Origin of the sequence: Blautia sp. 2227st1_G12_2227SCRN_220401, from assembly GCF_039062885.1 — a bacterium.
GTDB lineage: Bacteria > Bacillota > Clostridia > Lachnospirales > Lachnospiraceae > Blautia_A > Blautia_A fusiformis.
On sequence record NZ_JBCLNI010000007.1, the window covers coordinates 1 to 115343 of the forward strand.

The 115343-nt window shown below is 45.3% G+C and carries 96 protein-coding genes and 1 tRNA gene; 15 read left to right on the top strand and 82 right to left on the bottom strand.

The genetic code is table 11. From position 1 onward, the window contains the following. Nucleotides 1–188: 188 nt before the first annotated feature. The 5 genes from ABCM67_RS04920 to leuS all read right to left on the bottom strand — a co-directional run bounded on the left by ABCM67_RS04920 (nt 189) and on the right by leuS (nt 6783). The gene (locus ABCM67_RS04920; RefSeq protein ID WP_015525195.1) at nt 189–392 is read right to left on the bottom strand and encodes a hypothetical protein; all 204 of its coding nucleotides are present in this window, start codon (nt 390–392) and stop codon (nt 189–191) included. Nucleotides 393–539: 147 nt separating this feature from the next. After that, nucleotides 540–1826 (bottom strand): chloride channel protein, encoded by a 1287-nt coding sequence (locus ABCM67_RS04925; protein WP_022426493.1) that lies wholly within the window; start codon nt 1824–1826, stop codon nt 540–542. An 87-nt stretch (nt 1827–1913) separates the two neighbouring features. Further along, a complete protein-coding gene (locus tag ABCM67_RS04930) occupies nt 1914–2570 on the bottom strand; it encodes a VTT domain-containing protein (RefSeq protein ID WP_022426494.1) in 657 nt (218 codons plus the stop codon). A 91-nt stretch (nt 2571–2661) separates the two neighbouring features. After that, entirely contained in the window at nt 2662–4023 is a 1362-nt protein-coding gene (locus tag ABCM67_RS04935) for a radical SAM protein (protein ID WP_021652633.1), read from the bottom strand. Nucleotides 4024–4365: 342 nt separating this feature from the next. Next, on the bottom strand, nt 4366–6783 hold the full coding sequence (leuS, locus tag ABCM67_RS04940) for a leucine--tRNA ligase (RefSeq protein ID WP_021652634.1): 2418 nt from the start codon (nt 6781–6783) through the stop codon (nt 4366–4368). A 253-nt stretch (nt 6784–7036) separates the two neighbouring features. Here leuS and ABCM67_RS04945 point away from each other — a divergent pair, with 253 nt between their 5' ends. Next, entirely contained in the window at nt 7037–8266 is a 1230-nt protein-coding gene (locus ABCM67_RS04945) for a dicarboxylate/amino acid:cation symporter (RefSeq protein ID WP_342992592.1), read from the top strand. Between the two features lie 217 nt (nt 8267–8483). On the opposite strand, the gene ABCM67_RS04950 is transcribed toward ABCM67_RS04945, so the two are convergent. The 6 genes from ABCM67_RS04950 to ABCM67_RS04975 all read right to left on the bottom strand — a co-directional run bounded on the left by ABCM67_RS04950 (nt 8484) and on the right by ABCM67_RS04975 (nt 16682). After that, nucleotides 8484–10475, bottom strand: a complete 1992-nt coding sequence (locus tag ABCM67_RS04950) for a TIM-barrel domain-containing protein (protein WP_022426496.1) — start codon at nt 10473–10475, stop codon at nt 8484–8486. 14 nt (nt 10476–10489) lie between these two features. Then, nucleotides 10490–12166: an alpha-glucosidase gene (locus tag ABCM67_RS04955; protein ID WP_022426497.1), complete on the bottom strand. Its 1677-nt coding sequence runs from the start codon at nt 12164–12166 to the stop codon at nt 10490–10492. 219 nt (nt 12167–12385) lie between these two features. Next, on the bottom strand, nt 12386–13393 hold the full coding sequence (locus ABCM67_RS04960) for a LacI family DNA-binding transcriptional regulator (RefSeq protein ID WP_147603492.1): 1008 nt from the start codon (nt 13391–13393) through the stop codon (nt 12386–12388). After that, entirely contained in the window at nt 13390–13560 is a 171-nt protein-coding gene (locus ABCM67_RS04965; protein ID WP_015525206.1) for a hypothetical protein, read from the bottom strand. Before ABCM67_RS04965 ends, ABCM67_RS04960 begins: the two co-directional genes overlap by 4 nt. Nucleotides 13561–13719: 159 nt before the next feature. After that, nucleotides 13720–15810, bottom strand: a complete 2091-nt coding sequence (locus ABCM67_RS04970; protein WP_022426499.1) for an elongation factor G — start codon at nt 15808–15810, stop codon at nt 13720–13722. A gap of 149 nt (nt 15811–15959) precedes the next feature. Further along, the gene (locus tag ABCM67_RS04975; protein ID WP_015525208.1) at nt 15960–16682 is read right to left on the bottom strand and encodes a phosphatase; all 723 of its coding nucleotides are present in this window, start codon (nt 16680–16682) and stop codon (nt 15960–15962) included. A gap of 405 nt (nt 16683–17087) precedes the next feature. On the opposite strand from ABCM67_RS04975, the gene ABCM67_RS04980 reads away from it, so the two are divergent. The 3 genes from ABCM67_RS04980 (at nt 17088) to ABCM67_RS04990 (ending at nt 20753) form a co-directional block, all read left to right on the top strand. Next, nucleotides 17088–18179, top strand: a complete 1092-nt coding sequence (locus ABCM67_RS04980) for a prephenate dehydrogenase (RefSeq protein WP_015525209.1) — start codon at nt 17088–17090, stop codon at nt 18177–18179. Between the two features lie 71 nt (nt 18180–18250). Then, the gene (aroA, locus tag ABCM67_RS04985) at nt 18251–19525 is read left to right on the top strand and encodes a 3-phosphoshikimate 1-carboxyvinyltransferase (RefSeq protein ID WP_022426500.1); all 1275 of its coding nucleotides are present in this window, start codon (nt 18251–18253) and stop codon (nt 19523–19525) included. 241 nt (nt 19526–19766) lie between these two features. Beyond that, nucleotides 19767–20753 (top strand): 2-hydroxyacid dehydrogenase, encoded by a 987-nt coding sequence (locus ABCM67_RS04990; RefSeq protein WP_022426501.1) that lies wholly within the window; start codon nt 19767–19769, stop codon nt 20751–20753. 82 nt (nt 20754–20835) lie between these two features. On the opposite strand, the gene ABCM67_RS04995 is transcribed toward ABCM67_RS04990, so the two are convergent. Together ABCM67_RS04995 and ABCM67_RS05000 are read right to left on the bottom strand one after the other, a co-directional pair. Beyond that, on the bottom strand, nt 20836–21372 hold the full coding sequence (locus ABCM67_RS04995; RefSeq protein ID WP_022426502.1) for a ribonuclease domain-containing protein: 537 nt from the start codon (nt 21370–21372) through the stop codon (nt 20836–20838). Between the two features lie 3 nt (nt 21373–21375). Next, nucleotides 21376–22221: a deoxyribonuclease IV gene (locus ABCM67_RS05000; RefSeq protein ID WP_022426503.1), complete on the bottom strand. Its 846-nt coding sequence runs from the start codon at nt 22219–22221 to the stop codon at nt 21376–21378. A gap of 153 nt (nt 22222–22374) precedes the next feature. On the opposite strand from ABCM67_RS05000, the gene ABCM67_RS05005 reads away from it, so the two are divergent. Continuing rightward, complete coding sequence (locus tag ABCM67_RS05005; RefSeq protein ID WP_059085892.1) at nt 22375–23694, top strand: CapA family protein; 1320 nt, start codon at nt 22375–22377, stop codon at nt 23692–23694. 97 nt (nt 23695–23791) lie between these two features. On the opposite strand, the gene queA is transcribed toward ABCM67_RS05005, so the two are convergent. The 8 genes from queA to ABCM67_RS05045 form a co-directional block, all read right to left on the bottom strand. Next, nucleotides 23792–24817: a tRNA preQ1(34) S-adenosylmethionine ribosyltransferase-isomerase QueA gene (queA, locus tag ABCM67_RS05010; protein WP_195634839.1), complete on the bottom strand. Its 1026-nt coding sequence runs from the start codon at nt 24815–24817 to the stop codon at nt 23792–23794. Nucleotides 24818–24819: 2 nt separating this feature from the next. Beyond that, nucleotides 24820–25572 (bottom strand): tRNA (guanosine(37)-N1)-methyltransferase TrmD, encoded by a 753-nt coding sequence (gene trmD, locus ABCM67_RS05015; RefSeq protein WP_015525216.1) that lies wholly within the window; start codon nt 25570–25572, stop codon nt 24820–24822. Continuing rightward, on the bottom strand, nt 25573–26079 hold the full coding sequence (gene rimM, locus ABCM67_RS05020) for a ribosome maturation factor RimM (protein WP_022426506.1): 507 nt from the start codon (nt 26077–26079) through the stop codon (nt 25573–25575). Nucleotides 26080–26138: 59 nt separating this feature from the next. Further along, complete coding sequence (locus ABCM67_RS05025) at nt 26139–26369, bottom strand: KH domain-containing protein (RefSeq protein ID WP_015525219.1); 231 nt, start codon at nt 26367–26369, stop codon at nt 26139–26141. Nucleotides 26370–26424: 55 nt separating this feature from the next. Beyond that, entirely contained in the window at nt 26425–26670 is a 246-nt protein-coding gene (rpsP, locus tag ABCM67_RS05030; protein ID WP_015525220.1) for a 30S ribosomal protein S16, read from the bottom strand. A gap of 45 nt (nt 26671–26715) precedes the next feature. After that, on the bottom strand, nt 26716–28068 hold the full coding sequence (gene ffh, locus ABCM67_RS05035; protein ID WP_021652565.1) for a signal recognition particle protein: 1353 nt from the start codon (nt 28066–28068) through the stop codon (nt 26716–26718). Between the two features lie 3 nt (nt 28069–28071). After that, nucleotides 28072–28395: a YlxM family DNA-binding protein gene (ylxM, locus tag ABCM67_RS05040; RefSeq protein ID WP_015525222.1), complete on the bottom strand. Its 324-nt coding sequence runs from the start codon at nt 28393–28395 to the stop codon at nt 28072–28074. Between the two features lie 183 nt (nt 28396–28578). Then, complete coding sequence (locus ABCM67_RS05045; protein ID WP_021652564.1) at nt 28579–29574, bottom strand: uroporphyrinogen decarboxylase family protein; 996 nt, start codon at nt 29572–29574, stop codon at nt 28579–28581. A 200-nt stretch (nt 29575–29774) separates the two neighbouring features. Here ABCM67_RS05045 and ABCM67_RS05050 point away from each other — a divergent pair, with 200 nt between their 5' ends. Continuing rightward, the gene (locus tag ABCM67_RS05050; protein ID WP_022426507.1) at nt 29775–31313 is read left to right on the top strand and encodes a helix-turn-helix domain-containing protein; all 1539 of its coding nucleotides are present in this window, start codon (nt 29775–29777) and stop codon (nt 31311–31313) included. Nucleotides 31314–31336: 23 nt separating this feature from the next. Here ABCM67_RS05050 and ABCM67_RS05055 read toward each other — a convergent pair whose 3' ends face one another. The 13 genes from ABCM67_RS05055 to ABCM67_RS05115 form a co-directional block, all read right to left on the bottom strand. Then, nucleotides 31337–32161 carry an RNA methyltransferase gene (locus ABCM67_RS05055; RefSeq protein ID WP_022426508.1) on the bottom strand — a complete coding sequence of 275 codons (825 nt, stop codon included), beginning with the start codon at nt 32159–32161 and terminating at the stop codon, nt 31337–31339. Between the two features lie 131 nt (nt 32162–32292). Then, nucleotides 32293–33099: an alpha/beta hydrolase gene (locus ABCM67_RS05060; RefSeq protein ID WP_147603518.1), complete on the bottom strand. Its 807-nt coding sequence runs from the start codon at nt 33097–33099 to the stop codon at nt 32293–32295. A gap of 315 nt (nt 33100–33414) precedes the next feature. Continuing rightward, nucleotides 33415–35223 carry a Na/Pi cotransporter family protein gene (locus tag ABCM67_RS05065; protein ID WP_147603519.1) on the bottom strand — a complete coding sequence of 603 codons (1809 nt, stop codon included), beginning with the start codon at nt 35221–35223 and terminating at the stop codon, nt 33415–33417. A 252-nt stretch (nt 35224–35475) separates the two neighbouring features. After that, nucleotides 35476–35772, bottom strand: a complete 297-nt coding sequence (locus ABCM67_RS05070) for a hypothetical protein (protein WP_342992594.1) — start codon at nt 35770–35772, stop codon at nt 35476–35478. 34 nt (nt 35773–35806) lie between these two features. Then, nucleotides 35807–37330: a DNA cytosine methyltransferase gene (locus tag ABCM67_RS05075; protein WP_342992595.1), complete on the bottom strand. Its 1524-nt coding sequence runs from the start codon at nt 37328–37330 to the stop codon at nt 35807–35809. 383 nt (nt 37331–37713) lie between these two features. Continuing rightward, complete coding sequence (gene glmS, locus ABCM67_RS05080; RefSeq protein ID WP_022427034.1) at nt 37714–39552, bottom strand: glutamine--fructose-6-phosphate transaminase (isomerizing); 1839 nt, start codon at nt 39550–39552, stop codon at nt 37714–37716. A gap of 107 nt (nt 39553–39659) precedes the next feature. Further along, on the bottom strand, nt 39660–40871 hold the full coding sequence (gene ilvA, locus ABCM67_RS05085) for a threonine ammonia-lyase (protein ID WP_015525229.1): 1212 nt from the start codon (nt 40869–40871) through the stop codon (nt 39660–39662). A gap of 6 nt (nt 40872–40877) precedes the next feature. Further along, nucleotides 40878–41816 (bottom strand): signal recognition particle-docking protein FtsY, encoded by a 939-nt coding sequence (gene ftsY / locus ABCM67_RS05090; RefSeq protein WP_015525230.1) that lies wholly within the window; start codon nt 41814–41816, stop codon nt 40878–40880. 18 nt (nt 41817–41834) lie between these two features. Next, nucleotides 41835–45395 (bottom strand): chromosome segregation protein SMC, encoded by a 3561-nt coding sequence (smc, locus tag ABCM67_RS05095; protein WP_092069922.1) that lies wholly within the window; start codon nt 45393–45395, stop codon nt 41835–41837. Between the two features lie 13 nt (nt 45396–45408). Next, nucleotides 45409–46089, bottom strand: a complete 681-nt coding sequence (gene rnc / locus ABCM67_RS05100) for a ribonuclease III (RefSeq protein ID WP_021652555.1) — start codon at nt 46087–46089, stop codon at nt 45409–45411. After that, nucleotides 46079–46327, bottom strand: a complete 249-nt coding sequence (locus ABCM67_RS05105) for an acyl carrier protein (RefSeq protein WP_147603521.1) — start codon at nt 46325–46327, stop codon at nt 46079–46081. The genes rnc and ABCM67_RS05105 overlap by 11 nt, the downstream gene beginning before the upstream one ends. A gap of 48 nt (nt 46328–46375) precedes the next feature. Then, nucleotides 46376–47422 carry a phosphate acyltransferase PlsX gene (gene plsX, locus ABCM67_RS05110; protein WP_147603522.1) on the bottom strand — a complete coding sequence of 349 codons (1047 nt, stop codon included), beginning with the start codon at nt 47420–47422 and terminating at the stop codon, nt 46376–46378. Nucleotides 47423–47652: 230 nt separating this feature from the next. Further along, on the bottom strand, nt 47653–49488 hold the full coding sequence (locus tag ABCM67_RS05115; RefSeq protein ID WP_022427037.1) for an ABC-F family ATP-binding cassette domain-containing protein: 1836 nt from the start codon (nt 49486–49488) through the stop codon (nt 47653–47655). Nucleotides 49489–49943: 455 nt separating this feature from the next. Here ABCM67_RS05115 and ABCM67_RS05120 point away from each other — a divergent pair, with 455 nt between their 5' ends. After that, nucleotides 49944–50672, top strand: a complete 729-nt coding sequence (locus ABCM67_RS05120; RefSeq protein ID WP_114002550.1) for a LytTR family DNA-binding domain-containing protein — start codon at nt 49944–49946, stop codon at nt 50670–50672. On the opposite strand, the gene ABCM67_RS05125 is transcribed toward ABCM67_RS05120, so the two are convergent. The 7 genes from ABCM67_RS05125 to pta all read right to left on the bottom strand — a co-directional run bounded on the left by ABCM67_RS05125 (nt 50611) and on the right by pta (nt 58012). Further along, entirely contained in the window at nt 50611–52479 is a 1869-nt protein-coding gene (locus ABCM67_RS05125; RefSeq protein ID WP_147603523.1) for a GHKL domain-containing protein, read from the bottom strand. The genes ABCM67_RS05120 and ABCM67_RS05125 overlap by 62 nt on opposite strands. A 40-nt stretch (nt 52480–52519) precedes the next feature. Continuing rightward, nucleotides 52520–53122, bottom strand: coding sequence for a hypothetical protein (locus tag ABCM67_RS05130; RefSeq protein WP_199874107.1), 603 nt, complete (start codon nt 53120–53122; stop codon nt 52520–52522). 235 nt (nt 53123–53357) lie between these two features. Then, entirely contained in the window at nt 53358–54725 is a 1368-nt protein-coding gene (locus tag ABCM67_RS05135; RefSeq protein ID WP_021652545.1) for an MATE family efflux transporter, read from the bottom strand. 96 nt (nt 54726–54821) lie between these two features. Further along, a complete protein-coding gene (rpmF, locus tag ABCM67_RS05140) occupies nt 54822–55004 on the bottom strand; it encodes a 50S ribosomal protein L32 (protein WP_015525241.1) in 183 nt (60 codons plus the stop codon). Nucleotides 55005–55007: 3 nt separating this feature from the next. Next, a complete protein-coding gene (locus ABCM67_RS05145) occupies nt 55008–55535 on the bottom strand; it encodes a DUF177 domain-containing protein (protein ID WP_147603525.1) in 528 nt (175 codons plus the stop codon). 251 nt (nt 55536–55786) lie between these two features. Continuing rightward, nucleotides 55787–56977 carry an acetate kinase gene (locus ABCM67_RS05150; RefSeq protein ID WP_021652542.1) on the bottom strand — a complete coding sequence of 397 codons (1191 nt, stop codon included), beginning with the start codon at nt 56975–56977 and terminating at the stop codon, nt 55787–55789. A gap of 27 nt (nt 56978–57004) precedes the next feature. After that, nucleotides 57005–58012, bottom strand: coding sequence for a phosphate acetyltransferase (gene pta / locus ABCM67_RS05155; RefSeq protein WP_015525244.1), 1008 nt, complete (start codon nt 58010–58012; stop codon nt 57005–57007). Between the two features lie 428 nt (nt 58013–58440). Here pta and ABCM67_RS05160 point away from each other — a divergent pair, with 428 nt between their 5' ends. Continuing rightward, nucleotides 58441–59715, top strand: a complete 1275-nt coding sequence (locus tag ABCM67_RS05160) for a nucleotidyltransferase family protein (RefSeq protein WP_147603526.1) — start codon at nt 58441–58443, stop codon at nt 59713–59715. Between the two features lie 75 nt (nt 59716–59790). Here the strand turns inward: ABCM67_RS05160 and ABCM67_RS05165 are convergent, their stop codons facing one another. From ABCM67_RS05165 to ABCM67_RS05210, 10 genes are all read right to left on the bottom strand, one after another. Further along, the gene (locus tag ABCM67_RS05165; RefSeq protein ID WP_015525246.1) at nt 59791–60951 is read right to left on the bottom strand and encodes an aminotransferase class I/II-fold pyridoxal phosphate-dependent enzyme; all 1161 of its coding nucleotides are present in this window, start codon (nt 60949–60951) and stop codon (nt 59791–59793) included. A 218-nt stretch (nt 60952–61169) separates the two neighbouring features. Then, nucleotides 61170–61958: an ATP-binding cassette domain-containing protein gene (locus ABCM67_RS05170; RefSeq protein WP_015525247.1), complete on the bottom strand. Its 789-nt coding sequence runs from the start codon at nt 61956–61958 to the stop codon at nt 61170–61172. A 3-nt stretch (nt 61959–61961) separates the two neighbouring features. After that, nucleotides 61962–62873: an ABC transporter permease gene (locus ABCM67_RS05175; protein ID WP_059086899.1), complete on the bottom strand. Its 912-nt coding sequence runs from the start codon at nt 62871–62873 to the stop codon at nt 61962–61964. A 72-nt stretch (nt 62874–62945) separates the two neighbouring features. Further along, nucleotides 62946–63974, bottom strand: coding sequence for an ABC transporter substrate-binding protein (locus tag ABCM67_RS05180; protein ID WP_021652537.1), 1029 nt, complete (start codon nt 63972–63974; stop codon nt 62946–62948). A 441-nt stretch (nt 63975–64415) separates the two neighbouring features. Continuing rightward, on the bottom strand, nt 64416–65780 hold the full coding sequence (locus ABCM67_RS05185) for a PFL family protein (RefSeq protein ID WP_147603527.1): 1365 nt from the start codon (nt 65778–65780) through the stop codon (nt 64416–64418). Nucleotides 65781–65850: 70 nt separating this feature from the next. Further along, nucleotides 65851–66123, bottom strand: coding sequence for an ACT domain-containing protein (locus ABCM67_RS05190; RefSeq protein WP_015525249.1), 273 nt, complete (start codon nt 66121–66123; stop codon nt 65851–65853). Between the two features lie 13 nt (nt 66124–66136). After that, nucleotides 66137–66934 (bottom strand): MBL fold metallo-hydrolase, encoded by a 798-nt coding sequence (locus tag ABCM67_RS05195; RefSeq protein WP_022427103.1) that lies wholly within the window; start codon nt 66932–66934, stop codon nt 66137–66139. Then, nucleotides 66921–67520 carry a dephospho-CoA kinase gene (gene coaE / locus ABCM67_RS05200; RefSeq protein ID WP_015525251.1) on the bottom strand — a complete coding sequence of 200 codons (600 nt, stop codon included), beginning with the start codon at nt 67518–67520 and terminating at the stop codon, nt 66921–66923. Before coaE ends, ABCM67_RS05195 begins: the two co-directional genes overlap by 14 nt. Further along, nucleotides 67521–70160: a DNA polymerase I gene (gene polA, locus ABCM67_RS05205; RefSeq protein ID WP_118752669.1), complete on the bottom strand. Its 2640-nt coding sequence runs from the start codon at nt 70158–70160 to the stop codon at nt 67521–67523. Nucleotides 70161–70162: 2 nt separating this feature from the next. Further along, nucleotides 70163–70528: a zf-HC2 domain-containing protein gene (locus ABCM67_RS05210; RefSeq protein WP_265190655.1), complete on the bottom strand. Its 366-nt coding sequence runs from the start codon at nt 70526–70528 to the stop codon at nt 70163–70165. 212 nt (nt 70529–70740) lie between these two features. Here ABCM67_RS05210 and ABCM67_RS05215 point away from each other — a divergent pair, with 212 nt between their 5' ends. After that, nucleotides 70741–71610: a DegV family protein gene (locus ABCM67_RS05215; RefSeq protein ID WP_147603528.1), complete on the top strand. Its 870-nt coding sequence runs from the start codon at nt 70741–70743 to the stop codon at nt 71608–71610. A 278-nt stretch (nt 71611–71888) separates the two neighbouring features. Here ABCM67_RS05215 and ftsH read toward each other — a convergent pair whose 3' ends face one another. Beyond that, on the bottom strand, nt 71889–73754 hold the full coding sequence (ftsH, locus tag ABCM67_RS05220) for an ATP-dependent zinc metalloprotease FtsH (RefSeq protein ID WP_015525255.1): 1866 nt from the start codon (nt 73752–73754) through the stop codon (nt 71889–71891). A 221-nt stretch (nt 73755–73975) separates the two neighbouring features. Here ftsH and ABCM67_RS05225 point away from each other — a divergent pair. Together ABCM67_RS05225 and ABCM67_RS05230 are read left to right on the top strand one after the other, a co-directional pair. Next, a tRNA-Leu gene (locus tag ABCM67_RS05225) sits at nt 73976–74057 on the top strand. A gap of 77 nt (nt 74058–74134) precedes the next feature. Continuing rightward, on the top strand, nt 74135–75511 hold the full coding sequence (locus ABCM67_RS05230) for an MATE family efflux transporter (protein WP_147603529.1): 1377 nt from the start codon (nt 74135–74137) through the stop codon (nt 75509–75511). 126 nt (nt 75512–75637) lie between these two features. Here ABCM67_RS05230 and ABCM67_RS05235 read toward each other — a convergent pair whose 3' ends face one another. Genes ABCM67_RS05235 through ABCM67_RS05250 form a run of 4 tightly spaced genes read right to left on the bottom strand, consistent with a single transcriptional unit; the run spans nt 75638 to nt 80307 of the window. Further along, complete coding sequence (locus ABCM67_RS05235; protein ID WP_059085911.1) at nt 75638–76927, bottom strand: diaminopimelate decarboxylase; 1290 nt, start codon at nt 76925–76927, stop codon at nt 75638–75640. Between the two features lie 52 nt (nt 76928–76979). Continuing rightward, nucleotides 76980–78416 (bottom strand): pyruvate kinase, encoded by a 1437-nt coding sequence (pyk, locus tag ABCM67_RS05240; RefSeq protein ID WP_059085912.1) that lies wholly within the window; start codon nt 78414–78416, stop codon nt 76980–76982. 28 nt (nt 78417–78444) lie between these two features. Further along, nucleotides 78445–79335: a hypothetical protein gene (locus ABCM67_RS05245; protein WP_022426903.1), complete on the bottom strand. Its 891-nt coding sequence runs from the start codon at nt 79333–79335 to the stop codon at nt 78445–78447. Nucleotides 79336–79365: 30 nt separating this feature from the next. Further along, nucleotides 79366–80307: a magnesium transporter CorA family protein gene (locus tag ABCM67_RS05250; protein WP_022426904.1), complete on the bottom strand. Its 942-nt coding sequence runs from the start codon at nt 80305–80307 to the stop codon at nt 79366–79368. Nucleotides 80308–80533: 226 nt separating this feature from the next. Between ABCM67_RS05250 and aroC the strand changes: the two genes are divergently transcribed. After that, nucleotides 80534–81628 carry a chorismate synthase gene (gene aroC, locus ABCM67_RS05255; protein WP_022426905.1) on the top strand — a complete coding sequence of 365 codons (1095 nt, stop codon included), beginning with the start codon at nt 80534–80536 and terminating at the stop codon, nt 81626–81628. A 128-nt stretch (nt 81629–81756) separates the two neighbouring features. Here the strand turns inward: aroC and ABCM67_RS05260 are convergent, their stop codons facing one another. From ABCM67_RS05260 to hemA, 7 genes are all read right to left on the bottom strand, one after another. Beyond that, the gene (locus tag ABCM67_RS05260; RefSeq protein ID WP_022426906.1) at nt 81757–82839 is read right to left on the bottom strand and encodes a lactonase family protein; all 1083 of its coding nucleotides are present in this window, start codon (nt 82837–82839) and stop codon (nt 81757–81759) included. 188 nt (nt 82840–83027) lie between these two features. Next, on the bottom strand, nt 83028–84308 hold the full coding sequence (gene hemL, locus ABCM67_RS05265; RefSeq protein WP_015525262.1) for a glutamate-1-semialdehyde 2,1-aminomutase: 1281 nt from the start codon (nt 84306–84308) through the stop codon (nt 83028–83030). Continuing rightward, on the bottom strand, nt 84308–85291 hold the full coding sequence (gene hemB / locus ABCM67_RS05270) for a porphobilinogen synthase (protein ID WP_022426908.1): 984 nt from the start codon (nt 85289–85291) through the stop codon (nt 84308–84310). Before hemB ends, hemL begins: the two co-directional genes overlap by 1 nt. 2 nt (nt 85292–85293) lie before the next feature. After that, on the bottom strand, nt 85294–86799 hold the full coding sequence (gene cobA, locus ABCM67_RS05275) for a uroporphyrinogen-III C-methyltransferase (RefSeq protein WP_092071995.1): 1506 nt from the start codon (nt 86797–86799) through the stop codon (nt 85294–85296). Next, nucleotides 86796–87689 (bottom strand): hydroxymethylbilane synthase, encoded by an 894-nt coding sequence (hemC, locus tag ABCM67_RS05280; RefSeq protein WP_022426910.1) that lies wholly within the window; start codon nt 87687–87689, stop codon nt 86796–86798. The genes cobA and hemC overlap by 4 nt, the downstream gene beginning before the upstream one ends. Next, complete coding sequence (locus ABCM67_RS05285) at nt 87676–88167, bottom strand: bifunctional precorrin-2 dehydrogenase/sirohydrochlorin ferrochelatase (protein ID WP_015525267.1); 492 nt, start codon at nt 88165–88167, stop codon at nt 87676–87678. The genes hemC and ABCM67_RS05285 overlap by 14 nt, the downstream gene beginning before the upstream one ends. After that, nucleotides 88157–89386 (bottom strand): glutamyl-tRNA reductase, encoded by a 1230-nt coding sequence (gene hemA / locus ABCM67_RS05290; RefSeq protein WP_147603530.1) that lies wholly within the window; start codon nt 89384–89386, stop codon nt 88157–88159. The genes ABCM67_RS05285 and hemA overlap by 11 nt, the downstream gene beginning before the upstream one ends. A 201-nt stretch (nt 89387–89587) precedes the next feature. Between hemA and ABCM67_RS05295 the strand changes: the two genes are divergently transcribed. Continuing rightward, nucleotides 89588–90385 carry a sirohydrochlorin cobaltochelatase gene (locus tag ABCM67_RS05295; RefSeq protein WP_110103277.1) on the top strand — a complete coding sequence of 266 codons (798 nt, stop codon included), beginning with the start codon at nt 89588–89590 and terminating at the stop codon, nt 90383–90385. A gap of 122 nt (nt 90386–90507) precedes the next feature. On the opposite strand, the gene ABCM67_RS05300 is transcribed toward ABCM67_RS05295, so the two are convergent. The 8 genes from ABCM67_RS05300 to ABCM67_RS05335 all read right to left on the bottom strand — a co-directional run bounded on the left by ABCM67_RS05300 (nt 90508) and on the right by ABCM67_RS05335 (nt 99170). Next, entirely contained in the window at nt 90508–91719 is a 1212-nt protein-coding gene (locus ABCM67_RS05300; RefSeq protein ID WP_015525271.1) for an NADP-dependent isocitrate dehydrogenase, read from the bottom strand. Between the two features lie 163 nt (nt 91720–91882). Beyond that, nucleotides 91883–92707 carry a S8 family peptidase gene (locus ABCM67_RS05305; RefSeq protein WP_015525272.1) on the bottom strand — a complete coding sequence of 275 codons (825 nt, stop codon included), beginning with the start codon at nt 92705–92707 and terminating at the stop codon, nt 91883–91885. A gap of 146 nt (nt 92708–92853) precedes the next feature. Further along, nucleotides 92854–93813 (bottom strand): transglutaminase-like domain-containing protein, encoded by a 960-nt coding sequence (locus ABCM67_RS05310; RefSeq protein ID WP_021653022.1) that lies wholly within the window; start codon nt 93811–93813, stop codon nt 92854–92856. Nucleotides 93814–93841: 28 nt separating this feature from the next. Further along, nucleotides 93842–94807, bottom strand: a complete 966-nt coding sequence (locus ABCM67_RS05315; protein WP_342992598.1) for an SH3 domain-containing protein — start codon at nt 94805–94807, stop codon at nt 93842–93844. A gap of 15 nt (nt 94808–94822) precedes the next feature. Beyond that, complete coding sequence (locus tag ABCM67_RS05320) at nt 94823–96220, bottom strand: hypothetical protein (RefSeq protein ID WP_129975030.1); 1398 nt, start codon at nt 96218–96220, stop codon at nt 94823–94825. A gap of 15 nt (nt 96221–96235) precedes the next feature. After that, the gene (locus ABCM67_RS05325) at nt 96236–97528 is read right to left on the bottom strand and encodes an MBOAT family O-acyltransferase (protein WP_330383065.1); all 1293 of its coding nucleotides are present in this window, start codon (nt 97526–97528) and stop codon (nt 96236–96238) included. 132 nt (nt 97529–97660) lie between these two features. Next, nucleotides 97661–98323 (bottom strand): hypothetical protein, encoded by a 663-nt coding sequence (locus tag ABCM67_RS05330; protein ID WP_195634834.1) that lies wholly within the window; start codon nt 98321–98323, stop codon nt 97661–97663. 16 nt (nt 98324–98339) lie between these two features. Beyond that, on the bottom strand, nt 98340–99170 hold the full coding sequence (locus ABCM67_RS05335; RefSeq protein WP_195634833.1) for a transglutaminase-like domain-containing protein: 831 nt from the start codon (nt 99168–99170) through the stop codon (nt 98340–98342). Nucleotides 99171–99310: 140 nt separating this feature from the next. Here ABCM67_RS05335 and ABCM67_RS05340 point away from each other — a divergent pair, with 140 nt between their 5' ends. Next, nucleotides 99311–99472: a hypothetical protein gene (locus ABCM67_RS05340; protein ID WP_195634832.1), complete on the top strand. Its 162-nt coding sequence runs from the start codon at nt 99311–99313 to the stop codon at nt 99470–99472. A gap of 36 nt (nt 99473–99508) precedes the next feature. On the opposite strand, the gene spoIVA is transcribed toward ABCM67_RS05340, so the two are convergent. The 4 genes from spoIVA to ABCM67_RS05360 all read right to left on the bottom strand — a co-directional run bounded on the left by spoIVA (nt 99509) and on the right by ABCM67_RS05360 (nt 105184). After that, complete coding sequence (gene spoIVA / locus ABCM67_RS05345; protein ID WP_022426914.1) at nt 99509–100978, bottom strand: stage IV sporulation protein A; 1470 nt, start codon at nt 100976–100978, stop codon at nt 99509–99511. A 145-nt stretch (nt 100979–101123) separates the two neighbouring features. After that, entirely contained in the window at nt 101124–102821 is a 1698-nt protein-coding gene (locus tag ABCM67_RS05350; RefSeq protein ID WP_015525283.1) for a [FeFe] hydrogenase, group A, read from the bottom strand. Nucleotides 102822–102836: 15 nt separating this feature from the next. Further along, on the bottom strand, nt 102837–104708 hold the full coding sequence (locus tag ABCM67_RS05355) for an NADH-quinone oxidoreductase subunit NuoF (RefSeq protein ID WP_021653014.1): 1872 nt from the start codon (nt 104706–104708) through the stop codon (nt 102837–102839). After that, entirely contained in the window at nt 104705–105184 is a 480-nt protein-coding gene (locus ABCM67_RS05360; protein WP_015525285.1) for an NAD(P)H-dependent oxidoreductase subunit E, read from the bottom strand. The genes ABCM67_RS05355 and ABCM67_RS05360 overlap by 4 nt, the downstream gene beginning before the upstream one ends. Nucleotides 105185–105584: 400 nt before the next feature. Here ABCM67_RS05360 and ABCM67_RS05365 point away from each other — a divergent pair, with 400 nt between their 5' ends. Next, entirely contained in the window at nt 105585–107093 is a 1509-nt protein-coding gene (locus tag ABCM67_RS05365) for a 4Fe-4S dicluster domain-containing protein (protein ID WP_118608062.1), read from the top strand. Nucleotides 107094–107517: 424 nt separating this feature from the next. Here ABCM67_RS05365 and ABCM67_RS05370 read toward each other — a convergent pair whose 3' ends face one another. From ABCM67_RS05370 to acsE, 7 genes are all read right to left on the bottom strand, one after another. Next, on the bottom strand, nt 107518–108279 hold the full coding sequence (locus tag ABCM67_RS05370) for a glucosaminidase domain-containing protein (RefSeq protein ID WP_342992600.1): 762 nt from the start codon (nt 108277–108279) through the stop codon (nt 107518–107520). Nucleotides 108280–108309: 30 nt separating this feature from the next. Continuing rightward, nucleotides 108310–109161, bottom strand: coding sequence for a bifunctional 5,10-methylenetetrahydrofolate dehydrogenase/5,10-methenyltetrahydrofolate cyclohydrolase (locus tag ABCM67_RS05375; protein ID WP_021651424.1), 852 nt, complete (start codon nt 109159–109161; stop codon nt 108310–108312). 14 nt (nt 109162–109175) lie between these two features. Next, a complete protein-coding gene (locus ABCM67_RS05380; RefSeq protein WP_021977714.1) occupies nt 109176–109805 on the bottom strand; it encodes a cyclodeaminase/cyclohydrolase family protein in 630 nt (209 codons plus the stop codon). A 98-nt stretch (nt 109806–109903) separates the two neighbouring features. Beyond that, entirely contained in the window at nt 109904–111589 is a 1686-nt protein-coding gene (locus ABCM67_RS05385; protein WP_147603537.1) for a formate--tetrahydrofolate ligase, read from the bottom strand. Between the two features lie 98 nt (nt 111590–111687). Continuing rightward, on the bottom strand, nt 111688–112350 hold the full coding sequence (locus tag ABCM67_RS05390; RefSeq protein ID WP_147603538.1) for a DUF3786 domain-containing protein: 663 nt from the start codon (nt 112348–112350) through the stop codon (nt 111688–111690). Between the two features lie 27 nt (nt 112351–112377). Further along, on the bottom strand, nt 112378–114318 hold the full coding sequence (gene acsV, locus ABCM67_RS05395; RefSeq protein ID WP_147603539.1) for a corrinoid activation/regeneration protein AcsV: 1941 nt from the start codon (nt 114316–114318) through the stop codon (nt 112378–112380). A gap of 148 nt (nt 114319–114466) precedes the next feature. Further along, on the bottom strand, nt 114467–115252 hold the full coding sequence (acsE, locus tag ABCM67_RS05400; RefSeq protein ID WP_015525295.1) for a carbon monoxide dehydrogenase/acetyl-CoA synthase methytransferase subunit: 786 nt from the start codon (nt 115250–115252) through the stop codon (nt 114467–114469). Between the last annotated feature and the right edge of the window lie 91 nt (nt 115253–115343).

The window sequence follows — 115343 nt, forward strand, 5'->3', positions numbered from 1 at the left end:
ACAGGTTCTGTCCTCGATAACTAATGACATATCTTATATCAGTTTTTTCTGTTTACACAAAACTTGAAACGCTCTCGCCATTTTGGCATAAAACGGGGCTGCCGCCCAGCAAAAATATTTGCTAATGCGACAGCCCCCATATCAGATTTCTTAATTCCATTACCGTAACGGTCACAGATATCCCTGTATTAATCTTCAAAACAGGTGATCACATAACGCTCACTTTCCATGATCACATCAGAAACATTGTCTCTGTCCCAGATCGCATCACTGATGATATCTTTCAGCTTATCATCCATAACGATATTAAAATTCTCCTCGATCACCTGAAACGGGACTCCCTCATTCTCCTGTGCATACTCCATGATAAAATCAAGAATCTTCTCTTCCATACCTTAAAATCTGCCTTTCTGTAAATACTAACGTTTAATATATTACATCAGATTTCCGCAGATGTCCAGATATTTTCCAGCCATGTCCATGCAGTATTCCATAAGATATTATGCCAGTATACACACCCCTTTACATTTCGTTCTATATCAGAATCTGGTATGTCGGTTCACATATTTTGCTTTATATTTGGAGTACACAATGGTCTGATCCTTGTAAAGGCCATAATATCCCGATGCTGCATAGCTGATAGATACTGCGATCAGATAGAAGGATACTCCCTTAAATCCAAACATTTCAAAAGCGATCAGGATCGAAGTAATCGGACAGTTGGTCACACCGCAGAAAACTGCTGCCATTCCGCAGGCTGCACAGATCGACGGAGAAATTCCCAGAAGATTACCCATCACACAGCCAAAGGTAGCTCCAATGCAGAAAGAAGGTACAATCTCTCCCCCGCGGAACCCTGCGCGCATAGTCAGTGCTGTAAGCACCATTTTCCAAAAAAAGGCGAAAGTATCCGCCTGTCCGTTTTCCACCGCTTTTTCAATAAGCTCCGCACCAGCGCCCATATATTCATCTGTTCTCAGAATAAAGGTGACAACAATGACCAGGCAGGCGCCCACTGCAACCCTGACATATTTATTCTTAAACCATCTGCCATAAAGTCCTGCTGCACCATTCAGCGCAATACAGAACATAATGCTGACAATTGCACAGCCCAGAGCGATCACTCCCATTTTCAGGCCAGTTTCCACAGTCAGTGCCGGAATATCCGTCACATGAAAACTTTCCGGTGTGACTCCCATTCCGGCTGCAAATCCGGAAGCGATCAATGACGCGATCATACACGGCATCAGTGCTGCATAATACATCACGCCCACACTGACCACTTCCAGCGCAAAAACTGCCGCTGCCATCGGTGTTCCAAACAGCGCGGAAAACGCCGCGCTCATGCCGCACATGACAATTACATGACGGTCCTCCTCGTCCAGATGGCTCCATCTTCCAAGCTGGTTGGCAATACTTCCTCCAAGCTGGATCGCTGCTCCCTCACGTCCCGCAGAACCACCGGTAAGATGAGTCAGCGCCGTTGTGATAAAGATCAGAGGCGCAGAAAGGATTGGCACATCATCTCTGGAACGCACGGTAGAAAGAACCTGATTGGTCCCTCCATCCTCTTTTCCAAGCTTCTCATACAAAAATACAATGACAAGTCCGGATAATGGCAGCAAAAGAAAAATCCATTCATGCGCCTTCCGGTAACTGGTCACTGCCTTCAACGTAAAAGAAAACAGTGTGCTGGCAGCACCTACGATACATCCTGTAATGACAGCAAGAACCAGCCACTTGATCAGATTTGAGATATCCCGGCTGATTCTTGCACTGTAATAATATAAATGTTCCTTTAATCTTTTGTTATGATCGATCCCCATGTTCCTTCCCTTCTTTTCTTTACTGTCTGCATTATACTAATTATACTACATTTTTCCTCTCAGTAAAAGCAGGAAGAGAAAGCCCTGTTATTTTTTCTTCCGTGAAATATGCCTGTGTATCAGGATCGAGAATACACTAATCATCACAAGAAGCACTGCGGAGAGCCAGAATGCCGGAGATCCGGGATTCTTGATATTTGCTCCAAATATCGTGGCTAGGATAACTCCCGGAAATGTTCCCAGCATCCCGCCCAGCATATATACTTCAAACGGGATCTTCACCGCGCCCAGAAACAGGCTCACTGCATCCCCGGGCAAAAAATTCAGCGTTCTCATAAAAAAAGAGATATACAGCGGATTTCCGTTCTGATAGTCCACCACTGTTTTCAGCTTCGGATATTTGGAAGTAAGATTCTCCACCATGGAAGAGCCGGAAAAACGTCCCATCCAGTAAGGAAGTGCCAATGTGACTGCTCTTCCCAGAAAGTTCACCAGAAGTGCTGTTCCTGTAGAAAACAGATGCCCTACAGCAAGCTGCAGGATCGCAATGGGGAATACAAAGGAAACACTTTTCACGGCATAAAACACAAGCATAAGCAATGCAGCCTTAACAGGTTCCTTCGGCGTATAGCGCAGAATCTTTTCCACAGACAGATCCTCTCTATAACGGATACAGAAAAGGAGAAGCACAAGAAGGAGCACCGCCGGCAGATATTTTCTGATGTTATCAATCATTTTTTTCATGGTCTGATCCCTCCGTTTTCAAAAAAAGAGCACCGGCACCTGTTTCCGGTACCGTGCTCTTTCATAAGTTCTGCTTTTTTAAGTTTCAGGATCAGCAGCCTTTCTTCGCTGCCTTTCTCTCCTGGTCTTCCTTCCACATTTCCTCTGCTACCGGCTTCCAGTTTTCAGCATACCGGTCACATTTCGCACAGAGATGCTCTGCACTCTCCGGTGACTGAAGATCTGTGGAATGTGCTCCGGATTTTTCTACCATTTCTCTCAGCTTCTGCGGATTTTCAAGCATCGGGCATGGACGGTACATATTGTCATTAAACGGCTGTCCGTCATGATATGCCATCATCATCGGAGACTGCAGTGCTTCCAGAAGTGTTTTCTCGCGGATATTGGAATCAGAATAATGGATAAACACACATGGATCGATATCGCCGTTTGCATTGATATGCAGATAGCGACGGCCGCCTGCAATACATCCTCCCACAAACTCTGCATCATTCTGGAAATCCATGGCAAACAACGGCTTTGTTGCACGGTATTTACGGATACGCTCATAGGTTTCTCTTCTCTGTGCAGGAGTAGGAAGCAGCTCCGGTGCTGCATCATTTCCAACCGGCATATAATGGAAATACCAGATAAAGTACGCTCCAAGATCGATCAGGCTGTCGTAAAATGCCTCTGATGTGATAGACTCGAAATTTGCACTCGTATAACATGCAGAGATACCAAATACAAGCTTCTTCTCTCTGAGAAGATTGATGGCCTTGATAACCTTCTGGTATACACCATTTCCTCTTCTGCCATCTGTTGCAGTCTCAAATCCTTCCAGTGAAATTGCAGGAACAAAGTTTCCTACCCGAAGCATATCATTTGCAAAATCCTCATCGATCAGTGTTGCATTTGTGAAGGAAAGGAAGATACAGTCATTATGTTTCTCGCAAAGACGGATCAGATCCTTTTTTCTTACAAGTGGCTCTCCGCCTGTGTAAATATACATATAAACGCCAAGCTCCTTACCCTGGCGGATGATGTCATCGATCTCATCGTAGGTGAGGTTCAGCTTGTTTCCATACTCTGCTGCCCAGCATCCTGTACAGTGCAGGTTACATGCACTTGTTGGGTCAAGAAGGATTGCCCACGGGATATTACAGCCATATTTCTCACGGCATTCATCCTGTTTCTTCCAGCCTGCAAGATTTGCATTGATAAAGAAGTTTGCAACCAGAGTTTTCATAACATGCGGATCAATATCAGTTACCAATCTATGAATAAACGGATAATACGGATGTTCCGGATTAGAAATGGCTGCGCGGATCATTGCTCTCTGTGTAGGAAATCCACCACCGGAAAATTTATCTGCCCAGTCCATGATCTTGATAAAATTCTTATCCGGATCTTTATAAACATAATTGAATGCCTGTTCAAGTCCGAATTTCTTAAGTGTGTTCATTGCGCTCATACTATCTCTCCTTATTTCTCTCAATGTAAATATGCAATCTAGCTAAACGGACATCTTCATTCCGTCACACTGCATTTCGAGTACCAAAGCTTTCTTACTATCTTTGCCTGACTCATGGTGTTACTGTACGTTTTTTCCATTTGAATAACAATAGACAATATAATTGGCATGACCAAAAACTAGGCAAATCTGTTAAAATGCCTAAATATTATTGGCATTTATTCTAAATAACATTCGTTATTTTTGTGCATACTTACTTCACGATGTTTATCCATATAAAAAACACCCTGGCAAAGGCAGAAATATCTTCCGCCCTGCTTCGGGTGTTTTTGATTTATCTTATTACTTTACTACGATATTGATGATCTTCTTCGGTACGTAAATCTCTTTGATGATATTTCCGGAAATCTTATCTGCAACTGCCTTCTTTCCTTCGGCAATCGCATCTTCTTTGGAGATTTCTGCCGGAATACTGATAACAGCCTTGGTCTTGCCGTTGATCTGAACCGGAACCTCGATCTCATCATCCTTCATAAGCTCCTCATCGTGAGCCGGCCACTGTGCATGGAAAATGGAATCCTCATGACCAAGCTTCTCCCAGATCTCCTCTGCAATATGAGGAACAAATGGCGCAAGAAGAATGGTAACTGTCTCGATGGTTTCTTTGTCAACAGCGCCGTCATTCTGTTTTGCGATAGCGATCAGCTTGTTTGTGTATTCCATAAATCCGGACACTACGGTATTCAGGCTGAAGGCCTCAAGTCTGCTGGTGATATCGTATACCATCTTATGACGGGTCTTCTCCATCTCTTTGGTAGCCGGGATATCTTTCTCAATGCTGTCAAGAGCCAGATTCCAGAAACGTTTCAGGAATCTGGATACACCATCGATTCCTCTGTCATCCCATTCTGCATCCAATTCCGGCGGTCCTACGAACAGCTCATACATACGTAAGGAATCACATCCGTAATCATTTACAAGATCATCCGGTGAAATAACATTTCCTTTGGATTTACTCATCTTGATTCCGTTTTTACCTGTGATCATACCCTGGTTGAACAGCTTGACAAACGGCTCATCGAAATCAATAGCTCCGATATCATACAGGAACTTGGTGTAGAATCTGGAGTACAGAAGATGAAGAACAGCATGCTCTACACCACCGATATACATATCTACCGGCAGATATTTATCAGCTTTCTCTTTGGAAACCAGTTCTTTATTATTCTTATTATCTACATAACGGAGGAAATACCAGGAAGATCCTGCCCACTGAGGCATGGTGTTTGTCTCACGTTTTGCAGGAGCACCACAGCATGGGCATGTGGTATTTACCCACTCGTCAATAGCTGCAAGCGGTGACTCTCCGGTTCCTGTCGGCTGGTAGCTTTCTACCTCCGGAAGTCTTAACGGAAGCTGATCCTCCGGTACCGGTACCGCACCGCATTTCGGGCAGTGTACGATCGGGATCGGCTCACCCCAGTAACGCTGACGGGAAAATACCCAATCTCTCAGTTTGTAGTTGACAGTCTTACGTCCGATACCCAGCTTCTCGATGATATGCGGTGCTTCCTTCTTCAGTACGGAAGATTCCATTCCGTTCCACTCACCGGAGTTGATCATGGTTCCGGAAGCCTCTGTGTAAGCTTCTGTCATATTCTGAATTTCTTTACCATCTTTTGCGATAACCTGGATGATCGGAATATCGAATTTCTTTGCGAACTCAAAGTCACGGTCATCATGAGCAGGTACACACATGATAGCACCTGTACCATAATCAGCAAGTACATAGTCAGAAAGCCAGATTGGAAGCTTCTCGCCGTTCAGCGGATTGATCGCATAAGTACCTGTGAACACACCGGTCTTCTCTTTATCCTGAAGACGGTCTACATTGGATTTCATGGAAGCATCAAAGATATATTTCTCTACAGCCTCTCTTGTCTCGTCTGTTGCAAGAGATTTTGCAAGAGCATGCTCCGGTGCAAGTACCATGAATGTTGCTCCATGAAGAGTATCCGGTCTTGTTGTATAGACCGTGATCTTCTCTTCTCTTCCCTCAACCGGGAAATCGACCTCTGCGCCGTAGGATTTGCCGATCCAGTCTGTCTGCATCTTTTTAACCTTCTCCGGCCAGTCCAGTTTATCCAGATCACTTAAAAGTCTGTCTGCATATTTTGTGATGCGGAGCATCCACTGACGGAGGTTTTTTTTGGTAACCGGAGTGCCACAACGCTCGCAGCATCCGTTTACAACCTCTTCATTTGCAAGACCTGTCTTACAGGAAGGGCACCAGTTGATCGGGAACTCCTTCTCATATGCAAGCCCCTCTTTGAACATTTTTACAAAGATCCACTGTGTCCATTTATAGAATTCCGGATCTGTTGTGTTAACCTCCATATCCCAGTCATAGATCGCTGCGATATCGTTGATCTGACGTTTGATATTTTTGATGTTTGCTGCTGTAGATACTGCCGGATGAACACCCATCTTGATGGCATAGTTCTCAGCCGGGAGACCAAAAGCGTCCCATCCCATCGGATGGATCAGGTAATAACCCTGGAGCATTTTATAGCGGCTCCATACATCAGAGATCACATAGCCTCTCCAGTGTCCTACATGAAGACCGTTTCCGGACGGATACGGGAACATATCCAGACAGTAGTATTTCGGTTTCTTGCCATCATTGACATTTACCGGCTTTTTCTCCCAGTTTGTGCGCCATTTCGCTTCGATGGCTCTATGGTTATAAGGTGCAGCCATTTTTTTATTCCTCCTGACAAATTACTCAGTATTAATACTTTAATGCTTTCACACACTGCTATTAATTTTAACTACTTATGATGTATTTGTCAAACAAAAATCCAAAAACAGCCTTTTTCCATCAAAATATACATGAACCTGCAATCCTGGCCTGGTTTAGTTGACGCTTCTTTTTTCACATGATATAATTTCCTGCATGTATTTTCCTATATTATACATACCATACATATTTATCTTAGGAGGGAACGCATAAATGAAATCTTTTTATTCCTGGTACCGGAAGCATATTACCGGTGCGATCTTTACAGGACTGATCCTGGGTATCCTCACAGGACTTTTCCTGGCCGGACGGTTTGAACCTGTCCTCACTGTGACCAGTCTGATCGGAAGTATCTACATGAACGCCCTGAACATGATGATCTTTCCCATGGTCTTCTGTTCCATTGTCATTGGAATCTGTTCCATCGGAAACGCACGTACTACCGGCAAGATCACTGCAGCATCCATGATCTATTTTCTCTGCACAACGGCACTTGCCAGCCTGTGCGGACTGATCATCCCGAGACTGATCCATCTCGGAAAGGGAGTCAAATTTGAGATGGCAACAGCCGATATCCAGGCTACAGAAATGAGCAGTATCCTTGACACCCTGAAAAACCTGATCCCTTCCAACCCGATCGCCGCATTTGCTGACGGAAACATGCTCCAGGTTCTGGTGTTTGCCCTGATCATCGGTTTCACACTGATCGCAGTCGGTGAAAAAGGAACTCCATTCCTGAATCTGATTGATTCCATTAATGAAGTATGCATGAAGATCATCACAACCATCATGTACTTTACACCCATCGGTGTTTTCTGTACCATCGTACCGGTTGTGGAAGCCAACGGAACTGAAACGATCATTTCCCTTGCAACACAGCTTGTCATTCTGTATGTGGCATTCTTTGGCTTCGCTATTGTAGTGTACGGTTTCTCTGTAAAGCTGATCGGCAAACAGAGTCCGCTGAAATTCCTGAAAGCGATCCTGCCAGCAGCACTGAACGCCTTCGGAACCTGCTCAAGCTCCGCAACCATTCCATTAAGCAAGCAGTGTATGGAAGAAGAAATGGGCGTATCCAACCAGATCACCAGCATCGCCATTCCTCTTGGTGCTACCGTTAATATGGATGCTGTATCTATCCTGATGTCCTTTATGATCATGTTCTTTGCAAACGCCTGCGGGATCCATGTAAGTATTCCTCTTATGATCATTATCCTTCTTGCAAACGTACTGCTTTCCGTTGGTACTCCAGGTGTTCCCGGTGGTGCTATCGCATCTTTCGCAGCACTGGCAACTATGGCCGGACTTCCTGCCGGAGTTCTTGGTGTTTATATCAGCATCAATACCCTCTGTGATATGGGCGCCACCTGTGTCAATGTTATCGGTGACATGGCATGCTGCTCTGTACTGAAAAATGTTATCAGGATTGAGGAAGAAGCATAAACAAATCTTTCTGAAGTGTTATTTAAACAGAATGCGAATTACTTTACATAAAAAATTTTATGTAAAGCAGTAATAGCAAAAGCCGTAAGATATATGTTTAAGAAACTTTCACATATACTTACGGCTTTTCTGTTTATCAACTGTTCACATCCTGTATTCTTTATACTGTTTAACGTAAATGATGTAACACAGAAATTTATATTTCATTTTGCTGACTTTATTTTTTCAGAACACGGTAATTTTCTTCTCTATCGTAATCCTTATGGACCCCATCGTCCTCATATAAGGTATACTCCGCACCTTCATATCCGAGAAGCTGCATATTTTTTGTATCCAGAGCTGCCACACATTCCGCTGCTTCTGCAACCGGAATACATTTTCCCTTCCGGATAAACAACGGAATCTCATTCAGTGCCACCTCTACATAATGAACACCCTTTTCAAGGATCTCCTCTGCAATGGTTCCATCCGGAAGGAATTTCACAAACTTCATCTCCTCCGGAAGATATACATAACGGCCTCTTGCGTTCTGTTCATAAACCGGAGCGATCATGATCTCATTTCCAAGAAGCAGCTGGTCTTCCACATGTACAGCAATCTTATCCTCCGGATAAACAAAGCCCAACGGCCGGAAATACATATCATCGTTCAGAGCCGCCTTCATATATTCACTGTAAAGATATGGAATAAGACGATATCTTACACCGATCACATGACGGAAATCTTCCACATTTTCAAACTGGTAGCATTCCTGCTCTCTGGTACCGATCGCTGTATGATCACGCATCAGCGGTGTGAATACTCCAAGTGCCAGGAAACGAAGCAGCAGTTCTCTTGTTGTATCAGCGCCAAATCCACCCAGATCTGCTCCTGCATACAGGAAACCACACATATTCAGAGATGGCATCATCTTCAGGTTCAAAAGGATATGAGCCCACCAGGATTTATTATCGCCGGTCCAGATCCCACCATAACGATGCATACCAATATAGGATGATCTGGAGAACATCAGAAAACGTTTTTCCGGATCGATCCGTTCAAAAGCCTCCCCTGCTGCTCTGGTCATATTGTAGCCAAACAGGTTATGGACTTTGTCATGGCGGATCTTTCTGCCATCCACATTATGGTAAAATCTCCGATAATCTTCCGGATTGTTTGCAACATTGCGAAGTGCACTCTGCATCTTCCAGATATGGATCTTTCCTTCCGTATCTTTTGCAAATTCTCCTGCAAGCTCTTTGACCTCTTTCATTCCCTCTGTGGAATAGAAGATCGCTGGCTCATTCATATCGTTCCAGAAACCGTCGATTCCCTTCTCGATCAGGAAACGGTATTTGTCACCGAACCATTTTCTGGCATCTTTGTTCAATACATCCGGAAAATGAGTATCCCCCGGCCATACAGCAGCTACAAAATCACTGCCGTCCTCTCTCTGGCAGAAGTAGCGGTTTTTAACACCCTCCTCATAAACATCGTATCCCGGCTCTACCTTGACGCCGGCATCGATGATCGGGATCAGACGGATATCCTGATCCTTCAGTTCCTTTACAAATTCCGGAAAATCCTGAAAATTCTCTTCACTTAATGTAAAGTCCTTATAAGACTGCATATAATCAATATCCATATAGATCATATCAATAGGAATATGATTTTCACGATATCCAGCTGCAACCTTCCGGAAATCCTCTTTTGTAGTATAGCCCCATCTGCTCTGGCCAAATCCAAAGGCAAATTTCGGCGGGATATAGCTTCTTCCGATCACATGACGGAACTGCTTTACAATATCATAGGGACTCTCCCCTTCAATCACATAAAGCTTCAGGTCTGCATTTTCGCAGGTTACCTTCATGGTATCCATTCTGGTATAGCCAATGTCAAAGGTGATCGCTGCCGGATAGTCAAAAAACATTCCAAAGGTTTCTTTTCCGGACACAATGATAAGATTATGTGCACCGTACAGGGAATGTTTATCCTCTGTATGCTCCGGATCATCGGTACAGTTACTGGTGTAAATGAATCCTCTCTTGTTGATACCGCGGTTGGATTCTCCCAATCCGTAGACGATATCCTCTTCATCCATGATATAAGTAAAAGAAAATCCATCTTCTGCACAGATTTCTCCATATCCTGGCTTTCCTTCTGCTGTCTCAATGTTTTCTGTCAGTGCCTCAGTCTCAAAGGGCTCTCCATATACATATTTTTTTATCATTTTTCCCTCTCCTGTTACAGATTTCTGTAAAGAACAAATGCCTCATAAGGTTTCAGGACCACTTTCTTTCCAAAATCCTTTCTTCCAAGATTTGTGATCAGACATTCTGCATTTTTCTGAAATTCTTCCGGAATTTCCATTTCTGCCACATGCTCACTGAAATTGCAGACTGTGAGAAGCTTCTCTCCCTCAAGAGTTCTGGTATATGCAAAAATCTGATCATGATCTCTGTAAAGTGCCTCAAAAACACCGTAAACGATCACTGGTTTTTCTTTTCTTAAACGGATCAGCTTCTGATAATAATGGAAAATAGAATTCGGATCTGAAAGCTGCTGCTTCGCATTGATCTCCTTATAATTAGAGTTTACCCTGATCCATGGCGTTCCCTCCGTAAAGCCGGCCTGATGAGAATCCTCCCACTGCATTGGTGTTCTGGCATTGTCACGTCCTCTCAGCATCAGGCACTTCATCATATATTCCGGTGTATAAATACCTGCTTCTGTATATTCATGGAAATACTGAATACTCTCGATATCACGATAATCCTTAAGCTCTGTAAAATAAGCATTGGTCATTCCAAGCTCTTCTCCCTGATAAACATAAGGAGTTCCCTGCATCATATGAAGACAGGTTGCCAGCATCTTGGCTGAAGTTTCCCTGTATGCCGGATTATCATTTCCAAATCTGGAAACACTTCTTGGCTGGTCATGATTTCCAAGAAACAGACTGTTCCATGCTTTTCCCGCAAGCTCTTCCTGCCATTTGATCATAACCTTTTTAAATTCCTGGAAATCGTATTTCTCGGTAGTCCATTTACCATGGTCTGATCCCTGGCCCTCTACATGCTCAAACTGAAACACCATGTTCAGCTCATTTCTGTCCTCACCTGCATATTTCTGTGCCTCTTCGATAGTCACACCGGAGGTTTCTCCAACTGTCATCACATCGTATCGGGATAAAACCTCTCTGTTCATTTCCTGAAGAAACTCATGGATCCTCGGGCCATGGACGCAGTAAGGACCAAAATCACCGTATAATCCTCCATTCATTTCTCCATCCGGATATGACTGATCCTTGGAGATCATGCTGATCACGTCCATTCGGAAACCGTCGATTCCTTTTTCACACCAGAAATTCATCATATCGTAAACTTCCTGACGAACCTTTTCATTTTCCCAGTTCAGATCCGGCTGTTTTCTTGAAAACAGGTGAAGATAATACATCTCTGTCTGAGGATCATACTCCCATGCAGGTCCTCCGAACGCACTTCCCCAGTTATTCGGTTCTTTTCCATTCACCGGCTCTCTCCAGATATAGTAATCCCTGTAAGGATTATCTTTGGATTTCCTGCTTTCAATAAACCAGTTGTGTTCATCGGAAGTATGGTTTACGACCAGATCCATGAGGATCTTAATGCCCCGTTTATGCGCTTCTTCAAGAAGCTTTTCATAATCCTCCATGGTTCCATATTCTTTATAGATCCTGCGGTAATCGGAAATATCATAGCCATTGTCATCCTGCGGAGATTCCAGCATGGGTGAGATCCAGAGAACATTTACTCCCAGTTCTTTCAGATAGTCCAGTTTTTCTATGATCCCGGGAATATCACCAATTCCGTCTCCGTTGCTGTCCTTAAAACTTCTCGGGTAGATCTGATATACCACGCTTTCTTTCCACCAGTTTTTTTTCATGGTAAATTGCCTCCTTTTTCTGTTGATTCTGAAATCAGCATATCCTATCCCACCTTTAAAATCAATAAGTTTCTCGTGAAACTTAAATTACTGCCAAACTTTTCTGTTTTTTTTATGCAGTTTTAACAATAAAGCACTACTGGCCTCTAAAAATAATTTCCAACCGTATTTCGATGATGTGCCAGGAAAAGTCATCACAACATAAAAAAAGAGATCCTGCTACTCTTTTACAGAATCTCTCTTTACAAGCCAGACAGGGCTTTTTACATTTTTTTCGGCAGGTTCCTTTCCCTCTGCCATAAGAAGCAGCTTCCGCAAGGCCAGAACTGCTTTCTGATGAACATCCTGATGAATGGTGGTCAGCTTTGGCCTGACGATCTGCGCATAAAAATTATCATCAAAGCCGGTAATGGAAATCTGATCCGGAATCCGAATTCCCCTGTCTGTAAAAAAATTGATGGCCTCCACAGCTGTGTAATCCGAAGAAAATGCCAGAGCCTTTGTCTCCAGAAAATGAGGCAGCAGCTCTTCATATTTTTTCAGTCTGCGCCGGGGTTCCTGGGGAACCACCACATAGCAGGAGCGGCTGCAGAAGCCGCCATTTTTTTCCATAGCCTGTTTGAATCCAAGCCATCTGGCATAATCACTGTCCTGCTCTGTTTCCGCAACAAAAAGTGCCCGGTGGTATCCACAGGAATGCAGATATTCCCCAATCTGATATCCGCCGGAATAATCATCCACTCCTACATTCTGAAAGCTATATCCACCCTTCGGATAGGCATCGATCAATACCATTTTTTTATTCAGCTTTCTGGAAAGCTGATGATACTGTTCTTCATTATACCCTATAATGATAAGACCCTCTACATTCCAACGGGATGCCATATCTACCACATTATCGATCCGTTCACCGCCAATGAGCATAATATAATAGCCTCTGTTTTCTGCTTCGACCTGCAGCGTTCCGGTGATCTCTCCCACAAAAGAATCCTGCAGAGACTGCATACCATGAATGAAGGAAAAACCAAGAACCACTCCAATGATCCTTGAGCCGTGTCCGGATAGCATCACAGATCCCATGTGGGGAACATAATTCTGCTCCTTCAGAATCGCCGTGATCCGGTCAATGGTGCTCTGTGAAACCCGTTTTGTATTTCCATTGATCACATTGGATACGGTTGTACGACTGACACCTGCCATATCCGCGATATCCTGCAGCCTTATCATTTCATTGAATACTGCATCAGCTCATAATGAAGCTCACAGCCCTCATAGATTTCTGCCGGAAGTAATGCTCTGGCAACTACTTTCAGTTCCTCCTCCGGCTGATCCACACGCTTCAAATGTGCATAATCTCCGTCAATCTGTTCCACGATATAATCACATACTAACATTTTTTGTCCTCTCTCTTTTCTTTTTTGCTCATACTTCAATAACCTGTATGAGCGCAATTCGTTTTTCTGACTGCTTATTCACGAACGCATCTAAAAACAGGCTACAGCAAATGCTGCAGCCTGTCAACTCTTTATTCTGCCCTCAAAAAATATCTCTGTTTATTCGTCAGCACTGTCAACCTTGCTTGCGCGTGCCGCGATCTCTTTCTCCTGGATATCATTAGGAGCCTGCTCATAGCGTGCAAATTCATAGGAGAAATCTCCGCTTCCACCGGTCATGGAACGAAGGACAGTGGAATAACCATAGATTTCAAGAAGCGGAACATCTGCCTCAATGATGGTATTTCCTTCGTGGTCCGGATTCATTCCGAGAACACGACCACGTCTCTTGTTCAGATCTCCCATAACATCACCGGTATATTTATCCGGAACTGTAACCTTCATGGAGATGATCGGCTCAAGAAGTACAGGAGACGCTTCCATAAAGCCCTTCTTGAAGGCAAGGATAGTTGCCATCTTAAATGCCATCTCAGAAGAATCTACCGGATGATAAGATCCATCGTAAAGGGTTGCCTTCACACCAACAACCGGATATGCAGCCAGAGGTCCCTTGAGAACACATTCCTGAAGTCCCTTCTCAACAGCCGGGAAGTAGTTCTTCGGAACTGCACCACCTACAACTACCTGCTCAAATACATAAGGTGTCTCCAGATCGCCAGATGGCTCAAAGCGCATCTTAACGTGGCCATACTGTCCGTGTCCGCCGGACTGTTTCTTATGTTTGCCTTCTACATCTGAATTCTTACGGAGTGTTTCACGGAACGGAACCTTCGGTTTGGAAAGCTCCACATCCACTTTATAGCGCTCCTTCAGCTTGCTGACAACGATATCAAGATGCTGATCACCCATACCGTAGATCAGGCTCTGACGGTTTGCACTGTCATTGACAACCTTCAGTGTTCTGTCCTCTGTCATCATCTTGGCAAGGGACTGTGCGATCTTATCCTCGTCGCCCTTTTTCACTGCCTTAAATCTCTTATATGTATATGGTGTGGAAAGTATAGCCTTTGGATAAAGGATTGGATTCGCCTTGGTTGCAAGGCTGTCACCGGTCTGTACACTGCCAAGCTTGGCAATGGCACCGATATCCCCTGCAAAAAGCTCCGGAACTTCGATCGGTTTGGAACCTTCCATGACATAAAGCTTGTTTACACGCTCCTCTGTTCCTTTCTCTACATTAAGAAGTGTATCATCGGATTTCAGCACACCGGAGCATACCTTGATCAGAGAATATTTACCAAGGAACGGATCCGCGATAGTCTTAAATACATAGGCGGATTTTGCCTTGGCAAAGTCATAATTGGCCTCAAAGATCTCGTTAGTCTTCTGTGCGATACCATTGCAGGAACGTCCGCTTGGGCTTGGGAAGTAACCGCAGATATCATCCAGAAGGTTAGATACACCGCGAAGGTTCACCGGTGATCCCATGCATACCGGAACAATACTTCCATCCTGTACATTGGTTGCAATAGCGGCGGAAACCTCCGCTACGGAGAAGGTATCTCCCTCGAAATAACGGTCCATAAATTCTTCGCTTGTCTCTGCAACAGACTCCATCAGAGTTTCATGATATTTCTCAAGATATTCTGTCAGATAATCCGGAACCGGGCATTCTTCCTTGCCGGCCTTATCAATATATCTTCTTCCTGCCTGCTTCACAACATTGACATAACCTACAAACTTACCATCCTCACGGATCGGGAAATGAAGGGGAGCGATCCTCTTGCCGTACAGCTCTGTCAGCTCTTCCACGACCTCACGATAGCTGACATCATCCACGTCCATATCTGTAACAAAGATCATTCGCGGAAGTTTATATTTCTCGCAGAGATTCCATGCCTTCTGTGTTCCAACCTGAACACCGGCCTTACCGGAAACAACGATGATCGCTGCATCTGCGGCACTGACTGCCTCCTCAACTTCTCCCACAAAATCGAAGTATCCGGGAGTATCCAGTACATTTACCTTCATCTTATCCCATGGTACCGGGATCAGAGAAGTTGTGATGGAAAAATGTCTCTTTATTTCTTCCTTGTCATAATCGCTGACAGTATTGCCATCCTCAACACGTCCGAGTCTGCTTGTCATACCTGCCAGATAAGCCATTGCCTCAGCCAGCGTTGTTTTGCCTGCGCCACCATGACCTAATAGGACTACATTTCTGATTCGGTCTGTTCTGAAAACGTCCATATGTAATACCTCCCTGTTTGTCTTACTTAATATGTTCACATTTTACTAAATTTCCATGCAAATTTCAAGTATTTTATTCAATTTTGACAACTTTTTTTCAGAAAGTTTTTCGTATTACCGTCAATTAATACAGAACAGTCGTCTATCTTTCAGAATTTCCGGTTTACATACTTTTTCACGGCATCCACAGAACGGTTCAGTACCAGCTCTTCCGGAAAATCCAGTTTAGTCAGAAGGTCTCTGGCAAGATCAAATTCCCCGATCAGAAGATCAAAATGGGCATCACTGTCCATAACCACAGGTACCCGATATTTTTTGCAGTATTCCAGCATGATGGTATCATTCTCTACTGCATTCTCACGGTTACAGTCAGGGTCCATGGAGTGATTGTTCAGCTCCAGGACTTTACCGTATTCTCTGGCGCCCTGTACAAGCGCCTCATAGTCAACCTCGTATCTTCCGTCATCCGGATGTCCGATGATATTGACACACGGATTCTTCATAGCATTAAGATAGGCCTCCGTATTCTCCTGTCTGCTGCCTGGTCTGATGCATGGAACATGAAGACTTGCAATGACCACGTCCAGCTTCTCCAGGGTTTTCTGCTCAAGATCTACCGTTCCCGCCGCATCCAGGATATTTACCTCCGAACCCAGAAGCAGCTGGATCCCGTACATTTCACGGGGTACTACCTTTATATTCTGGAAATAAAACTTATGACAGGTTCCGGGCATTTTCGGTGCATGCTCTGTGATTCCCAGGAGTTCAAGACCTTTATCGGAAGCAGCCCTGGCCATCTCGCGAAGTGTGCAGTATGCATGTCCGCTGGCTACGGTATGTGTGTGAAGATCCATAACTGACTGATATTTCATGATAAATTCTCCTCTGTATCTTATATTGTTTTTTTCTTATTATATTATACGTCCGAAATCTCCGATTTCTCAAGCCTTTTTCTATTGTTACTGTTCACTCCGTTCTCAGCAACACGCTTCGCGATGCACAGAATTTATGCTGATCACATAAATTCGCGCGGTATGTCTCGGGTTTTCCGTGACCTTCGCTCACAAAAAACACCTCGCGGAATATTACCAATGAACAGTAACTTTCTATTACTCTTCCCTGTTCGCAAAACATTACCGGTAAACAGCTACAAAAATGGCCTTCCTGTTTCCGCTAACATTTGTTGACATTTTTCACACTTTCTTTTACAATATAGTCGTGATTTACACTATTAAAGAATAAAAGTAAAAAGTAACCTGAAAGGACTCTGAAGTACTATGAAAACCATAGGTTTTATCGGCCTTGGACTGATCGGCGGCTCCATTGCCAGAACCATCCGAAAATTTCACCCGGATTATCGCCTGCTTGCCTTTGACAAAGACAGAAGTGCTCTGGCAGAGGCAGTCAGTTTAAACGTGATCAACGGGATCTGTGATATTGACGATGAGCAGTTATATAACTGTGATTATCTTTTTCTCTGTGCACCTGTAGAATTTAATGTGGAATACATGGAAAAGATCAAAGATTCTCTTGGAAAGAACTGTATCCTCACAGATGTAGGCAGTGTAAAAAGTGTTATCCACGAAAAAGTAACCGAGCTCGGACTTGAAGGACGCTTCATCGGCGGTCATCCTATGGCAGGCTCCGAACGCAGCGGTTTTTCCAATTCCAGTGATCATCTTCTGGAAAATGCTTATTATATCATCACTCCAGGAGGAGAAGTTGCTTTGGAAAAGATTTCTGATTTCACAGAACTGATCTCCTCTCTTGGTGCGATCCCCCTTGTTATCACTGCAGAAGAACATGATTTCATCACGGCAGGAGTCAGCCACCTTCCTCATATCGTAGCCTCCGCTCTTGTAAATCTTGTAAATCTTCTGGATAACGACGCCCAGTATATGAAAATGATCGCAGCCGGCGGTTTCCGTGATATCACACGTATTGCCTCTTCTTCACCGGTTATGTGGGAACAGATCTGTCTGGAAAATCAGAAAAACATTTCCACGGTTCTGGATGAATTTATCCGTATGCTGATCCAGATCCGCTGTTCCATTGACAACAAAGAAGCTGACAACATCTTTGACATGTTTGCAAGCTCCAAGGATTACCGTGACTCCATTGACATTGTAGACAACAGCCTGATCCCCCGCTCCTATGTCCTTTATATCGATGTGGCAGATGAGGCCGGTGCCATTGCAACCATCGCAACCATCCTTGCAACAGAAAAGGTCAGCATCAAAAATATCGGTATTATCCACAACCGAGAATTTGAAGATGGCGTTCTGAAGATCGAATTTTATACAGACGCAGCTCTGGAGCAGGCTAAAGTGCTTCTTACAAAACGTAATTACAAGATCTGCGAACGCTGATATATAAACGGCAGCAGATATCCGATCTGCTGCCATGTATTTCAAAAATAACAATACAGGCAGGTACTAATATGGAAATCAAAAAAGCAAAAAAATTATCCGGCTCTCTTGCCATTCCCGGAGATAAATCCATTTCTCACAGAGCTGTCATGTTCGGCTCTCTTGCAGAAGGCACTACCAAAATCACAAATTTTCTGGAGGGTGCAGACTGTCTCTCCACTATTTCCTGTTTCCGGAAAATGGGTATTAACATTGAAAATACAGAAGGAGAGATCCTGGTCCACGGAAAAGGTCTCCATGGTCTCAGTGCTCCGTCAGAGACTCTTGACGTCGGTAACAGCGGTACCACCACCCGCCTCATCTCCGGGATCCTTGCAGGACAGGACTTTGTATCAGAGCTTACCGGCGATGCTTCCATCCAGAAACGCCCTATGAAACGGATCATGACTCCGCTTTCCCAAATGGGTGCCGATATCATAAGTCTCAACGGAAACGGATGTGCACCGCTTAAGATCTCCGGAAAAAAGCTCCATGCCATCCACTACAATTCTCCGGTAGCATCTGCCCAGGTAAAATCCTGCGTACTTCTTGCCGGAATGTACTCTGACGGCATTACCCGTGTAACAGAACCGGTCCTTTCCAGAAATCACACGGAGATCATGCTGAATTACTTTGGTGCCAATGTAACCGCAGAGGGAACAACAGCATCTATCAAACCGGACCCATCTCTTTACGGACGTGAGATCCTGGTTCCGGGAGATATCTCTTCTGCAGCTTATTTTATCGCAGCAGGTCTTCTTGTTCCCAACAGTGAGATCCTTCTGAAAAATGTGGGGATCAACCCGACCCGTGACGGCATCCTCCGTGTATGCAGGGCCATGGGAGCAGATATCACTCTTCTCAATGAAACCACAGAGGGCGAACCTACTGCCGATCTTCTGATCCGCTCCTCTGCGCTTCACGGGACCACAATAGAAGGCGCGATCATTCCTACTCTGATCGATGAACTTCCGATGATCGCCGTTATGGCAGCTTTTGCAGAAGGAACCACTGTTATCCGGGATGCACAGGAGCTTCGTGTCAAAGAGTCCGACCGCATCCAGGTTATGACGGAAAATCTTCGGAAAATGGGCGCAGAGATCCAGGAAACCGAAGATGGCATGATCATTCATGGTGGAAAAGCCCTTCATGGCGCAGAGATCGATTCTCATCTGGATCACCGTGTAGCCATGTCTTTTGCAGTAGCAGGACTGCTTTGTGAAAGAACACTTTCCATCAAAAATGGAGAATGTGTCAACATCTCCTATCCGGAATTCTATTCTGATCTTTATAGTCTGGCTGAATAATTATCTCATATCCAGACAGAGAGCATTTTCATGTATCACAACATCTGTTCCATCAGATGACAGTGCATAAAATGCTCTCTTTTTTTTGTATTTCGTATAATTTTTATTTATTATGGATATCATAATTCCAAAACAAAACCATTTTTTTGATAAATTTTATCGCTTTCCCCACTTTCCAAATTCCTACTATTATGGTATTATTTTTTCGGAAAATAATTATTTCCAGAGAGGAGCAACAATTATGAAAATTTTGTTTTATGACACCAAGAGCTACGATAGAGAATTTTTTGAGAAGCTGCTTCCGTCCTATCCTGGTATTGAAGTTAAATTCATTGAAGCAAATATCCATGAAGAAACCGCAGCTCTTGCCCACGGCTACGATGCCATCTGTGCATTTGTAAATGCAGACCTTGGCGCACCGGTCATTGAAGAGCTTCACCGCCAGGGTGTAAAACTGATCCTGATGCGCTGTGCCGGATACAATAATGTTGATCTGGAAACTACAGCAAAATGCGGGATCCAGGTGGCACGTGTTCCCGGTTATTCTCCGGAAGCAGTTGCCGAACACGCCATGGCACTGGCACTTACCGCCAACCGGCACACCCACAAGGCATATATCAAATGCCGTGAAAATAACTTTGCACTGAACGGTCTCATGGGCGTTAACTTTTATCAGAAAACTGCCGGCATCATCGGCACCGGAAAAATCGGTCAGGCAATGGCAAAAATCTGTCGCGGCTTTGGCATGAAGGTAATTGCTTATGATCTTTTCCCTAATAAAAATCTTGACTTTCTGGAGTATGTTTCACTGGATGAACTTCTTTCCACCAGTGATCTGATCAGTCTGCACTGTCCGATGACTCCGGAAACAGAGCATCTGATCAACTCCGAAACGATTGCAAAAATGAAAGATGGTGTGATCCTTGTAAATACCTCCAGAGGTGGACTGATCAAAACCGATGATTTGATCGCAGGTATCCGTGATCACAAATTCTTCGCCGTTGGTCTGGATGTTTACGAAGAAGAATCCGCATATGTATATGAAGACATGTCAAGCAGCATTCTTCCTACTTCCACGATCCAGCGTCTTCTGTCCTTCCCAAATGTGACCATGACCTCACATCAGGGATTCTTTACGGTAGAAGCACTGACCAATATTGCGGAGACAACCCTGGAAAACGCAAAAACTTTTATGGATGGAGCTGAAATGAAAAATCTGGTCCACTGATCAGTCTCAGACCTGACATGCAAAATCCCCCGGATACTGATCGTTTATCTGTATCCGGGGGTCTTATTTTGTTCTTTTGATTTTAATAGATCTCGTCAAAAGACTGTCCGTCATCGTCTGTGTAATAAATGCGCTTTGCATCCTGAGTGAAGATCAGCTTCTGTTTCCCTGCATCATCAAGGCTGCACTGCTGATAGGTGACGCCATCCTCTACCGGAAGCATACTGTCTGCATTATCATAGTCTGCAGCAGTCAGATTGGAAGGTACATGGCCATACTCATAAATGTACTGGGCCACTTCATCTTTATCTGTATAGGTGCCATTTTCATCCAGTTTCTTTTCGCTCTGTGAGTCTGCTGCATCCGATGAAGCGGACCCATCTGTGTCTCCTGATCCTGCAGCATTTTCAGAATCCTGCAGCTGCTCCAGGTCACTTTCATCAGCTACTGCCATCTCATCGTCACCATTCTGGTCCATGGCCTCCACTTCATCCTCACTCAGAGGTTCCAGGTCATCCTGAAAAGCAGATTCGTCGTATTTTTCCTTATCTTTGCATCCTCCCAGCATCATCGCTGCCACCCCGGCAAGCACCAGGATAAAATATCTGAACTTTTTCATGGATCAATCTCCTTTCATGAAATATCGTTCTCGTAAAAGTGCAATTTCTCTTTTCCATCCTTCATCATCATTTGGTGTCTCCAGAATAAAGGGAATTCCCTCAAGAGCCGGATGGCACACCACATTCACAAGTGCATCCAGGCCGATCTGACCTTCGCCGATCTTTGCATGACGATCCTTATGACTGCCCAGTCCGTTTATACTGTCGTTAAGATGAACAGCCTTCAATCTGGAAAGGCCGATCACCCGGTCAAACTCATCAAGAACACCATCCAGATCATGGACAATATCATAACCGCCATCCCATACATGACAGGTATCCAGGCAGACACCCAGTTTATTATTTTTTTCCACCCTGTCAATGATATCACGAAGCTCCTGAAACGTTGCTCCTACTTCTGAACCCTTGCCAGACATAGTTTCCAGAAGGACGGTCGTACTCTGTTCTTCTGTAAGGACATCATTGAGGATTTCCGCGATTTTGGCAATTCCCGTCTCAGTTCCCTGTCCTACATGACTGCCCGGGTGAAAATTATAATAATTTCCCGGTGTATATTCCATACGTTTCAGATCATCTGCCATAATCTCTCTTGCAAAATCTCGCAGATTTTCTTTTGCGGCACAGGCATTCATAGTATACGGTGCATGGGCCACCAGCTTTCCAAAATGATTTTCCCCGGAAAGCTCCAGAAATCTTTCCACATCTGCGGGATCGATCTCTTTTGCCTTGCCGCCTCTGGGGTTGCGGGTAAAAAAAGCGAACGTATTTCCGCCGTTTTTCAGCATCTGACGCCCCATGGCAGCATAGCCTTTGGACGAACTTGTATGATTTCCGATATATAATACCATATCAGCAACATCTCCCTGTAGTTTATATTTCTGCCTTTTGGCCTAATTATTATATCAAAAACTTCTTTTTCTGAAAAGTCCGCGATTCTTTCTTTACAATACTTACCATTCTTTCTATAATAAAGATATCTTTACATATGAAGGAGAAAAAGAATGGCAAACGACAATCAAAGGCGGCCGCCTCATGGCCATGATCCGGAGCAGGCACGCAGAGAAGCCGCCAGAGCACAGGAAGCACGGCGGAAGCATTCTGGTTCTGCATCCCGTAATTCCCGTTCACATTCCACTGGGACTCGCAGGAATGACATCAGCAAAAAATCCAGATATTACCAGGTACGCCGTCAGAAAATGTTTCTTGCAGCTGGCGGGATCCTGATCATACTTGTTCTTGTGATCATTTTTTCCGCACGTGCATGCATTTCTTCCCGGAAAGCTGCAGAAGCCGCCGCTTTGCAGAAGGCACAGGAAGAGGAGGCCGCAAAAAAGGCAAAAGAAGAAGCTGCTGCTGTGAAAGATCCCGTTTCACTGACGCTCAGCGTAGTCGGGGACTGCACGTTGGGTACCGATGAGACCTTTGATTATGACACAAGTCTGAACGCATGCTACGATAACAACGGCAAAGATTATTTCTTTAAGAATGTAAAAAGCATCTTTGAGGCAGATGACCTGACAATTGCCAATTTTGAAGGAACCCTCACCGATTCCGATGCCAGAGAAGATAAAACCTTTGCATTTAAAGCACCTGCCGAATATGCTCAGATACTCACCAGCGGTTCCGTTGAAGCCGTAAACACTGCAAACAATCACAGCCATGATTACGGAGAGCAGAGCTACACGGATACTCTGACTGCTCTGGATAATGCAGGCATTACACACTTCGGTTATGATGATACTGCAGTTATGGACATCAAGGGAATCAAAGTTGGTCTTGTCGGAATTTATGAACTGAAGGATCATCTTGAACGCGAACAGCAGCTGAAAGATAATATCGCAAAGGTCAAAGCAGATGGAGCAGAGCTTATAGTTGTGATCTTCCACTGGGGCAATGAGACTGAAACAGTTCCTGATACCAATCAGATGACCCTTGGCCGTCTTGCTATCGATGAAGGTGCAGATCTGGTATGTGGCCATCATCCGCATGTACTCCAGGGAATCGAAACCTATAAAGGAAAAAACATCGTCTACAGTCTTGGCAATTTCTGTTTTGGAGGAAACAGTTCTCCAAGTGATATGGACACCATGATCTTCCAGCAGACCTTCACTGTCACCTCAGAAGGCGTACAGGCTGATAACGTGACCAATGTCATTCCCTGCTCTATTTCTTCCGCAGATGGCTACAACAACTACCAGCCAACTCCTGCATCCGGAGATGAAGCTTCCAGGATCAAATCCAAGATAGAGGAACGCAGTGCTGCGATTCCTGCTGCGGATTCTTCATCCGCTACATCGGAAAGCTCTGACAGTGAAGAATAAATAGCATAACAAAAATAATATCCCAACAGATCCTGCACTGCATGTTTCTATGCTGCGATCCGTTGGGATATTATAATATAAAGAGTAATTTTGTATCTTATTCGATCATCATGGCATCGCCAAAGCTGAAGAAACGATATCTCTCCCGTACTGCTTCCTCATAAGCAGCCATAATATGTTCTTTTCCGGCAAGGGCTGAAACTAACATCAGAAGCGTTGACTCCGGCAGATGGAAATTGGTGATCAGTCCATCGATAGCTTTGAATTTATAACCAGGATAGATAAAGATCTCTGTCCATCCGCTTCCGGCCTTCACGATTCCATCCTCTCCGGCTGCGGACTCCAGGGTACGGCAGCTGGTAGTTCCCACAGAAATCACTCTTCCGCCGTTTTTCTTTGTATCATTGATCAGTTTTGCCTGATCTTCTTCCACAATATAAAACTCCGAGTGCATGTGGTGCTTTTCTACATCATCTACCTTTACCGGGCGGAAGGTTCCGAGACCTACATGTAAAGTTACATGTGCAATATTCACACCCTTCTCCTTTGCTTTCTCAAGAAGCTCCGGCGTGAAGTGAAGTCCTGCGGTAGGTGCGGCAGCAGATCCCTCATTCTTTGCATATACAGTCTGATAACGGTTCTTATCCTTCAGCTTGTGGGTAATATACGGCGGCAGCGGCATTTCTCCCAGCTGATCCAGGATCTCTTCGAAAATCCCCTCATAATGGAACTGAATCAGACGGTTTCCCTCATCTACAATATCAATGATCTCACCCTTCAGGATACCGTCACCAAAAGTGATCTTTGCACCGGGACGTGCTTTTTTTCCCGGCTTTACAAGACACTCCCAGATATCATTTTCGCGGCGTTTTAGAAGCAGGATCTCGATCAGCGCTCCAGTTTCTTCCTTGTGACCATAAAGACGTGCCGGGATAACCTTGGTATCATTGATCACAAGACAGTCTCCCTTATGCAGGTAATCCAGTATATCGGTAAAATGACGATGTTCGATACTTCCATCTTTCAGGGACAGATGCATCAGTCTGGAAGAACTTCTGTCCTCCAGCGGATCCTGAGCGATCAGTTCCTGCGGCAGATCATAATAAAAATCTGATGTTTTCATAATTATTTTTCCACTTCCTCTTTCCACTGTTTGCGAAGCCTGCGGACCTCGTTCCACTCTTTGTTGGTCAGATCAGCTTTTGGTAAAAGATCCGGCCTCCATTTGGCTGTACGGATGATAGACTGCTCTCTTCTCCATTTATCCACATTGGCATGGTGTCCGGAAAGCAGCACCTCCGGAACCTTTTTGCCATGCCATTCCTCCGGGCGGCTGTACTGGGGATACTCCAGAAGATTCCCGGAAAAGGATTCCGTCTCACCGGATTCCTGATTATTCAGAACACCTGGTACCATTCTGGAAATAGAATCCATCATGACCATAGCCGGAAGTTCTCCACCGGTAAGTACATAATCACCAATGGAAACATAGTCTGTTACGATTTCTTCCAGAACACGCTCATCAATTCCCTCATAATGACCACAGAGGAAAACCAGGTCTTCTTCCAGGGCAAACTCTTTTGCCATATCCTGATTGAAGGTTTTTCCCTGAGGAGTCAGAAAGATCACGCGGGGTTTCCTTCCAATACGTTCTGCAATGGATTCATAAGACAGATATACCGGCTCCGCCTGCATCAGCATTCCGGCTCCACCGCCATAAGGATAATCATCTACCTTCTGGTGCTTATTGAATGCAAAATCCCGTATATTGATCGCTTCCAGTGATAACAGTCCCTTTGTAATGGCACGGCCTGTAATACTTGTGTTCATTCCGTTCTCGATCATTTCCGGAAATAATGTAAGTACATGATAATTCATTTAAACAAGCCCTTTCATCAAATGTACAGTCATGGTATTTTTTTCCACATCCACATCAAGAACACAGTCATGGATCGCAGGAAGCAGGATTTCCTCGCCATCCACACGATCTACAATATAAACATCATTGGCGCCGGTCTCCATCACATCACGGAGCACTCCGAATTTCTCCCCATTCTCCAGAAGTACATCCATTCCGATAAGATCCGCTACATAATATTCGTCCTCGCCAAGCTCCTGTGCCTCTTCACGTGGGATCCAAAGCTCACGGCCCTTGTACATTTCAATATCATTGATGTTGTCAATGCCTTCAAACTTCAGGATCGCAAGGTTTTTAAAAAACTTTACATTCTGAATATTCAGTCTGCGAAGCTCTTTTCCTGTATCCAGAAGCACATATTCAATATCAAGAAAACGCTCTGCGTCATCCGTTGTCGGAAAAACTTTTACTTCACCACGGACGCCATGGGTCGTTGTAATAACTCCTACCTTTAATAAATCTTCCATTTTTGCTCCCTTTCAGAGTAAAAACAGGAGCCATGGAATCCACAGCTCCTGTCTCTTTTTCATTGCAGAATATCTACAATCACTTTTTTGCTGCTTTTTGAAGAAGCCGCTTTCACAACAGTACGGATTGCCTTGGCAATTCTGCCCTGTCTTCCGATAACCTTACCCATATCGGCCGGTCCGACCTTCAGTTCAACAACAATCGCGTCGTCTTTTTCAGTCTCAGTAACGACTACTTCATCCGGATTTTCAACAAGAGATTTTGCAATTACTTCTACAAGTTGTTTCATTACATACCTCCTTGCTCCTACCTCATTGAGGCCACAGATCCAAATCTGTCAGGTATTATTTCTCGATTCCGGCAAGTTTAAGAAGCTTAGCAACTACCTCTGTAGGCTGAGCACCAGCTGCAAGCCATTTTTTTGCTGCCTCTTCATCGATTTTGTATACGCTTGGGTCAAGGTTCGGATCATATGTTCCGATCTCTGCGATGCATCTTCCGTCACGTTTGCAGCGAGAATCTGCTACTACGATTCTATAGAAAGGTGCTTTCTTCTGTCCCATTCTTCTTAATCTGATCTTAACTGCCATTTTTGTTTTCCTCCAATTATCTTTCTGAAAATTTATTGTTATTTATTAAAAGGGAAGCTTAAAGCCGCCTCTTTTTCCCATATTCATCTTGCCGCCTGTTAATCCCGGCATCTGTTTCATCATCTTCTTGCTCTGCTCAAACTGCTTCACAAGACGATTTACTTCTGTAATATCCACTCCGGCGCCTCTGGCGATACGGTTCTTGCGTGAGATGTTCAAAATGTTGGGGTTACTTCTCTCCTGAGGTGTCATGGAAAGAATGATGGACTTGGTACGGTCCATAGCCTTCTCATCGATCATACCCTCGATATCCTTCATCTTACCGCCCATTCCGGGAAGCATGTTCAGGATACTGGAAATACCACCCATCTTGTTCATCTGCTCCATGCTGGTAAGATAATCATTGAAGTCGAAGTCCATTTTCTTCAGCTTCTTTTGCATCTCCTGAGCCTGTTCCTGATCCACAGATGCTTCCACCTTCTCGATCAGACTCATTACATCGCCCATTCCAAGGATCCTGGAAGCCATACGTTCTGGATAAAACTGTTCCAGATCTGAAAGCTTCTCTCCCATACCAACATAGAAGATCGGTTTGCCGGTCACGGCTTTAATGGAAAGCGCAGCGCCGCCTCGTGTATCACCGTCCATCTTAGTCAGGATCACACCATCAATGCCGACTTTATCAGAAAAGTTCTGCGCCACATTTACTGCATCCTGTCCTGTCATGGCATCAACTACAAGCACTGTAGCATCTACATTCACATTCGCTTTGATATCCTCAAGCTCCTGCATCATATCCTCATCAATGTGAAGACGTCCTGCTGTATCGATGAGCACAACATTCTGCTGATTGGATTTCGCATGCTCGATAGCTGCTTTTGCAATATCCACGGGATTCTGCTTATCTCCCATGGAAAAGACCTCGACGCCCTGTTTCTCACCGTTTACCTGCAACTGTGTGATCGCTGCCGGACGGTAAACATCACAGGCCACAAGCAGTGGTTTCTTTCCCTTGGATTTCAGTTTGCCTGCCAGCTTGGCAACCGTCGTTGTCTTACCTGCACCCTGAAGACCGACCATCATAAGAACGGTAAGATCCATTCCCGGTTTGATCGGAAGCTCTGTTGTCTCACTTCCCATCAGGTTGACCAGCTCATCATTTACGATCTTGATCACCATCTGTCCCGGATTCAGACCATTCATAACATCCTGTCCGATAGCCTTTTCCTGAACGGATTTCGTAAACTGCTTAACGACCTTAAAGTTAACATCCGCTTCCAGAAGCGCCATCTTAACTTCCTTCAGTGCTACCTTGACATCAGCCTCTGTGAGACGGCCCTTGCCCTTCAGCTTCTTAAATACATTCTGCAGTTTATCTGTTAAACTCTCAAATGCCATTGATCATAACTCCTCTAATATCACATTGGAAATCGCCGCAATATCTTCGGCGTGGTACTTGTCAGCCAGTTCATGGATCTTTATGACCTGACTGCGGATGTTCAGGAATTTCTCGACCAGATGAAGCTTCTCTTCATATTCTTCCAACGTCCGATTGCACCGTCTGATCATATCATGCACACCCTGTCTGCTGATGCCAAGTTCCTCAGCAACCTCACTTAAGGAATAATCCTCAAATACCACACTGGTGTACACCTGCCGCTGCCTCTCTGTCAGAAGCTCTCCATAAAAATCAAATAAAAATGTCTGCTCTACAAATTTCTCCATCTGTAATCACCTTGGCTATCATACACGATTCCGGCACACCTGTCAAGGGTTTTTGCTTTACAATTTTATTTTTTCCTGAATTTCACAAAAAAAGGCCGGAAAAGCACTTTTCTGCTGGGTTTTGCAGGCTTTTCCGACCTTTGTTATTCTATTTACTTCTTATTAATAAGTCTTATGCTTCGATCAAAACATTTCCTTTGTCATTTTATCGATTTCCTTATCCACTGCCTCATATACACCTGGGATACATGAGAAATTCAGGCCATGAGTGGTGCACGGAATAAAATAAAGCTTACCACAGTCTCTGCAAAGCTGATCTGTTGACTCTTCGATCATTTCCTGATTCCAATCAAAGCGATCTACTTTACCGTTATCGATACCACCCATAAATGTGATATCTTTTCCATATTCTTTGATCAGCTTCGGAAGATCATTAACAGACATACAGCCCTGCCATACATCAATTCCCATCTCGATCATTGTCGGAACCAGTGTTGCACTGTAGCTGTCATTATGGTGGATGATCAGTTCAACACCATGATCATGGTAATATCCGTAAATACGTTTGTAAGAATCCATAAAGAACTCACGGAACATATCCACACTGATAAATGTAGACTTCTGTGTTCCCCAGTCATCATGATGGAAGACAACATCCGGTTTCATATAGGTGCAGACCTGCTCTGCCCATTTCAGTTCCCACTCTGTAATATATTCGATCAGTTCATGCATGGCTTCCGGCTCTTCGTAGAAATTGATCATGGTATTCTGGATCTCACAGAGATAATGGCACATCTCAAAAACTCCAGGTGCAACCATTGCAGTAACCATGGTTTCATTCCGGTCAATTCCGGCAACTGTCTCCTGGCATTCTTTCCAGTCCTCTGCCGTGTAGTTGATGTCCGGTGCCTTTACATATTTTTTCCACTCTGCGACGTCCGGACATACCAGATGCTCCGGATCATGGAGCGGAAACGCTCCCGGTGTTCCTGCAGGCCAGGAATTATAATATCCCCATCCGCATTTTACTGTTGGTGCACCAGGTCCTTCCGGCATCATAGGATACTTCGTCTGATATGGAGTATTCAGAACAAATGTCAGTCCCTCATACTGTTTTACAAAACGATCCGGATTTCCTCCGCGGATCACTTCCAGCATATTTTGTCTTTTTGTTAACATAAACGCACCTCCTCTACGTTATTATGCAGGAAAGCCTTTTTTCCGCACTTGTTTTGCCACACCCCAACATAAAAGGCTTGTTTCTGCACTTGTTTTTTCCTTATGATTCTATTATACTGTAAATCAAAAGAATCACAATTCCACATAATATGGCTATTATTCCTGTTTTTTCCTACAAAATATAGGAAGGAGGATTTTCCTTGAAACTCAGTGCAAAACTCATATGCTATCACCTGCAGAAATCATTTTCCATGCATACATCCAGGCTGGATACATCCCCCACCCTTTCCTGCCCTTCCTGCTTTGAAAAGAACACCGTTCTTCAGGATGGACGTGTTTACCTTATCACAGATCCGGATTTTCAGCTCACTTTTCATCATCCCAAAAATATTCTGTTCCTGATGATTGGAAAAATCTATCAGAACTACGAATTAACTCAGCCAAACATGTGTATCATCCCTGAAGATATTCCAGTCAATATTGTCTTTAACAGGATTCAGGATATTTTTATCCTCTATGATCAGTGGAATCAGTCCCTGATGGATTCCCGTCTCCGGAACGCATCTATCCAGGAGCTTCTGGATCTTACAGCTTCCATTATTCCCAATCCAATGATGCTGATCGGTATGGATTTTACTATCATTGCCTCCAGAGACTGGAATCTAAGTGATCTTTCCAATTCTGTTTTGGGTTCCACTGAAAATTCCTGGGCTATTGTGGACAGCCTGAAGCAGGATCCTCATTACGAAGAGGCTTTTTATAAAACCGGATATTTTTATTATCCGGGAAATGGCCTTACTGCTCCTTCTCTTTGCGTAAATATCTCCAATAATGATAAAGCAGTATACAGGCTGATGTTTTCCGAAGGTGAGGTTCCCCTGGATGATACGTTTGGTTTTGTTCTGGAGTACCTTTCCCAGATGGTATCCCATGCACTTTCTACAGGAATCATGCACAGCCGGGATAAAGCTTTTCCTCTGCATCAGATTTTTATGTCCATTCTGACTGATCCCGGAGCTGATTATGTAAAAATCAGTCAGCAGCTGACAAATGTGGGATGGCTTTCTTCCCATATGTATCAATGCATCCTGATCCAGACCGGACTGATCGACCAGAAAAATCTGACCCTTAATGCCATCTGCAACTATCTGGAAAACACAATTCCCGCCAGCTGTGCCACGGAACATAAGGGCAATGCTGTGCTTTTTATCAATCTGGATCTCTGCACTCTGACTATCCATGAGATTTCCGATAAGATCGAGGGCTTTATCAAAAGCAGCATGTTAAGCGCCGGATACAGCCGGAAGATGCTTGGACATTTCAATTTCCACCGTCAATACACACAGGCTTCTGTCACCTTGCAGGTCGGCAAACGCAAAAATCCCGCAGAAAGTATCCACTATTTTGACTCCATTGCTCTGCCCTATATCCTGGAACAGGCTACCAGAAAGCTTCCTGCTTACATGATCTGTCACGAAAAGCTTCTGTCAATGAAATACAAGGATGAGGCAAAGCAATCTCATCTCTATGAAACACTGCGTTGTTTTCTGGAGCATAACCAGAACATTTCTCACACTGCCAGCGCTTTATTTATCCATAGAAGCACTCTTCTTTATCGTCTGGATAAGATCAAAGCTTTTCTGGATTCAGACCTTACAGACAGAAGCGAGATCCTGTATCTGCTGCTTTCTTTTCATCTGATGGATATGGAGGAAGAAAATCAGAATGCAAGATCATAAAAAACGGGAACTCTCTTAAATATTTAGTGTTTTCCCAGCTGCCAGAATGCAACTGCACTGGCTGCCGCCACATTCAGTGAATCCACTCCATGGGCCATGGGAATACATACTGTATAATCACAGTCCGCAATGGTCTCTGAAGCAAGGCCATCCCCCTCTGTCCCAAGAACTACTGCCAGTTTTTCTTCTGCCATCAGATGAGGATCATCAATATCAAAAGAATCCTCCTTAAGAGCCATGGCTGCCGTCTTAAATCCCATCGCTTTCAGAGACCGGATACCTTCCGTTTTCCACTCTGTTTTTTCATCAAAAAAAGTCCATGGTATCTGAAATACAGTTCCCATGCTGACACGGATCGCACGGCGGTACAATGGATTGCTGCATCCCGGTGTCAGCAGTACCGCATCCATTCCAAGAGCCGCCGCAGAACGAAAGATCGCGCCTATATTAGTAGGATTTACCACATTTTCCAGAACTGCGATCCTGCGGGCATTTTTGCATACATCGACTATATCAGGAAGAGCCGGTCGGTGCATGGCACAGAGCATCCCTCTTGTGAGCTTGAAACCGGTCAGCTGCGTTAGCACATCAAATTCTGCCGTATAAACCGGAATGTCTCCACAACGACGGATCAGTTCTTTTGCCTCACCCTCAACATGTTTATGTTCCACCAGAAAAGAAATCGGCTGGCACCCGGAATCCAAAGCTCTCTCAATAACCTTCGGGCTCTCCGCAATAAAGATCCCCTTCTCCGGTTCTGCCCGGTTCAAAAGCTGTATCTCCGAGATCCTGGCATATACATCCAGCTCCGGAGCGTTGAAATCTGTGATTTCTATGATATTTGACATGGTTATTTTTCTCCTGTTCTGTCTTCTTGTTTTCATCCTGCTATTGTAACAGAATCTCTTTGCAAAAGAAAGCCAGGTGTTATATGTTTCCACCTGGCTTTGCTGCTACTTGTAAAACAATTTGTTTATATTCAGATCCTCACTTCCATCCACCGGATCATATCCCCGATCACTTCATCTTTACAATACTCATTCAGGATCTCATGAAAAAGTCCGCCGTAGATCTTCATCTGCTTGTCTTTTGATCCTGCTTCCCTAAAGAAATCATAGGTATCCTGTACACTTACCAGACCGTCTTTCTCGCCGTGTGTCATAAGGACCGGATAATGGAACTCTGCTTTTTTCTCTTTGAACCAGTCAAGTCCGTCGCAGATCGCATAGCATAACCCCGCTGTAAAGGACTGTTTATTGTATGGATCTTTTCCGTACCAGTCTACCACTTCCTGTACAGAGCATACACCTGAACCCAGCTGATTGGCAAGACGCGTATGTACATCCATTTCTCCCGGCACACCACGTATCAGATTGCCGTTATCTGCGGTCAGCGCACCACTGGTAATGATCCCCCGGAGCTTTTTGTCCGGATATTTGGCTCCGTACAGAGAAACCGTAAATCCGCCCATGCTGTGTCCAAGAAGAAATACCGGGACATCCGGATTTTCTTCAATTGCCATATCCACAACTACGTTGGTGTCGTCCAGAAGCTCATTGAAATCTGAATAAAAAGTCTCTTCACCCTCAGACCGTCCGTGTCCTCTGTGATCAAAACGATAGGTTCCGATTCCCGCCTCATGAAGTTTTTCCGCAAAATAATCGTACCTGCCCTGGTGCTCACAAAGTCCGTGGACAATCACGATCACAGCTTTATTGTCTGCTGCCGTTTCTTTTTTCAGATACAGTTTCGTTCCGTCAAACGATGTGATCATACTTTCACCCATAATAAAAACCTCCCTTTTCTTGCTGCGAGATACATATCCCCATTATATGTCTCACGCTATCTGATAGGTTTATCATATCATGAAATCTGTATTTTGATAACCCCTATTACTAATTATCAGCAATTATATGATTTTTACAAAAAGTAATGAAAAATAGAGGAGTGACATATTTTGTTCTCTGAACTATAATCACCTCAGTACAAAGGGGCTGTCGCACTAAAAAATTAGTGCGACAGCCCCTTCTTTTTTCATTGTTAGGGCAAATCCCTAACAAAAACGGCAGCGGAATATCTACATTTCCGCTGCCTGAATTTCTTATTCTACTTCTTCCGGCTCCATGCTGAGCATATGGCCTTCCTGATTTCCAATATCATATTTCTGTCCGTATTCCTTGAAATACTGGTAGTAGTCCGCATTGTTTGTGGGATAGATCTTGGAATCGTGAATATGAAGATCAGATCCTGTCTCTCCGCTCTTCATAAGTGCCACCATAGCACTTGCACAGTGAGTTGCGATACGACAGAAACTGTTGAGGATATCACTAAATACCGTTCCCTCTTCCAGTCCGCATTTGCCTTGGCTCAGTCGCTCTGCATGACGCATCTTCAGTACATCACAAAGTCCTGTGATCACAGCTCCGAGAGGTGCTACTCTCTGTGCCATTTCTTTATCGTCTTTCATGAAAGCATTGCAGGTTATATTGATATCCTCACGAACTGCCTCCATAACAACATTCAGCTCATCCCAGGCTTCCTGTGAAAAATTCGTATGGTTATCATGCATTTCATTGGACATATGAGCAATGTAAGAAGCATGATCACCGATACGCTCAAAGTCATTGATCGTATGCAGATACAGTGAAGTCTGTCTTGTCTGTGCAGAATTCATCTCTCTCTTTGTCAGCTGGATCAGATACTCTCCTAGACGACTTTCATACTTGTCGATCAGATCCTCTTTTCGCTGAACCTTATCATACTTATCCTGCTGATAATCATTCAGAAGATTCATGGCTCTGTTGACATTCTTACGGAGCTTCTTGGACATTCCGTTCATTACACGGTGACACTGTGCGATAGCAAGGGCCGGGTAATTCAGAAGACGCTCTTCCAGAAGATCAAAGTCTGCCTCATCTTCCAGATCTTCTTTGTCATCCTTCACAAGCCAGCATACCAGCTTCTCGATCTTTGAAATAAACGGGAACAGCACGATAACCGTTGCCAGACGGAACACCGTATTCAAAAGCGCGATCGCTACCGGTGTCATGGTCATATCCATAAATGTAAAATGTACAAACGCATTCACGGTATAAAAGATCACCGACCAGAGGATCAGACCAAACAGGTCATTGATCAGATATACAAGAGCAGTTCTTTTACCGTTCTTATTTGCTCCGATGGCTGAGATCAGAACTGGACATGCAGCACCAACACCGATACCAAGAACGATCGGAAATGCACTTGCAAATGTCAGGATACCGGTTACGGAAAGAGCCTGGAGCACACCGACTGTTGCAGACGCACTCTGGAGTACCGCAGTAAAAGCGATACCTACGAGAATACCCGCGATCGGATTGGAAAACATAGTCAGCATCTTGATGAACATCGGACTCTCACGCAATGGAGATACCGCACCACTCATCATCTGCATACCTGTCATCAGGATTGCAAAACCAAGCATGATATTTCCCACGTTCTTATGTAAGGTACGCTTACAGAACATACGGAAAATAATACCAACTACAGCCACAACAGCAGAAATAGTTGCTGTGGAAAGAACACTAGCGATTCCATTAGATCCTTCAATATAAGAAAGACATAAGATCCAGCCAGTAATACTGGTTCCGATATTGGCTCCCATGATGATACCGATCGCCTGTTTCAGTTTCATCATACCGGAGTTTACAAAACCGATCACCATAACTGTCGTCGCAGAAGACGACTGGATCACACTGGTAACACCAGTACCAAGTGCGACACCCTTCAGCGGAGTATTGGTCATCTTATAAAGAAATGCTTCCAGCTTATTACCTGCTGCCAGCTTCAGACCATCGCCCATTAGGGACATACCAAACAAAAATAATGATACTCCACACAACAAAGATAAGATCATTGAAAAAATTGCCATAATTTTCTCCTTTGTCATACTCGCTTCCTGTCATAACCTGTCAGGAGCCATGTTATCCTGAAAATGCGACTTTACATTTCCTTAATCTGGATTTTTCTTATTTTTAACATTTTCCCATTTATTATGCCACATCAATTTCCATATTACAACAACAGATTTATTTCGAAAATAAAAAAATTCGAAGGCAGCGGATTATCTTCCAAAACTCTGCCCTCGAAATGGGGATTTTTGAGTGATTTTTCACAAAATTTTCTATTTTTCCAGGCGCATCAGCATATCATCCAAAATATCTTCCAAATACCCTCCCGTTGTTTTTTCCCCTTCTTTTTTTATCTGGAGCATCGCTTTCAAATCTTCATCGGACAGGCAGATGATCAGTTTCCCGCTTTCCCGTAGACTTCCCCGTGCAGCCATTTTCGCATGTTTATCCGCTCCTTTTCTGGAAATAATGATCGCAACTTTACGGAGAGCTTTTTCGTACAGATATTTTTCTGTAGTGTAAATTTCCCTCTGAGTAATAGGCTTTTCATAGTTTTTAAACTCGAACACGATATACTTCGTAGAAAAATACTTACAGATCGTGTCAAAAAAAGTCCTGTGTCACCCCGTTTTTGATCTTACAGCACATGTCAAAACGATACAGATCTTCCTCTGTTGTCTTCTGCTGCTCCCACAAAGTCAGATATTCTCCAAGGATATATTTCAGAATAGAAACACAAAGTTCCTCATATTTCTTGAAAGCTGCACTACCGGTCTCCAACACTTTTAACTGCGCTATATAGCTGTCAGCAACCGATTCCGGATCCGTATTCTCCATCTGGCTGCTTTCCTCAAAGATAAAAGGCTCCGGTCTCTCCGGTTCTATGTTTTCCACCGAATAATTCAGAATCGAGATCAGTTCGTTCTTCAGTTCCGGATAGTCCTCAAAGAGCCACAGCACATTTCGGATGTCCCAGACATATCCAAGCTTCGCCTCTTCGTACTTTCTCTTAGTCTCATCAGAGACCAGATTCGCCACTACACAGATATTTTGTAATGGCAGATCCTTTTTCTGATCTGACACTGCTTTTCCAACCAGACGGCTATAACTCTGCAACCGTTTAAGTGTAGCGATTTCTTTGGAATCACTGTACATTCTGGTCATAAAGACCCATTCATCGCTTTGGAAAGAAACCCCTTTATATGTAAGGTATTTTTCAAAAAGCTGCTTAAAGCGGGCCATATTTTCCCAGTTTTTCATCTGCACATCACCCTCTGAATTTATATAGGGTTCTACGCAGAGATTGCGAACGACCTGTTCTGTCACTTTTATGTTCGGCGCATATACCAGACTTCTGTACATTCGGCTTTTGTTTGACACAGAACGTGGAAAATCTTCCGGAAATCCCTTTAATCTGGCTATTTCATTGTGTGTGATCTTATGATAGACGCCATGGATACGGATCAGCGGCATTTTTATCAGATTCAGGCGAACCTGCCCGGATTCCCGATAACCGCCTTTTTCCCAACACAAAACGCTGTCACCGGCATGCGAAGCATCAATCTTCTCTTTCGCAAAATCAATTCTGTAATACCAAGAATCCTGTGGATTCATTTCCACCCAGCCATCCAACAGGATACTACTCTTATGGACCTGCACCGGCATGATCATATCCGAAGCATTCACTCTTTTTGAAACAATATATGCAAATTCTTCCCGCAGCGGAAATGCAGTAACCTCCGAACTCTGGATATTTTTATGCGTGATATGGTATCCATATTCTTGCAGCTGAAAAATGTGCTCCTTTATGAACCCTTTCCATAATTGCTTTTTCATAACAAAAAGAATGGCCGGCGGTCGTCTTCTTTGCACCAGGGTCAAACTATAAAACACCTCTTCTGCTTTCGACTGCGTCAGATCAAAAGCCCAGACATCACTGTCCGGAACTGTGACAGGATCTATGGAAGAAAGGCTGCATGCAGTTACATTTTGACTTATATTTTCCTGATAGATCTCTATCACTTTTCTGTCCGGCTCATATGCTTTCAAAATCTCATAACCGGCATTTTGAAAACCAAGAGTCAGCGCACCGATACCGGCATTAAAGATCACCACTGTATTCTTCATATATTTTTTCCTATCTTATTATTTGTACTGTGACAGCAGCTCCAAAAGCTTACCACTGTTGATTGGTTTGTTATAATTGATCCCCACAAGCCAGGATATTCCCTGTACATTTCTGTAAAGACTCCGGATAATTTTTCTCCTTTATCTGCTCTATGGCTGTCCGGGCACTCTGGTTTCAGTTCAATCTCCTCTCTGGCACTACCGGCATAAGCATGTACCCGTCACCCCTTCTTAATATCCCCTGAAAAGCAAAATAATTTCACAGCATCATATGTCTATATGATACCATGAAACTATTTTTGCGTAAAGATTTTATAAAAAAGCCTCAGAGTATTTTCGCATATACATACTCTGAGGCTTTCTCTATAGTCCATATATATTTTTTACTCCACTGTCACGCTCTTCGCCAGATTTCGTGGCTTATCCACATCCAGTCCTTTGGCTACGCTTACATAGTAGCCCAGAAGCTGAAGCGGGATCACTGCCAGGGATGTTGCAAAGTGCGGGTCTGTTTTCGGGATGTAGACGGTGAAGTCTGCGGTATCCTCGATATTGTAATTGCCAAATGTGGTCAGGCCCATAAGGTAGGCGCCACGGCTCTTACACTCAACCATATTGCTGACTGTTTTTTCGTAGAGATCCGGCTGGGTCAGCACACCGATCACAAGAGTTCCGTCTTCGATCAGGGAGATCGTTCCGTGTTTCAGCTCTCCGGCAGCATAGGCTTCAGAGTGAATGTAACTGATCTCTTTCATCTTCAGACTGCCCTCCAGGCTGATAGCGTAATCAATTCCTCTTCCTACAAAGAAAGCATCTTTTACATTTGCCTGTTTTGAGGCAAACCACTGGATACGCTCCTTATCTTCCAGGATCTTACAGATCTTATCCGGAAGTGTCTGCAGTTCACTGATATAATTACTGTAGGCTTCTTCTGTGATCGTTCCTCTTACCATTGCAAACTGGATCGCAAGTGTATAAGCTGCGATCAGCTGTGTGCTGTACGCCTTGGTAGTAGCTACAGAAATCTCCGGTCCGGCCAGAGTATAAAATACATTATCAGCCTCACGTGCAATGGAAGATCCCACTACATTAACGATTCCCAGTGTACGAATACCATTTTCCTTGCATTTACGAAGTGCTGCAAGACTGTCTGCTGTTTCACCGGACTGGCTGATGATCACTGCAAGGCTGTTGGTGTTAAGGGCCATTTTTCGGTAACGGAATTCGGAAGCGAGCTCTACCCTTACCGGGATCTGTGCAAGATCCTCGATCACATACTGTGCTGCCATTCCTACATGATAAGCGGAGCCGCAGGCTATGATATAGATCTGCTGGATGTTCCGGATGCTTTCTTCTTCCAGGCCAACTTCACTGAGGTCGATCTTTCCATCCTTGAGCACGGAATTCAACGTATCCAGTACTGCCTTTGGCTGTTCATGGATCTCTTTCATCATGAAATGCTCATATCCGGCTTTTTCCGCTGCTTCTGCATCCCATTCAATGGTTTTCAGCTCTTTCTCGATCTCATCTCCATCAAGATTGTAGAAGGTGACTTCGCCTTTTTTCACACGCGCCATCTCCAGATTGCCGATATAATATACATTGCGGGTGTATTTCAGGATCGCCGGTACGTCAGAAGCGATAAAGGATTCATCTTCTGCCACTCCAAGGATCATGGGGCTGTCTTTTCTGGCTACATATATTTCACCCGGATAATCCTTGAACATGATCGCAAGGGCATAGGAACCACGGATACGTACCATGGAATGTGTGATGGCATCCACCGGTGTTCCCTCGTATTTCTTGTAATAATAATCGATCAGCTTGACTGCTACCTCGGTATCGGTCTCAGAATAGAAAGTATAGCCTTTACGGGTGAGCTTATTTTTCAGTTCCTGATAGTTCTCAATGATGCCGTTGTGGACTGCTACGATATTACCGTCGTCTGTCATATGCGGATGTGCATTGTTCTCAGAAGGTTCACCATGAGTTGCCCATCTGGTATGACCGATACCACAGGTTCCCGGTACAGTCTCTCCGCCGTTTGTCTTTTCTGACAGAACTTTCAGTCTTCCCTTGGCTTTGATCACTTCCGTCTCGTCCTCGCCGTCACGTACGGCGATTCCAGCGGAATCATATCCTCTGTATTCCAGCTTGGAGAGTCCATCTAAAAGGATCGGAGCTGCCTGGTGTCTACCTGTAAATCCTACAATTCCACACATATTTATCTGTCCTTTCTGTCTATGCAGGTATTTTCGCAAAAGACCGGGCTGTTACATCATATGCAACAGTCCGGTCAGAAGTTTCAGTTATTGCAATATAACACGTCCTACAGTATAGCACGTACCACTCTCGGTTTGCAACCCGCTTTTTCCAGAGCTGCAACGATCTGATTCTTATGATCTGTTCCGAATGCTTCCATAGTGATCCGAAGTTCTACGGCTGCATTTCGGTTGGTACTTACAAACTGGTTATGATCCAGTTTGATAACATTACCCTGATTTTCAGCGATCACACTTGCAACACGTACCAGTTCACCTGGCTTATCCGGAATAAGTACGGATACGGTAAAGATACGGTCACGCTGGATCAGTCCGTGCTGTACAACCGATGACATGGTGATCACATCCATATTTCCACCGCTTAAGATGGAAACGATCTTCTTATTCTTTACATCCAGATGACGGAGAGCTGCTACAGTAAGAAGTCCTGAGTTCTCTACGATCATCTTGTGGTTTTCTACCATATCCAGAAAAGCCACGATCAGCTCATCATCATCGATGGTAATGATATCGTCCAGATTTTCCTGGATATATGGGAAGATATTTTTTCCCGGAGTCTGTACTGCAGTACCATCTGCGATAGTATTTACGTGAGGAAGCGTTACGACCTCACCTTTCTCCAGGGATGCCTTCATACATGCTGCGCCTGCCGGCTCAACACCGATGACTTTGATGTGTGGGTTCAGAAGCTTCGCAAGTGTAGAGACACCTGTAGCAAGTCCGCCCCCTCCGATCGGTACCAGGATGTAATCTACAAGCGGAAGTTCCTGTACGATCTCCATGGCGATAGTTCCCTGACCGGTTGCTACTGCCGGATCGTCAAATGGATGGATAAAGGTATATCCTTTTTCTTCTGCAAGGGCAAGTGCGTGTGCGCAGGCTTCGTCATATACGTCGCCGTGAAGGATAACCTCCGCACCGTAACTCTTGGTGCGCTCTACCTTGATCAGTGGTGTGGTAGTTGGCATGACAATGACTGCTTTTACTCCATATTTATGTGCAGCATAAGCAACACCCTGGGCATGATTTCCTGCAGATGCAGTGATCAGACCTTTGTTCCTCTCTTCGTCAGAAAGTGTGCTGATCTTGTAATATGCGCCACGCACCTTATATGCACCGGTACGCTGCATATTCTCTGGCTTCAGATAAACCTTATTTCCCGTCATATCTGAGAAATAACTGCTGTATATCAGCTTTGTTTCCTGTGTCACTTCTTTTACTTTTGCTGCCGCTTCCTCAAAGCTCTCTAATGTAAGCATTTGTATTTAGCTCCTTTCTTCTACGTCAAAGAGGGCGTTTACAAATGCGTCTGCATCAAATTTCTGCAGATCATCGATACTTTCGCCTACTCCGATGTATTTTACTGGTATGTCAAGCTCAGACTGGATCGCTACTGCGATTCCGCCCTTGGCTGTACCATCAAGTTTGGTAAGAATGATTCCGGTAACGTTTGCGACCTCGGCAAACTGTCTTGCCTGGGAAAGCGCATTCTGGCCCGTGGTTCCGTCAAGAACTACCAGCGTTTCCAAATATGCTTCCGGATACTCACGTTCCAGAATACGGTAAATCTTGCGAAGCTCTTCCATAAGGTTTTTCTTATTATGAAGTCTTCCTGCGGTATCGCAGATCAGAATATCTGCATTTCTGGCTTTGGCTGCTGCCACGGCATCATAGACAACAGATGCCGGATCTGCTCCGTCCTGACCGCCGATGATCTCAACGCCTGCACGGTTGGCCCACTGTGTCAGCTGCTCCCCGGCTGCCGCACGGAAGGTATCTGCAGCTCCGAGGATGACCTTTTTTCCCTGATCCTTTAATTTACCGGCCAGTTTGCCTACGGAGGTAGTCTTGCCGACTCCGTTGACACCGATCACAAGGATCACGGATTTCCGATTCTCAAACTCATATTCTGTGCTTTCTACCTGCATCTGTTTTTTGATGCTGTCGATCAGAAGCTGTTTGCACTGGGACGGCTCCTTGATATGCTGCTCAGCAACCTGCTCCTTTAAATGCTCCAGAATGGAAGTGGTTGCGTTAATGCCGATATCTCCCATGATCAGAATCTCTTCCAGTTCTTCATAAAAATCATCATCAATACTGGAAAAACCGCTGAAAATGGAATCAAAGCCGGCAACGATATTGTCTCGCGTTTTGGTAAGTCCGCTTACCAGACGTTTAAAAAATCCTTTTTTTTCTTCTGCCATACTGATTCATCCCCTCTGCTACTGGGTAAGCTGGTTCTCTACTAAATCTACGGATACCAGCGTGGATACCCCTTTTTCCTGCATGGTAATTCCATAAAGCCTGTCTGCTGCATTCATGGTACCACGTCTATGTGTTATTATAATAAATTGTGTGTTCTTCGTCAACTTCTGAAGATATCCCGCAAAACGTCCTACATTGGAATCATCCAGTGCAGCCTCGATCTCATCCAGAAGACAGAATGGTGAAGGCTTCAGATTCTGGATCGCAAAAAGAAGTGCAATGGCTGTCAGAGCTTTTTCCCCACCGGAAAGCTGCATCATGTTCTGGAGTTTTTTTCCGGGCGGCTGGGAAATGATCCGGATCCCTGCCTCAAGGATATCCTCGTCTTCCGCAAGTTCCAGAGTTCCCCGGCCTCCGCCGAACAGTTCTTTGAAGGCTTTATCAAATTCTTTCTGGATCTCTCCGAATTTTTCGCTAAACTGCTTCCGCATGCCCTCATCCAGCTCCTGGATGATCTGTTCCAGCGTTTTTTCCGCTTCCAAAAGATCGTTGTACTGACCGCTTAAGAACGTATGCCGTTCCAGAAGTTCTTTGTAATCCTCAATGGCATTGACGTTGACAGAGCCAAGAGCTCGGATCTCGTCCTTTAATTTATGGATCTGCTGCTTCATCACATGCCTGTCATTCATTTCTTCTTTCCTGTACTGCAAGGCATTATTCGGAGTGATCTCGTATTCTTCCCACATATAGGAAATCCTTGCTTCCCGGTTCTCTTCGATCTTTTCTGCCTGAGTCTTCAGTCGGAAGCATTCTTTGTCCAGAAGACTGATCTGGCCAGACAGCTCATCACGCTTTTCAAAAAACTCCTTATGGCTTTTTGTGCGCTCTTCCTTTTCCTGCTGCCATTTTTCCAGCTGTTTTGCAGCCGCCTCTTCTTTTGCGGCAAAGCCTTCGATCTCCTTACGGACCTTGTCGATCGTCTTTCTCTTTTCTGCAGTTTCCTGGCTGCCTTTTTCCAGAGAATCCAGAATTTCTTCCCTCTCTTTCGAAAGAACTTCGATCTCCTCTTTCAGGCGCCGCAGATTTTCCTTTATGAAGCTTTCCTTCTGCTGGGATGCAGATGCGTCAAGACGGATCCTTTCCAGCTTCTCTGAAGTCTCCGCTTCGTCCTTTTTCCAGTCCTCCAGCTCCTTCTGCCGGGTCTCAATAAACGTTTCCAGCTCTTCCTCATCCCTTTTGGATGCTTCAAGTTCCTGCGTGATCTTTATGTTATCTGCCTGCATGTCTCTTGCCTGAAGACGGATCTCCTCCTGCTCCCTCTCGATCCTGGTATAACCGCCGCGGATCTCCTCCGCTTTTTTCTCCAGCTGTTCAATGTTCAACCTGGCTGTATTCTGCTGAATGGATTGTTCCTGAAATTTCTGCTGCAGCGCCGCCACAGTATCACGCATCTCATTTCTTCTGCTGCGGTTATCTTCCATGGACTGTCGGATCTCATGATACCCGGCTGCCAGCTCTTTTACCTTCTTTTCCAGTTCCTCGATCTCACGACGACGCCCAAGAAGATTGCTGTTGTTCTTAAAAGCTCCACCGGTCATGGAACCGCCTGGACTTAAGGATTCTCCCTCCAACGTTACCATACGGATACTGTGTCGGTATTTTCTGGCAATGGCAATAGCATGATCGATATGATCCACCACCAGCACTCTGCCAAGAAGATATCCGATCAGACCGTCATATTCCTTCTCTGCAGTTACCAGGCCACTGGCAAGACCAATAGCTCCCGGTTCGTTCAAAGCACCTCTTTGATTAAACTCGCCTCTTGAAGAAATGCTGTTTAACGGGAGAAAAGTCGCACGACCATACCGGTTTTTTTTCAGGAATTCGATCATCTGCTTAGCAGTCTGCTCGTTATCCGTAACGATATTCTGAATACTTCCGCCAAGAGCTGTCTCAATAGCGATCTCATAATTTTTTTCAACGTGAATGATATCCGCCACTACGCCACGGATCCCAGGAACATGATTCTTCTGTTCCATGACACGGCGGATACTGTTTCCATATCCATCATAACGTTCTGTGATATTGCGAAGGGATTCCAGTCTGGATGCCTCCCTATGATAGGACGTCTGTTCCTTTTCCAGCTGTGTATTCTGCTGTTTAAGGGTTTCCTGGATGGCATGTATCTCTTTTGTAAGACGGCTGCCTTCTTCTCTGGTTTCCTGAATGGCCTTCGTGATAGTGTCGTATTCCTTCTGTGCCTGATCGATCGCTGACTGCTGCTCCTCTTCCTGGGTTTTCAGGGAAAGGATCCTCTGACTGATCCCTGCTTTCCGGATATCCAGCTGCTCCTTCATGGCATCAAAACGCTGTGCCTTACCTTTGGTGTTTGCACGGGAATTAAGGATCTCAATGATCTCATTCTTACCATCTTCCACTGCCTGGGTGCATTCTTCGATGCTGCTCTGGATATTGTCCATTTTTTTCTGCTCGTCAGCAAGTTTTCTGTCGATCTCCCGTAAATTTGCCTGAAGATCTGCTTTTTGCTCTTCCAGAGCCTCCTGGTCTGCAGATTTTTTCTCCGTATCTTCCTGAACTGCTAAAAGACGGCTGCGATAATGACTATCATTCTGCTCTCCTGCCAGGATCTGTTCATGAAGAACATTGATCTCACCGGACAGCTGTTGTTTACGGATAGCACGATCCCGGCTTTCTTCCCGCAACGCCTCCATCCGCTCATTCAGCTCTTCCAGTATTTTTTCCAGACGTTCATATTCATCCTTGGTACGACTATGAGCATCCTGGGCTTCTTTTAACTGATTTTCTGCGATCCTGGTTTTTTCTTCCAGCTCGCGGATCAGATTTCCGGTGTGTTCATATTCCAGGAGGAACATATTTATATCCAGCTCTTTCAGATTTTCTCTTTTTGCCAGATATATTTTTGCAGTCTCAGACTGACGTTCCAGCGGTTCCAGCTGCTTGGTCAGCTCACTTAAGATGTCCGTGACACGGACCAGATTCTGTTGTTCTTCCTCAAGCTTCTTCAGTGTGGTATTTTTTCGTCTTTTAAATTTGACGATCCCGGCTGCCTCGTCAAAAAGCTCTCGGCGTTCTTCGGGTTTTCCACTTAAGATCTTATCGATCTGACCCTGTCCGATGATGGAATATCCTTCTTTTCCGATACCGGTATCATAGAACATCTCATTGATGTCCTTTAAACGACAGGAGCTGCCGTTGATGCGGTATTCGCTCTCACCGGAACGATACAGTCTTCTGGTAACGGTTACTTCTTCAAAATCCACCGGGAGCTTGTGATCACTGTTATCAAGTGTAATAGCCACGGACGCAAAGCTCAGAGGCTTGCGAAGCTCCGTTCCTGAAAAGATAACATCCTGCATATTCCCGCCTCGAAGCTGCTTGGCGCTCTGTTCTCCCAGAACCCAGCGGACTGCATCGCCAACATTACTTTTTCCGCTGCCGTTAGGTCCTACGATGCCGGTGATCCCGTTATGAAATTCAAAATTTATTTTCTGTGCAAAGGATTTAAATCCCTGCACCTCTATATTTTTCAGATACATTGGCCACCTGCTGTTATTTTATACTGCGTATTGCCTCTAGGGCTGCAGCCTGTTCTGCTGCCTTTTTTGTATGGCCGGTTCCGGTTCCCATACTTTTTCCATTGATCAGCGCCTCCACAGTAAAGCTCTTGCTGTGGTCCGGTCCCTCTTCTTTCAGAAGACGATATTCCACCGGATGATTTCCGCCTTCCTGTACCATTTCCTGAAGCACTGTCTTGCTGTCATAAAAAATCCTCTTATCCTCCAGATCGTTCAGGATAAATTTCATAACAAAAGCCTGTGCCGGTTCAAATCCACCGTCCAGATACATAGCCCCGATCAGAGATTCCAGGGCATCAGAAACGATGGAATCTCTTTTACGACCGCCCATCATTTCCTCACCTCTTCCAAGGAGGATAAACTCCGGAAGCCCGAATTCTCTTGCACAGTAGGCAAGACTCTTTTCACATACCATGCTGGCACGTTTCTTGGTCAACTCACCTTCCTGATTATTCCGGAATTTTTTGTACAGGAAATCACTGCTGATCAACTCCAGCACCGCATCTCCAAGAAACTCCAGACGCTCATTGCATCCAAGCTTTCCAAGGTGTTTTTCGTTGGCATAGGAGCTGTGTGTCATTGCCTGCTCCAGTAAAGATTTTGCGGTAAACTGGTATCCGATAGTCTGCTCCAGCTTTTTTAAATTATTTTCCATTTCTTCTTCCCTTCGTTACCCGGCGAAGAGTCTCCACTGCATCGCCGACAGTAACGATCTCCTCGGCTTCCTCCGGGGCGATACGAACATCAAAAGTTTCCTCCAGATCAATAAGAATCTGAAAAAAATCCAGAGAATCCACTCCCAGATCATCCACAAAGGTAGTTTTTTCTGTAATGGCATCCATATTTTTTCCCAGAGTTTTTTCGATGATGGTCTTCAGCATTTCCAGTTCCACGACTGTTCGCCTCCTGTTCTGTCTGTAATATTTCCGGCAATCCCGGTTTTATTTTTTTTCGCTTTTTTCTTCCGCCTGTGCTTTCTGCTCAGCTGCTATAAACTCCTCGATCTTTTCATTGATCTTCTCTTCCTTAAACTGCTCGCACTGAAAGATCGCATGACGGATTTCTACGCTTCTGGCACTTCCGTGGCTTTTGACCACAAGACCTTTCAGACCAAGAAGCGGTGCTCCGCCATATTCACTGGCATCAAATGATTTTAAGGTTTCCTTAAGAGCAGGTTTTACCATCAGAGCTCCCATTTTACTGCGAATGTTTGTCATCATACCTTTTTTGATCATAGATATCAGAGTAGCTCCAACACCTTCATAAAGCTTGAGGATCACATTTCCTACAAAAGCTTCACAGACTACTACATCTGCATAACCTGACGGGATATCTCTCGCCTCAATACTTCCGATGAAATTGATATCCTTACATGCTTTTAACAGAGGGAAGGTAGCCTTTACCAGCGCATTGCCCTTTTCTTCCTCAGCACCGTTATTAACGATAGCAACTCTTGGTTTCTTAATACCCACTACATTTTCCATATAGATGGAACCCATCTGCGCAAACTGTACCAGATGATCTGGTCTCGCATCTACATTGGCACCACAGTCGATCAGAAGGGAAACGCCCTTTGCCGTAGGGATCAGCGGAGCAAGAGGTGGTCTCCGGATTCCTTGGATCCTGCCTACGATCACCTGGCCTCCTACCAGTACCGCACCGGTGCTTCCGGAGGAAACAAAGGCATCGGCCTCCTGTTTTTTTACAAGATTTAATCCCACTACAATAGAGGAATCTTTCTTTTTCTGGATAGCCATGACCGGAGGTTCCGCAGTCTCGATCACCTGAGACGCATGCACCACGCGAATCCTGTCCTTAGGATAATCCGGGTATTTCCGAAGCTCTGCTTCGATCACATCCTGTACTCCTGTAAGGATGACCTGGATGTTCTCTTTTTCTTTCACAGCTTCCACCGCGGCTTTTACCGGTTCCTCGGGAGCATTGTCACCACCCATTGCATCTACAACGACTTTTACCATTTCTGACATATGTTGTCCTTTCTCTGTCCGAAATCTTTTCGGAATGCATATGGTACACTGTAGTGAAAATCCTCATACACATCCGTATAAGGATTTTCATTGCAGAGTACCAAAAGTTAAGCGGATATTCGAAATCCACATTCGCTACCTACTCATAACCGAATAACTGCTTTGCAGTTTATCCGGTTAACGTACCGTTATTTATGATACTAGAGTTTTGCCTGAGAAGTCAATATCTTTTACTCTTTCTGATTTTCAATCTGTTCTGCAAGATCATTTAAATATACCCAGCGATCCATTTTTTCGTCCAGCTTCTGCTGGATTTCCTGCTGCTCGTCGGAAAGCTCCCTGAGTTTTCCCGCATTTGTGGCATTGGCAGCCATCTCTTTGTCAATCTGCTCCAGACGTTCTTCCAATGCTGCGATGTCATCGTCAATAGTGTCAAATTCTTTCTGTTCTTTATAGGTGAATTTCAGTTTCTGTTTCCGGTTCTGTTTCCAGGTATCTGCAGCGGATTTCTTTTTCTCAGGCTCAGCTGTTTCTCCCTGTACTGTACCGCCATTCATATCTGAACGCGTTTCCAGAGACTGTCCCTTTCTTTCCTTTGCTTCCAGATAATCCGTATAACCGCCCTCATACTGGACAAGCCGGCCATCTCCCTCAAATGCCATAATACGGTTCACCACATTATCCAGGAAATAGCGGTCATGGGACACTGTGATCACGATGCCGGAAAAAGAATCCAGATAGTCCTCAAGAATGGTCATGGTGGGAATATCAAGATCATTTCCGGGCTCATCAAGAAGAAGAACATTTGGCGCCTCCATCAGAACCTTCAAAAGATACAGTCTTCGCTTCTCACCTCCGGAAAGCTTCTCCACCGGGGTGTACTGCATGGCCGGATCAAAAAGAAATCTCTCAAGCATCTGGGAAGCTGTGATCCTTCCTTCTTTTGTCGGAACATATTCCGCCACCTCACGGATATAATCAATCACTCGCTGTCTTCCATCCATATCCGGAACGTTTTGTGCAAGATACCCGATACGGATCGTTTCTCCGATCTGAATCTCTCCGGAATCCGGCAAGATCAGTCCATCTGCCATTTTAAGAAGTGTGGACTTACCGCAGCCATTTGGCCCGATGATCCCGAGACGCTGATCACGAAGAACAATATGATCAAAATCATTGATCAAAAGACGACCTTCGATGGTTTTACTTACATGATGAAACTCTATGGTTTTCTTTCCCATACGGGTCTCAATGGAATCCATTTCCACATTCTGCTCTTTCAGCGGGGTTTTTCCCGCCTTCAGTGCTTCCAAACGGTCAAGCCTTGCTCTCTGTTTTGTACTTCTGGCACGACAGCCTCTTGCTGCCCATTCCAGTTCCATCCGAAGTACACTGCGGCGCTTCCGGTCACTGGCAAGCTCCATTTCCTCTCTCTGCGCTTTCAGCTCCAGAAATCTGGAATAATCTCCTGCATAGGAATATAATTTTCCGTGGCTGATCTCCAGGATCCGGTTTGCCACACGATCCAGGAAATAACGGTCATGAGTGACCATGATCACCGTCCCACGAAAATTCCGGAGAAAATCTTCCAGCCATATGACCATTTCTCCGTCCAGATGGTTGGTAGGCTCATCCAGGATCAGAATATCAGCCGGATTTAAAAGCATCCTTGCCAGCGCCACTCTTTTCTTTTCACCACCGGAAAGATTATCCATATTAATATTCTGATCGGTAATACCAAGTGTATTCAGCATGCGTCTGGCCTCACTTTCGGTACTCCAGTCCTTCTGCCATTTGCCTTCTGCCACATAGTCCAGAATGGTCATATGCTGCGGAAATTCCGGAGTCTGGGGAAGCCAGCTGATCCGGATCCCGTTCTGGGTGATCACCTGCCCTTCGTCCGGTTCTTCCTCTCCGGCGATCACGCGGAGCAAAGTAGTTTTACCGGTTCCGTTTACACCGATGATACCTATTTTTTCTCCCTGATCGATGCCGCAGGAGATATCATCAAATATCACCTTATCTCCAAAAATTTTGTGGATATGTTCTATATTAAGAATGTTCATGCGCATTTTCTCCGTTTTCTTCCAAAGTATATAAAAATCATTTCCATGATAGCGAATTTCCACGATTCCGTCAAGAATCACTGTTATGACAGGGGAAAGGGCTGTACCTCAAATCTGGAAGTACAGCCCTCTTGGGGGATTGTTTTTTATCTGGATTTTGGTCAACAGTTTCTGGTGTCGCCAGCTGCTGCCCTTATTTTTCGTATATCCACCGCCTTTCGTATCTTTTGACGCTATTGTAAAAAAATTATCAGGAAATGACAACAGACCTGTGACAAAATGACAGTTTCCATGAAATATGACATTTTTATGTTAAATATCTGCTAAAAGCACGTTCATTCCTGATAATTTTCTACACAATACGTCATTTCAGGCCAAAATCCGATATTGGATATACATAAAAGTTATGATATACTATTTTTACTACTCTTTTATAAACCGGAGGTTATATTATTTTGAATATTGCAATTATTGATGACATCTCAACGGATGCAGAAGCCCTGAAGAATATCGCTGTTTCCTATTTTGAGAAAAAACAGATCCGGGCAGAAATCTGTCATTTTTTCAGCGCAGAAGAATTTTTTGAAGATTATCAGCCCGGAAAATTTCAGATCCTGTTCCTGGATATTTATATGGACGGGATGACAGGTATGGAAGCTGCACGCAGGATCCGAAGACAGTCCGATAACTGCATCCTTGTTTTTGTCACTACCAGCAGTGATTTCGCTGTGGAAAGCTATGATGTAGGAGCCTCCTATTATCTTCTGAAACCATTTCAGCCAGAAAAACTCTGTTCCATTCTGGATTCCTTTCAATCCAGGCATTTACTGGCATCCCGTTACATTGAAGTCGTTTCTGACCGGGTTCCCATCCGGGTCCCTCTGCGCAGTATTTTATATGCAGATACATTCCGAAATGCAGTGTGCCTTCATACCGACGCCGGTCCGGTCCGTTCTTATCTTACCTTTCACAAATTTGAGGAGCAGATCCGGGACTGTCCCAATTTTCTCTCCTGTTACCGTGGCTGTGTCGTCAATATGGACCGTATACAGGAAGCTTCTGAAGAAGGCTTTCTTCTGGACAACGGGGAGGTCGTCCAGATCCGGAAACGTGGCTCTTCTGCTATCCGTAAAGCCTATCTTCAGTATCTCTTTGCGTCAGATGAAGAAATATCTCAGCTTTAAAAATGCCATTTTCAGACTGAAAATCCGCAAACCCTCCATAACGTGCCGCAATTTCCATGATCGACGCAGTTCCGATCCCCTGTCCGGAATGCTTACCTGAAAAAAATCCTGTTTTATTTCTGCGTAAGGGATCTGTGCAGCTGTTTTCTTCTTTTATAAGAAGTTTATTATTTCTGGTACGTATCTGTACACGGACAAATCTGGAACTGCCTTTCGGACAAAGCTGTGCCGCTTCTATGGCATTTTCCAGAAGATTTCCAAAGAGACGACAAAAATCTGTATCCTGGATCCCTGTTTTTTCCGGTGCCTCTACCTGACACTGAAAAACGATCCCGTTTTTTCTGCATAGTTCTTCATAATAATGTAAGATCGCATCGGCAACCTGATTTTTACAGTAAGAATGATAGGTCAAACGTTCCTGGAATTCACGGGTATACCGGCAAAGGTATTTCTGCATTTCTCCATACTGCTCACGTTCCAGTAATGCAGACAGAACACGAAGGTGCTGACGCATATCATGACGGACACGGCTGGTTTCTTCCATCTGTTCTTTTAATCGGTCGTAATGATTTTTCTGGGCAAGGAGACGAAGTTCAGTCTGATGACTATATACCTCATAAGTCAGACTGATCTTATATGCTTCTGACAGGTCTCTCCACAGAACACAGCCAAACGCAGCTGTCAGTATCAGCCCACCTGTCTCCGGGAAACCTCCTCCCAAAATCGGCTCATAAAGATACCCTATCCGATCTGCCACAAGGGAACAGGCATAAATCGTTGTTCCCACCAAAACGATCTTTCCATATCTGCAATCTGTTTCTCCAAAAGTATTGAGCAGCATATAGATCGCTGCCACCCATTTGACTGCCTCACTGATCCAGACAACATCATAAAGAAGCCTGGCTGAAGGAAGTATATCCGCAAAAATCTCCAGAAAGAAAGCTACTACGATCCAGAGATCGATCAAAAGAAACAGATATATGCCCCTTTTTTTTCCTATAATACAATCCTCAAGCCGGATCATGCAGGAAAGGATCAGATAATAGATCATAGTTTCCAGGGCATACCAGGGCCTCGTGGGAAGAAGAAAAAAATTATGTACCAGGGAGCATAACGAATATCCTGCCACACAGAGACAGACCAGATTAAAAATAGCAAATTCTTTTGTCCTGGTTCTGACATGTACCATAAGAGTCCCAAACATGATACAGATACAGAACGCAATGGCACAGCCGCTTCCGAGTACCCGCAGTCCTCTCTGTATGCTTACACGGACCGGAGATCCCAAAACCGGAATAGCCTGGATTCCGGATCTGATATGGCTTTTGTCTGCTACTGCTATGACAATCTCCACAACCCCGGATCCCTGAAACGCAAAAACACGGTTCATGACCCGGTCCATATAGGTTTTTTCGTCAGGATCCCCCACTTCCCCGGCCAGTTCTCCATTGATATAGATTCGGTATGCGGAAAAAACCTCCGCCATAGATATAGCCCAGATTTTTTCCTCTTCGGGCAGGATCAGAAACATCCGGTATGTCCCACATCCATACGTAGAAGCCTCTTTATTCCCCAGTTCCATTTCATTACGTTCTCCAATCGAAATATAACAACTGTAATATCCTGGATCCTTTTTCAGCATCTCAGGTGTAAGCAGCTTTCCCGGAAAATATTGCCATTCCCTGGCAAGATAATGTAGCTTTGCCGCCGCATCTTTATCATCCAGACAAAGGATTCCCTGAATGGGCTGCTCGCCTTTCGCTGTATATTCATTATTTATGAGATACATCATAAAAAAAGCAGTCATAGATAACACCACAGTAAGTCCAAAGATCAGGGTCCATTGCCTACTTTTCTCCTTTATGACTGTCACCTCGCTTTCCGGATCTGCTTCGGATTCCTACGATCAGCACTGTTATCATTGTTGCTGTCGTCAGGACTGCCACTGCAAAAGGATTCTCTTCTATATCATCTATTTTCCGACCTCTTACGCAGAAGATTCCTGTCTCGTCCGTGTCAACGATCAGAAGATCCTGCTTTTTATCTAGGAATGTCTTTAGTTTTCTTCCTCGGGAATCCGTAATTTCCATAGTTTCCGGATCTCCGTTGGGAAATATCTCTTTTACCGGTATCATGATCCGGCTCCCCGGAATATCCGTGATCTTCTGAGTGCCTTTATAGATCTTTATTTCATATGAATGATTGGAAACCTTTTGTACCAGTGCCTGTATTGTACCATTCTCTGCTACCTTCCAACTTTGTGCCACAGAAGCAGGGATACGAAGACTGATTCCTTCTTTTTCAAAATTTATATCTCCCATATATTTCAGGATAAGATCCAGACGTTTTCCACTGATCACAGTCCATTTTTCAGTAACAACTTCTGTTACCTTTCTGGCCGGCTGTTGCACTTCAGGTTCAGCCCGTACAGTTCTCGCGTTATAAATCATACCGACACACAGCGCAATAACTTCAAATATCAAACAAAAACCATATCGTATTGTTTTTTGCAGATTATGCATATCTGGTCATCCCCATTACATATGTTTCATCTATCTGCATCCAGAATACCTCTTTTTCAGCTTTCAGGCAATCAAATCTATACGTAATAAATCGACATCTTTCGAACAAAACAAAGGTGCTGATCACTGCTATTGCACAGAATCAGCACCTTTTCATATATCGTTATTTCTTTTTCTGCATACCTGGAAATCGCCGAAAATAATAGATGACAAACAGTACCGCAGTAATTATCCAGGACACCGGATAACTGAGCATGATACTGTCGATCCCCGGATGAGATCTTACAAAAGCAAACAACCAGATGATACGTAAAAGACAGACTCCTCCACAGGTCAAAATCATAGGAACCAGTACTCTTCCGGCACCACGCAGCGCTCCGGAAAGAATTCCGATCACAACATAAATAGCATAGGACGGAATCAGGAAACGGATCATATGCACCCCAATGTCTACAACCACCTGATCTGTTGTAAACAAATGGTAGATCGGATTTGCGAACAGAATAAGTGCTCCGCTTACAATAAACGCCGAAATGTATGCCATCACCATACAGACGCGGACACTTTTTCGCATGCGGTGGTATTTTCCGGCACCATAATTCTGTCCCACAAAGGTGGTAATTGAGATGGCAAAAGCATTGCATACCATCCAGAACACCGCATCAATCTTTCCCATAGTTCCCCAGGCTGCCACTGTGTCAGTCCCCAGTTCATTGACAAAAATCTGAATGGTGAGATTGGCAATATTATACATCACCGATTCCAGTCCTGCCGGAAGTCCAATCCTGAGAACTGCCCCCAAAGACCGGAGATCAAAACGGATCTCATGAAATTCCAGACGATAAATATCCTCTGCGCGCATCAGGAACCAGGTTACAAGGATGGCACTGACTGCCTGACAGCTGACTGTTGCAAGTGCAACACCGAGGACTCCCATATGGAAGATCACCACAAACACAACATCCAGCAAAATATTCAACAAACAGGTAATGATCAGCACATAGAGCGGTCTTTTGGAATCCCCCACTGCTCTTAGGATACTGGATACCATGTTGTAGACCAGATTGAAAAATGTTCCCGCAAAATAGATATGCAGGTACAGCACAGAATCGGGAATTACTTCTGCCGGTGTTTTCATCAGGTGAAGGATCGGCTCAGCCAGGATAAAACCTGCTGTTCCCACAATAATACTGGCAGCCAGGCAGAAGATCATGGATGTGTGAAGTGCTTTTTTAAGGTTTTTGTGGTCTTTCGCTCCGTAAAACTGAGAAATCACTACAGACGCACCGGAACATAAACCTACAAAAAAACCTACGATGAGATTCACGATCATACTGGATGAGCCTCCTACTGCTGCCAATGCTTCTTTTCCCACAAAGCGGCCTACTACAACTGTATCGGCAGTATTGTAGATCTGCTGGAACAGAGTTCCAAACAAGATCGGAAAAAAGAATATCAGAAGCTGCTTCCAGATCACACCCTCTGTGATCTGGTTCACGGCGGTATTTTTCTGATTCTTGTTCTGTTTCATATTTTTTTATTTCCCCCCAGAGTATAAAAAAAGCCGGTATACTTATCTCAGCATACCAGACTCTTTTCGCATCATATATTGACTGTCTAATTAAAATTAGTCCTCAACTTTGATGATTTCCTTCTTATTGTAGCTTCCGCAAGCTTTGCAAACTCTGTGTGGCATCATAAGTGCTCCACATTTGCTACATTTAACAAGGTTCATAGCGCTCATTTTCCAGTTCGCTCTTCTCTTGTCACGTCTAGCTTTGGAAGATTTGTTCTTAGGACAAATGGACATAGGTTACACCTCCTTAAATTTACTGAATATATCACTGATAGCTGCCATGCGGGGATCCTTAGGCTCCTCCTTGCATCCGCAGGGACCTTCGTTCAGGTTCTTCCCGCAGCGGCTGCAGATACCTTTACAGTCTTCTTTACATAAGACCTTTAAAGGCCAGCATATCAATACCTCAAGATAGACCAACCGGTCCACATCCAGGTTCATACCTGTGAGATAGCTGCTTTCATCCAGATCATTGACACGCTCTTCATCAGAAAGCTTCATATCGAGCTTCTTCTTAAATTCCAACGGCATCTCGACGGCTACTGTCTCAAGACAGCGGTCACAGGGAATGCCCACTGTGATCTTACCGGTTCCTGTAAGCTCAAGAACCTTATCACCGGTATTGGTGATCGTAAGCTCTACCGGTTCCTTCGCAAGTACCGGAAAACTTCCCATCTGAAAATCAATCTTCTCCAGTTCAGGAATAACTGATTCCTGGATCGTCTTGCCATCACAGGAAGAAATGTCTAATAAATGAATCTGCATAAGTCTCTCCTATCCACACTCAATCCATTATACATATGGTCTTGTGATTTGTCAACGTTATTTTCGGGAAAATATTACATTTTTTTAATTTTTTGTTACTGTTGGCTTAATCAGAAATTCGGGGTAAATTACGGGGGTGGACCTTTAATTGTCCGCCCCCCGAATGTATACTGCTGATCCACAGTAATATATAATTCTGCCTGATTACCGATCATGCCCGAACGGTTCTGTACCGGTACTGAAACAGCTGATTATACCAGTGCTACAGTCTCACGGCAGATTGCAAGCTCCTCGTTTGTCGGGATAACTGCAACCTTAACCTTGGAGTCCGGTGTGGAGATCACGATTTCCTCGCCACGATGTCCGTTAGCATCTTTGTCAAGTGTTACGCCAAGGTATCCGAGATAGCTGACAACCTTCTCACGTACCGGGATCGCATTCTCACCGATACCTGCTGTGAAGACGATCGCGTCAACACCATTCATTGCTGCAACATATCCGCCTACGAATTTAGCGATGCTATAGCAGAGAACGTCGATGGCATTAGCTGCATCCTCGTTTCCGCCTTCAGCTGCCTCGTTGAGGTCACGGAAGTCGCTGGAAAGTCCGCCGGAAAGTCCGAGAAGACCAGATTTCTTGTTGAGTACATTCATAACGCCCTCAATGTCCAGGTTCTCTTTCTTAGCAATGAACTCCATGATAGCCGGATCGATGTTACCGGAACGAGTTCCCATAACAACACCTTCAAGTGGTGTAAGACCCATTGTTGTATCTACACATTTGCCATTTACAACTGCGCTGATGGAAGATCCGTTTCCAAGGTGGCAGACGATAACTTTGGAGTTGTCTTTGTCAAGGCCAAGGAAATCAACAGCTCTCTTGGATACGAAGCTGTGGGATGTTCCGTGGAAACCGTATCTTCTTACTTTATATTTCTTGTAGAAGTCAAGCGGAAGTCCATAGAGATATGCTTTAGCAGGCATTGTCTGATGGAAAGCGGTATCAAATACGCCTACCTGTGGTACGCCTGGCATAAGCTCTGCACATACACGGATACCAATGAGGTTAGCCGGGTTGTGGAGCGGTGCAAGGTCATTGCACTCTTCTACTGCTTTGATCATCTCGTCTGTGATCACTGCAGAAGAAGCAAATTTCTCGCCTCCGTGTACGACACGATGTCCAATCGCATTAACCTCTTTAAGGCTTCCGATTGCACCTGTTTTATCGTTTGTAAGAGCATCCAGTACCATCTGGATCGCTTCTTTATGTGTTGGCATAGCTGCCTCTGTGATCTCTTTGTCACATCCGGCTTTCTGATATACCAGTCTTCCGTCAATACCGATTCTCTCGCAGAGACCCTTTGCAAGTACATTCTCTGTCTCAGAATCGATTAACTGATATTTTAATGAAGAACTTCCACAGTTGATAACTAATACGTTCATGATTTAACTCTCCTGATCTTTTAATAATTATTTATCCTCTGCCTGGCACTGTACTGCTGTGATCGCTACAACACCTACGATATCATCTGCAGAGCATCCGCGAGACAGGTCGTTTACAGGTTTTGCGATACCCTGTGTAACAGGTCCGTATGCTTCTGCTTTACCAAGACGCTGAGCAAGCTTGTATCCGATGTTACCTGCATCAAGGTCAGGGAATACCAGTACGTTAGCTTTACCTGCTACTTCGCTTCCCGGTGCTTTGGATGCGCCTACGCTTGGAACGATAGCTGCATCAAGCTGGAACTCTCCGTCAAGTTTAAGCTCCGGATGCTCCTCTTTGGCAATTCTTGTAGCCTCTACGACTTTATCTACGTCAGGATGCTTTGCACTTCCCTTAGTGGAGTGGGAAAGCATAGCTACGATCGGCTCCTCCTGAACAAGAAGCTTAAAGGACTCAGCAGAAGATGCTGCGATCGCAGAAAGCTCATCCGGAGTCGGGTTCTGGTTCAGACCGGAATCAGCAAATACGAATGCACCGTTTGCACCATACTCGCAATCCGGAACAACGATCAGGAAGAATGCGGATACAAGCTTGGTTCCCGGTTTTGTCTTCAGGATCTGAAGGCATGGACGAAGTGTATCTGCTGTAGAATGGCATGCACCGGATACCATACCGTCTGCATCCCCCATCTTAACCATCATTACGCCATAGTATGGGTACTGAGTATGAAGGATCTCTTTCGCTTTCTCAGGTGTCATTCCCTTCTTTGCTCTCAGCTCTACAAATTTATCAATATATGCCTGAGTTCTGTCAGATTTCTCCGGATCTACGATCTGTGCACCGGAAATATCAAAGCCGCCCTCTGCAGCTTTCTTGTTGATCTCTTCCTCATTACCGATGAGGATGATCTTTGCAACTCCCTCTTTCAGAATCTTGTCAGTTGCCTCAAGAGTTCTCATATCCTCTGTCTCTGGCAGTACAATTGTTTTTACGCTTTCTTTTGCTCTTTTTTTAAGCAGTTCAACAAATCCCATGATTAAATGGCTCCTTTCTTGATGTAACAAAAACGCTAGTGTCTGTTCGGGCACTACACTATGTTTATTATACCCCCTTACACTTTTCTTTTCAAGCGTTTCATTGTCAGAAAATGGCTATACTGCGTATTTTTTGAAGTGCAATTGTTACTGTTTACCGACAATGTTCTGCGATGTGTTTTTTGTGGATAAAGATCACAGATGGCCCGAGGATTTCGGCGCATAATTATAAATTTGCGTGATTTCTGTATCTCACAAAGGGTGTTGCCGGGCCCAGAGCGGACAGCAGCATTCGGGTTTATGGCAGCAAAACAGATTTCGAATGCCTCTTAACTTTTTACATTGCTTATGTTAAAATAGCACCATTATTATAATATAAGAACTTATTTCAAGATTTGAATTTTCAGAAACGGCAGGTACTTTTTTATATGAAAGTTGTTGGAATCATTGCAGAATATAACCCATTTCACAAAGGTCACGAATACCAGATCCGCTATGCCCGGGAGATCCTTGGTGCTGATTATATTGTGGTCGCCATGAGCGGGGATTTTGTCCAAAGAGGGGCTCCTGCCCTTATGGAAAAACATCTCCGGGCTGAGATGGCTCTTCTCGGAGGCGCCGATCTGATCCTGGAAATGCCGGTACAGACAGCAACGGCCAGTGCGGAAGGATTTGCCGCAGGTGGCGTAAGCCTTCTTGACGGGCTTGGTGTTGTAGATGAGCTATGTTTCGGAAGTGAATGCGGAGATACAGAGACTCTTATGAATATTGCACAGATTCTTATAAAGGAACCGTTTGAATACCGCAAACTCCTTCAGCAGAATCTTCGTACCGGAATGAGTTTTCCTGCTGCAAGAAGCAGTGCTTTGATCCGTTACATGCGAGAAAAAGCCACTTCCGTGCATAACACATTCGGCGTTTCATCAGAACATATTGAACTCATTCTTTCTTCTCCCAATAACATCCTGGGAATCGAATACTGCAAAGCGCTTCTCCGTCTTAACAGCCGTATCCTTCCTCATGCACTTTTAAGAAAGGGATGTGGTTATCATGATACGGATTTTTCTCTTCTTTCTGACGAAGAATTTCCCTCTGCTTCCGGCATCCGGAGCCTTATGAAAAAATCCGAAGGAACTGTGCAGTCTGCTAATCTTTCCCGGTTGATCCCTTCTGCTTCCCTTCCCGGATTCCTGGATTCTCTCAAAAAAGGAGCATGGCTTTCTGACTCAGCACTGGATCTTCCTCTGCATTACAAACTGCTTCAGGAATCCGAAGAAACTTTAAAAATGTATCCGGAGCTTTCGGATGCACTGATCCGGCGTATCCTGAAATCCCGAAATCAATATGAAGGTTTTTCCCAGTTTGCGGATCTTTTGAAAACACGGGATATTACCCGTTCTGCTATCTGCCGCAGCCTTGTCCGGATCTTTCTTGACCAAAAAACAAAAGCACCCGGACACATTCCCTATGCCCGGGTACTTGGCTTTCAAAAAAACAGTGCTCCGCTTCTCAGCCAGATCAAGAAAAACTCCTCGATCCCGTTGATCACCAAAGCCGCCGATGCATCTGCGATCCTCGATGAAACTGCGCTTCGACTTTTTAATGAAACCTGTGCGGCTTCCAATCTTTACGAAATGCTTCTCTGCCACAAAACAGGTCAGCCTTTCATCCACGAGATGAAAAAACCGCTGCGGATCATTTAAGATCCACAGCGGCTTGAACGCTGATAAGTAATCTTTTCATGGCTTGAGATCGGATTTTGAACAACTTTCAGTTATTCAGTTTAATCCGCTTTTTCGGATCGCTTCCACTGCTTCCCGGATCTTCTCCGGCGGAAGTACCAGGGCGAAACGTACGTAGCCCTCTCCATGGGGACCAAAGCTTGCTCCCGGAGTCACGATGACGCCGGCCTTTTCCATCAGTTCCATACAGAATGCCATGCTGTCGGTGCGGCCACCCGGAATCTTCGCCCAGACAAACATGGTGCCTTTTCCATTTGGAAGTTCCCATCCGATATCACGAAGTCCCTGGCAGAGAGCATCTCTTCTCTCCTGGTACTTCTGACACTGTTCTTTTACGCTGTCCAGCGGTCCCTGAAGTGCTGCAATAGCTGCTTTCTGAAGCGGCAGGAACATGCCGAAGTCGATCTGGCTTCTCAATTTGCGGAGCGCTGCGATCACATCCGGCCGGCCTACCAGAAAGCTAAGTCTTGCGCCTGTAACATTGAAGGATTTGGAAAGACTGAAAAATTCCACTCCAATATCTTTCGCTCCCGGAGTGGCCAAAAAACTTCCTCCAAATGCCCCGTCAAAAATAATATCGCTGTACGCATTATCATGAATGATCAGAATATCATATTTTTTCGCAAATTCCACGATTTCTTCGTAAAGTCCCGGAGTGGCAATGCTTCCTACCGGGTTGGACGGCAGGGATACTACCATATATTTAGCCTTATTCGCTATTTCTTCCGGAATTCCCTTTACATAGGGAAGAAAATCATGTTCTGCAACCAGCGGATAATAGTAAGGAACTGCTCCTGCCATCAGACTTCCTGCTGCAAATACAGGATAGCACGGATCCGGAAGAAGTACTGTATCTCCCTCATCACAAAGCGCCATGCCAAGATGCCCCATTCCTTCCTGGCTTCCATAAACAGTCATTACCATGTCCGGTGTCAGTTCCACATCAAAACGTTTCTTATAATAAATACAGACTGCATCCAGAAGCTCCGGCAGATCACGGAGACTGTATTTCCAGTTGTTGTCATCCATAGCTGCTTCCGCTACAGCTTTCTTGATATATTCCGGAGTCTTGAAATCCGGAGTTCCCACACTCATGTTATAGATCTTCATGCCCTGTGCTTCCAGCTCCATACGCCGGTTGTTCAGAGCAGCAAAAATTTCATCTCCAAATCGGTCCAGTCTTTTTGAAAACTGCATATCATTCGTCCCTCTTCCATAATAAAATCAAACGGATATTCGCAATCCGCTTCGCTACTTGCTCATAAATGAAATCACAAAGTGATTTCATTTATTTTATCACGGTAACGTGACATACTCAAGAATTTTCATAAAAAAAGAACCATCACCTGTGTAAAGCAGCTATTCATTTTCCACTTTACACATGATCGGTAACGGTTCTTCATTATTTATTCCGTTTATTCAGACAAAAGAATACGGTCATTATCCAAAGCCTTGCCCACTCCCGTTTTAAATTTCTCAAGAAGGCCATCCACGGTCATATCCTTCTTCTCTTCCCCTCCGATATCCAGCACGATATTGCCGGAGTCCATCATCAGGATACGGTTACCAAGATCAATTGCTGACTGCATATTGTGTGTGATCATCAGACAGGTCAGCTGATTTTCTTCCACGATCCGTCTGGTGAGATTAAGGACTTTCTCAGCAGTTCCCGGATCAAGGGCTGCAGTATGCTCGTCCAGAAGAAGTAATTTCGGCGGATTCATGGTTGCCATCAAAAGCGTCAGCGCCTGTCTCTGTCCACCAGAAAGAAGACCTACCGGATGGCTCATCCGCTCTTCCAGCCCAATGTCCAGCTTCTTTAATTCCTCACGAAAACGCTCTTTTTCCTGCCGGGTCGTGCGGGAAAGCCACCCACCCTTGCCGGCTGCAAGTGCAAGATTCTCTTCGATCGTCATTCCCGGTGCAGTACCACGCATCGGATCCTGATAAAGACGTCCGATCTCTTTTGCGCGTGCATGCTGCGGCATAAATGTGATATCCCTGCCATCCAGCTCGATTGAACCGGCATCTGTAAGAAAATCACCGCAGATCGCATTAAAAAGTGTTGATTTTCCTGCACCATTGGAACCGATGATCGTAGCAAAGTCGCCTTTTTTCAGTTCCAGGGAAAGATCTGTGATCGCCTTTTTTTCGTTTACGGTTCCCGGATTAAATGTTTTTGAAATATGGCTGATTTTTAACATAGATCATCTTCCCCCTTTTGCATGAGTCATTCTTCTTCGGATCTGCGGCCACTGTTTCTTAAGATATGGACCGGAAATTGCAAGAACAACGATCACAGAAGATACCAGTTTCAGCATAAATGCCGGCATGTTGAAACGAAGTGCAATGGTATATACAAGACGGAAAATAAAGGAACCAAGCACCATTCCTGCTGCTCTTACAAAAATTCCACCACGACCAAGGAGTGTGCCTCCGATCAGCAGAGAGGCCAGTGCGATGGTGACCATACCCTGACCGATGTTGATATCTACGGATTTCTGTGACTGAGACAGAAGACATCCGGAAAGTGCGGTAAATGCATTTGCCACGCAAAGGCCGATCACCGTTGTAAAGACCGGATTGATGGAGGAAGATTTTACCATATCAGAATTATTTCCGGTTGCCCGGATCGCAAGGCCAAGTCTTGTTTTCAGAAAGAACACCAGAAATACGATCACGAGGATCACTGCGATGGCTGCAATGAGGATATCTTCCCTGCCTTTTAACGGTGTACCTGCAAGCGCATCCTTCATCATGGTAAATACTGTGGTCGTCCGATTCATATTGATCAGGGATGAGCCTCCCATAACTGCGATATTTACGGAATATAACGCCGTATTTACAATGATACCTGCAAGCAGGCTGTCTACTCCCAGCTTCGTCTGCAGGATAGCCGTTACAAATCCTGATGTAACACCTGCTGCCATGGCTGCCGCAATGGACAGAAACGGATGTCCGCTTACAGCAACTACGGCTCCTACAGCGGCCCCGAAGGTAAAGCAGCCATCTGTAGAAAGGTCGCAGACATTCAGCATGGAATAACTAAGGAACAAAGCAAGAACTGTCAGAGAACAGATCAGTCCAAGCTTCAGGGCAGTCTCCCCGAGGGAGAGCATAGTTGCAATCGTCACAGTGATTTCCTCCAATTGGATTTATTTCATAACTGCTCACAAAAGTGAGCGGTTAATTTATTTTGATTCTACTTCATCAAAGCTTTCTGCAGTTGTGATCTCATTTACCTGTGTGCAGAGAGGCTCAAATGCCTTCTTTACGGTATCGAAATCAAGTCCAAGTGCCTTGCAGGTTTCTGTATTAACTGTTGCAGTACCATTGTCAAAGGTTTCAACAGCTGTCTTAGACGGATCCGCATTATCTATCAGGATGTCAGCGATCATATCGGCTGTTTTCTGTCCCAGATTTGCATAATCAACACCATATCCTACAAAGGCACCATTTAATGCAAAGGAGTCGGCACCTGTGTAGTGCGGGATTCCTGCGTCGATGAATTTTTCATAAATAGAAAGTTCTGCTGTCATGATGGTGTTGTCCGTAGGTGTAAATACGGCATCCACACCGTCAGCGATCAGTGCATCTGCTGCGAGCTGGACTTCATCGGTAGTGGTCCCGGTACGCTCTACATATTCGATTCCCTCTTTATCCAGATAATCTTTTGCTTCCTGGATCGCTGTTGTGGAGGAATCCTGTCCTACATCATAGAGAAGACCGATCTTCTTTACATCCGGATTCTGTGCCTGGATCAGCTTCATGATAGAAGAAGTATCCAGGTAATCGCTGGTTCCTGTGATATTTGCACCAGGAGCATCCAGAGAATCTACAAGACCGGAGCCAACCGGATCAGATACTGCGGAGAAAACAACCGGTGTATCGCTTCCCTCTGTAGCGGACTGCATACGCATTGCTACTGGTGTAGCCACACCAACCATCAGGTCAACCTTATCCGCCTGAAAATCTGAAATGATCTGTTCCATAACACTGGCATCTGCATTACAGTTATCATAAGACACATCAAATGTGACACCCTTTTCTTTGCCAAGCTCCTCCAGACGGGACTGGATATTGTCTACGATCTGGTTCAGGGAAGCATCATCTACATAATTGCAGATGCCCACTTTAAAATCTTCCGCCATAACCGGGCTTGTCATCATCATAGTTGTTGCTGCTACTGCTGCTGCGATCACTAACATTCTTTTTTTCATGGTTTTGTTCTCCCTTCTTATTTCCGCTTATGATTACCTTTTGTACACCTTGCGGTCTGCTTTTCCGGAACAACTTTCATGCGACAGAATCGCTTTTCCTGTAACACAAAAACCGTCCCAAGCTTATATCATGCTTGAGACGGTAATAAAAGTTCTTTATTATCGCGGTACCACTCAAATTGACGAATCGTCCACTTTCCGGTGTACTAACATACACTCCTCATTGGTAACGGGTTCGGTTCCCGTCGGCGCCTACTGTACAGATAAATAGTTCGGGCCGCCCTCGAAAGTCCATTCAACATCTGGTCCCCTGCGGATTTCCACCATCACCGCTCTCTGTGAAGCTTCCTGAAATGTTTACTTCTCTTTCTCACTGGTTTGTTTTTTAAGTTGTGTTTACTTTAGCACATCAACGTGAGTCTGTCAAGTCCAAAAATAAAATTAATTCTTAAAGCTGTGGATCGGTGCCGGGATCCTTCCACCTCTCTGTACAAATGCATCACAGGAGAAGGAATTTACAGGCATGATCGGAGCATAGCCAAGAAGACCTCCGAACTCAACCGTTTCGCCCACACCCTTACCGATAACCGGGATGAGACGTACTGCAGTTGTCTTCTGATTTACCATGCCGATAGCAGACTCATCTGCAATGATACCTGCCAGTGTAGTCGCCCTGGTATCTCCCGGAACTGCGATCATGTCCAGACCAACAGAGCATACACAGGTCATGGCTTCCAGCTTCTCCAGAGTAAGAGCTCCCTCGTTTACCGCATCGATCATTCCCTGATCCTCGCTGACAGGAATAAAGGCACCACTTAATCCGCCCACAGCAGCTGCTGCCATAACGCCGCCTTTCTTCACCTGGTCGTTGAGAAGTGCAAGCGCTGCAGTTGTTCCAGGTGCACCGGCTCTCTCAAGGCCGATCTCTTCCAGGATCTCAGCTACGGAATCACCGATAGCCGGTGTCGGTGCAAGAGAAAGATCCACAATACCAAACGGCACGTCAAGACGCTTGGATGCCTCACGTGCAACCAGCTGTCCAACTCGTGTAACTTTGAATGCGGTACGTTTGATCATCTCGCAGAGAGTTCCGAAGTCCTCGCCACGAACCTGCTCCAGAGCTTTCTTTACAACGCCAGGGCCACTGACACCTACGTTGATGATGCAGTCCGCCTCTGTGACACCGTGGAACGCGCCTGCCATAAACGGGTTATCATCCGGTGCGTTACAGAATACTACCAGCTTGGCACATCCAAGAGAATCCTGGTCCTTAGTAGCCTCTGCTGTTGCGAGGATGATCTCGCCCATCAGCTTTACGGCATCCATGTTGATACCGGTCTTGGTGGAACCAACGTTTACAGAACTGCAGACGCGCTCTGTTTCTGCCATTGCCTGAGGAATGGAGCGGATAAGAAGCTCCTCTGCCGGAGTCATTCCTTTGCTTACCAGTGCAGAATATCCGCCGATAAAGTTAACGCCAACTTCCTTGGCACATTTATCCAGCGTTCTTGCGATGGTCACAAAATCCTCCGGTTTCTTACATGCAGCCCCGCCAACCAGAGCAATGGGTGTTACGGAAATTCGTTTATTTACAACCGGGATACCGTACTCGGTTGCGATCTCATCACCGGTAGCTACCAGATTTCTGGCCTTTGTGGTGATCTTTTCGTATATTTTCTGATTCAGTGCATCCAGGTCAGGATCGATACAGTCCAGAAGGCTGATCCCCATGGTGATGGTACGCACATCCAGATTCTCCTGCTCGATCATTTTATTTGTCTCGTTTACCTCAAAAATATTGATCATTTTATTTTCTCCCTGATGATTGATGTAAAGTAGATATCATATGCATTGGCAATCCGCATTCGCTGCTTGATCATACTCGATGCATCATGTTAAAAATATCTTCATGCTGGCAGTGGATCACAACACCGATCTCCTTACCCAGATTTTCAAGCTCTTTTGCAAGTTCACCGCCATCCTTTTCACATTTTGCTGTGTCTGCGATCATCATCATGTTGAAGTAACCCTGAACGATGGTCTGAGAAATATCCAGAATATTAACCTGATTCTCTGCAAGATATGTACAAACCTTTGCAATAATTCCTACTGTGTCATTTCCTACTACTGTGATAATTGTCTTCTTCATCGTTTTTTCCTTTCTACACTGTGATTATTTCTGATATGTGATCCCTCTTCGCTACCTGGATCTTAAAATCCCTGGAACGGTACGGGTTGTCACCAAGTGTCACCTCCGAGCACACAGTCTCGTAGGCAAGTTCTTCATAGTTGTTTTCTCTGCTTAAATGGCCAAGAAAAACCGCCTTCAAATTATCATGGAGGATCCGACAGAGCAGACGTCCTGCATTCTCATTGGAGAGATGTCCACGGTCTCCCAGAATCCTCTGTTTGAGATAATAAGGGTATTTTCCAACCTGAAGCATGCGGATGTCATGATTTGCTTCCAAAAGCACCGCATCCAGATTCTCCAGATTTTTTACAATGTAATCATTATATTTTCCAAGGTCCGTGGCAATGCCCACAGAATGCTCTCCACATTCCAGGCGGTAACCCACCGGCTGTGCAGCATCATGGGGAATGGTAAAAGGATTTACCGTCAGGTCCTTGATCTCAAAAGGCTCATCCTCCCGGATCTCGTGGATCAGTCCCTCCGGCATTTTTCCAAGGGATTTCATACGAAGCATGGCATCTGCTGTTCCACCTGTGGTATAGATGGGAATTCCGTATTTTCTGGAAATCACTCCCAGTCCCTTGATATGGTCGGAATGTTCATGTGTGATCAGGATTCCGTCCACATCTTTCCCTGTAAGATCCAGGGAATTCAGGCCTTTTTCGATACTCTTCCCGCTGATCCCCACATCTACCAGAACATGTGCCTCCTCAGATCCCACATAAATACAGTTGCCGCTGCTTCCGCTGGCAATACTACAAAGTCTCATTTCTCTCTATCCCTTCTCTGATCTGTCTCCGGGTACCCTTCAGATCTCCATTATTCTCGATCACATAATCCGTATGTTCTCTGAAAACCTGGTCAGATACCTGGTTTCGGATAATGCCAAGAGATTTCTCTCTGGAATAGCCACGGCTTTCCATCAGACGACGGATCCGGATTTCCTCCTCTGTATACACATACCAGACTTCATCACAGAATTCCTGATAATTCTCTTCCAGAAAAAGAGCAGCTTCCACAACACAGATCTCTCTTCCAGCTTCCTTTTGTTCTCCAAGAAGATCCAGAATTCTCTGCTTTACAGCCGGATGGATGATCCCGTTTAATTTCAAAAGCATATCCTTATCTGTGAATACTACATCAGAAATCCGTCTCCGGTCAATAGTTTTATCTTTTTTTATGATTTCTTTTCCAAACAATGCGATCACCGCATCGTAACATTCTTCCCCCGGTTCCATCAGAATGTGGCCAAGCTGGTCTGCCTGGATCACATATGCCTGGAAATCTTCTTCCAGGATTCCAAGTACTGTACTTTTTCCGGCCCCTACTCCGCCGGTTACTCCGATCACTCTCATTTATTTCGCCTCATACCAGCTGTCACCCTGGTGCATATCTACGTCAAGTTCCACTGCAAGGTCTGCCGCTCCCTTCATCTCTTCTTCCAGAATACGGGAAACTTCCTCGATCTCTTCTTTCTTTGTCTCGATCAGAAGCTCATCGTGAACCTGCAGCACCAGTCTTGAACGCAGTCCCTCTTTTTTCATTCGTTCATAAACATGGTTCATGGCTATTTTGATGATATCTGCTGCAGTACCCTGGATAGGAGAGTTCATGGCTACACGTTCTCCGAAGGAGCGCTGCATGAAATTACTGGATCTCAGCTCCGGCACGGGCCTTCGTCTGCCGAACATAGTTGTCACATAACCGTGTTCCTTGCCATCCTTTACCAGACCGTCCAGAAAGCCCTTGATCTTCGGATAGGTCTCGAAATATTTCTCAATATAGGCAGATGCCTCTTTTCTGGTAATACTCAGATCCTGGCTCAGTCCAAAGGAACTGATCCCATAAACGATTCCAAAATTTACCGCCTTGGCATTTCTTCGCTGAAGAGATGTCACTTCATCCAGCGGCACATGAAACACCTGGGATGCGGTGAGCCGGTGGATATCCTCCGCCTCACGATAAGCCTGGATCAGTTTTTCATCACCGGACATATGTGCCAGCACACGAAGCTCGATCTGGGAATAATCAGCATCCAGAAATACAAATCCCTCTTCCGGCACAAAAACCTTACGGATCAGCCTTCCCAGCTCCATGCGGACCGGTATGTTCTGAAGATTCGGATCTGTGCTGCTGATACGACCGGTTGCTGTGATCGTCTGATTAAAAGTAGAGTGGATCCTTCCATCTTCTCCGATCACATTTCCGAGACCATCTGCATAAGTGGATTTCAGCTTGGTCAGCTGGCGGTACTCCAGGATATCTTTTACGATGGCATGATCCGGCGCCAGCTTATCCAGGATATCCGCCGCTGTGGAATAGCCGGTCTTGGTCTTCTTTCCACCTGGAAGTCCCAGCTTTTCAAAAAGGATCACACCCAGCTGTTTCGGGGAATTGATATTAAACTCCTCCCCTGCTTCCTGCCAGATGGTTTTTTCCAGCTCCTGGATACGGACTTTAAGTTTTTCACCATAGCTTTTAAGCTCTTCACCCTTAACGGAAATCCCCCATTTTTCCATGGAGTCCAGGGTAAAGACAAGAGGAAGCTCGATCTCATCATAAACCTTACGCATGCCTGTTTCATCCAGTTTTTCAAGAAGAACCTTTCGGGCCATGCAGGGCACAAACGCCTGATAGCAGGCATAATTTCCAAGGCATTCCAGTTCCTCTTCCCAGGCCTTTTTCAGAGAAGTCTTTCCAAGAAGGTCTTCCTTTGAGGGGAGCATCATACCATCCAGATATTCTCTGGCGATATCATCATGGGAATAGGAAGATTTCAGCGGGTTCAGAAGATATGCAGCAACCCCCGCATCAAAAACCTTCTTCGGATCATCAAGGGAAACATGTTTGAGAACTGATTTAATATCCATAGCACAGAGCACCGTACTGTCCGCCAGAGTTTTCAGTTTTCCGCAAAGGTAATCCCCTGTGAGAAGTCCTCCCACCGGAATCTGATAGATTTCTTTTTCATCCAGGACCAATCCCACGGTATACACCTGATCCGGATCTGCAAGAACAGAAATACCCACCTGATCTTTCTGCGCTGCTTTTTCAAACAGTGCCTCCACACCGGAAAGATCATTACAGGTAAAAAATTCCAGTTCCATGGAGGAATCTGCTGTCGTAGCCGGATCAAAACGGTTCAGCATGTTCTTAAATTCCAGGCGTTTACACAATTCATATGCCTCCGGAGTATAGGGATTTTCCACTTTCGCTTTTTCGTAGGAAAATTCCAGCGGACTATCTGTGTTGATGGTTGCAAGCTCTTTGGAAAGCTGTGCCAGATCATAATGCTCACGAAGAGATTCTTTCGCCTTATTAGGCTTTACTTCTTCCAGATGCTCATGAGCATTCTCAATGGAACCGAACTGCACGATCATCTTGGTCGCGGTTTTCTCTCCAACGCCCGGGATTCCCGGAATATTATCGGAGCTGTCGCCCATCAGCGCTTTCAGTTCTATGATCTGCGGCGGCGTTACCTGATATTTCTCAAGAACTTCCGCTGTATGGTAATTTTCAATGGTTGTCTTTCCCCGGACAGTCTTCGGAAGCCGGATCAGCACCTTATCTGTGGCAAGCTGAAGAAGATCACGGTCTCCGGAAAGAATGGTAACATCCATACCCTTTGCTTCACTTCTTCTGGCGACCGTACCAAGAAGATCATCTGCTTCATAGCCTTCCAGGGACATGATGTTGATTCCCATGGCAGAAAGCATCTCCTTGATCAGCGGAACCTGTTCCCGAAGCTCCTCCGGCATGGGTTTTCGGGTACCTTTATAAGCTTCATATCTCTTATGCCGGAACGTAGGTGCACTCAGATCAAATGCAACGGTAAGATACTCCGGCTTCTCTTCCTCCATGATCCTGAACATAATATTCAGAAATCCATATACCGCTCCTGTATGGCATCCTTCTGCATTGGTAAGATCCGGCAGACCATAAAACGCACGGTTCAGGATGCTGTGACCATCGATCAGTAATATTTTTTCACTCAAAATCAAATTCCCTCCTTCAGTTCCAGGATCACAAAAACAAGAAAGACCACCAGTGCCGCGATCAGAACGCAGACTGCCACTGCAGCGATCGCTCTGTGAAATTTCTTTTTTCGGATATACCTTCTGGATTTTCGGATATCCTCTTCCAGAAGCTCCTTAAAATCCAGAACAGTATCTTCCTGTTTCTCATCCAGCTGCTGCATGGCCTTATGTACAATGAAATATGTGGCAAGCTCATCGTAGCAGGAGGAACACTTCTCAATATGCTCCAGAAAATCCTCCAGATCATTCAACGGCAACGTATGATCGATATATTTATTAACCATTCCCTCTGCAATACGACAATTCATATTTTCCCTCTCTTTCAAAGCAGCGGATCCTCCCATATGATAAGCCTCTTCTGAGATCCCGCTTCACAATTTGCCCCAGACTGGGGAAATATTTCCCAGAATGTTATATCATTATAGCGAATTAAACGTTGAATGACAAGGGCGGTTTCCTGTGGTATACTTGAGATATCCCGGTCAGAAAACAGAAAAACTGACCAAATATGAAAATCCAGGCAAGGAGGATCACCATTATGAAATCTATAGCAATCGTTACAGACAGTAACTGCGGCATGTCTCCCGCTCAAGTAAAAGCCCTTGGCATCTACATGCTTCCAATGCCGTTTTTTATAGATGATAAGGAATATCTGGAAGACATTGACATGAACCAATCAGAGTTCTTTCAGCATCTTGAACAAAATCCAAGCTGCAGAGTTTCCACATCTCAGCCTACACCGGAATCCGTCACTACCCTCTGGGACAAGCTGCTCAAAGACTACGACGAGATCGTACATATCCCCATGTCCAGCGGTCTCTCCAGCTCCATGCAGACTGCCCGCATGCTTGCAGAAGACTATGATGGCCGTGTACGTGTCGTAAACAACCAGAGGATCTCCGGGACCTTACGTTACTCTGCCATCGAGGCTATCCAGCAGGCTAAAAACGGTCTCTCTGCCGATGAGATCGGAACCTGGCTGGAAAAAAACCGCTTCGACTCCAGCATCTATATCACTGTAGCTACTCTGAAGTACCTGAAACAGGGCGGCCGCATCACTCCTGCAGCTGCAGCCCTCGGAACCATGCTCCGTCTGAAACCGGTTCTGCAGATCCAGGGCGAAAAGCTGGACGCCTTCTCCAAGGCCCGCACCATGACCCAGGCAAAAAGCACTATGACTAAAGCCATCAAAGATGACATTGCAGACCGCTTTGGAGAAAAGATCAACCTGGATGTCATCCACTCCCACAACCTGGAAGCAGCCGAAGAATTCCGAAAAGAAGTCCTCACCACCTTTCCGAATATCGGTGAAGTCAACATCTTCCCTCTCTCCCTGAGCGTTTCCTGCCACATCGGCCCCGGAAGTCTGGCACTCACCTGTTCCAAGGTACACCCGGAAATATGGTAAAGACTAGTCAGAAGCAATCCACATGGCCAGAGCACAGCCGGAGGGAATACTTCTGTATGGCTCTGTCTCTGGATGAGGGCTGCTAGTCCTTAGGTTCTAAAAATCTGCGTTAAATCTGCGTTATTAAAAAAAGTTCGGCTGTCTGAGCGGCAACAAGCCGCGAGTTCCGAACTTTTTTTAATGGTTTTAGCAGATTTTCAGGGTCTTAGAACTAACGCCCAACGGAAGCCGAAGACCATACAGAAGTATTCCCTTCGGCGTCCCTCCCGCCAACATATTTAATTTTCCTGTGTATTCTCAATCTCCACCGGCGCTTCATTCAAGATCTTCATAAACTCCTCACCGGTGATCGTCTCATGCTCATACAGATACTTGGCAATCTCATGGAGCTTTCCGATATTATCTGTCAGGATCTTCGTAGCCTTTTCATGCTCCCGTCTTACAAGCTCCACAACCTTCTTGTCCAAAAGCGTCTGCGTCTCAAAGGAACAGGTTAGACTTGCATCTCCGCCAAGATACTGATTGCTTACATTTTCCATGGCAACCATGTCAAAATCATCACTCATACCATACCTGCTGATCATCGCTCTGGCAATCTTGGTCGCCTGCTCAATATCATTGGAGGCACCGGTAGTAATGGAATGGAAGATCAGCTCTTCCGCTGCACGGCCGCCTGTAAATGTAGCGATCTTATTCTCCAGTTCTTCCTTAGTCATCAGGAAATGTTCCTGCTCATCTACCTGCATGGTATATCCCAGTGCACCGGAGGTACGTGGAATGATCGTGATCTTATGGACCGGTGCAGAATCTGTCTGCTTGGCAGCAACCAGTGCATGACCAACCTCATGATAGGAAACGATCAGCTTTTCCTTATTGGAAAGTACACGGTTCTTTTTCTGATATCCGGCAATAACAACTTCGATGCTTTCTTCAAAATCCGCCTGTGTGGCAAATTTCCGTCCGTCGCGGACTGCACGGAGAGCTGCCTCGTTGACAATATTGGCAAGCTCCGCACCGGAGGCACCGACTGCCGCCTTGGCAATTTCATCAAACCGGACTGTATCCGCAATTTTGATCTTCTTGGCATGAACCTTCAGGATTTCCTCACGCCCCTGAAGATCCGGAAGCTCAACCGGGATCCTTCTGTCAAAACGTCCCGGACGAAGAAGTGCAGGGTCAAGGGAATCCGGTCGGTTGGTAGCTGCCAGGATCACAACACCCTTGGAACCGTCAAAACCGTCCATCTCTGTCAAAAGCTGGTTCAGTGTCTGCTCACGCTCATCGTTTCCGCCGCCCATTCCGGAGCCGTCACGTTTCTTGCCGATCGTATCGATCTCATCAATAAATACGATACATGGTGCCTTCTCATTGGCCTGTTTAAAAAGATCACGGACCTTGGCAGCACCCATACCCACAAACATCTCCACAAATTCCGAACCGGAAATTGAGAAAAACGGAACCTCCGCCTCACCGGCAACTGCCTTGGCAAGAAGAGTTTTACCGGTTCCGGGAGGGCCTACAAGAAGGGCACCCTTCGGCATGGAAGCACCGATCTCTCTGTATTTCTCCGGATTATGAAGGAAATCTACAATTTCCGTCAAAAGCTCCTTGGCTTCATCCTCACCGGCAACATCTGAAAATTTGATTCCCGTAGAGGATTTCACATAAACCTTGGCATTGCTTTTGCCAAAGGACATCATTCCTCCCGGTCCTCCGTTTCCCATGGAACTCATCATCTTCTTGCTGAGCCAGCGTCCCAGGAGAATAAAAATTGCGATCGGGAGTACATATCCCAGGATCAGAGATAAAAGCAGGGACTGTCTCTGCGGTGCAGTACCCTCTATACTTACGCCCGCATCGTAAAGATGGGATACAAGATCCTGATCCTCTACAGATACCGTCTTACAATAGACATCATTTCCATCTACCTTCATCGTATAATAGATATAATCAGAATTAATAGTTGCTTCATATACTTTTCCTCTGTCTACAGCTTTCAGGAAGGTGGTGTAATCGGTCTCTTTTACACTTCTCTCAGAAAGAGCAGGAAGAGCAAAAACATTCAGCAAAACAATAATTACGACCGCAATAATGTAATATACATACAGCGGCCGCTTCTCTGGTTTTTTTGAATTCAGATTCATGCAGTCTCCTCCGTTATCTTATAGTATATTGCTATATCCACAGTGCTATATCAAGTGGTACAGCCTTGTAGTACACTCTACCACTTTTTTCAGTCAATTTCAAGGATGCCTCATCCGATTTCATAAACTTTTTAGAATTAAAAATATTTCCAAATAATACCTTTATTCTGAAAAAATCCTTGCAAGCCACCTGATACTGTGCTATTATAATAAATGGTTATGCCGCTGTGGCGGAATTGGCAGACGCACTTGACTCAAAATCAAGCGGAGCGATCCGTGCCGGTTCGAGTCCGGCCAGCGGCATTCGCATAAAAGACCTGACGGAGAAATCTGTCAGGTCTTTATTATATACTATCAAAAAACACGAAAGGAATAAAAAAATGGAAAAAGACAAAAGCTTTTTAGGAACCGAGTCTGTCGGAAAGCTTCTTCTGCAGCTTGCACTTCCTACCGTTGCCGCACAGCTCATCAATATGCTCTACAATATCGTCGATCGTATCTATATTGGTCATATTCCCGGAGAGGGTGCTCTTGCCCTTACCGGTGTAGGTGTATGTATGCCGCTTATTATGGTCGTATCTGCCTTCGCTGCTCTTGTCGGAAACGGAGGCGCTCCCAGAGCCAGCATCTTTATGGGTAAAAATGACACGTCGAAAGCCGAACAGACTCTCGGAAACTGCTTCACCATGCAGATCATCATCTCCCTGATCCTGACTGTTATCCTGTTTCTCGGAAACCGCAGCCTTCTCCTTGCATTCGGCGCCAGTGCAAACACCATCGACTATGCGGTGGGTTACATGAATATCTATGCAGTAGGAACTATCTTTGTACAGCTGACTCTTGGCATGAATAATTTCATCACAGCCCAGGGATTCGCAAAAACCGGAATGCTCTCCGTATTGATCGGTGCGATTTCCAACATTATTCTGGATCCGGTTTTTATTTTTGGATTCCACATGGGTGTCCGGGGCGCTGCTCTGGCAACAGTGATCTCCCAGGCATTTTCCTGCACCTGGGTCCTCTCCTTCCTCTTTGGAAAAAAGACCTTCCTGAAGCTTCGGAAAAGCACCATGAAACTGAAAGCCGATATCATTCTGCCCTGTATGGCTCTTGGCTCTTCTCTCTTTGTCATGCAGCTCAGTGAAAGCGTTATCTCTGTCTGCTACAACTCCTCACTCTTAAAATACGGCGGGGATGTTGCAGTAGGAGCCATGACTATCCTTACCAGCGTCATGCAGTTTGCCATGCTTCCTCTTCAGGGACTTGGTCAGGGTGCACAGCCTATCATCAGCTACAACTATGGTGCACGTAACGAAAAACGTGTACGTTCTACATTTAAGCTTCTTATAAAAACAAGTGTTTCTTATTCCGTGATCCTGTGGCTGATCATTATGATCTTCCCGCAGATCTTTGCCGGAATGTTTACTTCGGACAGTACATTACTTGCTTTCACAAAAACAGCGCTCCGGATCTATATGGCAGTTGTGTTTATCTTTGGTATCCAGATTGCCTGCCAGATGACCTTTATCTCCCTTGGCAGAGCCAAAGATTCCATCATTGTGGCTATTGTCCGGAAATTTATTCTGGTCATCCCGCTGATCTATATCCTGCCCAATATTTTCCGTGCTGACCGGACAAATGCAGTTTATATGGCCGAGCCGGTTGCGGATATCTTGGCCGTTACATTTACTGCCATCCTGTTTTTCTTTGAGTTTAGAAAAGCCCTGGCAGAAATCTCCGGCAGCCGGAAGCAGTAACCCTGCATTTGACCACCTTCCGCCCTGCTCGCGATCTTATGCCTACCAGATACTTAAACATAAAACAGCCCTCTATGCATCATTACCAAGATGCATAGAGGGCTGTTTTTATATATTTCCGCTATTTTATTTCAGTTCGTCTTCATCCTGAAGAAGTTTCTCAAAAACAGGGAAGCAGTCAAAGGTTGCAAAATAATCTCTCGGTGTCTCGGCACGACGGATCATCTCAAAGCTGCCGTCCTCATGAAGAAGGATCTCTGCAGATTTCAGTTTACCATTGTAGTTATAACCCATTGCAAAACCATGAGCACCTGTATCATGGATCACAAGAAGATCTCCCTTGTCGATTTTCGGAAGCATACGGTCAATGGCAAATTTATCATTATTCTCACAGAGGGAACCTGTCACATCATATTTATGATCGCACGGCTCGTTCTCCTTACCCATAACCGTAATGTGATGATAAGCACCATACATAGCCGGACGCATCAGATTTACTGCACAGGCATCTACGCCGATATACTCTTTATGTGTATGCTTCTCATGGATTGCTTTTGTGACAAGGCAGCCATACGGTCCCATCATGAAACGGCCAAGCTCTGTATAGATCGCAACATCACCCATTCCTTCCGGAACAAGTACTTCTTCATAAACCTTGCGGACACCCTCACCGATCACACGGATATCATTTGGCTCCTGATCCGGTTTATAAGGAATTCCGATACCACCGGAAAGGTTGATGAATTTAATGTGTGCACCTGTCTCCTTCTGAAGCTTCACGGCAAGCTCAAACATAACCTTTGCAAGCATTGGATAATAATCATTGGTCACTGTGTTGCTTGCAAGGAATGCATGGATTCCGAACTCTTTGGCACCTTTGGATTTCAGGATACGGAATGCGTCAAAGATCTGCTCGGTAGTCATTCCGTATTTTGCATCTCCGGGATTATCCATGATACCGTTACTGATCTTAAATACTCCACCTGGATTGTAACGGCAGCTGATCACTTCCGGGATTTTTCCGAGAGCTTTCTCTACGCTCTCAATATGTGTAATGTCATCAAGGTTGATGATCCCACCGATCTCATCTGCATATCTGAACTCTTTCTCCGGTGTGTCATTGGAAGAAAACATGATATCGCCCTTTTTGCAACCTACTGCCTTGGCCATCATAAGCTCTGTTTCTGAGGAGCAGTCGCAGCCACAGCCATACTCCTGCAGAATATTGATCAGATATGGATTCGGTGTTGCCTTTACCGCAAAAAATTCCTTGAATCCTTTGTTCCATGCAAAGGCCTCTTTCAGGGCTTTTGCATTCTCACGGATTCCCTTCTCATCATAGAGATGGAAGGGTGTCGGAAACTTTTCAGTAATTTCGTTGAGTTTCTCAAGTGTCACAAATGGTTCTTTTTTCATAATAACTGCATCTCCTGTTTTTCCGACTGCTGTTCCCGAAGAAAACTCAGTCTTATTCTGCCTCGATCACGTGCATCATATTTGTCACTGCACCACGACCGTTTGTCATGTTGGTCGCAGGGTCTCCTGCTGTAAATACAACAAGGTCTCCTTTATGTATCAGATGACGGCTGCGGACAACATTCATAGCCTGAGACATGATATGGTCCGTGGTATCTCTCTGATATCCTTTCAGAGGTGTTACACCCCAGATCAGCTGAAGTTTATGCTGGATGGTTGAGTTTGGTGTGATCGCATAGATCGGAACCTTCGGACGGAAATTGGAGATCAGTCTGGCTGTATTTCCACTCATTGTCGGTGTTACGATAGCGTTCGCCTTCAGGTTCTTTGCAGTACGCACCGTTGCAAGTGCCACCGCACTGGAGATCTTCTCTCTTCCATCCATGGAACGATGTTCAATAAACACTTTATAATCCAGATGCGGCTCTGTCATCTCTGCGATATCTGCCATCATCTTAAGAGCATCAACCGGATATTTACCAGCTGCTGTCTCTCCGGAAAGCATGATCGCATCGGTTCCGTCGTAGATCGCATTGGCAACATCAGCTACCTCTGCACGTGTAGGACGCGGATTACGGATCATGGAATCAAGCATCTGTGTTGCTGTGATAACCGGTGTATAATGTTCATTACACTTACGGATGATCGCCTTCTGGATGTGAGGTACCTGGCTTGCAGGAATTTCCACACCGAGATCTCCTCTGGCAACCATGATACCGTCAGATGCTTCAATGATGGAATCAATATTCTCAACACCCTCTGCATTCTCGATCTTCGCGATAATACCGATATCCTTTCCACCATTATCATTCAGAAGCTTACGGATCTCACGGATCACCTCTGCGGAACGAACAAAAGATGCCGCGATGAAATCAAATTTCTGCTCGATACCAAAGATAATATCCTTCTTATCCTGCTCTGTGATTCCCGGAAGATTTACTTTTACATAGGGAACATTTACACCCTTCTTCTCTCCCAGCTCACCACCGTTTAAGATATCACAGACAATATCGGTTCCCTTGATCGCCTTAACCTCCAACTCGATCAGACCATCATCAATGAGGATCCTGTTTCCCGGTTTTACATCCTTGTAAAGTGTCTCATATGTGATAGCAACCTTTGTGCTGTCGCCTTCAAAATCGCCAATTCCAAGTACAAACTGTTTTCCCGCTTCCAGCTTAACCTTCTGTCCGTCCTTTAAAAGTCTAGTACGGATCTCCGGTCCCTTTGTATCAAGAAGCATGGCAATAGGCATATCAAGCTCCTCACGAAGCTCCTTGATCATATCCACACGGCCCTTCTGCTCCTCGTGGTCTCCGTGAGAAAAGTTGAATCTGGCAATATCCATTCCATTCTCCATAAGAGCCTTCAGAGTTTCCCTGTTATTGCTGGCAGGTCCAAGTGTACAAATGATCTTAGTTTTTTTCATAATCAATTATTCTCCTTCTTTTTACGTTTTACTGTACGTGTTTATGTGTAAATAAATGATCCTGACAATATTCATAATTTCCGTTGCACTTTGAGCAGAAACGAAACTCCAGGTTTGGGTCATCCTTTTCGGTACGTCCGCAGATCGCACATTTATGCTTGGCGATCCCATCCGGACCGGACCCTGTTCTGGAAGGAGCCACAGCCTTCTTAAACTGCTGCCTCCTGTGGATCTCCTTCGGATTGTATCGGTTCATATCACGGGTACTGAAATAAAAGATCACAAAGTTTAAAAGTGATGCTACGATCGGTACTACACCTACCCAAAGCCCGACTCGAAGATAAGATACGATATCCCACGCAATGAACAGTCCGTATACAAAGGCCATCCATTTCATCCTGATCGGGATCACAAACATAAGAAGCAGCTGAAGATCCGGATATGTGACTGCATAGGCAAGGAAAATAGAAAGACTGATATAATATGTGGTAAAAATATTTCCGCCAAGAGAATAGGCGATCCCGTTCATCACCACATAACCACCTGTAAATACATGTAAAAGCACTGCTGCGATCACAGTAAACAAAACACCTGAAAAAATATACAATGTGTACCGAAAAGTTCCCCAGGTACGTTCCAGTGAAGTACCGATCGGATAATAGAAAAAAAAGATTGCGAGAAGGAACATCACAAGATTGCCGGTTCCTCCCACACTGGACGGCGGATAGATCACCCATGTCACCAGTCTCCAGATCTGTCCCTTCATGACCATGGACATATCAAGACTCAGCATATTCAAAACTCCCGGAGCAAACATAGCCAGAAAATACCCCAACACATAACATCCGATGATGTAAACAGTCAGATTCGGAACCCCGAATCTTCCGAATTTACGTTCCAGTTTGTCGATAAATTTCATTAAAATCTCCTTTCAGAAAACTTTTGAAAATCAGAAAAATCGCTTCTTGGAAAGAATGATCGCTGCCACAACACTGATTGCCACAGAAATCAGGATAATGATCAGAAATCCCAATGGGCTCCTTGATAAGGGCATACCGGAACCAGCCACATTCATTCCGTAAGCACTGAACACAATAGTCGGAATACTCATGACAATGGTAATGATCGCCAGTACCTTCATAACGATATTCATATTATTGGAGATGATCGATGCAAAAGCATCCATAGTTCCGTTCAGGATACCGCTGTACACATTGGCCATTTCGATTGCCTGCTTATTCTCAGTGATGACATCCTCCAGAAGATCGGTGTCCTCCGGATATTTCTTGATGCTGTCTATCTTCAGAAGCTTCTCCAGCACAACCTCATTGGACCGGAGTGACGTAATAAAATAAGTCAGGGATTTCTGCAGCTCCAGAAGCTCGATCAGCTCCTCATTTCTTGTGGAAAGATGCAGTTTTTCTTCCACCTGCTCACTTTTTTTGTCAATGATACGCAGATAACGCAGGTACATGCTCGCATTTCTATAAAGGATCTGAAAGATAAAACGGGTCTTCATATAGGTAAAAAAGCTCCGGACTCTTCCCTCCATAAATCTGGTAAGAACCGGTGTGTCCTCCAGACAGATGGTAAAGATCATAGACCCCGTCACAATGATGCCAAGCGGTATTGTCCCATACCAGTCCTTGTCATTACGTTCCTCGATCATAGGAACATCAACCAGGATCAGTGTATAATTATCCTCAACTTCGATACGTGACCGTTCTTCCTCATCCAAAGGGGATCGTAAATCGTCAACCTCTATATCAAACTTCTCGGAAAATTCAAAAATCTCTGTTGCCGTCGGATTCGTCAGCGCAATCCAGCAGCCTTCCTCCGGTTCCTGTATCTGGTGGATGGCTCCGTCTATTGTCTTGTAAATCCTTACCACGATTCCCACTTCCCTTCTCTTGCTTTTCTTTTGCCAGGGCAAAATTCTTTTTTATTATAAATAGTCAAAATAGCTTTGTCAATTCATACCTTTTCTTTTTAAAAGAGCTTTTAAATAATTTCACATGATCTTTACATAAAAATTCATTCTGCCTTCCACGTTCTTTACATTTTTTCCGGCTTCCTATATAATGATTCCAGAATTCCAACGAAAGGAAGTTATACAAATGAGTCAGTCATCATTCGGAAAAAAATTCGTGGTTACCACCTGGGGAGAATCTCACGGCAAGGCTATCGGTGCCGTTCTCGACGGCTGTCCCGCAGGTCTTTCTCTCTGCGAAGAAGATATCCAGGTTTTTCTTGACCGGAGAAAGCCCGGTCAGAGCCGTTATACAACTGCCCGTAAGGAAGGAGATCTGGTGGAAATCCTTTCCGGAGTTTTTGAAGGAAAGACTACCGGTACTCCAATTTCTCTTCTGATCCGCAATACAGATCAGCGTTCCAGAGATTACGGAAATATCGCATACTCCTATCGTCCCGGTCACGCAGACTTTACCTTTGACCAGAAATACGGATTCCGTGATTACCGTGGAGGTGGACGCTCCTCCGGAAGAGAAACCGCCGGACGTGTGGCAGCCGGTGCCATTGCCATCAAGCTGTTAAACGAACTTGGCATTACATTTACTACCTACGCAAGATCCATCGGTCCTGTAGAGATCCGGTCCTTCTCAGAAGAAGAGATCCGAAATAATGCACTCTGCATGCCAGATGCCGACGCAGCCGCAAAGGCATCTGCCTATCTCGAACAATGTCTGAACAGTCAGGACAGTGCCGGCGGTGTGATCGAATGCCGCATCAAAAACGTTCCTGCCGGTCTGGGCGATACGGTTTTTGACAAGCTGGATGCTACCCTCGCTCATGCGATCATGTCCATCGGTGCTGTAAAAGCTGTTGAGATCGGTGACGGCATCAATGTGACACGTCTTACCGGTTCCGAAGACAACGACGGTTTTGTACAGAAAGACGGCATTATTTCCAAAACCTCCAACCACGCAGGTGGTATTATGGGTGGTATGAGTGATGGCAGCGATATCATTCTCCGTGCACATATCAAACCAACTCCTTCCATCAGTCAGTCTCAGTCTACTGTGACTAACACCGGAGAAAACCTGGAGCTTGAGATCAAAGGCCGGCATGATCCGGTGATCGTACCGCGTGCAGTAGTCGTTGTGGAAGCTATGGCAGCACTTACCATTACAGATGCACTTTTTAACAATATGAGTGCACGGATGGATCGTATCCACGAATTTTATCAGCGGTAATTTCACATTTTGACCTGTCAGATAAAAAATTATAAATGCGCAAAAAAACAGACTCAGGGAAAGTTCCTACTCGTCCCTGAGTCTGTTTTTGTCTGTCTGTGCAAGACTTACTTTGATCAATCCTGTTCTTAATCTAACTGCTCCCATGTATCCGGTACCGGCCAGATATGGATACAGTTCGGTGTCTCGATCTTTCTTGGTTTTTCGTTCATCATGATGATATTCTTTTCATAATCCACAGTGAAAACGGTAATACTGTTGCTGGCATGATTGGCAACAGCAATATGCTTGTTATCCGGGAAGATCATAAGATCCTTCGGGTAATCACCACTGATCGGAAGTGTAAATTTCTTGGTCAGAAGGCCTGTTTCCTGGTCTACTGCATACATAGTCACAGTATTTTCCCCTGCTGTTGTACAGAAAAGATATTTACCGTCCGCAGAAAGAGACATACCGGAAGCTGCGTTATGGAGCGCATCATTGGAATCCTCTTTTCCAAGAGTGGTAATGCTCTGAAGCAGCTGGAACTCCGGGTTCTTACCGCTTCCGTCATAGCTGTATACCTTCACCTCATTGCTGAGCTCAAAAAGAAGATATGCAAATCTTCCGTCATCACTGAAGCGGATGATACGAGGGCCGCTCTCTCTCGGGCAGCGAAGAATGTCAACCAGCTCCAGTTTGTCTTTCTTCTTATTGATACGATAGATCTTAACCTGATCGATACCATTATCTACCGCACAGAGATACTTATTATCCGGTGTCGGACGTACACAATTAACATGCGGACGGAAGTTACGCTCTGCCACGCTTCCAAGTCCCTTGTGGAAAACGCCGTCCATAACACTTCCCAGACGGCCGTCTTTATGTGTATGTACAACCGTTACCTTACCATCATGGTACCCTGCCACATAAAGATATCTTCCGTCCACATCTGTTGCAAGATAGCAGCCTCGCATTCCGTTGATATCCACACTGTTGAGGCGGGTAAGATCACCGTTCTTGTCTCTTTCAAATACAGCTACACCCTCATCCTCAATGGAATACAGATATTTACCGTTTTTTGATACTGCCAGATGAGAAGCATTGCTAACTTCCACTTCGCTTCGTTCTGTGAGTGTTCCTTTTTCTACATCTACATCGTATACCTGAATTCCCTTACTGGTTCCATGGGTATATGTTCCCACGTAAGCCACGTACTTCTTTTTTCCCATAAGTTCTGGCCTCCTGCTTTTTACATTGGTTACGTATTTTTGTGTTTATTTTATCACAAAGCTTCTGCAAGAACAAGTTACCATCCTGTTATCTTTTGTGCAATTTTTTATGCAAAGCTACCGTTCACTATGGCGTTCACACATAATCCACGCAAATGGATCGGCTCCTGCGCATCCATTACGCCTCTTTACAGATCTCCCAAAGCGCCTCTCATTGCTTCCAGAGTTTCATCAATTACTTCATCTGTATGCGCTGTGGAAAGGAACATCGCCTCAAACTGGGAAGGTGCAAGATGAATGCCTCGTTTCAGCATTCCCTTGAAATATTTTGCAAAAAGCTCCAGGTTGGATGTTTTTGCAGAAACATAGTCTTTTACCTCCTGGTCTGTAAAGAAAATACTTGCCAGAGAAGAATCATAGTTTACCTGATATGGAAGACCTTTTTCCTCCACGATCTTCTTCAAGCCGCCGTAAAGCTTCTCACCTTTGGCAGCCAGATCTTTGTAGATTTCCTGATGCTCATAGAGATATTTCAGCTGTGTGAAACCTGCAGCCATGGCAACCGGGTTTCCGCTTAAGGTACCTGCCTGGTATACAGGACCACACGGTGAGATCAGATCCATGATCTCCTTACGTCCGCCATAAGCGCCTACCGGCATTCCTGCGCCGATTATTTTCCCGTAAGTGACAAGATCCGGACGGATACCAAAATACTCTGCTGCTCCGCCAAAGGCAAGTCGGAAGCCTGTGATCACTTCATCAAAGATCAGCAGACAATTGTGCTCATCGCAAAGCTCACGAAGCCGCTTTAAGAAGCCTGGTTTCGGAGGAACCACACCCATGTTTGCTCCTACTGCCTCCACGATCACGGCTGCCACATTTCCCTCTTCCTGTTTGAGAAGTGCTTCCACACTGGCGGCATCATTGTAGGTAGCCGTCATGGTATCCTGTGTACAGCCCTTCGGAACACCGGCGCTATCCGGAATACCACTTGCCATGACACCGGAACCGGCACTTACCAGAAGGCAGTCACTGTGTCCGTGATAGCAACCTGCAAATTTGATGATCTTGTCTTTTCCGGTAAAACCTCTTGCTGCACGGATGGCACTCATAACAGCTTCTGTTCCTGAGTTTACCATACGGATCATATCTACATGTGGAATATGTTCACAGATAAATTCTGCGATCTCTACTTCGATTCCTGTAGCACAGCCAAAGCTCAGGCCATTTTCGCAGGCCTTGATCACACTCTCGCGGATCTCCGGGAAATTATGTCCCAGGATCATCGGGCCCCAGGAATCAATGTAATCCACATAACGGTTTCCATCTACATCATAGATGTAGCATTTATCTGCTTTTTCAATAAAACGAGGTGCCTCACCGATGGCTCCGTAAGATCTTACCGGGCTGTTTACGCCTCCCGGGATTCTTTTTACCGCACGCTCAAATAACTGTTCTGATCTTGTCATCAGCCGATCCTCCCTTCATCCATAAGTCTTGCCAGAAGCTCCGCATAATAGGTAAGATAGATCTGCGCACCGGAACGGAATGCTCCTGTAGCCATCTCACCCACGATCCTTTCTTCGTCGATCCAGCCGTTTGCAGCTGCTGCTTTTACCATTGCATACTCACCACTGACACTGTATGCGGCAACCGGAACGTTTGTGATCTCCTTTACCTGCCAGATCATGTCCTGGTATGCAAGAGCCGGTTTTACCATGATGATATCTGCACCCTCTTCCACATCTGCAAGTGCCTCTTTCAGCCCTTCTCTGCTGTTGTGAGGATCCATCTGGTAGCTTTTTCTGTCCCCAAAAGACGGAGCAGAATCTGCTGCCTCACGGAACGGGCCATAAAATGCAGAAGCATATTTTACTGCATAGGACATGATCGGTGTTGTATAATGTCCGGCCTTGTCCAGACACTGACGGATCGCTGCAACACGACCATCCATCATATCAGACGGAGCAACCATATCTGCACCTGCCTCCACGTGGGAAAGTGCTGTTTTTGCAAGAAGCTCCAGCGTCTTGTCATTGTCCACATCATGACCGCAGAGAACGCCGCAATGGCCATGGGAAGTGTACTCACACATACATACATCTGTTACATAATAAAGCTCCGGAAATTTCTCTTTTGCAATGCGAAGAGCTCTCTGAACGATCCCCTCCGGATCATAGGCACCGCTGCCCACTTCATCCTTATGGTCAGGAATACCAAAAAACATCACACTGCCTACACCGGCTTTGGAAAGCTGCTCCAGTTTATACGGAAGACGGTCCAGGCTGTAACGGTACTGCCCGGTCATGGACGGAATTTCTTCTTCCTTATTTTCTCCTTCCATTACGAACATAGGATACATAAGAGAAGATTTATCCATTCTTGTCTCACGTACCATCTTACGAAGGTTTTCGCTACCTCTTAATCTTCTTGGTCTTTTTGTCAGTTCCATGATCATTCGCTCCTTTTCATATCCTCCACCAGCTTGACAAGACTGTCAATGGTGGCTTTTTCTGACATATATGCTTTCATTCCAAAACTCTCAGCAGCCGCCTTCGTCTGTCTGCCGATGCAGGCCGCCTTAACCTTTGAATAATCCAGTCCTTTTGTTCCCTCTACAAATCCCTTCACAGTGGAGGCACTTGTAAACACCGCACAGCTGATCTGTCCTGTTTCAAATTCCTTCTTCTCATCGATGAGCTGGCTCTTTTCGTAAAGAGTCTGATAGGTCGGAACATCCTCGACCACAGCGCCTGCCTGTGCAAGAAATGCGGTGAGCTTTTCATTGCCCTTTTCTGCCCGCGGGATAAGTATCTTTTCTCCACCGGAAAGAAGCTCTGAAAGTTCCTTTCCAAGAGTATCCCCGTCATATACCGACGGCACAAAATCTGCCAGCAATCCTCTTTCCTGCAGGGCCTTTTTTGTTCCCTCCCCGATCACGGCCAGACGGGCATTTCCCATGGCACGGATGTCTTTTCCATGGCGGATCAGTTCTTCAAAAAATACCCTTACACCTGTAGGGCTGGTAAATACAAGCCACTGATATTCCTCCAGGTGATCCAGCGCTTTATAGAGACGGCTCTGGTCTTCCATGGGGACAGTACGGATCGCCGGAAGCTCCAGAACCTCCGCGCCTTTTTCACGAAGCTTGTCCGCAGTTCTGGAAACAAGCTCTTTCGGTCTTGTGACAAGGACCTTCCATCCTGAAAGCGGCAGTTCTTCATACCAGCCAAACTTCTCTGCCAGTGTACATACCTTACCCACCACAATGATCGCCGGTGTCTCGATCCCCTGGCGTTTCACCTCTTCTTCCAGGGTAGAAACTGTTGCTACGATCCGTTTCTGACCTGCTGTAGTTCCCTTCTGCAGGATCGCCGCAGGCATGTCCTTTTCCATTCCTGCACCTATCAGACCCTCGCAGATATCCGGAAGTGCGGACACGCCCATCAGAAATACAAGCGTTCCCTTTGTATCAACAAGTGCCCGGAAGTCTATATCATATTCTTCTCCGGCCCTCTTATGTCCTGTAATGATGTGGACTGAAGAACAGAAATCCCTGTGTGTTACCGGAACCCCGTTATATGCCGGTACTGCAATGGAGGAAGTAACACCCGGAACAACCTCATAAGGGATCCCATTCTCCCGAAGAAGCTCCAGCTCCTCTCCTCCTCTTCCAAAGAGGAATGGATCTCCGCCTTTCAGGCGCACCACACGAAGACCCCGCTGTGCCTCCTCAAGAAGTACCTGATTGATATTTTCCTGACGCATGATATGGTGACTGGCACGTTTGCCTACATTGATCAGCCTAGCATTTTCCGGGATTCTTGACAGAACTCCCTGACCTACCAGACTGTCATAGACGACCACATCTGCCTGTTCCAGCACTTTGAGGCCTTTTAATGTAAAAAGGCCGATATCGCCAGGACCCGCTCCTACCAGCCATACTTTTCCTGTTTTCATCTGTTTTCTCCTTTTTTCCGAAGAGTTTCTGCCAGTTCCCTGCCTAAGCTTTCCGCATCTGCCTTATTGCCACGCAGTGTTCCTGTTACATAGGAACCGTCTTTTTCATTATAATAAAGCCCTCTGAGATAGATCTCATCCCCGAGAATTTCCGCATGGGCAGCCACCGGAGAAGAGCATCCTCCATCCAGGAGCTTTACAAAAGCACGCTCCGCACTTCCCGCGGTCCAGGCATCCTTATCACAGTAGCCCTCCAGGAAATCATAAGCTTCCCCTTTTCTTCCCTGTACAGCAAGGATTCCCTGACCAGCAGCCGGAATGATCTCATCTGCTGTAAAATACCGGTTGATCCTGGATTCCAGTCCAAGTCTCTTAAGGCCGGCAGCAGCCAGGATCAATGCACTGTACTGTCCTTCATCCAGCTTCCGGAGTCTTGTCTGAAGATTTCCGCGGATACTTCTGACATCCATATCCGGATACAGTTTTTTAAGCTGTAAGGTTCTCCTTAAGCTGGAACATCCAAGGGGCTTGCTTTTATCAAGTTCAGAAGCTCCCTCAGGAAGAACCAGTACGTCTCTCGGATCTTCTCTTTTGGAAAAAGCCAGAAGCGGCAGCTCCTCCGGAACCTCCATAGGCATATCTTTCAGGCTGTGTACAGAAAGAATACTTCTTCCATCTATCAGTGCTTTATCCAGCTCCTTTACAAAAAGCCCTTTTCCGCCAACCTTATCCAGTGTACGGTCCAGAATGATATCCCCGGTAGTTTTCATAGTGAGGATTTCCACTTCCAGATCCGGATTTTTTTCTTTTATGTAGTCACGGACCATTTCGCTCTGCAGCACTGCAAGCTTACTCTCTCTGCTGCCGATCACGATCTTATCTCTCTTCATCTTCATCCTGCTCTCCCAATACTTTTTCCAGCGCATTCTGGATCTCTTCCCTTACACGCTTTGCTTTTTTGTGATCCAGTCCGCTGGCTGTAACTCCAACTACCATTTCATCCCGCATATATACGCCTGGGAAATAAAAATCACAGGCTTCCCGGTCGGAGGCTACATTAACATAAATGCCCTCCTCCTTACAGACACGGTGGATCTCATCATTCAACTTCCAGTCATTGGTGGCTGCGATCACCATATATGCATTGGCAAAATCAGAACGTTTCACGGGACGGATATACAGAGTCACGGTTCCTGCTTTCCCGAGATCCATAAGCTCCTGGGTCACTTTTGTAGCCACTACCGTGATATTTCTTGTAAATTTCAGAAGAGTTTTTATTCTTCTGGTAGCAATATTACCACCACCTGCCACAACGATATTTTTATCGGACAGGTCTATAAACATGGGGAAATAAGGTTTATTCTTCATAAAGTTTCTCCAGTCCTTCCACACATTCCAGAAAAGCATCCTGGTTCAGACTATCCCGAAGCCCGAAGATCAGCTTGTTCACAACCTTTCCGGCTGCAGTATCCACTGCTTTTTTCAGGTTTTCTCTGTCTGAATCCTCCATAGGAGTTTTCCGGAAGATTTTTTCGATCCTCAGGTTCAGATCTTCCACAGCATCCGCTTTGATCTCCTGGATGCGCGGGATGATATCACGACCTTCCAGCCACTGGAAAAATTCGTTCATCTGGGCCTTCACAATGGCTCCTGCTGCTTCCAGGTTATCTGCAAGTTCCTTCGGTGTCTCGCCGGTTCGGAAGCTGTCCATATCATAAAGTGTGATGTTATCTTTTTTTCGGATCTCCGGATCAATATCTCTTGGAACTGCCAGATCGATAAGGATCATAGGTCGTTCCACACGTACATCCTCAAACAATTCTTCCGTCAGTGTATAATTGGGGCTTGCTGTTGCGCTGACCACCAGGTCACACTCCGGCAGATAATCCATTCTCTCGCCATAATTGATCCTGCTGCATCCAACAGGAATGCTCACAACACCACTTCTGTACTGACGGATCGTAACCGTCACATCCGCTCCTGCTTCACGCAGTGTCTGGGCAGCCATCTTCCCCATCTCACCGTTTCCGATCACCATACAGACTTTATTGCGAACATGATAACCGCCCTCTTCCAGAAAACGGATGGCCTGATGGATCACAGAAGGATTTCCATGGGAAAACGGCACTTCCGTTTTGATCTTCTTGCCTGCAGTTACCGCCATACGGAAAAGCACCTCCAGAACACTGTCTGTGGTAAACTCATCCCTTGACATACTTAACGCCTCTTTTACCTGGGTCAGGATCTGATCTTCCCCCAGGATCTGGGATTTCAGTCCGCTGGTAAGATAAAAAAGATGTTCCACTGCCTCTTCGTTTTCTCTGCTGGTAAAATACTTCTGGTATTGTTCTCCCTGCACACCTTTCAACGAGCAGAGCCACTGATACAGGTCCGGCTTCTCCTCATCTGCAGTACTTACCCACAGTTCCAGCCGGTTACAGGTCGACAGAATAATACACCCGCAGATCCCAGCTTCTTCTTTCAGCCTATGCAGCGCCTCTCCGGTATTTTTACGGGTAAAAGCAAACTGCGCTCTGACATCTACAGGTGCCATATTATGATCGATTCCAATCATGAATATACTCATGTCCTACATTTCTCCTTTGTTTCCACAATCTTTTATAATGATAAACATTTCCGTAAGGAAAGTCAACTACGATTGACAATGTCAGCCCTCCCTTTTATAATATCTTATGGTAGAAATTGCGGATCATCTTTATATTCCAGCGGAGAAATATAAAGAGTTTATCATAATCACCATAATTATCAGGATGGAGGAAATCCCCGTATGAACTCAGCTTCAAAAAAAGCGATCCTAGTAGTAAGTTTCGGCACAAGCTATGAAAACACCCGTAAGCTTACCATCGAGGCCATCGAGCACGATATTGCCGATGCATTCCCGGCCTGTCCCACCTACCGTGCATGGACAAGCAAAATGATCATTGCCAAACTGAAAAAGCGGGACGGTCTTACGATCCACACGGTAAAGGAGGCTCTGGAACAGATGCTTCTGGATGGTATCACCGATGTGATCGTACAGCCGACTCATGTGATCAACGGTATCGAAAATGATCAGATGAAAGCCGATGCGCTTTCTTTTCGTGACCGTTTTTCCAGTATTGTTTTCGGAAATCCTCTTCTCACAACAGAAGAAGATAACCAGGCGATCGTCCGGGTAGTTGCAGATGAATTCCGGGACATGGATCCGGACACTGCACTTGTACTGATGGGACATGGAACAGAACACTACGCAAACACGGTTTACGCTGCTTTGGATTACCGTTTTAAAGATACCGGACATAAAAATATTTTTCTTGGAACTGTAGAAGCCTATCCGGCCCTGGACTCCCTTCTCCGGGCTGCCGACAGCTTTCATCCGAAAAAGATCGTGCTGGCGCCTTTCATGATCGTAGCCGGCGACCATGCACAGAACGATCTGGCCGGTGCAGATCCGGACTCCTGGATGAACCGTCTTTCTTCCGAAGGATATGAAGTCACCCCTGTACTGAAGGGACTTGGCGAATATCCCCAGGTCCGGCAGATCCTTGTGGAACATGTACAGCAGGCCATGAACGCTTCGATCTGACAGAGATCAGATGATCCATATATATCCCTCATAAAAAAACTGCACCGTGATCCATCCCTGGATCTTCCGGTGCAGTTTTTTATTTTTTATGAAATTACTTGAAATTCTGAAATTCCTGTTATTTATGCCATCAGTTCATCCAGTTTTGTCTTTACAGCAAGGATAAACTCTTTGCTGTTCAATACCTGTACCTCTTTCAGGGAAGTGATCAGTGCAAGATCCTTGGTCATCTTTCCGCTTTCAATGGTATCCAGTGTTGCTTTTTCCAGTTTTCCTGCAAAATCAGCAAGTGCTTCATTTCCGTCCAGCTCGCCTCTCTTGCGGAGAGCTCCTGTCCATGCAAAGATCGTTGCAACAGAGTTTGTGGATGTTTCTTTTCCCTCAAGATGACGATAATAGTGTCTCTGAACTGTTCCGTGGGCAGCCTCATACTCAAAATATCCCTTCGGGGATACCAGTACAGAGGTCATCATGGCAAGAGAGCCAAATGCGGAAGATACCATGTCGCTCATAACATCTCCGTCATAGTTCTTGCATGCCCAGATAAAACCGCCTTCTGCCTTCATAACACGGGCTACGATATCATCGATCAGACTGTAGAAATAGGTCAGGCCGGCTTCCTCAAATTTATCCTTAAACTCTGCATCAAAGATCTGCTGGAAAATCTCTTTAAATCTTCCATCGTATGTTTTGGAAATGGTATCCTTGCTTCCAAACCATACATCCTGCTTTGTGTCCAGTGCATAATTAAAGCAGCTTCTCGCAAAGCTCTTTACGGAATCATCAAGATTATGCATGCCACGGAGAACACCTGCTCCATCAAAATGCTGGATCAGCTCCTTACGCTCTTCTCCGTCTTCGCCCTCAAATACAAGATATGCATCTCCCGGCTTGTCAATATAAAATTCTGTATTCTTATAGATATCTCCATATGCATGACGTGCAAGTGTGATCGGTTTCACCCAATTCTTTACACATGGCTCGATTCCCTTTACAACGATCGGCGCACGGAATACAGTTCCATCAAGAATGGCACGGATCGTTCCGTTTGGACTCTTGTACATTTTTTTCAGGTCATACTCTTCCATTCTGGCTGCGTTTGGCGTGATCGTGGCACATTTTACGGCTACTCCGTATTTCTTGGTTGCTTCTGCTGCATCAATGGTAACCTGATCATCTGTCTCATTTCTGTGCTCAAGACCAAGATCATAATATTCTGTATTCAGTTCCAGATACGGTGTGAGAAGTTCATCCTTGATGATCTGCCACAGGATACGTGTCATCTCGTCTCCGTCCATCTCAACTAAAGGTGTCTGCATTTTGATTTTTTCCATATTATTTTCTCCTTTTGAGGTTTATTCTCCTGTTCGGATTCCAGGTGCTCTTTCCTTTAGAATCTTTCTTCAGCACTTTTACTGTACATTGTACTCATATTTTCCGGTTCCGTCAACGCTTTTGTGCTTTACCACACTATGTTTATAAGAATTGTATAATAATTCAGCCTGCCAACAGTTTTTCACAGTTAAATTTTCCCCATCCCTGCTGATTTCTGGGAAGTCCCATATCTTCTGCATTTTCTCTTAACAACATCTTTACCTCTACATTAGAAAGCCGGGGATCTTTTTCCAGAAGGCAGGCGATCCCTCCTGACACCAGAGGCGTCGACATGGAGGTTCCGCTTTTGAGCCCATATGAGTACGGCAGTCCCGGTGCACAGGCAATGACCTGGCTTCCCGGCGCTACCAGATCCGGTTTGCACACACAGTCAAAAGTAGGGCCTCTTCCGGAAACTGCCTTTCTGCCATTCAGCATATCACTGGAGCCTACGGTAATGATCTTCCGGCTGCTTCCCGGTGCTGTTACCGTGCCGGCCCCCGGTCCCTGATTTCCTGCTGCAGCTACCACCACAAATCCCAGATCCCAAAGTTTTTCCACTCCTTCAAGAAGATCTGTCTGTTCCTTATGATCCCGGGATGTTGTTCCCACTGAAATATTAACGATACGGATATGATAAATACTTCCAAACTCCATGATCCACCGAAATGCCCGCATCACATCCTCCCTGCTTCCGTTCCCGAAACGATCCAGAACCTTCAGAGCAGCGATACTGCAGCCAGGTGCAGCCCCTTTATATTTTCCACCTGATGCAGTTCCGTCCCCTGCAAGGATCCCGCTGACATGAGTCCCATGTCCGTTATCATCATAGGGGCTGCGTCTGACTCCTGTAAAATCACGAAACACGGAAATACGGCTGCCAAAATCTATATGAGGAAAAATACCGGTATCCAGAACCGCCACGCCTATCCCTTTTCCTGTATACATCCTTTTATACCTTTCCAAAGCTCTCCCGTCGGACAGCTGACCTTTCTTTAGCTTATTCTGCGACCATCTTTCCCGCTACTCGTTTTATATAAAAAGACCCCGGGATCTTACATCTGAATCCCCGGGATCTTTGCTGTATATTTTATTTAGTTTCCTCTTCCTGTACGGAAATTAACTGTTTTCTGGATCTGATTGTCCATTCCGTAGCTGTAGCTTCCATAAACACCGGTATGCCAGCCCTTAGCCTGTCCCTCCGGGTCATAATGAAGTCCGTTTATGATCACCCAGCTATGTCTTGTAAAGCCATCTCCGGCTCCATCTCTGGTTCCCGGAACACGACCACATACCACATATGGATCATATCCGATCTCTCTTGCCAGCGCGGCAAATGCACAGGCATAGCCATAACAATTTCCCTTTCCTGTAGCAAGCGTTCTCCACGCAGTCATTCTCCACCAATCATTCTGATTTAAATTCGGATAATAGGCAGATGAATAATAGGTATTATTTATCACATAACTCCAGCACGCCTGTAGCTTCTGGCTTTTGGACATTCCACTTCTTGTAATATTTTGGACCACGCCTATACAATGCAGCTTCAGACTGCGCATATCATTTTTTACAGCCTGCCCCTTTCCGTTAAACCGGATTCCCTCCAGAGTACGGTTTTTGTAAAAACGTCCCCAGGAATCCGCATAGTAAAGATTTCTATCCGGAAGGCACAGCCAACCCTTTGAAGGATTTCCATATTTATTTACGTAATAGGAATATTTTCCTACATTTACGATACGTGACGTCTTTCCGTTCAAAAGGCGTCCTGCAGTATCAAACACATAGATCCTGGAACCGATCTTGTTATGGTAAGTTAACGCATAATATTTAGGCCCGAAATAATACCGTTTTCCCTTTACGGTCTTCCATTGGTTTCTGATCTTTCGGCCCTTGGTGTAGTAGTAATATTTTCCTTTTTCTCTGTAGAGACCGGTTTTCTTCTTTACAGTTGCCGTAGTAGTTGCTGCCTGCGTCTCACAGGTTACGGAAACCGTGCAGATCTGCACCGCAAAAAGCATGACCATCGCCATAAAAAACAATTTTAATCTTTTCATACGTATCTTTCCTTATCGTTCATTCTGATCAATACTCTTCGTATCTCACACTTCCGTCAGAATAGGTGATCTCATAGTAGCCATGACCACTTCCGTCACAGTCATCATAGGCCTGACGGCTAACTTCGGTAGGTTCTGATGCTGCTGCCTCTGCTGCTGCCTCTGCTGCTGCCTGTGCCTCTGCCGCTGCCTGTGCGTCTGCCGCTGCTTGTGCATCTGCCGCTGCCTGTGCGTCCGCTGCTGCCTGCGCGTCTGCTGCCGCCTGTGCGTCTGATGCCGCTTTTGCCTCTGCCGCTTTTTTCTCTTCAGCTGCTTTCTGCTCTGCTACCAGCTTGTCGATCTCATCTTTATTGGAAGTGAAGTATGTATGTGCCGCATATCCCTTAACACCATCTCCTTCAACCTTCAGCCATCCAGGGCATACACCGGTTACCTTGAACTCGGTTCCAAGAGATGTTACTTTCAGGGATTTTGATTTTGTATCCGCTTTTTCACGGATATTTACATTGGATTTTGCATAGGTAGTGGCAGCTTCTTCCAGCTCAGTCTCCTTCGCATCTTCCAGCGCTTCCTGAGATTTTCCTTTTTCATCCGTGTAGGAAATATAAAGGATCTCATACTCATTATAAAAAACAGGTTCTTTCCAGTCATCCGGTGTCACATTCCGGAAGGTATGCTCTGTACCATCTTTCATGGTGATCACTAGATCCTGACCTGCCGCATCCTTGGAGTCTTTCTTTTTGCTGTCATCCTCTTTTGCATCCTGAAGCTCTGCGGATTTCACCTCAAGTCCGCTCTGATTTTTTACTGTAAGCTCTCCGATCTGAAAATCCTCTGCGGTCTCTTTTTCTTCTGCGGAATCTTTATCGCCAGTTTTCTCTGCGGTTTCCTCCTTTGTCGTTGTCTCGTCTGCAAAAGCAGCTGTCGGTGCCCCCAGACACATCGCTGCGATCAATGCTGCCCCTAAAAGCACCTGTACTGTTTTTTTTCTCATTTCTTATATCCTCCTTTATAGTGTCAGTCCGCCTATTATACGGGCTGAATCTTTGTTGCCTGTAAGAATTTCGATCTGATTTCCGTCTGCTGCAAGAAGTGAACGGTCCAGATATAAGCAAAAACCGCTGCTGTCCGTTTTTCCATCTTCTGTGGAAACATCCATCGGAAATGCTTCATAAATCTTATCATGGTTCAATCTTATATAAATCCTGCTGTCTATATCCAGATATTTTTCTTCAATACAACCTGTGATCTTTTCCAGATTTCCCTGGATCTCGCACTGAACTGCTCCGGCACCGGCAGGAACCGTATCTTCTTCCGTAACATTCACCTGACACTCCGGTCCTTCCATGATCGGCGGTGACTGTGCCATTTCCGGGAGAAAACGCTCTGCCCGTTCCACGATCACAGTATCTGCATTCTTCTCATCCACTTCACTCATCTGGTAAGGTACTCCTCTGGAAAAATACGCACTGGAATAAGCATCTGCCATAAACGGAAGCAGTGCATTACCAAAAGAATCACGGAACATGACCAGACTTCCTTCCTTCACAGGATTTACCGTTGTGATCTTCGGATCAAAATTACTTACCACTTCTCCCACATAGGCAAATGTTGTCTGTCTGTCATAATAAACTTCCTCTTCCGGTGTCGTTGCAAGAGGATACAGCATCTCATCCAGATCTCCTGTGAAATCTGTTTTTATAGTATAGGGTTCCTCCTTATAGGAAACATGCTCCTTTTTCAGAGAAGACAGCAATGTATCCGCCGCAACTGCAGCACCCTTGTTGTTCCAGTGTGAATCTCTTTTGTGATAAAGAACTTCTTTCTCTTCTGAAAGAGTCTCATACAGATCTCCGTAAGAAACCTGCTCCTGCCTGAGATATTTCTGAAGATTAACAAGGTTTTTATCCGATGATACCTTCAGGCTGTCATAGTACGGCATGTTCTCTCCATAGAGTGAGTTTTTATTAGGTGCCACAGTAAAAAGAAACTGCACGCCTTTTTCATTCAATGTCTCCTGCATCATGGCCAGTGTATGTGCAATATTAAAAAGGCTTCTCTCGGAAAGAAGCTCCTCTCCAAGATAATCCTCCAGCGAATCCTTATAATAAAGCCAGTTATCGGTTCCCTGGATCACACCATCTGCAGTAGATACTCCGAAAATCTTCCCGTTCAGAAGGGCATTTGCCGTTACCAGCTCATTTCGAAACGCAAAATGTTCCTGAAAATATTCGCCTGCTTCCGGCAGCCAACGGGTATTGATCTCGTTTTCTTTTTTCAGTTCAGGAAACTCAGCCAGTCTTCGGTTTTCAGACGATGCTTCCTGCTTTGTCACCGCCATCCCCAGAGATGGCACAAGACAAGCTGCAAAAAATGCAGTAATATAAAGCACCTGCAATTTTTTCATGTTTTCTGCCTCCTCTTAAAATCGAAAATAGATGAACGGATTATAGGTTCCGCCGGCAAGGCTCAATACACAAAGCGCAAAACCAGCCAGACTTAATACATAGGTAAAGCCTTCATACCATTTATACTTTTTCAGCATGCTGTTTACCGGAACTGCTGCGACCAGTGCCGCTGCCAGAGTTACAAGATATACCGGTGTCAGCTGCTGCAGTGTAAGGCTCATTGCGGAAGCCTTCCATCCAAAATCCGTAAACATTTCTCTGATCCAGAAGCATCCCTGCTTCATAGTGTCCGCACGGAAAAACACAAAGCCAACACAAACTACCAGAAGTGCATAGACATGCTGAAAAAAGCTCTTGAGTTTTCCGCCCTTTTTCCCGATAAATGGGATATACTCTTCCAGCATCAGGAAAAAGCCATGATAAATTCCCCAGAACAGAAAATTAAAGGAGGCACCATGCCAGATACCTGTACACACAAAAACGATCATTTTATTGACCACTGTACGGAATTTCCCTCTGCGGTTTCCCCCTAACGGAATATACAGATATTCCTTAAACCATCCTGAAAGAGACATATGCCATCTTCTCCAGAATTCACGGATACTGGCAGAAATATAAGGATAATCAAAATTCTCATGGAAATGAAATCCAAACATCATTCCGAGTCCCAACGCCATATCACTGTAGCCGCTGAAATCAAAATAGATCTGCAGCATATAGGAAACTGCGCCCAGCCAAGCACCCGGACCGGTGATTCCGGTTGCTGCCGCACCAAAGAGATTATCCGCCACAAGTCCCATTGTATTGGCGATAAGAACCTTTTTGCTCAAACCTGCAATGAAACGCCGGATTCCTTTTCCGATTTCCTCCGGCGTCTGCTTACGATTATTGATCTCCGCCTCCACATCATGATACTTGACGATAGGTCCCGCGATCAGCTGTGGGAAAAATGAGATATACAGAAGCACCTTTCCGAAATTCTTCTGAACCGAAGCATCTCCCCGATAAACATCGATCACGTAGGAAAGTGCCTGAAAAGTAAAAAACGATATTCCGATCGGCATCCGGACCTGCGGAACCGGAATTCCGGCACCGGTAACAGAATTAAATGTATCCACCAGAAATCCGGAATATTTAAAGATCACAAGAAGACCGAGATTTATCACCACAGCCAATGTCATTGTGAGCTTACGGATCTTCGGACATTCCCCTGTCAGGCGCGCTAAAATATAGTTGCCCGCCGATGAAGCAACCAGTAATATTACATAAATCGGTTCTCCGTATGCATAAAAGACCAGACTTGCCACTACAAGCAAAAAATTTTTGGCCCGCATCCCAGGTAAAAGGAGATGCAGACAAAAAGCAGCCGGAAGAAATACACACAGAAATACCATTGAACTGAAAACCATAATTATATTTATTTATCGGTCTGGCGAATCTTATTTGCTGATCACGTCCAGTACGATTTCCTTCCCTTTTTTGTCTTTGTATGTATTGACCCAGAATCTTGTGTATTCCAACAGATATTCCTGTCCGTCACCATAACAGCCATCTGTCTTTCTGGTACGAAGAGGTCTGCCAAGGGCTTTCCGCAGTGCTACAGAACTCTTTTCTCTTACAAATGCTTTCCTTAATCTTGAAGATGTTCTGGCATCGTATACACCAGTTTTTATATTAAAAGCATAAAATCCAGCTCTGGACTGTCCATATGCGGAATAATAAACGCCTTTTACCATCTGTGCATACCGGTTAAATCCATAGTATTTCCCGCCGATCTTTTTTACAAGAAGATAGTTCTCCCCGAAGAATGTTCCACCTTTATAAGCCTTTCCGGTGTTGGAAAAATAGTATCTGTATGTCATTTTTTTGCCGGTAGTCTTATTAGCGACAGTCACGGTTTTCCATGTATTCTTTACTTTTTTTCCCTTCACATAATAGTAGTATTGTCCGCCCTCTTTTTTGAGACCGTTTTTTACCTTGGCTACCTTGGCTGTAGATGCTGCCTGTACAGTCTGAACCGCAATAAGCGGTTCAGCTGCCGGCATCTGGAGCATCATCAGACAAAGTACTGCTGCCAGGATCTTCTTTGTCCACTTTTTCATGATCTGCTCCTGTTCTTTAGAGAACGATATCTTCTCTTCCTTCAGTTTTATAGTATTTTTTCATGGATGAAGATTTCTGCATATAATATTTAACATCTTTTCTGGATTTGTTTCCTGCTGCATTTGCATCAAATGTATACCAGGTATTTCCAATCTTGATCTCTGTCCATCCATGTGGCTGCCATTTATTTTTATTAAATACATTACTTTTTCCCCAGCATACACGGACCGGAAGTCCTGTTGCACGTTTAGCCTGTACTGCAAAGGCTGATGCAACACCGTAGCAGTTTCCTTTTTCCATTCCCATGGTCAGATATGCAAACATCTGGCTTTTACCTTTTGTAAACTGCAAAGGTTTTCCGTCAAAGCCCTTCATTCTCATATATCCATATTTTTTGGAATAGTTAAACAATTTCTGAAGAGCCGTTTTTTTCTGCGCAGTTGTAGTCAAACTTGCAGAAATCTTCTGGCTGCGAAGCACTGAATCTGTCATCTTGATCAGTTCTGCATTTGCTTTTTTGGATTTCCCAGTGTATTTTCCGTTGGAAGCAAACTGCATGGTTTTGTAGGTATTTCCGGATTTTACTGTATACCATCCGGTCTTTCTTGCACCATTCGAGCCTAAATAATATATCGCACCATTGATCTTTTTTAATTTGTTGGTAACTTTTTTACCTTTGATGTAGTAATAATACTGACCGCCCTCTTTTTTCCAGCCATTTTTAACAGCTGCTTTTGCGGTTGTTGTGGTTGCTGTTGTTGCCGCCTGCGCACACACTGTGCCAAATGTCAGGCAAAACAGCATTGTGATCATGAGAACAAGCTGTGCGAATCTTCTCTTTTTCATGGTTTCTTTTCCTCCTGTTTTAAAAATCTTCATACCCGGTGATAATTATAGCATTGCTCTGATTTTCTTGCAATATAATGTATAAAATACATTATCTCCTCCAATACTTAACATATCTGAAAAATAAAGGAGGTTTTTCTATGTTTCTCTTTTTTCTTGTATTCTTCGGACTCCAGATCTTTGTTCTTTTCTGCTGTGCCGCTGCAGGAAATGACGCCGCTTCCCAGGAACTATCTGACCAGGAACAGCTTCAGTTTATCGCAGAATGGAAAAAACAACATCAAAAAAAGGACGTCTGCTGAAGAACGTCCTTTTTGCTTTGCAATTCTATTCTCCATTCATATGATGATACACACCAGTCCGCCTTTGCTGTCATTTACGATCTTCTTCATAGTATCCTGAAGCTTCACCTGACTTTCTTCGCTGATCATGGCCAGCTTGTTCCGGATTCCGTCTTCCACCAGCTGCTGGATGGATTTTCCGAAAATATTGGTCTCCCAGATACTTTCCCCTCTCTCCGGGCTTTCTCTGATATACTTTATCAGGTCCTCCGCCTGCTGTTCTGTACCAACGATCGGAGCGATCTCCGTTTCGATTCCCGCCCGGATCATATGAATGGACGGACTTTTTGACCGGATCTTTACTCCGAATTTATTTCCCTGACGGATCACCTCTGGTTCCTCAATAGTGATCTCGGAAAGCTCAGGCACCACAACCCCATACCCTGTTCCTTTTACCGCTTCCAGGGCAGCCTGGACTTTTACAAATTGTTCCTTCATACCGGCAAGCTCTTTTATGGTCTGGATCAGTTCATATTCGCTTTCCATGGATATCCCGCTCATTTCACTGAGCATCTGATAATAATAAATGTCTTTTACTGCGATCCGGATACGGACTTTTCCATCGGAAAGACTGACCTGCTCAAGTAATGTATCTTCCACATATGGACTTTCCAGATATACTGATTCTCTGCTTACATCACGCACATGAGTAAGTCTGGTCATCTTTTCCCGAATCTCATTTAACAGAGCCGCCTTTACCTCATGTTCCGGAGAAAGCATCTCCACCCATCTGGGAACAAAAAGCTCTATCTCACTGACCGGGAATTCATAAAGGATCTTCTCCAGGATTCTGGTCACATCCTCTTTTCGAAGCTGTTCACAGTTGACTGCCAGAACGGATACTCCAAATTTCTCTTCCAGATGTTTTACAGTTTTTCCGGTTTCCTCACTGTAGGGAGTCTGGGAGTTTACCAGGATCAGAAAGGGTTTTCCCTGGACTTTCAGCTCTTTTATGGTCTGTTCCTCTGCCGGGATAAAATTTTCTCTGGGAATCTCCCCGAAACTTCCGTCTGTTGTGACTACAATCCCAATGGTGGAATGCTGGCTGATCACTTTTTCCGTTCCAATGCGGGCTGCATCATGGAACGGGATTGCTTTTTCCTGCCAGGGAGTTTTGACCATCCGCTCCCTGCCTTCTTCCACATTTCCGGATGCATCTTTTACCAGAAAGCCTACACAGTCAATGAGTTTTACCCGAATTTTCTGGTTTTCCCCTATGGATACTTCCACTGCTTCTTTTGGAATAAATTTGGGTTCTACGGTGGTGATCATTTTTCCGGCACCGCTTAATGGCAGTTCATCCTGAAGTTCTGCTCTTTTTCCCTCGCTGATCGATGGCAGTGCTATCAGCTCCATAAATCTCCGGATAAATGTGGATTTTCCTGTACGGACCGGTCCCACAACCCCTATGTAGATATCCCCGCCCGTCCGCGCCTGGATATCACGGTAAACCTGAAAGTTTTCCATATAAAAAAGCCTCCCTGCATATACTGGCCTGTAAGTTCCGGGAAACGTCTTAAAAAAGACAGTTCCCGCATACCACAGTATATGCCCGGAAGGCTTCTTATATGCTGCTGTTCACCGGGAACAGCAGCCCTTTGTATTCCTCATATCAGTCTTTGATATAGAACTCATTGTGAAGCAGATGATGCTCTTTGCCTTTGAGGAGTCCCTCATAAAGCTCCAGAACCAGTGGGTTCTCATCGGATTTCTTGATGATCATGGTATTGTCTGCATTGTACAAACCTCTTGCTCTGGCTGCCTTGGTTCTGTCACCGGATCTGGTCGGCTGACCTCCACCCATGATACATCCACGGCGGCATGCCATAACCTCGATCAGATGATAGTTTGCCTCGCCGTTCTTTACACGTTCCATAACGGTTCTTGCATTTGCAAGGCCACTGGCTACGCATACATTGATATCCATTCCCTTGTACGGTACGGTAAATTCCTTGATTCCCTCTTCACCACGAACACCGCACTCTGCAATCTCATGCATGGCTTCCTTGCTGTGATCCGGGCTCAGTCTTCGAAGAACTGCCTCGGTAACACCACCGGTAACACCGAAGATAACGCCACCGCCGGAACCAAATCCAAACGGCATATCGCATGCTTCCGGATCCAGTGTTGCAAAATCAAGACCAAAGTTATCGATCATGCGGAGAAGCTCTGTGGTTGTGATAACGATATCGGTATCCTGCTCGCCATCGGTAAAGCTGTTGGGGCGGATTGCCTCTGCCTTCTTGGCTGTACATGGCATAATGGAAACCATAACGGTCTTCTTGCCTGCTGCATGCTCCGGATCACGGAAGTATTCCTTGATAACCGCAGACATCATTCCCTGTGGGGAACGGCAGGTAGAAATGTTCGGAACATATTCCTTATACTGATCTGTGATGAACTTCACCCATGCAGGACAGCAGGAGGTCAGAAGCGGAAGGTTCTCACCCTTCTCTACTCTGTTTAAGAACTCCTTGGTCTCTTCCATAATAGTAAGATCGGCACTGAATGTGGTATCGTATACTTCGTCAAAGCCCATTCTGTGGAGTGCGTTGACGATCTTGCCCATAACGCTCCTGCCCTTTGTGAGGCCGTAGTGATCACCAACTGCTACACGGACTGCCGGCGCGATCTGGGCAACCACACGGGTATCCTTGTCCGCAAGTGCATCCCAAACCTCATCCATATGTGTACGAATGGAGATGGCTCCTGTCGGACAGTAAACACGGCACTGACCACAGTTTACACACTGTGTCTCAGCAATCTTTTTATTGAATGCAGGCATAACCATGGCCTCTGTTCCACGGAATGCGAATCCAAGAGCTCCGATTCCCTGAAGTTCCTCGCAGGCACGTACACAGTTGCCGCAGAGGATACATTTGTTCGGATCACGGATGATGGACGGTGAACTGTCATCGATCTCGTGCTGTTCTCTTGTATTTTCAAAACGGATATCCCGCACGCCAAGGCGATGTGCCAGCTCCTGCAGGATACATTCGCCGCTCTTTACACAGGTTGTACAGTCACGGCAATGTGCTGCAAGAAGCAGCTCCACGATCAGTTTACGATATTTCTTAATACGACCGGAGTTGGTATAGATAACCATTCCGTCTCTCGGCTGCTCGGAACAGGAGGCAAATGTTTTGCCTCTGTCATCCTCAACTGTACAGAGACGACAGGCACCAAAGGTGGAAACCTCTGAATGATAGCACAGTGTGGGGATATTGATACCGGCATTCCTGATGACTGTCAGGACATTTTTTTCGTCAGTAAATTCTACTTTTCTTCCGTCAATTGTCATTGTACCCATAAGATATCCTCCCTTCTATGCTTCCACATAAATCGCATCAAAGTTACAGTTATCCTTACAGGATCCGCATTTGATACATACGTCATTGTTGATTACATGTGGATGCTTGATCTTTCCTGAAATCGCACCAGTCGGACAGTTCTTTGCACACTTGCCGCAGCCGATACAGAACTCAGGATTGATATGGAATTGACGGAGCGCCGTGCAGACCTTCGCACGACATTTTTTATCTACGATATGCTCTACATATTCGTCACGGAAACGCTTCAGAGTACTGATGACCGGAAGCGGTGCACTCTTACCGAGTCCGCACAGGGCCATGCTCTGAACCATGTTTGCAAGCTCTTCCAGCTCATCCAGATCGGAAAGCTCACCCTTACCTGCAACGATTCTCTCCAGGATCTCAAGCATACGTTTGGTACCCTCACGGCAGGGAACACATTTACCACAGCTCTCACGCTGTGTAAAGCTCATGAAGAAACGCGCAACCTCTACCATACAGGTATTCTCATCCATAACAACAAGTCCACCGGAACCCATGATGGCATCCAGCTTCTTAACAGAATCAAAATCAAGCGGATGATCGATCTGATCGTCGATCAGACATCCACCAGAAGGACCGCCGATCTGTACACCCTTAAATGCAGCACCGCTCTTAAGACCGCCGCCGATGTCATAAATGATATGACGGAGGCTTGTTCCCATCGGCACCTCGATAAGGCCAGTGTTCTCAATGGAACCGGTAAGTGAGAAGGTCTTTGTTCCGGGGCTTCCCTCTGTACCGATGGTGTGGAACCAGTCAGCACCCTGAAGGATGATCTTCGGTACGTTGGCGTAGGTCTCTACGTTATTGAGGACGGTAGGCTTACCCCACAGACCCTGCTCAACCGTTCTCGGAGGTTTTACTCGAGGCATACCTCTGTTGCCTTCGATAGAAGCAGTCAGGGCAGAACCTTCACCACATACGAACGCTCCGGCACCGCGATTGATATGTAAGTGGAAATTAATACCGGAACCAAGGATATTATCACCAAGAAGGCCATAGGACTCTGCCTGCTCAATAGCCATTCGAAGTCTCTGTACAGAAAGAGGATACTCGGCACGCACATAAATATAACCATCTTCTGCACCTACTGCATAGGCAGCGATCACCATACCCTCGATCATCTTGTAAGGATCACCTTCCATTACGGAACCATCCATAAATGCTCCCGGGTCACCCTCATCACCGTTACATACTACATAACGGACTTTTTCCGGCTGGCGTGCAACCTGTGACCATTTCTTGCCTGCAGGGAAGCCTGCACCGCCACGGCCGCGGAGACCAGACTTCGAGATCTCGTCGATAACACCCTGTGGGGTCATCTCAAAGAAAGCCTTCGCCATAGCGGAAAATCCGCCTACGGAAATATATTCATCAATGGACTCTGCATCGATCTTGCCACAGTTCTCAAGAACGATCCTTGTCTGCTGGTTCAGGAACGGAATGTCACTGGGATGTGGACAGGCCTCATCATTATGACGATAAAACAGACGCTCGACAGGCAGTCCGCAGATCACGGTCTTCTCTACGATCTCGCGACAGTCGTCTACCTGAACATGTACATACTGATAATCATAGGGTTCAATTCTCATAAGAGGACCCAGTTCACATAAGCCCTGGCATCCGGTCTTAACGATTCCTACATGAGGAACATCCTTTTGCATCTCAACCGCAACACCCTCGATTCCCTCACAGAGTCTTGACATTTCTTCATAAATCTTCTGAGCACCGGAAGCAATACATCCGGTACCGGAACAGACGAGAACACGGCAGGTATAGCCATCAAGATTCTTCTTAACCTCAGCCTGTTTGTTTTTCAGATCTTCCATACTGGTTATACTCATACGCTCTCACCTCTCAATTCATTTAAAAGCTCAACAGCCTTCTCAGGAGTCATCTTCGGGTGAACTTCATCATTTACAGTCAGTGTCGGTGCAAGTCCGCAGGCACCAAGACAGGAAACTGTCTCAACGGTAAACATCATATCATCTGTAGTATGCTTCTTATGACTCAGTCCAAGTTCCTTCAGCATTGCTTCCTTTACAGGCATGGACTTACGTACATGACAGGCAGTACCGTCACATACCTTGATGATGTACTTGCCTTTCGGCTCAAAGGAAAAGTTTTCATAGAAAGTAGCTACACTGTACGCCTTCGCTTCTTTTACACCAATCTGTTCCGCAACATAAGTAAGAAGCTCTCCCGGAAGATAACGGTACTCAGCCTGAATATCCTGCATGATCGGAATCAGTGATGCAGCTTTCCGGCCGTAGTGCTCGATGATCTCGTCCGTTTTTCTGTAATACGTCTGGTCTAACATTCGGTTCCCTCCTTGTTTCTCATAGATTTTCCACTTGATCAACCTGTTCCACTACAGGTTAATGCTTTAACACTCTGTCAGTGCCGCGCATTTATGCAAATCATTATTTTGCACTATTTCATGCCTTTAATTATAACTTATATGGTCATTTTTCACAAGCAGTTTTTTTGCTTTTTTCAGAATATATCGAAATGTTTACAACGGCTTACTGATTTTATATCTATTTTCCATAAAATATGTTCAATTTTTAACAGTTTTGATAATAAAGATACAAATCTGCTCTTTGTTTCTGCCCCAAAACATTAAAGCCGGTTATTGATTTTATTTCTCAATTACTTTAAGATAGATAAAAAGTGCGTGGAAAACATTTAATTAATTTATTTTGTAAAGGAGAACATCTATGCGAAATCTTGACACACCAGTAAAACAGATCCGGCGAAAGATTTTTACCGAAATTGCTAAGATCGGATTTGAATCCACGGACGAATCAATGATCCATGATATCGAATCCATTCCCTACAATATTGTAGAGGAACGCGCGAAATACCGTGAAAGCATCTATCGTGAAAGAGCTGTTGCAAGCGAACGTGTCCGTCTGGCCATGGGACTTTCCCTCCGCCCGGAAAATCGTTCCGTCCACCTTACCGATGGCGTGAAGGCCAGCAACATTGACGAGAAATATTATGAACCACCTCTTATGCAGGTGATCCCTTCCGCATGTTCCGCATGCGAATCCAACAAATACGAAGTCAGCAACATGTGCCGCGGCTGTGTCGCACATCCCTGTTTACTCACCTGCCCCAAAGGCGCCATTTCCATGGTAAACGGAAAATCCTTCATCGACCAGGACAAATGTATCCATTGCGGAAGATGCAAAGCTGTCTGTCCTTACGATGCCATCGCCCATAAAGAACGCCCCTGCGAACGTGCCTGCGGTGTAAAAGCCATCGAGAGCGATGAACAGGGACGCGCCTCCATCAACCAGGATAAATGCGTATCCTGCGGCATGTGCATGGTCAGCTGTCCATTCGGAGCTATCTCCGACAAATCCCAGATTTTCCAGCTGGCACATGCCCTCCGAGAAGGAACTGAGATCATTGCAGAAATCGCCCCCGCCTACATCAATCAGTTCGGCGAAGACGTCACCCCGGGCCAATTCCGCTCCGCTCTCAAACAGCTGGGCTTCTCAAACATTTATGAGGTAGCACTGGGCGCAGACATCGGCTGCATCTCTGAAGCACACCACTACGCCAAAGAAGTAGCAACCGGCCACCTCCCGTTCCTCCTCACCTCCTGCTGCCCATCCTGGTCAGTCATGGCAAAAAAATACTTCCCGGCTATGATCGACAACATCTCCCAGGAGCTGACCCCGATGGTGGCAACTGCCCGGATCGTAAAAAAAGAGCACCCCCATGCGAAAGTAGTCTTCATCGGACCATGCGCCTCCAAGAAACTGGAAGCCATGCGTCATTCCGTAAGAAGTGATGTAGACTTCGTGATCACCTTCGAGGAACTCTGGGGCCTGTTCGACGCCAAAAGCATCACCCCATCCACCTGCGAAGAGCTCCCGGAAGAAACCCAGGCCGCAACCGCAGCAGGACGAGGCTACGCCATTGCAGGCGGCGTAGCCGGAGCCATCGAAAACTGTCTGAAGGAATACTATCCCGATGTACCAGTCCACATCGAACACGCAGAAAGCCTTGCCGAATGCAAAAAAGTCCTCACTCTGGCAAAAGCCGGCAAGATCAAAAACTGCATGATCGAAGGAATGGCCTGCCCCGGAGGCTGCATCGGAGGCGCCGGAACCAACGCCGGCTTCGCAAAAACCTCCAAGGCCCTCAAAAAATACGTAGACAGCTCAGAACCAAAACTCCCCTCACAGGAACTGGAAAACCTGGAGTTGAACTAAATACCCCCAATATATCGAAATACTTTTTAAGCATTATTAAATAAAAAACGGAGATGCAACCTAGATGATTAAAAATCCAGGTTACATCTCCATTTTTTATCAACCAGGACAGGGCAAAGCCCGCCTCCATCCCTCATCCACATCCTTCCCCATAGCCAGACAACCTAACACCGCCAACGCACAGGCCCGGAAGGGAGTGCGGTTCTGTCTGCGGACGACTCTGCAGGAGGTGTGCTGGATCTTAGGCGGCGGGACTTCTGCGTTATTTTTCAAAAGCCAGCTGTCTGAGCGGCAAAAAGCCGCGAGTTCTGGCTTTTGGAAAATGGTTTTAGCAGAATCCCGGCGCCTTAGATCCAGCCGCCGACGAAGCCCGGCCGCGGACAGAACCGCACTCCCTTCCGGGCCGTCCCGTTCGCCACCACCACTACTTCTCCACCGTCTCCGTACTCTCCGGCCAGGTATACTCCTCCCCCTTCAACTCCGCCAGAAGACTCCTAAGCTTATATCCATAACTTCTCCCGGCGGCCCATCCGCCACCATAAGGATTCTCCTGGATCCCAAGCCACTCCACATAAGGCGCACTCTCACGGGAAACATACTGGAACCGATTATCCACACAAGCCTGGTTCAACTCCTCCGAAGAAGCATAAGCCTTCAGATGCTGCACCTGCGCCCGGATCCCCGTCCTTACATCAGGAAAAGAATTACCGGCAACACCACCACCGGTAGTCCCAAGTCCGGAAAAATTAAACTGCCCTGCACTGGCATCCCCACCAAACTGAAGCCATCCGGTCTCAAGCATGGCCTGCTCAAAAACAACCTCTCCACGGACGCCCTCCGCATCCGCTTCCTCTATCACAATCGTGCAAAACGTATCAATATCCGGTGCACCACCCTCCGTCAGGATGCCGGAAGGATACTCCACATTCTGCGCCTCATACTGCACTACCATATCCTCCGCATCCACTGTGGTACACCCCATGATCGTATAATATCCATAAGTATTATCTGTGGAATCATCCACAAAACCCTCTGTATCACTCTCTCCAGATGACTGAGGCTTCGAAATCTGACCCTCCATAGAATGATCCGCTTCCTCTGCCAAAACACCTGCAGGCGTTCCGAACACCAGAACGCCTGCAAGTACCATCATCCGTAAACAAAAACTATTTCGGAATCTGTACATATATAAATGATCAACCCTTTATTACTGTTATTACTGCGCTTTTCTCATTGCAGCTTCAACCACATGACCTACAAGAACAGAAGTTGTAACACTTCCTACTCCGCCAGGAACCGGTGTGATCGCATCAACGATTGGCTCAACTGCCGTATAATCAACATCACCACAAAGCTTGCCCTCTGCATTGACATTGATACCAACATCGATAATAGTCTGTCCCTCTCTGACATAGTCAGCACCAACAACACCAGCACGGCCAGCTGCAACGATAACGATATCCGCCTCTTTTGCAACGGATGGCATATCAACGGTTCTTGTGTGGCAGATAGTAACTGTCGCATTTTTCTTAACAAGCATCATTGCAGCCGGTTTACCAACTACAAGGCTTCTTCCGATCACAACCGCTTTTTTACCTGTGCAGTCGATTCCATAGTGATCAAGGATCTCCATGCATGCCTGCGGTGTACATGGCGGGAATCCGATCTTCTTGCCTGTAAATACACCAGACATGGAAAGATCTGTCATACAGTCAACATCCTTCTCTGCTGCAAGTGCATTCTCGATCACTGCCTGATCCAGATGTTTTGGCAGCGGACGGAACAGAAGAACTCCATGGATCTTGTCATCTTTGTTTACTTTATCGATGGTTGCAAGAAGCTCATCCTGGGAAACATCCTCCGGAAGAAGGATTTTCTCACATGCAACACCAAGAGTCTCACAGCGCTTTGTAGCACCTCTCTCATAGGAAATATCGCTTGGATTCTCACCAACACGGATAATGCAAAGTGTAGGATCTACACCTTTTGCCTGAAGCTCTGCAACGTTCGCTTTGATCTTTTCATTGAGAGCCGCTGTTACTTCTTTACCTAATAACTGCTTTGCCATTTGTCTGGTTCCTCCTATTTCAGTCTTCCGAGAACACTGTCAAATGTCTCGTCTGCGATCTTTGTATATTTCTCAAGCATAGCGTCTGCTTTTTTGTTTAATTCCTCTGCATACGCACGGTCAGCCATAGATTTTGTGTTAATGTACACATTCAGGCTTGCTCCCTTAAGAGCTGCTTTGCAGAATGCAGCACCTACACCAGCATCACTGATTGCAAGCTTGGAACCTTTTGCTCCGAACTCAACGATAAGTTCAATAGCCTCGCAGCATTTCTCCATGATCTCCATAGGAACAGAGCATGCTTCCTTGAGGGCAGCTTCCATTACTCGAGCCTTCTCAGCCTTCTCTTCTTCTGTCTCTCTCGGCATTCCGTAAGCCTTGGAAAGAGGCTCAAAAACTTCCGCATCTCTCTCGATCAGATGAAGGAAATCTTTCTGAAGCTGATCACATTTCTTTTTCAGCTCCCACATTTCATCTTCTACATCTGCATATTTTTTCTTACCGACAGTAAGGCTTCCAACCATGTTTCCAAGAGCTGTACCAACCGCACCTACAAGAGCAGAAGCGCCACCGCCGCCTGGAACCGGTGCCTTGGAGCTTAATACCTCGACAAATTCAGTACAAGTACTTGTAGAAAATCCCATAGGACTCTCCTCCTTATATTCTTATTTTAGCACTCTTTAGAGCCCATTGGGGGCTTTATAAAAAGCCCCCTCCGGTTGTTTTTGATCTTATGTTCCGATTAGAAGAGACCTGTGATCTTACCTGTCTCATCTACATCGATCTTGGTTGCTGCCGGAGCTTTCGGGAGACCTGGCATAGTCATGATCTCACCTGTCAGAGCAACGATGAATCCTGCACCTGCGGAAATCTTCAGGTTACGTACTGTTACCTCAAAGTCTGTCGGTGCACCAAGTTTTGTCTGATCATCAGTCAGACTGTACTGTGTCTTAGCAACACAGATCGGGCAGTTGCCAAATCCAAGTGCTTCCAGCTGTTTTGCCTGTTTCTGAGCATTTGCTGTAAGAACAACTTTCTTACCACCGTAAACTTTCTGTACGATGTTATTCAGTTTATCCTCGATGGATCCCTCAAGCTCATAAGCATATGTGAAGTCATTCGGCTCCTCAACAAGACGGATTACTTCCTCAGCAAGCTTCATGCCGCCTTCGCCGCCTTTTGCCCATACCTCGGAAAGTGCAACGTTAACGCCAAGCTCTTTACATTTTGCCTCAACCAGGTCAAGCTCTGCCTTGGTATCGGTCGGGAATGCATTGATAGCAACTACACATGGAAGTTTGTATACATTCTTGATATTGCTTACATGTTTCAGAAGGTTTGGAAGACCTTTCTCAAGAGCCTCAAGGTTCTCGTTGTTCAGATCTGCCTTCGGAACACCACCGTTGTATTTCAGCGCACGAACAGTAGCTACGATAACAACTGCGCTTGGATGAAGGCCTGCCATACGACACTTGATGTCAAGGAATTTCTCTGCACCAAGGTCAGCACCGAATCCAGCCTCTGTGATAGCATAATCTGCAAGTTTCATAGCCATCTTTGTAGCTGTTACGGAGTTACATCCATGAGCGATGTTTGCGAATGGTCCGCCGTGTACGATTGCAGGAACATGCTCCAGTGTCTGTACAAGGTTTGGTTTCAGGGCATCTTTCAGAAGTGCTGTCATAGCACCCTCTGCATGAAGATCACCAGCTGTTACCGGTTTCTGCTCGGAAACTTTACCATAGGTATATCCGATGATGATTCTGGAAAGTCTCTCTTTCAGGTCTTTGATGTCACTTGCGAGGCAAAGAACTGCCATGATCTCAGATGCAACTGTGATGTCGTATCCGTCTTCACGAGGCATACCGTTTGTTCTTCCGCCAAGACCATCTACTACATTACGAAGCTGACGGTCGTTCATGTCCACGCAACGTCTCCATGTGATCTTTCTCGGGTCAATGTTCAGGTCATTGCCCTGGAAGATATGGTTGTCGATCATTGCTGCAAGAAGGTTGTTTGCCGCACCGATCGCATGGAAGTCACCGGTAAAGTGAAGGTTGATATCCTCCATCGGAACTACCTGTGCATAACCGCCGCCTGCTGCACCACCTTTTACACCGAATACCGGTCCGAGGGATGGCTCACGAAGAGCTACCATTACTTTTTTGCCCATTTTCTGCATTGCATCTGCAAGACCAACGGTTGTTGTTGTTTTTCCCTCTCCTGCAGGTGTCGGGTTGATAGCTGTTACGAGGATCAGCTTACCATCTTTCTTGTCACTCTCTTTTAACAGATTGTAATCAATTTTTGCTTTGTACTTACCGTACTGCTCCAGATATTTGTCGTCAATACCTGCCTTCTCTGCAATCTGTGTAATTGGAAGCATTTCGCACTCCTGTGCAATTTCGATGTCACTTTTAAATCCCATAATGTTACCTCCCTTTAGGTATTTTTACAGTTTTTAATCCCTTAAAACTGCATCTCTATAAAAACAGGTCCCATCCTGTTCTTAACTATTTTTCATTTTTAAAGACATTTCAGAAATGCCTTTAAAGACCCAATGATAACGTCTCCCATAACGGCCATATCCTCAGCCGCAAAGGAAACCGGAAAATTATCAGAAAACAAGATCTGTGAGGACGGCGGAAATTCATCATCCCCCTCCCAGAGGATCATCTGAACTACATATCCCGGAAAGATCTCCACCTGGTATGCAATATCTCCATAATCCACGGGAACCGCATGGATGTGTTCCATGATCTCCTTGAAATCCTTAAGTCTGTTTCCATATGTGAAAGCCAGGCGTTTGATGCATCTGCCATCAAACTGACGGAGATAAACCTCTCCCCAGGGCATTTCCCTGTATGTTTTAAACCTTCCGCTTCCCTGAGATACATTCCCGTTCAGCAGAAAACGGATAGCAAGGATCTTTGCATAATGCATTTCCTCAAGAGGATAAAATCCCGCATCATCTTCCTCATGAGTTACCTGAAAATCCGGCCAGGAAATATAATAAACGCTTCCCAGGAATTTCAGAGTCAGTTCTTTCTTCTCTTCGTCATAAGGAAGTGAAAGACGTCCGGCAATTTCTGCCGGGTCTGCCTTAGCGAACTCCTCTGTATAATGCTCCCAGGGCATTCTTTCTTTGCTGTCTTTTTCATAATTCAAGTCATTTATACTAAAAGCCATGTTTTACCTCTGCTGTTTTAGTCTGCTTTATCTCTTCTGCTGTTCTTCCATAACAGACGGAAACAGATTTGTGTCCGTATGCGGAATAAAGCATGCACCTACAAACTCATCCATATAGGTAGGAACTGTAGAAAGCTCCAGGTAAGTCATATTTGAAGCCAGTTCATAGGTTTTCTTCTCTGCTGATGTGGAATGAAGCATCAGATAAGCACCCGTAAGAGAAGAGTTTCCAATGTAATGGAACTTCTCAAGAGGGATATCCGGGAACATTCCGATATGCACTGCATTAGCCATATTGATCCCGCTTCCGATTCCACCGGCAACATATACGTCATCGATCATGGACACATCGAAATCAAGAGAATTCAGCATAGTACGGATTGCAGAGAAAATAGCACCTTTGGCACGGATAAAATTATCAATATCTACTTCTGTGATCTCAACATCCTTGGCAGAACCGGCTTCCTCTTCAAACGCGATCACATAGCTTCCCATGCCATAATGATCGTGACGGATTCTTTTGCCCTCACGGACAAATTTTCCCTTCGGATTGATGATTCCTGTCATAAAAAGTTCACTGATCACATCAATGATACCGGAACCGCAAAGTCCTACCGGTTTGGTTCCAGGTTCGCCTACAACCTTATATGTCGGCTCCATAGTTTCTTTATCAATGGTACATGCCTCAATAGCACCGTCTGTAGCACGCATACCGCAGCTGATATCTCCACCCTCAAAGGCAGGACCTGCGGAACATGCACAGCTCATCATAAAATCGGAATTACCGAATACAAGCTCTCCGTTAGTACCAAGGTCGATAAACAGAGAAAATTCCGGTCTGTTCCAGATCATACTTACCAGTGTACCGGCAGTGATATCTCCACCTACATAGCTTCCGATATTCGGAGCCATGATAATATGTGCATCCGGATTGATCTCAATTCCCACATCCGATGCAAACAAGGAATTTGTTTTGAAAAACGTAGGAATATACGGTTCCATACGAAGCGGATCCGCATTGATCCCTGCAAACAGATGATTCATGGTTGTATTAGAAGCAACACACATCCGGTAGATCTGTTTCTCCGGGAAATGAATACTTCTGCACATCTCATGGATCATCGGGTTAATGGTCTCTTTGATCACCGCATCCTGAAGTTTCTTCTTTCCGCCAGGTTTCTGAGATTCGATGATACGGTTGATAACATCCGCACCAAAACGGATCTGTCCGTTTCCGGAAGAACTCTTGGCCAGGATCTCTCCTGTTTCCATATTGATCAGGACTGCCGAAACGGTTGTGGTACCGATATCTACAGCAAGACCGCCGATCACAACATCTTTCTTACTGTCAAAAATATCATAAACATACATGTCATTTGGTGCTGTACGAACCACGCACTTCACAGAAAATTTACTCTCACGAAGTACATCTGGAAGCTTCTTAAGCACCGCATACGGAATTCTGACACGCTTCAGGTTCATAAACTTCTGAAGTGCACGGGTCAGTCTTTCATTATCCGGCATGGTATCATCCAGTGATGGAATATCCATCTGAAGTTCCACAACATCAAGACTGTTTGTAAGTTCTATGCCAGCCATCTCAACTTCATGCTTGGCATTTTCAAAAATAGCGATTTCTTCTTTTGAGCTCAAATCAGCCACTTTCATTCGGCTCTTATATGCGGATGCAATATCCGGAACAAGAACCTCCACATCTGCACTGATCTTGCTCATACAGGCCAGACGCCAGCCTGCGCCATATTCTTCATCCGAAATATGAAGAGTTTTCTTTGAGTCCAGTTCTCCGCTTTTTAACTGTACCCGACATTTTCCACAGGCTCCGTTTCCGGAACATGGTGCATCGATAGCCACATTGGCACCACGAGCAACCTCCAGCAAATTATCCCCCGCATTAGCAAATGCTTCTACCGTACTGCCATTTTCAAAAGCAAAAGTCACCTTAAACATTCGGCAACCACCTTTCTCGCCTCGTAAAAGTTATTCGTCTTCCACCTGTGGCGTTGGGAGTTAGACTAAACTATATTAGTAAAAAAGAGGCTGAAGGCCGAAGCCCCCAGCCTCTGAAACAGCGCTCCTGTTTTGTTCACACGCCAAATTAGATCTCAAGGTAAGAATCTGCGTAAAGTGTGTTACCCTTGAATACGTCACAGGATTTGATTGTCTCCATAAGACGAAGGTCGTTAGGGTTAACGATTGCAGATGTAAGACCATTCATCATAGCCATAGCTACAAGAGCAGAGTCCATGATCGGACGGATATGTTTTGGCATACCGTTACTGTTGTTGGAAAGACCGCCAGTGGAGTTCAGACCCATCTCGGAGAACATCTTGATTGCCTCAAGAACTTCCATCTGTTTGTCCTGCATTCCTTTTACAACAAGGAAAAGCGGATCAAACCAGAGATCCTCTGCTTCCATACCAAGGCCAAGACCTCTCTCAAGCATGTTCTGGCAATGCATCATACGCTCGTCATTGTCTGATGCAACCATACCGGAAGAGCAAAGTGCGATACAGATCGCATCGTTAGCTGCTGCAAGGTCGATATTGGAAATTCTGTCTCCAGCATCTGCAGAGTTTACGATCGGTTTACCTTTGCTTCTGTTGTATACGGAAATACCAGCCTCAATAGCTTTCTGATTTGTAGTATCCAGAGCAAGCGGAACATTGTCAAACTCAGACTGAAGGAGCTGTACTGCCCATTTCATAAGGTCCTCGCCATCGTTCTCAGCCGGTCCGATGTTTACATCAAGATATGTAGCGCCCGCATCAAGCTGCTGTTTTGCTCTTTTGATGATCGGCTCAGGATCTCTCTCAGTAAATGCTTTATTTACTGCCGGTGCTGTTGTTGAAAGTCTCTCCCCAATTGTTACAAATTTTGCCATACTCGTGTTCTCCTTTACATATTAGTAGGATATGGCTGTGCAGCAAACCTGCACAGCCGTTTATAACTGCCGGCGATATTGCCGGACAGCT

Bases quoted from the DNA above. Each gene is read 5' to 3' on its own strand.
- ABCM67_RS04920 (WP_015525195.1), bottom strand. From the start codon at position 392: ATGGAAGAGAAGATTCTTGATTTTATCATGGAGTATGCACAGGAGAAT.
- ABCM67_RS04925 (WP_022426493.1), bottom strand. From the start codon at position 1,826: ATGGGGATCGATCATAACAAAAGATTAAAGGAACATTTATATTATTAC.
- ABCM67_RS04930 (WP_022426494.1), bottom strand. From the start codon at position 2,570: ATGAAAAAAATGATTGATAACATCAGAAAATATCTGCCGGCGGTGCTC.
- ABCM67_RS04935 (WP_021652633.1), bottom strand. From the start codon at position 4,023: ATGAGCGCAATGAACACACTTAAGAAATTCGGACTTGAACAGGCATTC.
- leuS (WP_021652634.1), bottom strand. From the start codon at position 6,783: ATGGCTGCACCTTATAACCATAGAGCCATCGAAGCGAAATGGCGCACA.
- ABCM67_RS04945 (WP_342992592.1), top strand. From the start codon at position 7,037: ATGAAATCTTTTTATTCCTGGTACCGGAAGCATATTACCGGTGCGATC.
- ABCM67_RS04950 (WP_022426496.1), bottom strand. From the start codon at position 10,475: ATGATAAAAAAATATGTATATGGAGAGCCCTTTGAGACTGAGGCACTG.
- ABCM67_RS04955 (WP_022426497.1), bottom strand. From the start codon at position 12,166: ATGAAAAAAAACTGGTGGAAAGAAAGCGTGGTATATCAGATCTACCCG.
- ABCM67_RS04960 (WP_147603492.1), bottom strand. From the start codon at position 13,393: ATGATAAGGCTGCAGGATATCGCGGATATGGCAGGTGTCAGTCGTACA.
- ABCM67_RS04965 (WP_015525206.1), bottom strand. From the start codon at position 13,560: ATGTTAGTATGTGATTATATCGTGGAACAGATTGACGGAGATTATGCA.
- ABCM67_RS04970 (WP_022426499.1), bottom strand. From the start codon at position 15,810: ATGGACGTTTTCAGAACAGACCGAATCAGAAATGTAGTCCTATTAGGT.
- ABCM67_RS04975 (WP_015525208.1), bottom strand. From the start codon at position 16,682: ATGAAATATCAGTCAGTTATGGATCTTCACACACATACCGTAGCCAGC.
- ABCM67_RS04980 (WP_015525209.1), top strand. From the start codon at position 17,088: ATGAAAACCATAGGTTTTATCGGCCTTGGACTGATCGGCGGCTCCATT.
- aroA (WP_022426500.1), top strand. From the start codon at position 18,251: ATGGAAATCAAAAAAGCAAAAAAATTATCCGGCTCTCTTGCCATTCCC.
- ABCM67_RS04990 (WP_022426501.1), top strand. From the start codon at position 19,767: ATGAAAATTTTGTTTTATGACACCAAGAGCTACGATAGAGAATTTTTT.
- ABCM67_RS04995 (WP_022426502.1), bottom strand. From the start codon at position 21,372: ATGAAAAAGTTCAGATATTTTATCCTGGTGCTTGCCGGGGTGGCAGCG.
- ABCM67_RS05000 (WP_022426503.1), bottom strand. From the start codon at position 22,221: ATGGTATTATATATCGGAAATCATACAAGTTCGTCCAAAGGCTATGCT.
- ABCM67_RS05005 (WP_059085892.1), top strand. From the start codon at position 22,375: ATGGCAAACGACAATCAAAGGCGGCCGCCTCATGGCCATGATCCGGAG.
- queA (WP_195634839.1), bottom strand. From the start codon at position 24,817: ATGAAAACATCAGATTTTTATTATGATCTGCCGCAGGAACTGATCGCT.
- trmD (WP_015525216.1), bottom strand. From the start codon at position 25,572: ATGAATTATCATGTACTTACATTATTTCCGGAAATGATCGAGAACGGA.
- rimM (WP_022426506.1), bottom strand. From the start codon at position 26,079: ATGGAAGATTTATTAAAGGTAGGAGTTATTACAACGACCCATGGCGTC.
- ABCM67_RS05025 (WP_015525219.1), bottom strand. From the start codon at position 26,369: ATGAAACAACTTGTAGAAGTAATTGCAAAATCTCTTGTTGAAAATCCG.
- rpsP (WP_015525220.1), bottom strand. From the start codon at position 26,670: ATGGCAGTTAAGATCAGATTAAGAAGAATGGGACAGAAGAAAGCACCT.
- ffh (WP_021652565.1), bottom strand. From the start codon at position 28,068: ATGGCATTTGAGAGTTTAACAGATAAACTGCAGAATGTATTTAAGAAG.
- ylxM (WP_015525222.1), bottom strand. From the start codon at position 28,395: ATGGAGAAATTTGTAGAGCAGACATTTTTATTTGATTTTTATGGAGAG.
- ABCM67_RS05045 (WP_021652564.1), bottom strand. From the start codon at position 29,574: ATGTTAACAAAAAGACAAAATATGCTGGAAGTGATCCGCGGAGGAAAT.
- ABCM67_RS05055 (WP_022426508.1), bottom strand. From the start codon at position 32,161: ATGTCAAATATCATAGAAATCACAGATTTCAACGCTCCGGAGCTGGAT.
- ABCM67_RS05060 (WP_147603518.1), bottom strand. From the start codon at position 33,099: ATGGGTGAAAGTATGATCACATCGTTTGACGGAACGAAACTGTATCTG.
- ABCM67_RS05065 (WP_147603519.1), bottom strand. From the start codon at position 35,223: ATGGCAATTTTTTCAATGATCTTATCTTTGTTGTGTGGAGTATCATTA.
- ABCM67_RS05075 (WP_342992595.1), bottom strand. From the start codon at position 37,330: ATGAAGAATACAGTGGTGATCTTTAATGCCGGTATCGGTGCGCTGACT.
- glmS (WP_022427034.1), bottom strand. From the start codon at position 39,552: ATGTGTGGAATTGTAGGATTTACAGGTAGACACCAGGCAGCTCCGATC.
- ilvA (WP_015525229.1), bottom strand. From the start codon at position 40,871: ATGCTTACATTAGAGAGCTTTGAGGAAGCGGCAGCAAAAGTAAAAGAA.
- ftsY (WP_015525230.1), bottom strand. From the start codon at position 41,816: ATGGCAGAAGAAAAAAAAGGATTTTTTAAACGTCTGGTAAGCGGACTT.
- smc (WP_092069922.1), bottom strand. From the start codon at position 45,395: ATGTATCTGAAAAATATAGAGGTGCAGGGATTTAAATCCTTTGCACAG.
- rnc (WP_021652555.1), bottom strand. From the start codon at position 46,089: ATGGAAAATAATTTAAAAAAGCTGGAGCAGACTATCGGATACCAGTTT.
- plsX (WP_147603522.1), bottom strand. From the start codon at position 47,422: ATGTCAGAAATGGTAAAAGTCGTTGTAGATGCAATGGGTGGTGACAAT.
- ABCM67_RS05115 (WP_022427037.1), bottom strand. From the start codon at position 49,488: ATGAACATTCTTAATATAGAACATATCCACAAAATTTTTGGAGATAAG.
- ABCM67_RS05125 (WP_147603523.1), bottom strand. From the start codon at position 52,479: ATGACTGCTTTTTTTATGATGTATCTCATAAATAATGAATATACAGCG.
- ABCM67_RS05130 (WP_199874107.1), bottom strand. From the start codon at position 53,122: ATGATTTATAACGCGAGAACTGTACGGGCTGAACCTGAAGTGCAACAG.
- ABCM67_RS05135 (WP_021652545.1), bottom strand. From the start codon at position 54,725: ATGAAACAGAACAAGAATCAGAAAAATACCGCCGTGAACCAGATCACA.
- rpmF (WP_015525241.1), bottom strand. From the start codon at position 55,004: ATGTCCATTTGTCCTAAGAACAAATCTTCCAAAGCTAGACGTGACAAG.
- ABCM67_RS05145 (WP_147603525.1), bottom strand. From the start codon at position 55,535: ATGCAGATTCATTTATTAGACATTTCTTCCTGTGATGGCAAGACGATC.
- ABCM67_RS05150 (WP_021652542.1), bottom strand. From the start codon at position 56,977: ATGAACGTATTAGTTATCAACTGTGGAAGTTCTTCATTAAAATATCAG.
- pta (WP_015525244.1), bottom strand. From the start codon at position 58,012: ATGGGATTTGTTGAACTGCTTAAAAAAAGAGCAAAAGAAAGCGTAAAA.
- ABCM67_RS05160 (WP_147603526.1), top strand. From the start codon at position 58,441: ATGAAAGTTGTTGGAATCATTGCAGAATATAACCCATTTCACAAAGGT.
- ABCM67_RS05165 (WP_015525246.1), bottom strand. From the start codon at position 60,951: ATGCAGTTTTCAAAAAGACTGGACCGATTTGGAGATGAAATTTTTGCT.
- ABCM67_RS05170 (WP_015525247.1), bottom strand. From the start codon at position 61,958: ATGTTAAAAATCAGCCATATTTCAAAAACATTTAATCCGGGAACCGTA.
- ABCM67_RS05175 (WP_059086899.1), bottom strand. From the start codon at position 62,873: ATGCTCTCCCTCGGGGAGACTGCCCTGAAGCTTGGACTGATCTGTTCT.
- ABCM67_RS05180 (WP_021652537.1), bottom strand. From the start codon at position 63,974: ATGAAAAAAAGAATGTTAGTGATCGCAGCAGCAGTAGCAGCAACAACT.
- ABCM67_RS05185 (WP_147603527.1), bottom strand. From the start codon at position 65,780: ATGATCAATATTTTTGAGGTAAACGAGACAAATAAAATGATCGAGCAG.
- ABCM67_RS05190 (WP_015525249.1), bottom strand. From the start codon at position 66,123: ATGAAGAAGACAATTATCACAGTAGTAGGAAATGACACAGTAGGAATT.
- ABCM67_RS05195 (WP_022427103.1), bottom strand. From the start codon at position 66,934: ATGAGACTTTGTAGTATTGCCAGCGGAAGCAGCGGCAACTGTATTTAT.
- coaE (WP_015525251.1), bottom strand. From the start codon at position 67,520: ATGAGAGTGATCGGAGTAACCGGCGGAGTAGGGGCCGGAAAAAGTACA.
- ABCM67_RS05215 (WP_147603528.1), top strand. From the start codon at position 70,741: ATGAAATCTATAGCAATCGTTACAGACAGTAACTGCGGCATGTCTCCC.
- ftsH (WP_015525255.1), bottom strand. From the start codon at position 73,754: ATGAATCTGAATTCAAAAAAACCAGAGAAGCGGCCGCTGTATGTATAT.
- ABCM67_RS05230 (WP_147603529.1), top strand. From the start codon at position 74,135: ATGGAAAAAGACAAAAGCTTTTTAGGAACCGAGTCTGTCGGAAAGCTT.
- ABCM67_RS05235 (WP_059085911.1), bottom strand. From the start codon at position 76,927: ATGAAAAAAGAACCATTTGTGACACTTGAGAAACTCAACGAAATTACT.
- pyk (WP_059085912.1), bottom strand. From the start codon at position 78,416: ATGAAAAAAACTAAGATCATTTGTACACTTGGACCTGCCAGCAATAAC.
- ABCM67_RS05245 (WP_022426903.1), bottom strand. From the start codon at position 79,335: ATGAAATTTATCGACAAACTGGAACGTAAATTCGGAAGATTCGGGGTT.
- aroC (WP_022426905.1), top strand. From the start codon at position 80,534: ATGAGTCAGTCATCATTCGGAAAAAAATTCGTGGTTACCACCTGGGGA.
- ABCM67_RS05260 (WP_022426906.1), bottom strand. From the start codon at position 82,839: ATGGGAAAAAAGAAGTACGTGGCTTACGTGGGAACATATACCCATGGA.
- hemL (WP_015525262.1), bottom strand. From the start codon at position 84,308: ATGACAAGATCAGAACAGTTATTTGAGCGTGCGGTAAAAAGAATCCCG.
- hemB (WP_022426908.1), bottom strand. From the start codon at position 85,291: ATGGAACTGACAAAAAGACCAAGAAGATTAAGAGGTAGCGAAAACCTT.
- cobA (WP_092071995.1), bottom strand. From the start codon at position 86,799: ATGAAAACAGGAAAAGTATGGCTGGTAGGAGCGGGTCCTGGCGATATC.
- hemC (WP_022426910.1), bottom strand. From the start codon at position 87,689: ATGAAGAGAGATAAGATCGTGATCGGCAGCAGAGAGAGTAAGCTTGCA.
- ABCM67_RS05285 (WP_015525267.1), bottom strand. From the start codon at position 88,167: ATGAAGAATAAACCTTATTTCCCCATGTTTATAGACCTGTCCGATAAA.
- hemA (WP_147603530.1), bottom strand. From the start codon at position 89,386: ATGAGTATATTCATGATTGGAATCGATCATAATATGGCACCTGTAGAT.
- ABCM67_RS05295 (WP_110103277.1), top strand. From the start codon at position 89,588: ATGAACTCAGCTTCAAAAAAAGCGATCCTAGTAGTAAGTTTCGGCACA.
- ABCM67_RS05300 (WP_015525271.1), bottom strand. From the start codon at position 91,719: ATGGAAAAAATCAAAATGCAGACACCTTTAGTTGAGATGGACGGAGAC.
- ABCM67_RS05305 (WP_015525272.1), bottom strand. From the start codon at position 92,707: ATGTATACAGGAAAAGGGATAGGCGTGGCGGTTCTGGATACCGGTATT.
- ABCM67_RS05310 (WP_021653022.1), bottom strand. From the start codon at position 93,813: ATGAAAAGATTAAAATTGTTTTTTATGGCGATGGTCATGCTTTTTGCG.
- ABCM67_RS05315 (WP_342992598.1), bottom strand. From the start codon at position 94,807: ATGAGAAAAAAAACAGTACAGGTGCTTTTAGGGGCAGCATTGATCGCA.
- ABCM67_RS05320 (WP_129975030.1), bottom strand. From the start codon at position 96,220: ATGAAAAAATTGCAGGTGCTTTATATTACTGCATTTTTTGCAGCTTGT.
- ABCM67_RS05330 (WP_195634834.1), bottom strand. From the start codon at position 98,323: ATGAAAAAGTGGACAAAGAAGATCCTGGCAGCAGTACTTTGTCTGATG.
- ABCM67_RS05335 (WP_195634833.1), bottom strand. From the start codon at position 99,170: ATGAAAAAGAGAAGATTCGCACAGCTTGTTCTCATGATCACAATGCTG.
- ABCM67_RS05340 (WP_195634832.1), top strand. From the start codon at position 99,311: ATGTTTCTCTTTTTTCTTGTATTCTTCGGACTCCAGATCTTTGTTCTT.
- spoIVA (WP_022426914.1), bottom strand. From the start codon at position 100,978: ATGGAAAACTTTCAGGTTTACCGTGATATCCAGGCGCGGACGGGCGGG.
- ABCM67_RS05350 (WP_015525283.1), bottom strand. From the start codon at position 102,821: ATGGGTACAATGACAATTGACGGAAGAAAAGTAGAATTTACTGACGAA.
- ABCM67_RS05355 (WP_021653014.1), bottom strand. From the start codon at position 104,708: ATGAGTATAACCAGTATGGAAGATCTGAAAAACAAACAGGCTGAGGTT.
- ABCM67_RS05360 (WP_015525285.1), bottom strand. From the start codon at position 105,184: ATGTTAGACCAGACGTATTACAGAAAAACGGACGAGATCATCGAGCAC.
- ABCM67_RS05365 (WP_118608062.1), top strand. From the start codon at position 105,585: ATGCGAAATCTTGACACACCAGTAAAACAGATCCGGCGAAAGATTTTT.
- ABCM67_RS05370 (WP_342992600.1), bottom strand. From the start codon at position 108,279: ATGTACAGATTCCGAAATAGTTTTTGTTTACGGATGATGGTACTTGCA.
- ABCM67_RS05375 (WP_021651424.1), bottom strand. From the start codon at position 109,161: ATGGCAAAGCAGTTATTAGGTAAAGAAGTAACAGCGGCTCTCAATGAA.
- ABCM67_RS05380 (WP_021977714.1), bottom strand. From the start codon at position 109,805: ATGGGATTTTCTACAAGTACTTGTACTGAATTTGTCGAGGTATTAAGC.
- ABCM67_RS05385 (WP_147603537.1), bottom strand. From the start codon at position 111,589: ATGGGATTTAAAAGTGACATCGAAATTGCACAGGAGTGCGAAATGCTT.
- ABCM67_RS05390 (WP_147603538.1), bottom strand. From the start codon at position 112,350: ATGGCTTTTAGTATAAATGACTTGAATTATGAAAAAGACAGCAAAGAA.
- acsV (WP_147603539.1), bottom strand. From the start codon at position 114,318: ATGTTTAAGGTGACTTTTGCTTTTGAAAATGGCAGTACGGTAGAAGCA.
- acsE (WP_015525295.1), bottom strand. From the start codon at position 115,252: ATGGCAAAATTTGTAACAATTGGGGAGAGACTTTCAACAACAGCACCG.